Annotated in this window: 105 protein-coding genes and 4 pseudogenes (2 of these 109 only partly in view); 68 read left to right on the top strand and 41 right to left on the bottom strand. The window is 68.9% G+C overall.

The window, feature by feature from the left end; all coding sequences use genetic code 11:
- Positions 1–1,749: the 5' portion of an endonuclease/exonuclease/phosphatase family protein gene (locus ACFT7S_RS00830; RefSeq protein WP_382725146.1), read on the bottom strand. The gene continues 657 nt to the left of window position 1, outside the view; the window shows 1,749 of its 2,406 coding nt (coding positions 1–1,749); it begins with the start codon at positions 1,747–1,749; the stop codon falls past the left edge of the window.
- A gap of 169 nt (positions 1,750–1,918) precedes the next feature.
- Here ACFT7S_RS00830 and ACFT7S_RS00825 point away from each other — a divergent pair, with 169 nt between their 5' ends.
- From ACFT7S_RS00825 to ACFT7S_RS00815, 3 genes are all read left to right on the top strand, one after another.
- Positions 1,919–3,427: an MFS transporter gene (locus ACFT7S_RS00825; protein ID WP_382725144.1), complete on the top strand. Its 1,509-nt coding sequence runs from the start codon at positions 1,919–1,921 to the stop codon at positions 3,425–3,427.
- The gene (locus tag ACFT7S_RS00820) at positions 3,424–4,467 is read left to right on the top strand and encodes a glutathione S-transferase family protein (RefSeq protein WP_382725142.1); all 1,044 of its coding nucleotides are present in this window, start codon (positions 3,424–3,426) and stop codon (positions 4,465–4,467) included. Before ACFT7S_RS00825 ends, ACFT7S_RS00820 begins: the two co-directional genes overlap by 4 nt.
- Before the next feature lie 70 nt (positions 4,468–4,537).
- Complete coding sequence (locus ACFT7S_RS00815) at positions 4,538–5,659, top strand: winged helix DNA-binding domain-containing protein (protein WP_382725874.1); 1,122 nt, start codon at positions 4,538–4,540, stop codon at positions 5,657–5,659.
- A 178-nt stretch (positions 5,660–5,837) separates the two neighbouring features.
- On the opposite strand, the gene ACFT7S_RS00810 is transcribed toward ACFT7S_RS00815, so the two are convergent.
- Positions 5,838–6,680, bottom strand: coding sequence for a response regulator transcription factor (locus tag ACFT7S_RS00810; RefSeq protein WP_382725141.1), 843 nt, complete (start codon positions 6,678–6,680; stop codon positions 5,838–5,840).
- A gap of 111 nt (positions 6,681–6,791) precedes the next feature.
- Here ACFT7S_RS00810 and ACFT7S_RS00805 point away from each other — a divergent pair, with 111 nt between their 5' ends.
- Together ACFT7S_RS00805 and ACFT7S_RS00800 are read left to right on the top strand one after the other, a co-directional pair.
- Positions 6,792–8,468, top strand: a complete 1,677-nt coding sequence (locus ACFT7S_RS00805) for an AMP-binding protein (protein WP_382725139.1) — start codon at positions 6,792–6,794, stop codon at positions 8,466–8,468.
- Entirely contained in the window at positions 8,465–10,072 is a 1,608-nt protein-coding gene (locus tag ACFT7S_RS00800; RefSeq protein WP_382725137.1) for an AMP-binding protein, read from the top strand. Before ACFT7S_RS00805 ends, ACFT7S_RS00800 begins: the two co-directional genes overlap by 4 nt.
- Before the next feature lie 36 nt (positions 10,073–10,108).
- Here ACFT7S_RS00800 and ACFT7S_RS00795 read toward each other — a convergent pair whose 3' ends face one another.
- The 3 genes from ACFT7S_RS00795 to ACFT7S_RS00785 all read right to left on the bottom strand — a co-directional run bounded on the left by ACFT7S_RS00795 (position 10,109) and on the right by ACFT7S_RS00785 (position 11,758).
- On the bottom strand, positions 10,109–10,339 hold the full coding sequence (locus ACFT7S_RS00795; RefSeq protein ID WP_382725135.1) for a hypothetical protein: 231 nt from the start codon (positions 10,337–10,339) through the stop codon (positions 10,109–10,111).
- 98 nt (positions 10,340–10,437) lie between these two features.
- Positions 10,438–10,974 (bottom strand): GNAT family N-acetyltransferase, encoded by a 537-nt coding sequence (locus ACFT7S_RS00790; protein WP_382725133.1) that lies wholly within the window; start codon positions 10,972–10,974, stop codon positions 10,438–10,440.
- Positions 10,975–11,053: 79 nt separating this feature from the next.
- Positions 11,054–11,758, bottom strand: coding sequence for a hypothetical protein (locus ACFT7S_RS00785; RefSeq protein WP_382725131.1), 705 nt, complete (start codon positions 11,756–11,758; stop codon positions 11,054–11,056).
- A 221-nt stretch (positions 11,759–11,979) separates the two neighbouring features.
- On the opposite strand from ACFT7S_RS00785, the gene gcl reads away from it, so the two are divergent.
- The gene (gcl, locus tag ACFT7S_RS00780; RefSeq protein WP_382725129.1) at positions 11,980–13,764 is read left to right on the top strand and encodes a glyoxylate carboligase; all 1,785 of its coding nucleotides are present in this window, start codon (positions 11,980–11,982) and stop codon (positions 13,762–13,764) included.
- Positions 13,765–14,338: 574 nt separating this feature from the next.
- On the opposite strand, the gene ACFT7S_RS00775 is transcribed toward gcl, so the two are convergent.
- From ACFT7S_RS00775 to ACFT7S_RS00765, 3 genes are all read right to left on the bottom strand, one after another.
- The gene (locus ACFT7S_RS00775) at positions 14,339–15,796 is read right to left on the bottom strand and encodes a catalase (protein ID WP_382725127.1); all 1,458 of its coding nucleotides are present in this window, start codon (positions 15,794–15,796) and stop codon (positions 14,339–14,341) included.
- Between the two features lie 193 nt (positions 15,797–15,989).
- Positions 15,990–16,883: a 2-hydroxy-3-oxopropionate reductase gene (locus tag ACFT7S_RS00770; RefSeq protein ID WP_382725125.1), complete on the bottom strand. Its 894-nt coding sequence runs from the start codon at positions 16,881–16,883 to the stop codon at positions 15,990–15,992.
- 49 nt (positions 16,884–16,932) lie between these two features.
- A complete protein-coding gene (locus ACFT7S_RS00765; protein ID WP_382725123.1) occupies positions 16,933–17,772 on the bottom strand; it encodes a TIM barrel protein in 840 nt (279 codons plus the stop codon).
- A gap of 408 nt (positions 17,773–18,180) precedes the next feature.
- Between ACFT7S_RS00765 and ACFT7S_RS00760 the strand changes: the two genes are divergently transcribed.
- The 9 genes and pseudogenes from ACFT7S_RS00760 (at position 18,181) to ACFT7S_RS00720 (ending at position 26,577) form a co-directional block, all read left to right on the top strand.
- Positions 18,181–19,383 (top strand): lactonase family protein, encoded by a 1,203-nt coding sequence (locus tag ACFT7S_RS00760; protein ID WP_382725121.1) that lies wholly within the window; start codon positions 18,181–18,183, stop codon positions 19,381–19,383.
- A gap of 152 nt (positions 19,384–19,535) precedes the next feature.
- Positions 19,536–19,787 (top strand): hypothetical protein, encoded by a 252-nt coding sequence (locus ACFT7S_RS00755; RefSeq protein ID WP_382725119.1) that lies wholly within the window; start codon positions 19,536–19,538, stop codon positions 19,785–19,787.
- Positions 19,784–20,161: a helix-turn-helix domain-containing protein gene (locus tag ACFT7S_RS00750; protein ID WP_382725117.1), complete on the top strand. Its 378-nt coding sequence runs from the start codon at positions 19,784–19,786 to the stop codon at positions 20,159–20,161. Before ACFT7S_RS00755 ends, ACFT7S_RS00750 begins: the two co-directional genes overlap by 4 nt.
- Before the next feature lie 155 nt (positions 20,162–20,316).
- On the top strand, positions 20,317–20,829 hold the full coding sequence (gene uraD / locus ACFT7S_RS00745; RefSeq protein ID WP_382725115.1) for a 2-oxo-4-hydroxy-4-carboxy-5-ureidoimidazoline decarboxylase: 513 nt from the start codon (positions 20,317–20,319) through the stop codon (positions 20,827–20,829).
- Positions 20,829–21,236 carry a hydroxyisourate hydrolase gene (gene uraH / locus ACFT7S_RS00740; protein WP_382725113.1) on the top strand — a complete coding sequence of 136 codons (408 nt, stop codon included), beginning with the start codon at positions 20,829–20,831 and terminating at the stop codon, positions 21,234–21,236. The genes uraD and uraH overlap by 1 nt, the downstream gene beginning before the upstream one ends.
- Positions 21,237–21,243: 7 nt before the next feature.
- Complete coding sequence (pucL, locus tag ACFT7S_RS00735; RefSeq protein WP_382725111.1) at positions 21,244–22,167, top strand: factor-independent urate hydroxylase; 924 nt, start codon at positions 21,244–21,246, stop codon at positions 22,165–22,167.
- A 659-nt stretch (positions 22,168–22,826) separates the two neighbouring features.
- A pseudogene (locus tag ACFT7S_RS00730) lies at positions 22,827–23,404 on the top strand (solute carrier family 23 protein); the annotation flags it as partial.
- 45 nt (positions 23,405–23,449) lie between these two features.
- On the top strand, positions 23,450–24,838 hold the full coding sequence (locus tag ACFT7S_RS00725) for an 8-oxoguanine deaminase (RefSeq protein WP_382725109.1): 1,389 nt from the start codon (positions 23,450–23,452) through the stop codon (positions 24,836–24,838).
- Between the two features lie 311 nt (positions 24,839–25,149).
- Positions 25,150–26,577 carry a nucleobase:cation symporter-2 family protein gene (locus ACFT7S_RS00720; protein WP_382725107.1) on the top strand — a complete coding sequence of 476 codons (1,428 nt, stop codon included), beginning with the start codon at positions 25,150–25,152 and terminating at the stop codon, positions 26,575–26,577.
- An 82-nt stretch (positions 26,578–26,659) separates the two neighbouring features.
- Here ACFT7S_RS00720 and ACFT7S_RS00715 read toward each other — a convergent pair whose 3' ends face one another.
- Both ACFT7S_RS00715 and ACFT7S_RS00710 read right to left on the bottom strand, forming a co-directional pair.
- A complete protein-coding gene (locus ACFT7S_RS00715; protein WP_382725105.1) occupies positions 26,660–27,529 on the bottom strand; it encodes a chitosanase in 870 nt (289 codons plus the stop codon).
- Between the two features lie 31 nt (positions 27,530–27,560).
- The gene (locus ACFT7S_RS00710; protein WP_382725103.1) at positions 27,561–28,205 is read right to left on the bottom strand and encodes a chitosanase; all 645 of its coding nucleotides are present in this window, start codon (positions 28,203–28,205) and stop codon (positions 27,561–27,563) included.
- 206 nt (positions 28,206–28,411) lie between these two features.
- Here ACFT7S_RS00710 and ACFT7S_RS00705 point away from each other — a divergent pair, with 206 nt between their 5' ends.
- Entirely contained in the window at positions 28,412–29,095 is a 684-nt protein-coding gene (locus tag ACFT7S_RS00705; RefSeq protein ID WP_382725101.1) for an alpha/beta fold hydrolase, read from the top strand.
- 62 nt (positions 29,096–29,157) lie between these two features.
- Here the strand turns inward: ACFT7S_RS00705 and ACFT7S_RS00700 are convergent, their stop codons facing one another.
- Complete coding sequence (locus ACFT7S_RS00700) at positions 29,158–29,763, bottom strand: TIGR03086 family metal-binding protein (RefSeq protein ID WP_382725099.1); 606 nt, start codon at positions 29,761–29,763, stop codon at positions 29,158–29,160.
- Positions 29,764–29,922: 159 nt separating this feature from the next.
- Between ACFT7S_RS00700 and ACFT7S_RS00695 the strand changes: the two genes are divergently transcribed.
- Entirely contained in the window at positions 29,923–30,885 is a 963-nt protein-coding gene (locus ACFT7S_RS00695; RefSeq protein ID WP_382725097.1) for a fibronectin type III domain-containing protein, read from the top strand.
- Between the two features lie 16 nt (positions 30,886–30,901).
- On the opposite strand, the gene ACFT7S_RS00690 is transcribed toward ACFT7S_RS00695, so the two are convergent.
- Positions 30,902–31,027, bottom strand: a complete 126-nt coding sequence (locus ACFT7S_RS00690) for a hypothetical protein (protein ID WP_382725095.1) — start codon at positions 31,025–31,027, stop codon at positions 30,902–30,904.
- A gap of 214 nt (positions 31,028–31,241) precedes the next feature.
- Between ACFT7S_RS00690 and ACFT7S_RS00685 the strand changes: the two genes are divergently transcribed.
- The 9 genes from ACFT7S_RS00685 to ACFT7S_RS00645 all read left to right on the top strand — a co-directional run bounded on the left by ACFT7S_RS00685 (position 31,242) and on the right by ACFT7S_RS00645 (position 38,171).
- Complete coding sequence (locus ACFT7S_RS00685; RefSeq protein ID WP_382725093.1) at positions 31,242–31,364, top strand: hypothetical protein; 123 nt, start codon at positions 31,242–31,244, stop codon at positions 31,362–31,364.
- An 897-nt stretch (positions 31,365–32,261) separates the two neighbouring features.
- On the top strand, positions 32,262–32,894 hold the full coding sequence (locus tag ACFT7S_RS00680) for a hypothetical protein (protein WP_382725091.1): 633 nt from the start codon (positions 32,262–32,264) through the stop codon (positions 32,892–32,894).
- Positions 32,875–33,576, top strand: a complete 702-nt coding sequence (locus tag ACFT7S_RS00675; RefSeq protein ID WP_382725089.1) for a cupin domain-containing protein — start codon at positions 32,875–32,877, stop codon at positions 33,574–33,576. The genes ACFT7S_RS00680 and ACFT7S_RS00675 overlap by 20 nt, the downstream gene beginning before the upstream one ends.
- On the top strand, positions 33,573–34,340 hold the full coding sequence (locus ACFT7S_RS00670) for an SDR family oxidoreductase (RefSeq protein ID WP_382725087.1): 768 nt from the start codon (positions 33,573–33,575) through the stop codon (positions 34,338–34,340). Before ACFT7S_RS00675 ends, ACFT7S_RS00670 begins: the two co-directional genes overlap by 4 nt.
- Positions 34,341–34,354: 14 nt before the next feature.
- Positions 34,355–35,104 (top strand): SDR family NAD(P)-dependent oxidoreductase, encoded by a 750-nt coding sequence (locus tag ACFT7S_RS00665; RefSeq protein ID WP_382725085.1) that lies wholly within the window; start codon positions 34,355–34,357, stop codon positions 35,102–35,104.
- Positions 35,105–35,143: 39 nt separating this feature from the next.
- Entirely contained in the window at positions 35,144–36,445 is a 1,302-nt protein-coding gene (locus tag ACFT7S_RS00660; RefSeq protein WP_382725083.1) for an MFS transporter, read from the top strand.
- Complete coding sequence (locus tag ACFT7S_RS00655; protein WP_382725081.1) at positions 36,435–37,625, top strand: aminotransferase class I/II-fold pyridoxal phosphate-dependent enzyme; 1,191 nt, start codon at positions 36,435–36,437, stop codon at positions 37,623–37,625. The genes ACFT7S_RS00660 and ACFT7S_RS00655 overlap by 11 nt, the downstream gene beginning before the upstream one ends.
- The gene (locus ACFT7S_RS00650) at positions 37,618–37,881 is read left to right on the top strand and encodes a chorismate mutase (RefSeq protein WP_382725079.1); all 264 of its coding nucleotides are present in this window, start codon (positions 37,618–37,620) and stop codon (positions 37,879–37,881) included. Before ACFT7S_RS00655 ends, ACFT7S_RS00650 begins: the two co-directional genes overlap by 8 nt.
- Positions 37,878–38,171 (top strand): Dabb family protein, encoded by a 294-nt coding sequence (locus tag ACFT7S_RS00645; protein WP_382725077.1) that lies wholly within the window; start codon positions 37,878–37,880, stop codon positions 38,169–38,171. Before ACFT7S_RS00650 ends, ACFT7S_RS00645 begins: the two co-directional genes overlap by 4 nt.
- A gap of 67 nt (positions 38,172–38,238) precedes the next feature.
- On the opposite strand, the pseudogene ACFT7S_RS00640 reads toward ACFT7S_RS00645, so the two are convergent.
- The 6 genes and pseudogenes from ACFT7S_RS00640 to ACFT7S_RS00615 all read right to left on the bottom strand — a co-directional run.
- A pseudogene (locus ACFT7S_RS00640) lies at positions 38,239–38,406 on the bottom strand (malate synthase A); the annotation flags it as partial.
- Between the two features lie 154 nt (positions 38,407–38,560).
- A pseudogene (locus ACFT7S_RS00635) lies at positions 38,561–38,875 on the bottom strand (ISAzo13 family transposase); the annotation flags it as partial.
- Positions 38,876–39,075: 200 nt separating this feature from the next.
- Entirely contained in the window at positions 39,076–39,627 is a 552-nt protein-coding gene (locus ACFT7S_RS00630; RefSeq protein WP_382725075.1) for an SUKH-4 family immunity protein, read from the bottom strand.
- Between the two features lie 590 nt (positions 39,628–40,217).
- A complete protein-coding gene (locus ACFT7S_RS00625; protein ID WP_382725073.1) occupies positions 40,218–40,715 on the bottom strand; it encodes a GNAT family N-acetyltransferase in 498 nt (165 codons plus the stop codon).
- Positions 40,716–40,813: 98 nt separating this feature from the next.
- Positions 40,814–41,842, bottom strand: a complete 1,029-nt coding sequence (locus tag ACFT7S_RS00620) for an IS630 family transposase (protein WP_382725071.1) — start codon at positions 41,840–41,842, stop codon at positions 40,814–40,816.
- Between the two features lie 101 nt (positions 41,843–41,943).
- Positions 41,944–42,303 carry a hypothetical protein gene (locus ACFT7S_RS00615; RefSeq protein ID WP_382725069.1) on the bottom strand — a complete coding sequence of 120 codons (360 nt, stop codon included), beginning with the start codon at positions 42,301–42,303 and terminating at the stop codon, positions 41,944–41,946.
- 367 nt (positions 42,304–42,670) lie between these two features.
- On the opposite strand from ACFT7S_RS00615, the gene ACFT7S_RS00610 reads away from it, so the two are divergent.
- Positions 42,671–43,294 (top strand): hypothetical protein, encoded by a 624-nt coding sequence (locus tag ACFT7S_RS00610; protein ID WP_382725067.1) that lies wholly within the window; start codon positions 42,671–42,673, stop codon positions 43,292–43,294.
- A 130-nt stretch (positions 43,295–43,424) separates the two neighbouring features.
- Here ACFT7S_RS00610 and aceB read toward each other — a convergent pair whose 3' ends face one another.
- Positions 43,425–45,044 carry a malate synthase A gene (gene aceB / locus ACFT7S_RS00605; RefSeq protein ID WP_382725065.1) on the bottom strand — a complete coding sequence of 540 codons (1,620 nt, stop codon included), beginning with the start codon at positions 45,042–45,044 and terminating at the stop codon, positions 43,425–43,427.
- Between the two features lie 270 nt (positions 45,045–45,314).
- Entirely contained in the window at positions 45,315–45,920 is a 606-nt protein-coding gene (locus tag ACFT7S_RS00600) for an NTP transferase domain-containing protein (protein ID WP_382725063.1), read from the bottom strand.
- 203 nt (positions 45,921–46,123) lie between these two features.
- Between ACFT7S_RS00600 and ACFT7S_RS00595 the strand changes: the two genes are divergently transcribed.
- Entirely contained in the window at positions 46,124–46,429 is a 306-nt protein-coding gene (locus tag ACFT7S_RS00595) for a DUF5955 family protein (protein WP_382725061.1), read from the top strand.
- A 266-nt stretch (positions 46,430–46,695) separates the two neighbouring features.
- Here ACFT7S_RS00595 and ACFT7S_RS00590 read toward each other — a convergent pair whose 3' ends face one another.
- Positions 46,696–47,496 carry an IclR family transcriptional regulator gene (locus ACFT7S_RS00590; protein WP_382725059.1) on the bottom strand — a complete coding sequence of 267 codons (801 nt, stop codon included), beginning with the start codon at positions 47,494–47,496 and terminating at the stop codon, positions 46,696–46,698.
- Positions 47,497–47,822: 326 nt separating this feature from the next.
- Between ACFT7S_RS00590 and allB the strand changes: the two genes are divergently transcribed.
- From allB to ACFT7S_RS00575, 3 genes are all read left to right on the top strand, one after another.
- Positions 47,823–49,166, top strand: coding sequence for an allantoinase AllB (allB, locus tag ACFT7S_RS00585; protein ID WP_382725057.1), 1,344 nt, complete (start codon positions 47,823–47,825; stop codon positions 49,164–49,166).
- A gap of 2 nt (positions 49,167–49,168) precedes the next feature.
- Positions 49,169–50,284, top strand: coding sequence for an allantoicase (gene alc, locus ACFT7S_RS00580; protein WP_382725055.1), 1,116 nt, complete (start codon positions 49,169–49,171; stop codon positions 50,282–50,284).
- 101 nt (positions 50,285–50,385) lie between these two features.
- Positions 50,386–50,715, top strand: coding sequence for a putative quinol monooxygenase (locus tag ACFT7S_RS00575; RefSeq protein WP_382725053.1), 330 nt, complete (start codon positions 50,386–50,388; stop codon positions 50,713–50,715).
- A gap of 36 nt (positions 50,716–50,751) precedes the next feature.
- Here ACFT7S_RS00575 and ACFT7S_RS00570 read toward each other — a convergent pair whose 3' ends face one another.
- A complete protein-coding gene (locus ACFT7S_RS00570) occupies positions 50,752–51,489 on the bottom strand; it encodes an SDR family oxidoreductase (protein WP_382725051.1) in 738 nt (245 codons plus the stop codon).
- A 204-nt stretch (positions 51,490–51,693) separates the two neighbouring features.
- On the opposite strand from ACFT7S_RS00570, the gene ACFT7S_RS00565 reads away from it, so the two are divergent.
- A complete protein-coding gene (locus tag ACFT7S_RS00565) occupies positions 51,694–52,320 on the top strand; it encodes a dihydrofolate reductase family protein (protein WP_382725049.1) in 627 nt (208 codons plus the stop codon).
- 363 nt (positions 52,321–52,683) lie between these two features.
- Entirely contained in the window at positions 52,684–53,616 is a 933-nt protein-coding gene (locus tag ACFT7S_RS00560; protein ID WP_382725047.1) for a DMT family transporter, read from the top strand.
- On the opposite strand, the gene ACFT7S_RS00555 is transcribed toward ACFT7S_RS00560, so the two are convergent.
- Positions 53,606–53,809 carry a hypothetical protein gene (locus ACFT7S_RS00555; protein WP_382725045.1) on the bottom strand — a complete coding sequence of 68 codons (204 nt, stop codon included), beginning with the start codon at positions 53,807–53,809 and terminating at the stop codon, positions 53,606–53,608. The two genes, ACFT7S_RS00560 and ACFT7S_RS00555, sit on opposite strands and share 11 nt — an antisense overlap.
- Before the next feature lie 146 nt (positions 53,810–53,955).
- On the opposite strand from ACFT7S_RS00555, the gene ACFT7S_RS00550 reads away from it, so the two are divergent.
- Genes ACFT7S_RS00550 through ACFT7S_RS00530 form a run of 5 tightly spaced genes read left to right on the top strand, consistent with a single transcriptional unit; the run spans position 53,956 to position 58,740 of the window.
- Entirely contained in the window at positions 53,956–55,173 is a 1,218-nt protein-coding gene (locus ACFT7S_RS00550; protein ID WP_382725043.1) for a sensor histidine kinase, read from the top strand.
- On the top strand, positions 55,170–55,892 hold the full coding sequence (locus tag ACFT7S_RS00545; RefSeq protein WP_382725041.1) for a response regulator: 723 nt from the start codon (positions 55,170–55,172) through the stop codon (positions 55,890–55,892). The genes ACFT7S_RS00550 and ACFT7S_RS00545 overlap by 4 nt, the downstream gene beginning before the upstream one ends.
- 27 nt (positions 55,893–55,919) lie before the next feature.
- On the top strand, positions 55,920–57,092 hold the full coding sequence (locus ACFT7S_RS00540; RefSeq protein ID WP_382725039.1) for a cytochrome P450: 1,173 nt from the start codon (positions 55,920–55,922) through the stop codon (positions 57,090–57,092).
- 14 nt (positions 57,093–57,106) lie between these two features.
- Positions 57,107–57,526 carry a PaaI family thioesterase gene (locus ACFT7S_RS00535; protein ID WP_382725037.1) on the top strand — a complete coding sequence of 140 codons (420 nt, stop codon included), beginning with the start codon at positions 57,107–57,109 and terminating at the stop codon, positions 57,524–57,526.
- 11 nt (positions 57,527–57,537) lie between these two features.
- A complete protein-coding gene (locus ACFT7S_RS00530) occupies positions 57,538–58,740 on the top strand; it encodes a cytochrome P450 (protein WP_382725036.1) in 1,203 nt (400 codons plus the stop codon).
- Positions 58,741–58,773: 33 nt separating this feature from the next.
- Here the strand turns inward: ACFT7S_RS00530 and ACFT7S_RS00525 are convergent, their stop codons facing one another.
- Positions 58,774–59,781: a Gfo/Idh/MocA family oxidoreductase gene (locus ACFT7S_RS00525; RefSeq protein ID WP_382725034.1), complete on the bottom strand. Its 1,008-nt coding sequence runs from the start codon at positions 59,779–59,781 to the stop codon at positions 58,774–58,776.
- A 132-nt stretch (positions 59,782–59,913) separates the two neighbouring features.
- Between ACFT7S_RS00525 and ACFT7S_RS00520 the strand changes: the two genes are divergently transcribed.
- The 7 genes from ACFT7S_RS00520 (at position 59,914) to ACFT7S_RS00490 (ending at position 66,782) form a co-directional block, all read left to right on the top strand.
- On the top strand, positions 59,914–60,672 hold the full coding sequence (locus tag ACFT7S_RS00520; RefSeq protein ID WP_382725032.1) for a GntR family transcriptional regulator: 759 nt from the start codon (positions 59,914–59,916) through the stop codon (positions 60,670–60,672).
- 122 nt (positions 60,673–60,794) lie between these two features.
- Complete coding sequence (locus ACFT7S_RS00515) at positions 60,795–61,787, top strand: sugar ABC transporter substrate-binding protein (RefSeq protein WP_382725030.1); 993 nt, start codon at positions 60,795–60,797, stop codon at positions 61,785–61,787.
- 182 nt (positions 61,788–61,969) lie between these two features.
- Entirely contained in the window at positions 61,970–62,950 is a 981-nt protein-coding gene (locus tag ACFT7S_RS00510) for a sugar ABC transporter substrate-binding protein (RefSeq protein WP_382725028.1), read from the top strand.
- Positions 62,947–64,011 (top strand): ABC transporter permease, encoded by a 1,065-nt coding sequence (locus tag ACFT7S_RS00505; protein WP_382725026.1) that lies wholly within the window; start codon positions 62,947–62,949, stop codon positions 64,009–64,011. Before ACFT7S_RS00510 ends, ACFT7S_RS00505 begins: the two co-directional genes overlap by 4 nt.
- Positions 64,008–64,844 carry an ATP-binding cassette domain-containing protein gene (locus tag ACFT7S_RS00500; protein ID WP_382725024.1) on the top strand — a complete coding sequence of 279 codons (837 nt, stop codon included), beginning with the start codon at positions 64,008–64,010 and terminating at the stop codon, positions 64,842–64,844. The genes ACFT7S_RS00505 and ACFT7S_RS00500 overlap by 4 nt, the downstream gene beginning before the upstream one ends.
- Positions 64,845–64,955: 111 nt before the next feature.
- Positions 64,956–66,122 (top strand): ROK family glucokinase, encoded by a 1,167-nt coding sequence (locus tag ACFT7S_RS00495; RefSeq protein WP_382725022.1) that lies wholly within the window; start codon positions 64,956–64,958, stop codon positions 66,120–66,122.
- Between the two features lie 63 nt (positions 66,123–66,185).
- On the top strand, positions 66,186–66,782 hold the full coding sequence (locus tag ACFT7S_RS00490; RefSeq protein ID WP_382725020.1) for a hypothetical protein: 597 nt from the start codon (positions 66,186–66,188) through the stop codon (positions 66,780–66,782).
- A 114-nt stretch (positions 66,783–66,896) separates the two neighbouring features.
- Here ACFT7S_RS00490 and ACFT7S_RS00485 read toward each other — a convergent pair whose 3' ends face one another.
- The 6 genes from ACFT7S_RS00485 to ACFT7S_RS00460 form a co-directional block, all read right to left on the bottom strand.
- Positions 66,897–67,223 carry a hypothetical protein gene (locus ACFT7S_RS00485; RefSeq protein ID WP_382725018.1) on the bottom strand — a complete coding sequence of 109 codons (327 nt, stop codon included), beginning with the start codon at positions 67,221–67,223 and terminating at the stop codon, positions 66,897–66,899.
- A 111-nt stretch (positions 67,224–67,334) separates the two neighbouring features.
- Positions 67,335–68,798 carry a glycoside hydrolase family 32 protein gene (locus ACFT7S_RS00480; protein ID WP_382725016.1) on the bottom strand — a complete coding sequence of 488 codons (1,464 nt, stop codon included), beginning with the start codon at positions 68,796–68,798 and terminating at the stop codon, positions 67,335–67,337.
- Positions 68,799–68,882: 84 nt separating this feature from the next.
- Positions 68,883–69,755, bottom strand: coding sequence for a carbohydrate ABC transporter permease (locus ACFT7S_RS00475; RefSeq protein WP_382725014.1), 873 nt, complete (start codon positions 69,753–69,755; stop codon positions 68,883–68,885).
- Between the two features lies 1 nt (position 69,756).
- Positions 69,757–70,683 (bottom strand): carbohydrate ABC transporter permease, encoded by a 927-nt coding sequence (locus ACFT7S_RS00470; protein ID WP_382725871.1) that lies wholly within the window; start codon positions 70,681–70,683, stop codon positions 69,757–69,759.
- 73 nt (positions 70,684–70,756) lie between these two features.
- Positions 70,757–72,058, bottom strand: a complete 1,302-nt coding sequence (locus ACFT7S_RS00465) for a sugar ABC transporter substrate-binding protein (protein ID WP_382725012.1) — start codon at positions 72,056–72,058, stop codon at positions 70,757–70,759.
- A 145-nt stretch (positions 72,059–72,203) separates the two neighbouring features.
- Positions 72,204–73,238: a LacI family DNA-binding transcriptional regulator gene (locus ACFT7S_RS00460; RefSeq protein WP_382725010.1), complete on the bottom strand. Its 1,035-nt coding sequence runs from the start codon at positions 73,236–73,238 to the stop codon at positions 72,204–72,206.
- Positions 73,239–73,686: 448 nt separating this feature from the next.
- On the opposite strand from ACFT7S_RS00460, the gene ACFT7S_RS00455 reads away from it, so the two are divergent.
- Both ACFT7S_RS00455 and ACFT7S_RS00450 read left to right on the top strand, forming a co-directional pair.
- Positions 73,687–73,854 (top strand): hypothetical protein, encoded by a 168-nt coding sequence (locus tag ACFT7S_RS00455; RefSeq protein WP_382725008.1) that lies wholly within the window; start codon positions 73,687–73,689, stop codon positions 73,852–73,854.
- Between the two features lie 209 nt (positions 73,855–74,063).
- The gene (locus ACFT7S_RS00450; protein ID WP_382725006.1) at positions 74,064–76,853 is read left to right on the top strand and encodes a GH32 C-terminal domain-containing protein; all 2,790 of its coding nucleotides are present in this window, start codon (positions 74,064–74,066) and stop codon (positions 76,851–76,853) included.
- Positions 76,854–77,067: 214 nt separating this feature from the next.
- Here the strand turns inward: ACFT7S_RS00450 and ACFT7S_RS00445 are convergent, their stop codons facing one another.
- Together ACFT7S_RS00445 and ACFT7S_RS00440 are read right to left on the bottom strand one after the other, a co-directional pair.
- A complete protein-coding gene (locus ACFT7S_RS00445; protein WP_382725004.1) occupies positions 77,068–77,967 on the bottom strand; it encodes an NAD(P)H-binding protein in 900 nt (299 codons plus the stop codon).
- A gap of 183 nt (positions 77,968–78,150) precedes the next feature.
- Positions 78,151–78,966 (bottom strand): oxidoreductase, encoded by an 816-nt coding sequence (locus ACFT7S_RS00440; protein WP_382725002.1) that lies wholly within the window; start codon positions 78,964–78,966, stop codon positions 78,151–78,153.
- Between the two features lie 374 nt (positions 78,967–79,340).
- On the opposite strand from ACFT7S_RS00440, the pseudogene ACFT7S_RS00435 reads away from it, so the two are divergent.
- Positions 79,341–79,846, top strand: a pseudogene (locus tag ACFT7S_RS00435) (TetR/AcrR family transcriptional regulator).
- Positions 79,847–79,932: 86 nt separating this feature from the next.
- Here ACFT7S_RS00435 and ACFT7S_RS00430 read toward each other — a convergent pair.
- A complete protein-coding gene (locus tag ACFT7S_RS00430) occupies positions 79,933–80,502 on the bottom strand; it encodes a TetR/AcrR family transcriptional regulator (protein ID WP_382725000.1) in 570 nt (189 codons plus the stop codon).
- A gap of 251 nt (positions 80,503–80,753) precedes the next feature.
- Positions 80,754–82,046 carry an SNG1 family protein gene (locus ACFT7S_RS00425; protein ID WP_382724998.1) on the bottom strand — a complete coding sequence of 431 codons (1,293 nt, stop codon included), beginning with the start codon at positions 82,044–82,046 and terminating at the stop codon, positions 80,754–80,756.
- Between the two features lie 812 nt (positions 82,047–82,858).
- On the opposite strand from ACFT7S_RS00425, the gene ACFT7S_RS00420 reads away from it, so the two are divergent.
- From ACFT7S_RS00420 to ACFT7S_RS00380, 9 genes are all read left to right on the top strand, one after another.
- Complete coding sequence (locus ACFT7S_RS00420; RefSeq protein ID WP_382725870.1) at positions 82,859–83,314, top strand: MMPL family transporter; 456 nt, start codon at positions 82,859–82,861, stop codon at positions 83,312–83,314.
- A gap of 55 nt (positions 83,315–83,369) precedes the next feature.
- Positions 83,370–84,071, top strand: coding sequence for an SDR family oxidoreductase (locus ACFT7S_RS00415; RefSeq protein WP_382724996.1), 702 nt, complete (start codon positions 83,370–83,372; stop codon positions 84,069–84,071).
- Positions 84,072–84,181: 110 nt separating this feature from the next.
- The gene (locus ACFT7S_RS00410) at positions 84,182–85,060 is read left to right on the top strand and encodes an alpha/beta fold hydrolase (protein WP_382724994.1); all 879 of its coding nucleotides are present in this window, start codon (positions 84,182–84,184) and stop codon (positions 85,058–85,060) included.
- A 34-nt stretch (positions 85,061–85,094) separates the two neighbouring features.
- Complete coding sequence (locus ACFT7S_RS00405; protein WP_382724992.1) at positions 85,095–85,310, top strand: CocE/NonD family hydrolase; 216 nt, start codon at positions 85,095–85,097, stop codon at positions 85,308–85,310.
- Entirely contained in the window at positions 85,298–85,747 is a 450-nt protein-coding gene (locus ACFT7S_RS00400) for a hypothetical protein (protein ID WP_382725868.1), read from the top strand. Before ACFT7S_RS00405 ends, ACFT7S_RS00400 begins: the two co-directional genes overlap by 13 nt.
- Before the next feature lie 154 nt (positions 85,748–85,901).
- Entirely contained in the window at positions 85,902–86,237 is a 336-nt protein-coding gene (locus tag ACFT7S_RS00395) for a CU044_2847 family protein (protein WP_382724990.1), read from the top strand.
- Between the two features lie 92 nt (positions 86,238–86,329).
- On the top strand, positions 86,330–90,484 hold the full coding sequence (locus ACFT7S_RS00390) for a hypothetical protein (protein WP_382724988.1): 4,155 nt from the start codon (positions 86,330–86,332) through the stop codon (positions 90,482–90,484).
- Between the two features lie 438 nt (positions 90,485–90,922).
- The gene (locus tag ACFT7S_RS00385; RefSeq protein ID WP_382725866.1) at positions 90,923–91,504 is read left to right on the top strand and encodes an ISAs1 family transposase; all 582 of its coding nucleotides are present in this window, start codon (positions 90,923–90,925) and stop codon (positions 91,502–91,504) included.
- Between the two features lie 521 nt (positions 91,505–92,025).
- Positions 92,026–93,996, top strand: a complete 1,971-nt coding sequence (locus ACFT7S_RS00380) for a collagenase (protein ID WP_382724986.1) — start codon at positions 92,026–92,028, stop codon at positions 93,994–93,996.
- Between the two features lie 262 nt (positions 93,997–94,258).
- On the opposite strand, the gene ACFT7S_RS00375 is transcribed toward ACFT7S_RS00380, so the two are convergent.
- Complete coding sequence (locus ACFT7S_RS00375; RefSeq protein ID WP_382724984.1) at positions 94,259–95,281, bottom strand: LysR family transcriptional regulator; 1,023 nt, start codon at positions 95,279–95,281, stop codon at positions 94,259–94,261.
- 100 nt (positions 95,282–95,381) lie between these two features.
- Between ACFT7S_RS00375 and ACFT7S_RS00370 the strand changes: the two genes are divergently transcribed.
- Positions 95,382–96,572 (top strand): M6 family metalloprotease domain-containing protein, encoded by a 1,191-nt coding sequence (locus tag ACFT7S_RS00370; RefSeq protein WP_382724982.1) that lies wholly within the window; start codon positions 95,382–95,384, stop codon positions 96,570–96,572.
- Positions 96,573–96,631: 59 nt separating this feature from the next.
- On the opposite strand, the gene ACFT7S_RS00365 is transcribed toward ACFT7S_RS00370, so the two are convergent.
- From ACFT7S_RS00365 to ACFT7S_RS00345, 5 genes are read right to left on the bottom strand one after another with little or no spacing between them, the layout of a single operon-like run.
- Positions 96,632–97,648: an ABC transporter ATP-binding protein gene (locus ACFT7S_RS00365; protein WP_382724980.1), complete on the bottom strand. Its 1,017-nt coding sequence runs from the start codon at positions 97,646–97,648 to the stop codon at positions 96,632–96,634.
- Positions 97,645–98,664: an ABC transporter ATP-binding protein gene (locus ACFT7S_RS00360; RefSeq protein ID WP_382724978.1), complete on the bottom strand. Its 1,020-nt coding sequence runs from the start codon at positions 98,662–98,664 to the stop codon at positions 97,645–97,647. The genes ACFT7S_RS00365 and ACFT7S_RS00360 overlap by 4 nt, the downstream gene beginning before the upstream one ends.
- Entirely contained in the window at positions 98,664–99,650 is a 987-nt protein-coding gene (locus ACFT7S_RS00355) for an ABC transporter permease (RefSeq protein WP_382724976.1), read from the bottom strand. The genes ACFT7S_RS00360 and ACFT7S_RS00355 overlap by 1 nt, the downstream gene beginning before the upstream one ends.
- Positions 99,647–100,579: an ABC transporter permease gene (locus tag ACFT7S_RS00350; protein ID WP_382725863.1), complete on the bottom strand. Its 933-nt coding sequence runs from the start codon at positions 100,577–100,579 to the stop codon at positions 99,647–99,649. Before ACFT7S_RS00350 ends, ACFT7S_RS00355 begins: the two co-directional genes overlap by 4 nt.
- Before the next feature lie 14 nt (positions 100,580–100,593).
- Positions 100,594–102,345, bottom strand: a complete 1,752-nt coding sequence (locus ACFT7S_RS00345; protein WP_382724974.1) for an ABC transporter substrate-binding protein — start codon at positions 102,343–102,345, stop codon at positions 100,594–100,596.
- A 176-nt stretch (positions 102,346–102,521) separates the two neighbouring features.
- Between ACFT7S_RS00345 and ACFT7S_RS00340 the strand changes: the two genes are divergently transcribed.
- The 10 genes from ACFT7S_RS00340 (at position 102,522) to ACFT7S_RS00295 (ending at position 112,997) form a co-directional block, all read left to right on the top strand.
- A complete protein-coding gene (locus ACFT7S_RS00340) occupies positions 102,522–103,676 on the top strand; it encodes an NAD(P)/FAD-dependent oxidoreductase (protein ID WP_382724972.1) in 1,155 nt (384 codons plus the stop codon).
- Positions 103,677–103,763: 87 nt separating this feature from the next.
- Entirely contained in the window at positions 103,764–104,078 is a 315-nt protein-coding gene (locus tag ACFT7S_RS00335) for a (2Fe-2S)-binding protein (RefSeq protein WP_382724970.1), read from the top strand.
- Positions 104,059–105,513: an FAD-dependent oxidoreductase gene (locus tag ACFT7S_RS00330; RefSeq protein WP_382724969.1), complete on the top strand. Its 1,455-nt coding sequence runs from the start codon at positions 104,059–104,061 to the stop codon at positions 105,511–105,513. Before ACFT7S_RS00335 ends, ACFT7S_RS00330 begins: the two co-directional genes overlap by 20 nt.
- Positions 105,514–105,630: 117 nt before the next feature.
- Positions 105,631–106,539, top strand: coding sequence for a dihydrodipicolinate synthase family protein (locus tag ACFT7S_RS00325; protein ID WP_382724967.1), 909 nt, complete (start codon positions 105,631–105,633; stop codon positions 106,537–106,539).
- Positions 106,540–106,571: 32 nt separating this feature from the next.
- Positions 106,572–107,576 carry a proline racemase family protein gene (locus ACFT7S_RS00320; RefSeq protein WP_382724965.1) on the top strand — a complete coding sequence of 335 codons (1,005 nt, stop codon included), beginning with the start codon at positions 106,572–106,574 and terminating at the stop codon, positions 107,574–107,576.
- Complete coding sequence (locus tag ACFT7S_RS00315; protein WP_382724963.1) at positions 107,573–108,958, top strand: aldehyde dehydrogenase family protein; 1,386 nt, start codon at positions 107,573–107,575, stop codon at positions 108,956–108,958. Before ACFT7S_RS00320 ends, ACFT7S_RS00315 begins: the two co-directional genes overlap by 4 nt.
- A gap of 41 nt (positions 108,959–108,999) precedes the next feature.
- Positions 109,000–109,728, top strand: coding sequence for a GntR family transcriptional regulator (locus ACFT7S_RS00310; protein ID WP_382724961.1), 729 nt, complete (start codon positions 109,000–109,002; stop codon positions 109,726–109,728).
- 123 nt (positions 109,729–109,851) lie between these two features.
- Positions 109,852–111,117, top strand: coding sequence for an alpha/beta fold hydrolase (locus ACFT7S_RS00305; protein ID WP_382724959.1), 1,266 nt, complete (start codon positions 109,852–109,854; stop codon positions 111,115–111,117).
- A 36-nt stretch (positions 111,118–111,153) separates the two neighbouring features.
- Positions 111,154–112,341 carry a M6 family metalloprotease domain-containing protein gene (locus tag ACFT7S_RS00300; protein ID WP_382724958.1) on the top strand — a complete coding sequence of 396 codons (1,188 nt, stop codon included), beginning with the start codon at positions 111,154–111,156 and terminating at the stop codon, positions 112,339–112,341.
- A gap of 209 nt (positions 112,342–112,550) precedes the next feature.
- On the top strand, positions 112,551–112,997 hold the full coding sequence (locus ACFT7S_RS00295; RefSeq protein ID WP_382724956.1) for a hypothetical protein: 447 nt from the start codon (positions 112,551–112,553) through the stop codon (positions 112,995–112,997).
- Between the two features lie 462 nt (positions 112,998–113,459).
- Here the strand turns inward: ACFT7S_RS00295 and ACFT7S_RS00290 are convergent, their stop codons facing one another.
- Positions 113,460–113,581 carry the end of a PhoPQ-activated protein PqaA family protein gene (locus tag ACFT7S_RS00290; RefSeq protein ID WP_382724954.1) on the bottom strand. Its footprint extends 1,231 nt past the window's final position, so 122 of the gene's 1,353 nt are visible here — the last part of the coding sequence; its start codon lies beyond the right edge, outside the window; the stop codon is at positions 113,460–113,462.

The raw sequence follows: 113,581 nt of genomic DNA, 5'->3' as shown, positions 1-113,581 counted from the left end.
GCCGCCGTCCTGGCCGTCCTCGGGGGCGATGTAACGCCACGCGTACTGCGGGCCGCCCGCCGCGACGATCGCGTCGGTAAACCGCTTCAGCGTCGCGTCGGAGCCGACCGTGCCGTCCTTGACGGCACCGTTGTCGTCCTGGATCTCCTCCAGCGACACCACGTCGGGCGAGGAGAGGCTGACGGCGACACCCGCGGCGAGCGTGTCGAACTTCGCCTGGTCGTCGAGCGCGTCCAGGTTCTCCACGTTGTACGTGGCCACGGCCAGCTCGTTGCCGCGCTGCGGTCGGGTGACCTCGCGCCGCAGGTTGTTGTCGGTGAGCGTGCCGAGCTCGGTGGCCTGGAGGTTGTAGCCGCCGAAGGACGCGTAGTCCATGACACCGGTGGTGGCGCCGGACAGCACATCGCCCACGTCCGCGACCGGAATGGGCTGTGCGGCGTCGAGCGACAGCACCTTGATACGACCGGTGTTCTGGTCGGTGTACGAGGAGTAGAGCGTTCCGCCGCGCGCGGTCGGCTGCTCCTCGGGCTTGACCGTCACCCAGATCTCGTCGTACGAGGTGGTCGCCCCGGTGATACGGGTGTCGGCGATGCGGACCCGGGTGCCTTCGAGCGACTCGTACAGGTCGAGGGCGTACGTCGTCGGGTCGAGGGGCAGCGCTTCGATCGAGCCGCCGTTCGCCGTGGGCGCGTAGGCGCCCGGCACGGAGGCCGCGTCGAGGACGACCGGCGCGGGCAGCGCGTTGCCCGAGGACAGCACGGTGGTCTTCGGGGCGGTGAGCTGGGTGAGCGACTGGGTGGTGGCCGCCGGGTAGTACTCGGCCACCTTTCCGCTGACCAGCACGGAGTCGCCCACGGCGACAGTGGGTGCGGAGCCGCCGGTGTAGACGAACAGTCCTTCGCCGGTACGGGCGTCGGCGTCCGGAGCGGTGTCCTGAATCCAGAAGCCGCGCGAGCCGGAGGTCCGTACGGCGGTGACGACGCCGGGGACGCCGGTCACCGTCTGCCCGGCGAGCGGCGACAGCCGGGTCGCGCCCTGGATGTCGTGCACCCGTACGGTGCCGGGCTCGGTCGGGTTGCCGGGGTCGCCGGGGCCGGGGTCCGTTCCGCCGGACGTCTCGCCCGCCGCGTTGACCGGGGTGGGCGTGCCGGCCGCGAGGTCCGCGGCGTTGTCGTCGGTGTCGGCGAGGGCCGTGCCGCGCGCCACGGAGGCGGTGGCGGAGGCGCCGGTCACCGGGCTGCCCTCGCGTACGACGGCGGTGCCGTAGCCGACGAGGTCCACGATCCTGGTGTCGACGGCGCAGTCGGCAGCCGTCTTGCAGGTCAGGGGAGTGGTGCCGGAGACGAGCGCGACGGCGCCTCCGGAGGCGGACATCGCGACCGTGCCCGTGGCGTCCGCAGTCGGCAGCGCCACGGTGCCGCCGGTGCCGGCGGCCTGAGCGACGAGGTAGCGGCCGCCGGGCGCGATGGACCCGGTGAGCGGGGAGACCTGCCACAGCGAACCGGCGGACGGAGTGGCCGGAAGGTACTGGACGCTGAAGCCCGAAAGGCCGTACGGCGCGGACCCGGCGTTGGCCAGTTCGATGAAGTCGCGGGTGAGCGTCGCACCCGAGTTGCCCCCGCCGCCGTAGACCTCGGAGATCACGGCTGTCGGGGACGGGGCCGCGAAGGCGGCAGGCAGAGCGGTCACCGAGAGGGTGACGGCGACGGCGCCCGCGAGCAGAGCGGAACCGTGTCTGGATATGTGCACGTGTGGAGCCCCCAACTGTGTAGTGAGAGCAAAAGCTATGCGCGTAGAACGGGCGTGACAAGGCATCAGAGGTTAATTCCGCGCATCGTAGAAGTGTTCGACCCCCTGGGGTGCGGGATTCGGGTCGCACAAGCCGCCGGACAGCGGCGGGGGCTCTAGGGTGCGAGACATGGCAGAGAGCGCGGCGCACCGGGGAATGGGCTCCGGCCCCGGTGCCGATACGGCTGGTTCCGGCGTCCCCGACCCCCGCCGCTGGCAGGCGCTGGGCGTCTGTCTGGTGGCCGGTTTCATGACCCTGCTGGACGTGTCCATCGTCAATGTGGCGCTGCCGTCCATCAAGGAGGGCCTCGACACCCCCGAGTCCGATCTCCAGTGGGTGCTGTCCGGCTACGCGCTCGCGTTCGGCCTCTTTCTCATCCCCGCGGGACGCCTCGGCGACGCCCGGGGGCGGCGGGTGGTGTTCATGGCGGGGCTGGCCCTGTTCACGCTGGCGTCCGCCGCCTGCGGCGCGGCCCAGTCCAGCCTCTGGCTGGTGATCGCCCGACTGGTCCAGGGCGCCGCGGGCGGGCTGATCTCGCCGCAGATCTCCGCGCTGATCCAGCAGATGTTCTCCGGGCGCGAGCGGGGCCGGGCCTTCGGCATGTTCGGCACCGTGGTCGCCATCTCGACGGCCGTCGGCCCGCTCCTCGGCGGCCTGCTGATCGAGGTGGCAGGGGCGGCGGAGGGCTGGCGCTGGGTGTTCTACGTCAATCTGCCGCTCGGTATCGTCTGCCTCCTGCTGGCCCGGCGGCTGCTCCCGGACACCCCGACGGCGACCCGGGTCCGGCCGCGTGACCTCGATCCGGTCGGCGTACTGCTGCTCGGCGGGGGCGTACTGGCCCTGCTGCTGCCCTTCGTCCAGGCCCAGCAGTGGCCCGGCAACGGCAAATGGCTGCTCCTCGTCCTGGCCGCGGTGCTGCTCGCCGCGTTCGTCGGCTGGGAGTCCAGGTGCGGCGAGGGCTCCACACGACCGGTCCTGGATCTCTCGCTCTTCCAGCTGCGGTCCTACTGGCTGGGCTGTCTGCTGAGCCTGCTGTACTTCGCGGGATTCACCTCGATCTTCTTCATCACCACGCTCTACCTGCAGGTGGGCCAGCACTACACCGCCCTCCAGGCGGGGCTCGCCATCACCCCGTTCGCGCTGGGCTCGGGTGTCGCCGCGACCATCGGCGGCCGACTGGTAGGCCAGTACGGACGGCCCCTCGTCGTCGTCGGTCTCGCCACGGTGGCGGTGGGCCTCGCGGCCACCGCCCTCGCCGTGCACCTGGTGCCCGGGACGGCCGCGGGATGGGCGATGGCCGGACCGCTGCTGCTGGCCGGCCTCGGCAGCGGCCTGGTCATCTCACCCAATCAGACCCTCACCCTCTCCGAAGTGCCGGTGGCCACGGGGGGCAGCGCCGGGGGCACGCTCCAGACCGGCCAGCGCGTCGGGTCCGCGATCGGCATCGCCGCGGTGGGCTCGGTGTTCTTCGCCCAGGTGGGCCCCGACGGCTGGGCCACCGCGTACGACCACGGGCTCATCGTCTCGGTCGCCTTCGTCCTGGCGGGCCTGATCGTCGCCCTCGCCGATGTGGGGACCGCCCGGCGGGGCAGGAATCGTGCGCGGGAGTCCGTCGATGCAGGGAGAAGCGAGGCATGACCAACGAACCGAGCGAGTCCGCGGGCAGGGAACCCGACGGGAACGCCTCGTACGGCCGCAAGCCCTTCAAACGGTCCCGCAGCCACTTCGCGGACCGCATCACGGCCGACGGGAGGGACGGCTGGCCGGTGGAGGCGGGCCGCTACCGGCTGGTCGTCAGCCGCGCCTGCCCCTGGGCGAGCCGTGCCCTGGTGTCACGGCGCCTGCTGGGCCTGGAGAACGCCGTGTCGCTCGCCGTCGCCGACCCCGTCCAGGACGACCGCAGCTGGCGCTTCACCCTGGACGAGGACGGCAAGGACCCGGTCCTCGGCATCCGCTACCTGAGCGAGGCATACGACGCACGGGAGCGCGACTACCCCGGCGGGGTCAGCGTGCCCGCGATCGTGGACGTACCGAGTGGCCGGCTCGTCACCAACGACTACAAGCGGATCACGCTGGACTTCGCCACCGAGTGGTCCGCACTGCACAGGGAAGGCGCCCCCGACCTCTATCCCGAACCACTCCGCGAGGAGATCGACGCGGTCATGGAGGGCATCTACCGCGACGTCAACAACGGGGTCTACCGGGCCGGGTTCGCCAGCGGTCAGGACGAGTACGAGTCCGCGTACGCCGATGTGTTCCGCCGCCTCGACGTGGTGTCGGAGCGCCTCGCGGACCGGCGCTATCTGGTCGGTGACACGATCACGGAGGCGGACATCCGGCTGTTCACCACGCTGGTGCGCTTCGACGCCGTCTACCACGGCCACTTCAAGTGCAACCGCTCGAAGCTCTCCGAGGACCCCGTCCTGTGGGCCTACGCCCGCGACCTCTACCAGACACCCGGATTCGGCGACACGGTCGACTTCGACCACATCAAGCAGCACTACTACCGGGTGCACACCGGCATCAACCCCACGGGCATCGTGCCCCTCGGCCCCGATCCGTCCGGCTGGACGGCCCCGCACCACCGGGAGGAGCTGGGCGGCCGCCCGTTCGGCGGCGGCACCGCACCGGGGCCGGTCCCGCCGGGCGAGGAGGTTCCGGCACGGGGGCGTCCCTGATCCGGGAAGCCCTGTGACGTATGCGGGTTACGGACAGAAGGTGTCCGCAATGCCGCGTAGCGTGCCGTACATGGCCGCGAAGACGAACGCTCCCGTACTCTCCAGCCGCGCACTCAACCGCGCCACCCTGGAACGCCAGTTGCTCCTGCGCCGCAGCACCGTGCGGGCGAAGGAGGCGGTCGGGCATCTTCTCGGGCTCCAGGCGCAGAACACCAAGCCCCCGTACTACCAGCTCCACGCCCGCCTCGACGGCTTCCGTCCCGATCAGCTCTCCACGCTGATGGAGTCCCGGGAGGTGGTCCGGATCGTCACCCTCCGCTCCACCATCCACACCCACACCGCGGACGACGCACTCACCCTGCGCCCCCTCGTCCAGGCCTCGCGCGAGCGGGAACTGAAGCTGTTCCGGGCCGGGCTCGTCGGCGTGGACCTCGACCGGCTCGCGGAGATCAGCAAGGAGCTCGTCGAGGAGCGCCCGCGCACGATGAAGGAGCTGCGCGAGACCCTGCTCGGCCACTGGCCGGACGCCGATCCGCAGGCCCTGTCGGTCGCTGCCCGCTGCCGCCTGCCCCTCGTCCAGGTCACCCCGCGCGGGCTGTGGGGGCGGAGTGGGCAGGTCGCGCTGACGACCGCCGAGCACTGGCTCGGCCGCCCGTCCGAGCCGGTCCCCGCACCCGACGAGACCGTCCTGCGCTACCTGGCGGCCTTCGGCCCCGCCTCGGTGAAGGACATGCAGGTGTGGGCCGGACTGACCCGGCTGCGCGAGGCGTTCGAGCGGCTGCGGCCCCAGCTCCTCACCTTCCGTGACGAGAACGGCGTCGAGCTCTTCGACCTCCCCCACGCCCCGCGCCCGGACCCGGACACCCCGGCCCCGCCGCGCTTCCTGCCGGAGTTCGACAACGTGCTGCTCGGCCACGCCGACCGCTCCCGCGTCATCCCGCCCGCGTACAAGGGGCGCAACGGCAAGGGGAACCAGGCGTACGGGAGCCTCCTCGTCGACGGTTTCCTCGCCGCGATCTGGCGGCTGGACACGCTTGGGGACACCGCCACGGTCACGGTGCAGCCACTCGGCCGGCTCGGCGGCGCCGAGCGCGAGGAGATCACCGAGGAGGCCGTCGGGATGCTGGCGGTGATGACGGACGCGACCGCGTACGACGTCCGGTTCGCCTCGTTCGTCGACTTCGGTGACTAGGGCCTGTCCGGCGGATCATGGCCGGGGCCACGACGCCTGGCACTTCCCCGAGCTCTCAACTTCGTTCGAGCAGGGGAGACCCCACCTTAAGACGCTTCGGCGCCTTGCGATGCACCGCACCAGACACCGCGTCCTATCCGACCCTGATCCGCCGGACAGGCCCTAGGACTCGTCAGGTCTACGGCAGCAGACCCGCCCGGCGCGCCGCCACCACGGCCTCAAGGCGTGTGTGCGCGCCCAGTTTGCGCATCGCCGAGCGCAGATAGCCCTTCACCGTCTCGGGCCGCAGCCCGAGCCGTTCCGCCGCCACCGCGTTCGTCGCGCCGGTCGCCACACAGGTGATGACATCCACCTCACGGGGCGCCAGCTGCACACGGCGGGCCGAAGGTGTGCGCGCACCGGTCGCCGAGGCCAGCCGCCCGCAGACCGCGAGCAGTTCCTCGCGCAGCGCCGGGTCGAGGATCTTCGGCGCCAGCGCCCGCAGCTCCTGGTGCGCCTCGCGTACGTGTTCCCAGGAACCCGGAGGCGTGTCCGGATCGGTCACCTGTTCCCGGGTGGTCGCGAGGAGCTGCTGCACCTCGTCCCGTACGACCAGGGCCTGTTCCACATCGCGGGCCGCGGAAACCGCCGCAGCGAACGTACGGTCCCCGAGGGTGAGCGGCTCGCGCAGCGCCCCGTACAGCACACCGCGTACCTTCCGGCGTACGACGACGGGCACCGCGACGACCGAGCGCAGGCCCTCCGCCGCGACGGCCATGTCGTACTCGTGACTGATGTGACGCGACGAGGGGTAGTCGGTCACCGCGCAGGGCCGCGACAGCGCGATGGCCTTGCCGCCGAGCCCGCTGCCCGCCGAGATGACGAGACCGCGCAGCGCGGCCGTCCGCGCCCCGTTCAGCTCGGCGATCCTGGCGTGGCGCACGTCGTGGAGCAGACCGCCGAAGACGACGGGAAGCCCGCTGGTACGGCGCAGCCGCAGAAGCGCTGCCTGCATCTCGACCGCCTCGCCCGGTTCCGGCACGCCGAAGCCCTCCACCCCCGTCCGACTCCACCCCCGTTCGGGGGTGGTGAGATCTGGGTCACTGTTTACATGATGTTAAGTGACCGGTCCGGTCCGCAATGAGGAGGGCACATGTCGGCAACCAGCGCGACGGAGACGTTCCGGGCTGCCCGGGACTTTCTGCTTGAGCACCGTGAGGACTACGCGCGGGCGTACGAGGGCTTCAGCTGGCCCCGGTCCGAGCACTTCAACTGGGCGCTGGACTGGTTCGACGTCATCGCCGAGAACAACGACCGCACCGCCCTGCACATCGTGGAGGAGGACGGCCGCCGCACCGAGGTCTCCTTCGCGCAGATGTCCGCCCGGTCCAACCGGGCCGCGAACTGGCTGAAGGCCCAGGGGGTGCGCGAGGGCGACCGCATCCTCGTCATGCTCGGCAACCAGGCCGAGCTGTGGGAGACGGCCCTCGCCGCGATGAAGCTGCGTGCCGTCCTCATCCCCGCCACCCCGCTCCTGGGCCCCGCCGATCTGCGTGACCGCGTCGAGCGCGGCCGGGTCCGCCATGTCCTCGTCCGGGCCGCGGACGCACCGAAGTTCGACGAGGTGCCCGGCGACTACACCCGGATCGCGGTGGACGGCGAGGCCGACGGCTGGCTCTCCTACAGCGACGCGGACGAGTACCCCGCGAGCTTCGAGCCGGACCGCAGGACCGAAGCTGACGAACCGCTGATGCTCTACTTCACTTCGGGCACCACGGCCCGGCCCAAGCTCGTCGAGCACACCCATGTCTCGTACCCCGTGGGCCACTTGTCGACGATGTACTGGATCGGGCTCAAGCCCGGCGACGTCCACCTCAACATCTCCTCGCCCGGCTGGGCCAAGCACGCCTGGTCGAACCTGTTCGCGCCGTGGACGGCGGAGGCCACCGTCTTCATCTTCAACTACACCCGCTTCGACGCGGGCCGGCTGATGGCGGAGATGGACCGTTCGGGAGTGACCAGCTTCTGCGCTCCGCCCACCGTGTGGCGGATGCTCATCCAGGCCGACCTCTCGCAGCTCAAGACACCGCCGCGCGAGGTGGTCGCGGCCGGTGAACCGCTCAACCCGGAGGTCATCGAGACCGTCCGGCGGGAATGGGGCGTCACCATCCGCGACGGCTTCGGGCAGACGGAGACGGCGGTCCAGGTCGCCAACACCCCCGGCCAGCTGCTGAAGGCCGGCTCGATGGGCCGCCCCAGCCCCGGCTTCGAGGTCGTACTCCTCGACCCGGTCTCCGGCGAACCCGGTGCGGCCGAGGGCGAGATCTCCCTCGATCTGTCGGCCGCCCCGGTCGGCCTGATGACCGGCTACCACGGAGACCCGGAGCGCACGGCCGAGGCCATGGCGGGCGGTTACTACCGGACCGGCGACATCGGCGCCCGCGACGAGGACGGCTACATCACCTACGTCGGCCGCGCCGACGACGTCTTCAAGGCGTCCGACTACAAGATCTCCCCGTTCGAGCTGGAGAGCGCCCTGCTGGAGCACGAGGCGGTCGCCGAGGCCGCCGTCGTGCCCGCCCCCGACCCGGTCCGGCTCGCCGTGCCGAAGGCGTACATCGTTCTCGCGGAGGGCTGGGAACCCGGACCCGACACCGCGAAGGTGCTGTTCGCGCACTCCCGGGCGGTTCTCGCCCCGTACAAGCGCATCCGGCGACTGGAGTTCGCCGAGCTGCCGAAGACCGTCTCGGGCAAGATCCGTCGGATCGAGCTCCGTGAGCGCACCGCTCAGGGGACGGGCACCGAGTTCGACGAGGGGGACCTGCGGTGAACGAACTGTCGTACGCACATGGCACCGGAACCACGCCGCTCCTCGGCGACACCATCGGCGCCAGCCTCGACCGGGCGGTCGGTGCCTTCACGGAACGCGAGGCACTGGTCGATGTGGCCTCCGGCCGGCGCTGGACGTACGCGGCGTTCGGCGCCGACGTGGACGAGCTGGCCCGCGGACTGATGGCGGCGGGCGTGGCCAAGGGCGACCGGGTCGGCATCTGGGCCGTCAACTGCCCGGAGTGGGTGCTCGTCCAGTACGCCACGGCCCGCATCGGTGCGATCATGGTCAACATCAACCCGGCCTACCGGGCGCACGAGCTGGAGTACGTGATCAACCAGGCGGGGATCTCGCTCCTGGTCGCCTCGCTCTCCCACCGCACGAGCGACTACCGGGCCCTCGTCGGCCAGGTCCGCGCCGACTGCCCCTCGCTGCGCGCGGTCCACTACATCGGCGACCCGTCGTGGGGCGAGCTGACAGCCGGTGCGGGAGCCGTCACTTCCCAGCAACTGGAGGCCCGGGAAGTCGAGTTGTCCTGCGACGACCCGATCAACATCCAGTACACCTCGGGCACCACGGGCTTCCCGAAGGGTGCCACGCTCTCCCACCACAACATCCTCAACAACGGTTATTTCGTCGGCGAGTTGATTGCCTACACGGAAGAGGACCGGGTCTGTCTGCCCGTGCCGTTCTACCACTGCTTCGGCATGGTGATGGGGAACCTCGCGATCACCTCGCACGGGGCCTGCATCGTGATTCCCGCGCCCGCCTTCGAGCCCGCGGCGGTGCTCGCCGCTGTCCAGCAGGAGCGCTGCACCTCGCTGTACGGCGTGCCGACCATGTTCATCGCGGAGTTGAATCTCCCCGACTTCGCCTCGTACGACCTCTCCTCGCTGCGCACCGGCATCATGGCCGGATCTCCCTGCCCGGTGGAGGTGATGAAGCAGGTCGTCGCCGAGATGCACATGGAAGAGGTGTCCATCTGTTACGGGATGACGGAGACCTCGCCCGTCTCCACCCAGACCCGCCGCGACGACGATCTGGAACGCCGCACGGGCACGGTCGGCCGGGTGATGCCGCACATCGAGGTGAAGGTGATCGACCTGGTGACGGGTGTGACCCTGAAGCGCGGCGAGTCGGGCGAACTGTGCACCCGTGGCTACAGCGTGATGCTCGGCTACTGGGAGCAGACCGACCGGACGGCCGAGGTGATCGACGCCGGCCGCTGGATGCACACCGGTGACCTCGCCGCGATGAGGGAGGACGGCTACGTCCGGATCGTCGGCCGGATAAAGGACATGATCATCCGGGGTGGGGAGAACGTGTATCCGCGGGAGATCGAGGAGTTCCTCTACGGTCATCCGAAGATCGCCGACGTACAGGTGGTGGGCGTGCCGGACGCCACGTACGGCGAGGAGATCCTGGCCTGCGTCATCCCCCGGGACCCGGCCGATCCGCCGACCCTCGAGGACGTCAGCGCCTACTGCCGGGAGCGGCTCGCGCACTACAAGATCCCGCGGCGGCTGGAGATCCTGGACGCCTTCCCGATGACCGTCAGCGGGAAGGTCCGGAAGATCGAGCTGCGGGAGACCTACGGCGTGTAGGGCTTCACAGGGGCCGCCTTGTCCGCGCGGGCGGGATCAGGCGGCCTCGATGATGTCGGAGCCGAGGCCTCGTGTCGCCGCCGCCCACTCGATCAGCAGCACCTCGTACGCCGCGGACTCCACGGACGACCAGTTCTCTCCGGCCCGCGCGTCCACCAGCGCGCGTATCGCCTCGTTCGCCTCGGCGGCGGGCGAGGTCGTCGGCTGCGCGGCGGGCGTGGTGTGCGGGGGACTGAACGGGCGTGAGAGCCGAGGAGTTAAGGCCATGTACTCACTCTATGTCCCACCACTGACAACGCACCGAACATATGGGCCCGTTGTGACGGACGTGACTGTTTATCGTCCATGCCCCGCCCGGCGGCGGTTCAGAGCTCCCGCCGCATGCACACCCGAGGCCACCGGTCCAGTCCGTGTTCCGTTTCCAGGGACCGGATGGCGCGCAAACCGTCGGTGAGCTCGTTCTCCGTGAGCGTCCGGAAGCCGAGACGGCTGTAGTAGGGAGCGTTCCATGGGACCTCGGTGAACGTGGTCAGCGTGAGGGCCCGCAGGTCCTGGGCCTCCGCCCAGTGCGCGAGGTGGTCGATGAGGGCGCGGCCGATGCCGCGGCGCGCAGCCGTGGGCGCGACCGACACCTGCTCAATGTGTGCCGCGTCGTCGACCGGGTCGGCGATCAGATAGCCGAGCGGTTGCTCGGCGGCGGAGGTGGCGGAGGCGGCGGAGGTCAGGGATTCCGCGGCCACCCAGGAGCGGCCGGCCCGTCGGTAGCTCTCCAGCAGGCCGAGCGGGGGCGGATCGTCGTCCGCGACGGCCGACATGCCGAGGGCGCGGAAGGGTTCGCCTGCGGCGCGTTCGATGTCCTGGAGGAGGGGCAGTTCGGAGCGCCGGGCGGGGCGGATACGCATGGCCTCAGTATGGCGAGAGGTCCCGGTGACGGGGAACCGTTCGCCCGGGGAGCGGCCGGATTCGGCTGCCGGTCCGGATTCAGGCCCCGGTGCTGATCAGTTCGTCCGCCGGGCTGTTCACCGGCTGCGGCGCGCCGGTGAGGTCCATGACGAACAGGGGGAGCGCGAGGCCGTCCGCGCGCTGCCTCGCGTCCGGCGCGTATCCGGCGAGCGAGAAGAAGACTCCGGCGACCGAGGTGTTCAGCGCGTTCAGCCAGAGGCACTCGACGTCGCGCAGGACGGTCGGGGTGGTGATGGAGTCCACCTGCGCGATCAGCCCGGCGGCGCGTATGTCTATCCGGGACGAGGGGCGCTCCCGGGCCTGTACCACCTCGCGGTAGCCCAGCCAGGACAGATAGAGCGCGGCTGCGGCGACCGCGTCCCGGGCGGTGCGGATCGTCATCGGCCGGAACGCGGGGCGCGGGTGCGCGACCGTGCGCGGCAGCGGAATGTGCGACGGGCCGGTCGAGGGAGGGGTGCGTGCCGCCGGCGGACGGACCGGTATACGGAGCACGGTCCCGCACGGGCAGCACAGCTCCGGGTGCGGCCACTGGTCACGGCGCCCGCAGCCGGCACACCGCACGGTCACCCAGTCGTCGTTCCACGTGCGGTGGGTGATCGGCTCCGCCGCAGCGCCGCGCAGCAGTTGCGGGGCGGTCGGGGCGCCGCACGGGCACGGATAGACCGGCGTGATGTACGCGTGATCGCGACGGCAGACCGGGCAGCGCACCGGCACGGACTCCACGACGGTCTCCCCCTCCGGTCCCCCTGCTGCTCTCCGTACTCCCATGGTCCACCAAGAGCGAGGTTTCCGGGGGTGACTTCGCGCAGTTGCCTCCCTTGACTGCGGTCCGGGCACACTTTAGATTGATTCCGTATAGCAGAACTAAACTTCCGTAATACGGAATTGGTGCTCTCAGGTGGCGCGAAGAGCCCGACTCCACCAAATCCGAGCAGGAGCACTCAATGAGTCGTATGACCGCTGCCCGAGCGGCAGTTGAGATCCTCAAGCGCGAGGGCGTTACGAACGCGTTCGGCGTGCCGGGTGCGGCGATCAACCCGTTCTACGCCGCCCTCAAGGCGTCCGGCGGGGTGCACCACACCCTCGCCCGGCACGTCGAGGGCGCGTCCCACATGGCCGAGGGCTACACCCGCGCCGCCGCGGGGAACATCGGCGTCTGCATCGGTACGTCGGGGCCCGCGGGCACCGACATGATCACCGGTCTGTACTCCGCCATCGCCGACTCGATCCCGATCCTCTGCATCACCGGCCAGGCCCCGACCGCGGTGCTCCACAAGGAGGACTTCCAGGCCGTCGACATCGCGTCGATCGCCAAGCCGGTCACCAAGGCGGCGACGACCGTCCTGGAGGCCGCGCAGGTCCCCGGCGTCTTCCAGCAGGCGTTCCAGCTGATGCGCTCCGGCCGTCCGGGTCCCGTCCTCATCGACCTGCCGATCGATGTGCAGCTCACCGAGATCGAGTTCGACCCCGAGCTGTACGAGCCGCTGCCGGTCAACAAGCCCGCCGCCTCCCGCAAGCAGATCGAGCGCGCGATCGAGATGCTCAACGCGTCCGAGCGTCCGCTGCTCGTCGCCGGCGGCGGCATCATCAACGCCGACGCCTCCGAGCTCCTGGTGGAGTTCGCGGAGCTGACCGGCGTCCCGGTCGTCCCGACCCTGATGGGCTGGGGCATCATCGCCGACGACCACGAGCTCAACGCGGGCATGGTCGGCCTCCAGACCTCGCACCGCTACGGCAACGCGAACTTCCTGGAGTCCGACTTCGTCCTCGGCATCGGCAACCGCTGGGCCAACCGGCACACCGGCAAGCTGGACGTCTACACGAAGGGCCGTACGTTCGTCCACGTCGACATCGAGCCCACCCAGCTGGGCAAGATCTTCGCCCCGGACCTCGGTATCGCGTCCGACGCGAAGGCGGCGCTGGAACTCTTCGTCGAGGTGGCGCGCGAGCTGAAGGCGGCCGGCAGGCTGAAGGACCGCTCGGTCTGGGCCGCGTCCACGCAGGAGCGCAAGGCCACGCTTCAGCGCCGTACGCACTTCGACAACGTGCCGCTGAAGCCGCAGCGCGTGTACGAGGAGATGAACCGGGCGTTCGGGCCCGAGACCCGGTACGTCACGACCATCGGCCTCTCGCAGATCGCGGGCGCGCAGATGCTGCACGTGTTCAGGCCCCGCCACTGGATCAACTGCGGCCAGGCCGGCCCGCTCGGCTGGACGCTCCCGGCCGCGCTGGGTGTCGCCACCGCGGACCCGGAGGGCCAGGTCGTCGCGCTGTCGGGCGACTACGACTTCCAGTTCATGATGGAGGAGCTGGCGGTCGGCGCGCAGCACAACATCCCGTACGTCCATGTCCTGGTGAACAACTCCTACCTGGGGCTCATCCGGCAGGCGCAGCGCAACTTCGACATCGACTTCCAGGTCAACCTGGAGTTCGAGAACATCAACTCGCCGGAGCTGGGCGTCTACGGCGTGGACCACGTCAAGGTCGTCGAGGGCCTGGGCTGCAAGGCGATCCGGGTCACGGAGCCGGACCAGCTGCTGCCGGCGTTCGAAGAGGCGAAGAAGCTGGCCGCGGAGTTCCGGGTGCCGGTGGTGGTCGAGGCGATCCTGGAGCGGGTCACGAACATCGCGATGAGCGGTACGGATATCGCGTCGGTCAACGAGTTCGAGGACGTCGCGACGGAGCCGGGCCACGCGCCGACGGCGATCCGCGCGCTGACGGTGTCCTGACCGGTTGAACGTGAGCGGCCCCCTCCCGGGAATCCCTGGGAGGGGGCCGCTGCGTTGCCCTCAACGATGTCCTCAATCGCCGGACGGGCTTGATGGTGCTGGCCGCCCCCCAGCCCGTCCGGCGCTTGAGGACACAGAAAAGGGGCGCGGAGTACGGGACCGTATCCGTACTCCGCGCCCCGGCAACGGGCGAACAGGGGCCGCGGCGGCGGCGATCGGCCCGGCACACGACGCCCGCTTCAGGTCAGCGGACTCGCACCCGAACCTTTACCACCGCACTGGCATCGCGCAGCCGCCGCGGCCTCGTCCTGCCCTTGCCGCGTACAACCCCTCATCCGGGTACACGGGCACGGGCAGGGCTCATGGGGTGGAGGCACAGACCGACCGGTCATTGGGGGGCGGCGTCGCGGGGTCTGGCACGTGCATCTGCCGCGTTGTCGTCAATCATCAACTTCCCCAAGCTCTCGGCTTCGCTCGAGCAGGGGAGACCCCATCGCGTTGACTCGATCCTCCGCCTTGCAGCTGCACGCACCAGCCCCCGCTCCTTCTCCCACCCCCCAACGACCGGTCGGTCTCAGTCCTCGCGCAGGGCGCGGACGGCCTTCTCCACGCGCTTGCCGTACTCGGCGTCGGCGGCGTGGAAGTGGGCGAGGTTCTTCTCGATCACGTCGTCGCGCGTGACCTGGGACAGGCCTCCCGCGATATTGGCGATCAGACGGCCCTTCTCGTCCTCGGACATGAGCCGGTACAGCTCACCCGCCTGGAAGAAGTCGTCGTCCTTGGTGTGGGCGGGCGCCTCGTGCGTGCCGGTCCAGCCATGGATGGCGAGCGGGGCCGCGAGCGCCGCGTCGGTCTGCGCCGGACCCGCGTACGAGTTGGGCTCGTAGTTCTTGTCGTGGCGCGAGCCGTTACGGGTGGCCATCAGACCGTCCCGCCCGTAGTTGTCAGCGGGCGCCGCCTTGGGGGCGTTCACCGGCAGCTGGGTGTGGTTGACGCCCAGGCGGTACCGGTGCGCGTCCGCGTAGGCGAACAGCCGGCCCTGGAGCATCTTGTCCGGCGAAGGACCGATGCCGGGCACGAAGTTGTTCGGGGAGAACGCCGCCTGCTCGACCTCGGCGAACACGTTGTCCGGGTTGCGGTCCAGGACCAGCCGGCCCACCCGCTGGAGCGGATAGTCGCTGTGCGGCCACACCTTGGTGAGGTCGAACGGGTTGAAGCGGTAGTCCGCGGCCTCCGCGGCCGGCATGACCTGCACGTGCAGGGTCCAGGACGGGTTCACCCCGCGCTCGATGGCCTGGAGCAGGTCCGTCTGGTGCGAGTTGGCGTCCTTGCCCACGAGCTCCGCGGCCTGCTCGCCGGAGAGCGAACGGACGCCCTGGTTCGTCTTGAAGTGGTACTTGACGAAGAAGGCCTCGCCCTGCGCGTTCGTCCACTGGTACGTGTGCGAGCCGTAGCCGTTCATGTGGCGGTACGAGGCGGGGATGCCGCGGTCGCCCATCAGCCAGGTCACCTGGTGCGTCGCCTCGGGGGCGTGCGCCCAGAAGTCCCAGACGTTGTCCGGCTCCTGCTTGCCCGTGAACGGGTCGCGCTTCTGCGAGTGGATGAAGTCGGGGAACTTGATCGGGTCCTTGATGAAGAACACCGGGGTGTTGTTGCCGACCAGGTCGTAATTGCCCTCGTCCGTATAGAACTTGAGGGCGAAGCCGCGCGGGTCGCGTACGGCGTCGGCACCACCGAGTGAGTCGGCGACCGTCGAGAAACGAATGAACGTCTCGGTACGGCGACCCACTTCGGAGAGGAAGTCGGCGCTGGTGAAGCCGGTGACGTCGTCCGTCACCTCGAAGTAGCCGTAGGCACCGGAACCGCGGGCGTGGACCACGCGCTCCGGGATGCGCTCACGGTTGAAGCGGGCGAGCTTCTCCAGCAGGTGCTGGTCCTGAAGGAGGATCGGCCCACCGACGCCGGCGGTGGCGGAGTTCTGGTTGTCGGCGACCGGAGCGCCTGACTCGGTCGTAAGGACACGCTTAGCCATGTGGCGGGATGACCTTCCATGCTGGAGCTGCTGACGGCTTGAGGAGCGTAGATTCGCCAGGAACGGCGCGTCAACAGTTTGTTGAATTTGAAGTGTGTGGTTCCGGATCGCGGTGACGCCTGGGCGCGACAGGACAGGTGTCAGCGCCACCGCGACCCGGAGTTCAGGGGGCCCTGTTTCCAGGGCCGGGGTGTCAGACCTGGGAGCCGGAGAGGCGCTCGACGGCGCGCAGCAGGGCCGAGTGGTCCAGGCCGCCGTCGCCCTGCGCACGCAGGGACGCGACCAGCTGGGCCACGACGGCGCCGACGGGCAGCGCGGCACCGACATTGCGGGCGGCGTCCGTGACGATGCCCATGTCCTTGTGGTGCAGATCGATCCGGAAGCCCGGCGCGAAGTCCCGCTTGAGGAAGTTGTCCTTCTTGCGGGTCAGTACCGTGGAGCCGGCCAGTCCGCCGTTGAGGACGTCGAGCGCGGCGGCGAGGTCGACGCCGGACTTCTCCAGGAAGACCACGGCCTCGGCGCATGCCTGGATGTTGACGGCGACGATCAGCTGGTTGGCCGCCTTCACCGTCTGGCCCGAGCCGTGCGGCCCGCAGAGCACGATGGTCTTGCCCAGCGCCTGGAGGATCGGCTGCGCGGCGTCGAAGTCGGCCTGCTCGCCGCCGACCATGATCGACAGTACCGCCTCGATGGCACCGGCCTCGCCGCCGGACACCGGGGCGTCCAGGACGCGGATGCCCTTGTCCTTGGCGGTCTTCGCGAGGTCCACGGAGGTCTGCGGGGTGATCGAGGACATGTCGATCAGCAGGGCGCCGGCCCTGGCGTTCTCCAGGATGCCCTCGGGTCCGTAGGCGATGGCCTCGACGTGCGGGGACGCGGGCACCATCGTGATGACGACATCGGCGTCCTTGACCGCATCGGCGATCGAGGACGCACCCTTGCCGCCCGCCGCGACCAGCCGGTCGACCTTGTCCTGTTCCAGGGTGTAACCGGTGACGTCGTAACCGGCCTTCACCAGGTTCTCGGACATGGGGGAGCCCATGATGCCGAGCCCGATCCACGCGACCTTGGGGAGGTTGTTGCTCATGAGGGTGCCTTCCTGAAAAGCGGGTGTACGAGGGGGAGTCGGTCGCCCCTCAGCGGGCCGCCCGGGCCTCTGCCGGGAGCCATGCGAACGACTCGGCGCTCGGCCGGTCGCCCGGCTTGTACTCCAGGCCGACCCAGCCGTCGTAACCGGCCCCGGTCAGCTCGTCGAGGAGCTGCTCCAGAGGGAGCGAGCCGGTGCCGGGCGCGCCGCGCCCCGGGTTGTCGGCGATCTGGACGTGGCCGGTCTTCGTGGCGTACGTCTTGATCACCTGGCTGAGGTCCTCGCCGTTCATGGACAGGTGGTACAGGTCGAGGAGGAACTTGGCGTTCCCGAGACCCGTTGCCGCGTTGACCTTGTCGACGACCTCGATACCGGCCGGTGCGCTCACCAGCGGGTAGCGCGGCGACTCCGGCTTGTTCAGGGTCTCGATCAGGAGGACCGCCCCGATCCGGTCGGCCGCGCGGGCGGCCAGGACCAGGTTCTCCAGGGCGAGTTCGTCCTGTGCGGCCGGGTCCACGCCGTCGGCGCGGTTGCCGTACAGCGCGTTGAGCGCCTTGCAGCCGACCGCGGCGGCGAAGTCGGCCACCACCTCGATATTGGCGCGGAAGCGTTCCGACTCCGTACCGGGCACGGAAAGTGCGCCGCGGTCCGGGCCGGGCAGCTGCCCCGCGTAGAAGTTCAACCCCACCAACTGGGTGCCGGCCTCGTCGAGCGCCCTCTTCAGGGCGTCGAGCTCGGCCTGCTCGGGGGTGGGGGTTTCGATCCAGGGCCACCACAGCTCGACCGCCGTGAAGCCCGCCGCGGCAGCAGCCGCGGGACGCTCCAGGAGCGGGAGTTCCGTGAAGAGGATCGAAAGGTTCACATTGAAGCGCTGGTCCGGGTAGCCCATGATGGGTTCGGCGCTCCTTCCGTATTGCGGAAGTTAGTTTCTGCTTAACGGAAGATTGCACAACGGGTGGCGAGGCTGTCAAGGGGGTGCCCGAAATCCGGGCCGGTCCGGAGTGCCGTCATGGTCGAGTGACGTGGCAACCGGGGTCCTTGCCCGTGAGGGCCTGTCCGGCGGATCATGGCCGGGGTCACGGCGTCTGGCACTTCCCCGAGCTCTCGGCTTCTTCCCCGAGCTCTCAACTTCGTTCGAGCAGGGGAGACCCCACCTGAGGACGCTCCGGCGCCTTGCGATGCACCGCACCAGACGCCGCGCCCTATCCGACCCTGATCCGCCGGACAGGCCCTGGGCCCGCGGCGTGCGAGGGTGGCTGTCACCAGCCGACGCAGCCGACCCCACGAGGTGCCTCGTATGACCCACGCCGTCGGCCGCCGCGGCCTCATCGGGGCAGCGCTGGCGGGCGCCGCACTGTCCGCGGCCGCCACCCTGCCCGGCTGCTCCCGCACCCCCGACCGACAGGCCTCCGACCGACCGGTGCCCACCCGCACGGGCACCCGGCGCGCCGCGACCCGGCCGCTCCTGATCGGCACGTACACGTCGGGCGACGGGGAAGGCGAAGGCGGTGGCACCGGAATCGGCACCGGCACCTACGACCCCACGACCGGGCGGATCTCCCTCGCGGCCACGATCGGCGGCGTCGACAACCCCTCGTATCTGGCCCCGCACCCTTCCGGCTCCACGGTCTACGCCGTCGGCGAGCAGGAGAAGGGCGTCGTCACCGCCGTCGCCCTTGACCCGGACGGCGCCCACCGGGTGCTGGGAACCCGGTCGACCGGCGGCGCCGGCCCCACCCACCTGTCCGTGCACCCGAGCGGAAAGTGGCTGCTCAGCGCGAACTACACCTCCGGGAGCGTCGCCGTGCACCCCCTCGGGGACGACGGCTCACCGGGGAAGCGCTCGGACCTGGTCGCCCACCGTTCACCGCCGCCCGGCCCCGGCCAGGACGGGCCGCACGCCCACCAGATCATCACCGCCCCCGACGGCCGCCATGTGCTCGCCACCGACCTCGGCAACGACACCGTGTACACGTACCGCCTGGATACGGCCCACGGGACGCTGACCGAGGTCTCCCGCGCGACCGTGCGGCCCGGGGCGGGCCCGCGCCACCTGACCTTCCACCCCGGCGGCCGCTACGCGTACCTGGCGTGCGAGCTGGACAACACCACCGTCGTGTGCGGATACGACCCCGCCACGGGCGCCCTCTCGCCGGGTTCGGGGCAGTCCACCGGTACCGGCCCCGGCACCAGCTATCCGGCGCAGCTGCTGGTCACCGGCGACGGCGCCTTCGCCTATCTCGCCAACCGGGGCCACAACAGCCTCACCCGTTACGCGGTCGAGGAGAACGGGGCGGCCCTGCGGCTCCTCGGCACGGTCCCGGTGGGCGGTGACTTTCCCCGGCAGATCGCCATTTCGCCCGACGGCGCACTGCTCCTCGCCGCCAACCAGCGCTCCGGCACCGTCACGGTCTTCCACGTGGACCGGAGGGGCGGCGGCCTGCGCGGCGCGGGCCCGCCGGCCGCCGCACCTGGCGCGGCGTGCGTGTTGCCGCTCTAGTCGCACGGCCACCGCGCGCCGGCTACCGCTTCGTCCTCAATCTCCCCCATTGCCTAAAGTGCAGGGGGGACCCCCTCGACGGGCTTGAAATGGCTAAGGTCGTGGCCGAGCCGCGGAGCAGACCGCCGCGACGAGAACATGAGGGAGGCACAGTGCGCTTGAGGGTGGAATTCACCACCGAGCCCTTCGACCTGGACGAGGCGCCCGCCCACGCGGTGGTGGCCCGTGAGGTCATCCAGACGGCCGAGTTGGACGCCGTGGATGTCGGCCCCTTCGGCAACACCGCGGAAGGGGGAGCGGACCAGGTGCTCACCGCGGTGGACTTGTTGCTGCGCAAGGCCCTGGCATCCGGCGCCACCCGCGTGTCCCTCCAGGTCAATGTGATCGGGGAGGCCGCACAGTGACCGAACCGGCGGATCACCCCCTGGTCAGCGCCGTGAAGCCGCTCGTCGACGCGATGGGCGCGGAGCTACTGGCCCCCGAGCGGGCGGCGGACGACGATGTCGTGCTCGCCTGGGAGGGGGAGGACGTCATAGCCGTACGGCTTCCGCAGCTCTCCGACTCGCTCGATCACATCCTGGCCGCGATGGAGCGGCGGCACGGCATGCCGCTCTCCGACCTGGACCGCAAGACGAAACAGTCCGTCGTGCGGACTCTGGAGGCACGCGGTGCCTTCTCCGTGCGGCATGGTGTGGAGACGGTGGCGGGCGCTCTGGGAGTCAGCCGCTTCACCGTCTACAACTACCTGAACCGGGAAAATGGCGCCAAGGGTGAGTAGTTGAGCCAAGCGTGGGGAAAGCCGCCGTCCGGATGCTGGGACGGCGGCTTTCTCTGTTCGCGAGATTTCAACAAAGTGTTGACGTCCTGTTGTGGAGGGCGTTAGCTATCCGCAGCCCGAACAACGCACAGCGAAAAACAGCCACGGAGGCTCCCGTGACTTCGAGCTCGACACCGGGCCTCGCCCGGTTCAACACCCTGGCGGGCAGCGAGGCCACCGCCGCGCTGCACGAGGTGTGTGCCGGCGCGGCCTGGGGAAGCATCATTCTCTCCCGGCGCCCGTACACCACGGTGGAAGCCCTTCTCTCCGCGAGCGACGCCGCCATGGCCGAGCTCTCCGCGGAGGATCTGGCCGAAGCCATGGCCGGTCACCCACCGATCGGCCGCCCGAAGCCCGGGGATCCGACCTCCTCCCGCGAACAGCGGGGCATGGCCGGCGCCTCCGAGGAACTCAGGGCGGAGATGCTCGAACTGAACCTGGCCTACCAGGAGCGCTTCGGACATGTCTTCCTGATCTGCGCCACCGGCGCCACCGGTGAGCAGATGCGCGACGCGGTGAAGACCCGGATCGAGAACTCGCCCGAGCAGGAGCGCGAGATCGTGCGCACCGAACTGGGCAAGATCAACCGCATCCGGCTGACCCGTCTCGTGGAAGAGGACAAGGACTGATGAGCACCGCCACCACCGCTTCGGTGTCCACGCACATCCTGGACACCAGCATCGGACGGCCCGCCGAGGGCGTCGCCATCTCGCTCGAGGCCCGCAGCGGCCCCGACGCCGAGTGGACGGCGCTGGGCGGGTCCGCCACCGACGCGGACGGGCGCTGCAAGGACCTGCCGGCGCTGCCGGAGGGCACGACCCACGTACGGCTCGACTTCCAGGTCGAGGCGTACTTCGCCAAGCACGACAGTGCGAACAATCAGCAAGCCGAGGCGCAGCAGGACGCCCCCCGCGTAAGGGACAGCGGTGCGTTCTTCCCGGAAGTGGCGATCACCTTCGCCGTCCGCCCGGGCGAGCACTATCACGTACCGCTGCTGCTCAACCCGTTCGGCTACTCCGTTTACCGAGGGAGCTAGCAGACAAATGCCCACGATTCTCGGCCAGAACCAGTACGGCAAAGCAGAGAACCGCGTCGTCAAGATCACGCGGGACGGCGACACCCACCACATCAAGGACCTGAACGTCTCCGTCGCCCTCTCCGGCGACATGGACGACGTCCACTACTCCGGCTCCAACGCCAACGTCCTGCCGACGGACACCACCAAGAACACGGTGTACGCGTTCGCCAAGGAGTACGGCATCGAGTCCGCCGAGCAGTTCGGCATCCACCTCGCCCGGCACTTCGTGACCTCGCAGGAGCCGATCAAGGTCGCGCGCATCCGGATCGAGGAGTACGCCTGGGAGCGCATCGCGACCTCGGACGGCAACTCGAAGTTCATCGGCGCCGACGAGGTCAACCACTCCTTCGCCCGCAAGGGACAGGAGCTGCGCACCACGCAGATCACCTTCGACGGTGAGAACTGGGAGATCATCTCCGGTCTCAAGGACCTCACCGTCATGAACTCCACCAACTCGGAGTTCTGGGGCTACGTCAAGGACAAGTACACGACGCTGAAAGAGGCGTACGACCGCGTCCTGTGCACCGACGTGTCGGCCGCCTGGCGTTACAACTGGACCAGCGACGACGAGCGGATGCCCAACTGGGAGAAGTCGTACGAGCAGGCCAAGAAGCACATGCTGCAGGCCTTCGCCGAGACGTACTCCCTCTCGCTCCAGCAGACCCTGTACCAGATGGGTTCGCGCGTCATCAACAGCCGGAGCGAGATCGACGAGATCCGCTTCTCGCTGCCGAACAACCATCACTTCCTGGTGGATCTCGAGCCGTTCGGTCTCAAGAACGACAACGAGGTCTACTTCGCGGCCGACCGCCCGTACGGCCTCATCGAGGCGACCGTGCTCCGGGACGGCATCGAGCCGAAGATCCCGGTCGACATGACCAACCTCTGACGCGGCACTGAACCGGCCCCCGCCTGTCCACCGCGGGCGCGGGCCGGTCATCCCGGAGGGACCATCCCATGGCACAGCCCGCAAAGGGGCCGGCAGAAGGCCCGTGTTCCGCACCGCCGGAGAGCTCCGTGCATCCGGTCGACGAAAAGCCTCCCGTCCGCACGGCTCGTCCCCGCCGCGCTCCAGCCCATCGCCGCCGTGTGCGCGGGCGTCGTCACCGTTGCTTTGATCGTCAAGTGATCTCTGCCATGCCGGCGTTTCTGCCGGGATGGTCCGTAACGGTGTCACCGGAGTGGGGGTTGCCCTCTGGTGTCCTGCTGACGGTCTCCCGTTTCTTGCCCGGCCCGGGGGCCGGGGATTGCGCCACTCGCTCGCCCCGTCCCGGCCTTGCGGGGGCAGGTGGTGCGGGTCTTCCGGTCGGCTCCACGGGGCTTCGACTCCGCCTTGGCGGGGTCCAGGTCTCCGGCCACTCCGGTACCTGTGATGCGGGCCGCGAGAGCGACCAGGTTGTGTCCTGCGGTCGGGTCCAGGACGCAGTTGTTGCACTCCAAGAATTGGGAACGGTTGTTCACCATCCGCTGATCATCGGCCAGGCCGCCGGACTCGCCACCATCCTGCAGACCCTGGGCATCGGTGGCTTCGCCGGAAACCGGCTGCCGGTCCTGATGACGGAGTCCTCCGTCGGCATGCTGGCGCCCGGAGAGATCTGCGAGCGGCGCACCGACGGCCGCACCATCACCCGCGGTCTGCGCACGGACGGCATCGCCACCCTGCTCGGCCCGGTGTTCGGTGGCTTCCCGACGAGCGCGTTCGCCCAGAACGTGGGCGTCGTCTCGCTCACGAAGGTACGCAGCCGCTACGTCGTCGCGGCAGCGGGCGGCGCCCTGCTGATCCTCGGCGTGTTCCCGGTCCTCGGTGCTGTCGTCTCACTCGTCCCGATGCCCGTGCTCGGCGGCGCCGGCATCGTCCTGTTCGGCTCCATCGCGGTGAGCGGCATCCGTACGCTCTCCGAGGCCGGCCTCGACGACAGCTCCGGCATCATCCTCGTCGCGGTGGCGCTCGGTGCGGGCATCATCCCCTCGCCGCGCCCGCCTTCTACGCCGGATTTCTTTCCTGGGCACAGACGGTGCTCGGCTCCGGAATCAGTGCGGGAGCGCTTGTCGCGGTCCTGCTCAACCTGTTCTTCCACCATTTCGGCACCCACAGCCGCACCGCTGTGGCACTCAAATCCTCCTAGGGTCCTGCCGTGCCCACATCGCCGATGAGAGAAGAAGGAAGCACCATGGCAGCTTCGGCAGACCCTCAGCGCATCGTCATCGAGAACTGTTCGATCGCGACCGTCGACGCCCACGACACCGAGTACGCCTCGGGACACGTCGTGGTGGCGGGCAACCGCATCGAGTCCGTCGGCGCGGGCAAGGCACCGGAGGGCCTCGCCAACGTCGTACGCCGCATCGACGGCACCGGACATCTCGTCACCCCCGGCCTGATCAACACCCATCACCACTTCTACCAGTGGATCACCCGCGGGATCGCGACCGACCACAACCTCTTCGACTGGCTGGTCGCGCTCTACCCGACCTGGGCGCGCATCGACGAGCCGATGGTCCGCGCCGCGGCGCAGGGCTCGCTCGCCATGATGGCGCGAGGCGGCGTCACCACGGCGATGGACCACCACTACGTCTACCCGAAGGGCTCCGGCGACCTCTCCGGCGCCATCATCGGGGCGGCACGTGACATGGGCGTACGGTTCACCCTCGCCCGCGGGTCCATGGACTTCAGTGAGAAGGACGGCGGACTGCCGCCGGACTTCGCGGTGGAGACCCTCGAAGGCGCCCTCGCCGGCACCGAGGCGGCCATCGATGCGCACCACGACGCTTCCTTCGACTCGATGACCCAGGTCGCTGCCGCACCCTGCTCCCCGTTCTCCATCTCGACCGAACTGCTCAAGCAGGGGGCCGAGTTGGCGCGCCGCAAGGGCGTACGGCTGCACACCCACGGCTCGGAGACCGTCGAGGAGGAGCAGTTCTGCAAGGAGCGGTTCGGGATGGGCCCGACCGACTACTTCGAGTCGACCGGCTGGCTCGGCGACGACGTGTGGATGGCGCACTGCGTCCACATGAACGACTCCGACATCGCCGCCTTCGCCCGTACGGGAACGGGCGTCGCGCACTGCCCGTCCTCCAACGCCCGCCTGGCCGCGGGCATCGCCCGGGTACCCGACATGCTCGCCGCGGGCATCCCGGTCGGCCTCGGCGTCGACGGCACCGCCTCCAACGAGTCCGGTGAACTCCACACCGAACTGCGCAACGCCCTCCTCATCAACCGCCTCGGCGCCCACCGCGAGAAGGCCCTGAACGCCCGCCAGGCCCTGCGGCTCGGTACGTACGGCGGCGCCCAGGTCCTCGGCCGCGCCGCCCAGATCGGCTCCCTGGAGGCCGGCAAGCTCGCCGACCTCGTGCTGTGGAAGCTGGACACCCTCGCCCACTCCTCGATCGCCGACCCGGTGACCGCGCTCGTCTTCGGCGCCGCGGCCCCCGTGACCCTCTCCCTCGTCAACGGAAAGCCGGTCGTGGAGGGCAACCACCTGACCACGGTGGACGAGGACGCGATCGCACGTGACACCCGCGACGAGGCCCGCCGCCTCGCGCAGATCGCCGCCGGAGCCTGACTCCCGGCGACGACACCCCCATGAACCGGCCGGCCGAGGGGGACGGCCCTCGTCCGGCCGCCGTGGACCCGAGCGGGGTCCACGGCAGCCGGTCCGGAGGGCGCACACCACAGGTGCGCGCCCTCCGGACCGGTGATGAACGCTACCCCGGGCATCTCCACCTGCATCACGAAGCACGCGCAACGAAGCACGCGCAACGAAGCACGCGCAACGAAGCACGCGCGACGAAGCACCTGCACCAACGCTCCACTCCGCACCACCTCCCTGACACCCACGTCACCGACGATGTGTACCCGACCGGAGGAACCGCCGTGGCCGCTAAGCCCAGGTTTCGCAATGAAGCACATGACGCAGTCGCAGTCGCAGGAACCGACCGGAAACATCCGGTCGACGAAACCCTCCCGCCCCTGAAGATGTTCACCAGCGGTCTCCAGCACGTGGCCGCCATGTACGCCGGGGTGGTCGCCCCGCCCATGATCGTGGGGCCCGCCGTGGGCCTCACCGCCAAGGAGACCGCCTTCCTGATGGGGGCGAGCCTCTTCACCGCTGGCATAGCCACCCTGCTCCAGACGCTCGGCTTCTGGCGCATCGGCGCCCGGCTGCCGTTCGTCAACGGGGTGTCGTTCGCCGGTGTGACCCCGATGGTGGCGATCGGCAAGGACCGGGGCCACGAAGGGATCGCCGTCATCTTCGGCGCGATCATCGTCGCGAGCCTCCTCGGATTCGTACTCGCCCCGTACTTCTGCAAGTTGGTCCGCTTCTTCCCGCCCGTGGTCACCGGCACCGTGATCACCCTGATCGGTGTCTCACTGCTGCCGGTCGCCTTCAACTGGTCCCAGGGCGGCAACTCCACGGCGGACGACTACGGTTCGATGACCAACATCACCATGGCCGCCGTCACCCTCGCGATCGTGCTGGCCCTGCGCAAACTGCTGCGCGGTTTCCTCCAGCAGATCGCGATCCTGCTCGGTCTGGTCATCGGCACCGTGATCGCCATCCCGGTCGGTATCACCGACTTCAGCCCCATCAAGGACGCCGACGTGGTCGGCTTCCCCACCCCGTTCCACTTCGGTGCCCCGCAGTTCGAGATCGCCGCGATCATCTCGATGTGCATCGTGATGCTGGTCTGTATGACCGAGTCCACCGCGGACATGCTCGCCCTCGGCCGGATCGTCGACCGTCCGGCGGACGAGCGGACCATCGAGGGCGGCCTGCGTGCCGACACCCTCGGAAGCGCCGTCAGCCCGCTGTTCAACGGCTTCATGTGCAGCGCCTTCGCACAGAACATCGGTCTCGTCGCGATGACCAAGGTCCGCAGCCGCTTCGTCGTCGCCGCGGGCGGCGGCATCCTGATCGTGCTCGGGCTCGTCCCGGTCGCGGCTTCCGTCATCGCGATCGTGCCGCTGCCGGTACTCGGCGGCGCCGGCATCGTGCTGTTCGGCTCGGTCGCCGCGAGCGGTATCCAGACCCTGGCCACCGCCGCTCTGGAGAAGGGCGAGAACGCTCTGATCGTCGCGGCGGCCGTCGGTATCGGCCTGATCCCGATCGCCGCGCCGGAGTTCTACCACGCATTCCCGGAGGGCCTGCTCGTCGTCCTCGACTCGGGTATCTCCACGGGCTGTGTGGTGGCGATCGTTCTGAACCTGGCCTTCAACCACCTGGGCCGAAAGCCGGATTCGGACCAGGATCCGGCCCCGGAGCAGGTGTCCGAGAGCGCGGCCCCGGTGGCCGTGCACTGATCACCAGTCGCTGATCACCGGTCACCGCGCTGTGGCGCGTACAGCAACTGCCGTACGCGCCACAGGTGTTACAGGGCCGACATCAGCCGATGTGGAAGCTGTCGCCGTACACCTTCCAGTCGAGCGGCGGGTCCAGGTTCAGATTGCCCTTTTTCAGGAAGACCCGCTGGGCGGTGTCCACCCGGCTGGTGTCCGAGTGGGCCTCCTCCTGTTGCATCGCCCAGACGCGGGCGTCGAGGAACGCGTTGAGGTACGTGACCTCGTTACCGCCCTGCGACGGCGGCTTCGCCTTCGAGAGGGCCTTCTTGCGGATGGAGCCGAAGCTCGTGCTGTCGCCGCCGTTGCCGTGCATGACGAGAGCGTCGTAGTAGGCGAACTGCCCGAGGGTGCCGATCCCGTCGGCCTTGCCCGCCTTGACGGCCGGGTTGAAGTAGACCCGGTCGCGCTCGTCGTTCTGCGCCTGCTTGAAGGCGGAGTCGGACGCTGCTTTCGCCCAGTCCTTCGTGAAGCCCGGGTCGAGCCCCTCGTGGGAGTCGGTGCCGTCCACCTCGCGCAGGGCGGGCAGATATTTCGCGAGTATGTTGCCGGGCTTGCGCTGCGTGTACAGCTCGACCAGGTCGAGCATGTCGCCGGTGCCGGAGCAGAAGCCGATGATGCCCGCGGTGTAGCCGCGGCCGTCGTCGATGTCCTCGATGTACTTGTACTGCGCCTTCCAGTCCAGCGAGGAGTTCTCCGCGCTGGACACCAGCTGCATCGCGATGTCCTTCTTCGCGGGATCGTCGAGCCCGGTCGCGGCGGCCTCCTGGTATGTGGCCGACGTGGTGGGGACGTTGTCGGCGTAGGCGGTCATGGGAGTCGCCGTGAGTGTAAGTCCGACTGCCAGGACGGCGAAGCCGACGGGGCGGGTGAGTCGGGTGGTGCGACGTGCGGTGCCGTTGTGGGGGTTGTGCACCTTGTCCTCCAGGGGGAGTTCGTCGTGCCCTTCATCTGTTAGGAAGCTTTACTATCAGAGTTGGAAGCATGCGGTACACCCCCGCGCCGAAGATGAACAGATAATCCGTCCGGCTGTGCGAAGGCCCCGCACCACTCCGGAGGCGCGGTGCGGGGCCGGAGCCGGCTACTGCCGGGGGTTGCTCCCCGTGAAGTGGATCAGCATCGAGATGGGCGACGTGAATCCAGACGCCCGTACGGCCGCCCCACAGGTCGCCCATCACCCAGTTGCCCTGCTGTCCGCGATAGTTGAGATTCTGGCCCCGGTCCACCTGCCCGAGTAGCGGGTTCAGCGGCCGTCGACGCGGTAGCTCTCGCCGTACACCCGCCAGCGCAGCTGAGTCCGTGTCGCCGTGACCGTGCATCACATAGGCGTCGTAGTAGATGAACTGGCCCAGGGCGCTGAGCCCGTCGCTCTTGGCCCGCTCGACCGCCGGGTCGAAGTAGGAGTGGTCACGCTCCGCGTCCTGCGCCGACCGGAAGGCCGGGTCCGAGGCGGCCTTCGCCCATGCCTCGGTGAACGGGCGGCCGAGCCCCGTGTGCGCGTCGCTGCCCTTCACTGCACGCAGCGCGGGCAGATACGGCGCCAGCGGATTGCCGGGCCGGGCCGCCGCGTACCGCTCGACCACGGCGAGCATGTCGCCGGTGCCGGAGCAGAAGCCGATGATGCCCGCGGTGTAACGCGGAACCGCCGGGTCCGGAGCGGCCGGTCAGGGCGGCGACTGCCACGACGGCGGTGACGACGGCGGATGCGGCCAGGGAGCGAACGGTGTGCTTCACGCGTCAAGACTGCCAGGCCAGGGGCGGCAGCCCCGAGGCGTCCCGGCGCGGTAGCGTCAAGGGCATGGAAGATCAGTCTGTTGTGGATGTCGGCGATGTGCGGTTGGCGTACCGGACCTGGGGTGACCCGTTCGGCTCGCCGGTCGTCCTGCTGCACGGGCTCGGCGGCTCCGCCGCGAACTGGGAGGCGCTCGGCGGCCTGCTCGGCGCCGAGTGGCGCGTGTACGCCCTGGACCTGCGGGGACACGGGGAGAGCGACTGGCCGGACGAGTACGCGTTCGAGCAGATGTGTGAGGACGTCGTCGGTTTCCTCGACGAGTGCGAGCTCAACCGGGTCGGTCTGGTCGGCCACTCGATGGGCGGTGTCGTGGCCCAGCTCCTGGCCCACGAGCACTCGGACCGGGTGGAGCGGCTGGTGCTGATCGAGACCCCGCCGCCGTTCCCCGGCGAGGAGAGCCCGCTGCCGCTTCCCGAGGGGCCGGTCGACTACGACGAGCACGTGGTGCCCGCGGTGCTGGCCCAGCTCAAGGACCCCGACCCGGAGTGGGCGGAGGGACTCGGTGAGATCGTGGCCCAGACCATGATCATCTCGGGCGGTCCGGCGAGCACGATGCCGCAGGAGCGGTTGTCCGAGATGGCGTCCCTGATCCCGGACTGCCGACTGATCACGATCGCGGGCGGCCACCGGGTGCACGAGACGCGTGCGGACCAGGTGGCCCACGAGATCACCGAGTTTTTCACGAGCTGAGCTTCACGAGCCGAGTACGCTGCCGGGCTTCACGAGCCGAGTACGCTGCCGGGCTTCCGGTGTCAGTCGCCCGGGTGCCAGTCGGGCCTGCGGCCGCTCAGGGCTATCACCCGGTCGAGAAGCGGGGCGTCGTCCGGTACGGGGACCGGCGGCCCGAAGATGTCCGCATTCTCCGGACCGCCCTCCGCGGGGCTCAGCATGGCCTCCGAGGAGCGCAGATCCGCCTCGTCGGCCCGGAATTCCTGCCCGGTCGACCGGGCCAGGTCCCAGCCGTGGATGACCAGCTCGTTGAGCACGACCAGGCCGGCCACCTCGCCCGGCAGATCCACCCCGCCCGCCCGGGTCATGCCTTCGCGGGCGGCGGGCGAGCGCCACGCCGCCACCAGCTCGTCGAGCAGGCGCGGCAACGCCTCGCGCCAGTCCTCGCCGAGCACCGGGAGCGCCGCGTCCGGCGCGGTGTCGGTCGTCGGCCCGAGATCCTTCCGGGCCGCGCCACGGAAGGCCGTGGTCAGTCCGACGAGATGGGCGAGCAGCTCTCGTACCGCGTAGTCCGGGCAGGGTGTCCGGCCGCTGAGCTGCCGGTCCTTGATGGGGCCGAGCAGTGCGCGGATCTGTCCCGCGGCCGACTCCAGATCGAGGCCAGGTTGGGTCGTGCTGTGCGTATCCATACCCTTCAGACCCTCGCGGCGCCCGAAACTCATCGGGCCGCACACCGGCACATTGCGGAACGTTCCGTTCGGCCCCCTTGTCGGCGACCCCCGCACCATGGCATACAGGTCTGGACCATTGCCCTCGAAGGGGAAGGCAGGACCGTGCAACGCCCCCACATGCACGCCGTGTTGACCTGTTCCACCGCCCTGCTCCTTGCCGCGGTCACCGCCTGCGGCGGTACCGCGAGCGCCGATACGCAGAAACCGACGACTCCCCGCGGGGTGACGGCGCAAGCCGGCAGCGCCACCTCGGTGCACGTCATGTGGGAGCGCGCCTCCGACAACAAGGCGATCACCGGGTACGAGATCTACCGCGAGGGCGAGAAGGCCGTCTCCGTACCGGCGGGGAAACGGATGACCGACATCGACGGCCTGACCGCCGCGACGGCGTACACCTTCACCGTCCGAGCCCGCGACAGCGCCGGAAACCTCTCCCGGCCGAGCGCCGCCGCGCGGGTCACCACCCCAGCTCCCGCCCCCTCCGACGTCAAGGCGCCCACCGCCCCGGTGAAGCTGCGCGTCGCCGCCGACGGCAGCCGGACCGTGACCCTGTCCTGGGGCGGCTCCACGGATGACGTGGCCGTCACCTCGTACGACATCTACCAGGAGGACGCCCGTATCCACAGCGTCCCCGGCACGGAGACCACGGCCCGGCTGAGCGGGCTGCGCCCCGGCACCGTCTATACATTCACCGTCCGGGCCCGTGACGCCTCGGAGAAGTCCTCGCCGGACAGCAACGCCGTCGACCTCACCACCGCCTCCGCCCCGGACGCGCCCGCGAGCACCGCCCCCACCGGTCTGCGGACGGCTCTGACCGCCGAGGGCGAGGAGTCCGTCGTCGGCCTGTCCTGGGACCAGCCCGACACCGGCGGTGAGATCCCCGCGTACGAACTCTTCCTCAACGGGAAGATGACCACGACGATCGTCTGGGGCGGCACACCGCCGAAGGGCCGCGCGACCTACCGTCTGACGCTCAGCGATCCGCCCGGCACCCGCTACTCGCTGAAGATCCGCGCCAAACTGCCCGACGGCACGTGGGGCGACTTCTCCGCCCAGCGCACGGTCGTACTGCCCGGCTGACCGGCGCCCCGGGTGCTCAGACGCCGTTCAGCGCACTCTCGGCCGACGTCAGGCAGCGCTCCGCCAGCGCGGCGGGCCCCAGCGGTCCCGCCGCGGGGGCGTCGCTCACGGCCCAGGGCAGGCCGAGACCCCTTACGCACACGCCGCGTTCCCGGCCAGGGACGGCGGGACCCCCGCGCCGCCCGGACTGGGCGACTGGCTACGAGCGCAGCCCTGAGCGCCACCGGATCCGGCTGAAGTCCGGCCTCCAGGGCCCACGTTGCGGCCAGCTCGCCTACTTCGCTCGGACCGCCGATCCACTCTTCGGGGAAGTCGTAATCCCGTGCCATCTCCGGCGACAAGGCACATTCTCTCGGATGATCGAAGAGTCCGGATCCCCGGTGGGGGACACCTCCAGGATCTGCCACTCTCCGTCACGCGCCCACCAGGACGGCGTGCAGTCCCAGGACCGCATCGCCGTCAACTCCGTCAACGGCTGACCGGCCTGCGCTATCACGAAGGACCCAGAAAGCCCCATGGCCGGGAACCATATGCGATCACGAGATCACAGCCGTCAGGCTGCGCCTACTGAGGCTGAACTCGCGGTGTCGTATGGGCTGCTCGACGACGGCGCCCGCCGCCACTCTCCACCGCTCTGTCACGGCGCCTCCCCGGTGCTGCTCGGTGACGAGCCGTGATCGTAGCGGGCGAGCCATCCTCAGCCTGAGATACGAGCTGAGGCAGCCGGACTGGTCCGACGCGTTCCACGCACGCGGGCGCGGCCGGCCCCCTGGCAAGCTCCCGCTCCGGCTGCGCGAACTGCTCCTCGCTCAGTCGCGGCAGCGACGCGGGGCCACTCGACCGCAGAGCCCGCGGACCGCCCTCGGCCCACGTCCGACGCCATCGCTGCACCGAGCGGACACCGAGCGGACACTCACCCGTATGTCCTTGGCGATCACCGAGTTCGTCTCACCCCGGCCGAACCGCTCGGCCGCCTCCAGGCGTAACCGCTCCCGAAACTCCTGACGTTCGGCGGTCAGCCCGCCGCCTTGCGGATATCGCATGCCCCGGTGACCCCGCACGGATCAAGGACCGTCAGCCCATACGACACCACGAGTTCAACCCCAGTAACAGGCTGCCCACGTAGGGGAGTTCGCGGTCACTCCCGGGGCCGTGCCCGGGCCCCAACTCGCCCGACGGTTCCGGGCGGAAGGGTGAGGGAAAAACGGAGCAAATCAGCTGAGCGAAGTTAAGTTCAAGTTGCCGGTTTTCTCAAACTGGGCAAAATGCGATGTCCTGGCGTCTCGCCCCCTTGACTGCCTGGATGTAAAGACGGCTATGGTGACGTGCGATTTAGAGGAAAGATTCTGCGAAAGAACATCTGAGAAGGGCAGGGCGTGGAGACACTCCAGATCTCCGACATCGAATGGCGAGCGCTCAACGCGCTCATCCCTGCTGATTCCGCACGCCCCGCAAGGCTCGGAACGCTAGGCCCGGAAGGGACCAGCAGTGAGTACATTGCCCAATTGATGTCGGATTCCCTCGGTGGCCGCGGGGGCTTTCGGATCGTATTGGAGAACACGTACGAACAGTGCATGGAATCTCTCACGGGAGAACGTGTCGACCTCGTGCTGGTGGCCCATGCCTACGCCAAGATCAACGTCTTCTACATGAACCCGTCACTGGAGCCCGCGATCATCTTTCGGGGGAGCACTCCGGAGTACGGCCTGGCGACACGGTCCGACTTCACCTTCCACGAAGAACTGCTCTCCAGTGACACCGTCATATCGCACCCGGCGCCTGTTCCGCTGCTGCAACACCATTTCGACAGGCCCGTGATGCTGGCCACCGCGGACTCCACAAGTCAAGCTGCTGGGTACGTCGCCAACGGGCGGTACAACATCGCCATTACGAACGAGCAGGCCGTCAAGCAGCACAATCTGAAATTCGTCTACAAATTCTCGCGGATTCCCATGACATGGACCGTTTTCTCCCGGAGGAAGGAACGCAATGACCATGCAGACGGATGAACGACTCTACTTCCCGGCCCCCGACGTCGTGCTGAACGACGAAGGGGTTCGCCACGAGTCCTATCGCCGCGAAGGCACGGAAGTGCGGGTCTCCTACATCCCGCCCCATGCCGTCCTGTCGAGCCACTCTCGTAAGGAGGCTCAGGTCGGGATGGTCGTTCGTGGCGAGCTCTCCGTCACGGTCGGGGGCTTGACGAAGCTCTTGAAGCCCGAGCGGGACGTCTACGTCGCCCCTCCCGGCGTCGACCTCTCGGTCGTGAACCCGTCCTCGGAAGAAACTGTCGTACTCGAGATCAAGCGCGACAAGAAAGGGGAGACCTACCCCGCTCCGAGTGGATACTTCCTTGAGCCATTCGAGTCGCGCAAGTTCGTCGGGATGGATGTCACCTTCTTTCTGGCCAACTGGATCGAGCTCATGCTCGCCGACATCCCCAGTGGCGGCAAGATGCCGTACCACCAGCACTCCCACGAGCAGATCGGGATATGCCTGGAGGGGCGCTACGACATGACGGTCGAAGAGACGAGTCACGAGCTGCAGTTCGGCGGCACCTACTTCTGCGCGAGTCAGGAGGGTCACGGTGCCGCAAACCCCAACGCGGGCGTGGCGCGCTCCCTCAACATCTTCATTCCGCCCCGGTATCACCGCGTCTCCCAGCAGGAAAACAACCAGGAATCCCAGTGACACGGGTAGCGATAGTCCTGGGTGCCAGTCGCGGAATCGGGCGCGCAACAGCATTGCATCTCAGCTCAAAAGGGTACGTGACAGTCCTGTGCGCCCGTAGTGCAGAAGCGTTGAAGGAGATCGCGGGAGGATCTGCCGACGGACAGCCCGTCCACATTCTTCCGGGCGATATTACGTCGCGATCCTTTCGCGACGAACTGACCAACGATGTCGAACGCCGATTCGGCAGGATCGACGTGCTGATCAATAATGCACCCGGCCCGGCACCCGGCTCCTTCGACAGCGTAGGAATCGACGACGTGAGCTCCGCGATGGATCAGAAACTCGTGCCGTACCTGGATCTGATCAAGTCCGTTGCGCCGGTGATGATCCGAAATCAATTCGGCCGGATCGTCAACATTGTCGGCAACGTCGGAAAGGAGCCCGCCCCCGGCATGTTCCTGTCCGGTCTGGTCAACGCGGCCGTCTCGAATGCCAGCAAATATCTGGCGAGCCAGTACGCCAAGCACAACGTGACAGTGAACTGTGTGCACCCCGGGACCATCCGGACCCAACGCTATGACCGGGCCGTGGACCACATGAGCCTGGCCGGCGGGATGTCACGGAAAGAGGCGGAGGACTGCTTGAGAGGGGCGATCCCCATGGGCCGACCGGGGGACGCCGACGAGGTCGCGGCCCTCGTCGGATTTCTGGCCTCCGACGCATCGTCCTACCTCACCGGGCAGCAGATCTCGGTCGACGGTGGCCAACTGACCTGTATGTAGAAGGAGATGAGTTCATGTTCAAGGACAGGGTGGCCATCGTCACCGGTGCCGCGTCCGGGATCGGGAAGCAGACCGCGATCGAGTTCGCCCGGCAGGCCGCGCAGGTCGTCGTCGCGGACATCGACGAGAAAAGCGGTACGGGCGTCGTGGACGAGCTGAAGACCGGCGGACACGACGCGATCTTCGTCAAGACCGACCTCACGAGCGAGGCGGACTGCGAGAACCTCATAGCTACCGCCGGTGACACCTTCGGCCGGGTCGACATCCTGGTCAACAATGCCGGCATCGAGATCTCCACACCCCTTCACGAGATGTCTGTGCACGAGTGGGACAGGCTGCTCGACACCAATCTGAAGAGCATGTTCCTGTGCTCGAAGCACGCCTTGCGCACGATGATCGAGGCGACGAGTGGGGTGATCGTGAACGTCTGCTCGGTGAGCGGGCTGGTGGCATGGCCCGGCATCGCCGCCTACAACGCCACGAAGGGCGGGGTCATGATGCTGACGAAATCGCTCGCCGTCGACTACGCGAAGTACAACATCAGGGCCAACTGCGTCTGCCCCAGCATCATCGACACTCCCATGACGGACACGTCCATCGGCCACGACGCGGCCGTAAAGGAACAGAAGGCACAGCTGAATCCGATCGGCCGACTGGGGACGCCCGAAGACGTTGCGAACGCGATCTTGTTCCTCGCGTCGGACAAGTCGTCGTTCGTCACGGGTGCCGCGCTGACTGTCGATGGCGGATACACGGCCATCTGACGTGTCCAACACACGCAGCAAGAGGAAAGGTTGACCAGAGTGTCGGACAGATTGAGCGGCGAGGAGCGCGCGGCCCGGTTCCCTGTGCTGACCGTCCTTGCACTGATGGTAGGGATCTTTGCGGTCGGCTCGGAGGAGCTGGTGGTCTCACCGCTACTCGTGGACTTGGCGGAGTCGTTCGACACATCGGTGGCCGTGACGGCGCTTTCGGTCAGCATCTACGGCATTGCCACGGTGATTGGTGCTCTGCTCTTCGCCCCGCTCGGGGACAGGGTGTCGCGGCGCCTCTGCCTGACGGTCGGGATGACGGTATTCGTCCTGGGAACCCTCCTGTGTGCGTACGCCGCCGGGTTGGGTGTGTTCTTCACGGGAAGGGCGTTGGCCGGCCTGGCAACCGGTGCCTTTGTACCGACCGCCTATGCCTTCGTCGGTGATCAGATTCCGTACAGACACCGCGGCAAGGCCATGGGCATCGTCGTATCGAGCTGGTCGCTCTCCCTCGTGCTGGGCGTGCCGTTCGGATCCTTCATCGGGCAGTGGGCGAACTGGCGGTGGACCTTCGGGCTGCTCTCGATCCTGGGTGTTCTGGTCATCTGCGTACTGCTTCGGGCCGGGAGCGAGAGGCGTTCCACCCCCGACGCCCCTTCGTCCACGTCCGAGGAGAAAGCGGTGGACGGGGAAGCGTCGGTGAAGGCGTGGATACGATCGGCAGCCCGGGCCTTCCTGGCACCAAAGGTTCCCGTGTACGTCCTGGCGACCTTCCTGAACATGTTCGGCTTCTACGGCATGTACACCTACCTCGGCAGCGCGCTGCAGTACCGGTTCGGATCCGAGAGTGCCCTGACCGGCATCTTGATCCTCATTTACGGGCTGGGGTTCGCGACGAGTTTCGTCACCGGACGGTGGGCCGACGAACTGGGCAAGGACAGAGTGCTCGTCGGCCTGCTCGCAGGGCTGGTTCCGGCACTGGTGGTCATCCCACTGGTTGCCGACCGGACGCCGCTGCTGGTGGTCTGCCTCTTCCTGTGGGGCGCCATGCAGAGTCTCACCGTCACCCTGCTCGGCACCCTGCTCAGCGAATGCTCACAGCACTATCGCGGGACGATCCTTGCCTTCTACAGCGTCGCCACCAACCTCGCCGTGGCCTTGGGAGCCGCCCTTCTCGGCCCCTTGTTCACCGCATACGGATATTCCGCCGTGGGCTGGGTCTGCGCCGGCATCACGCTTGTCGCGTTCGGCCTGAGTGGATGGGCATACAGGCGAGGCAATGGCCAGGACCTGGCCGGCAACAGCGTGACGGCCGCGGATCACGAAGCGAAGGCTGTGGCGAGTGAAGGCTGAGTTTGCGCGTCGGCTTCTCGACCTGCCCAGGAGTTCGTTCGCGACGACCACGGGCAAGATAGACCAACTCGTCAAGGCAGGCCAGGACGTCGTCAACCTGTGTCAGGGAAATCCCGACCTTCCGACACCGCCGCACATCGTCGAGGCGCTGCGCAGGGAGGTGCTCGATCCCGCCACTCACCGATACCCGGCCTTCTCAGGACTGCTCGAACTCAAGGCCGCCATCGCCGATTGGTACGCGACGAACCACCAGGTGGACCTGGACCCCGAGACCGAGGTCGCGATTCTGTTCGGCGCGAAAGCCGGTCTGGTGGAGATCAGCCAGTGTTTTCTGAATCCGGGTGACGTGTGCCTGATGCCGGACCCGGCTTTCCCGGACTACTGGGCAGGTGTGGTCCTCGCCAGGGCCCGCATGTGTTCCCTCCCGCTTTTGAGGGAGAACAATTTCCTGCCCGACTACGCTGCCCTCGAACCGTCCACATGCGCCCGGGCCAAGCTGATGTTCTTGAACTACCCCAACAACCCCACCTCGGTGACGGCACCACTGGAGTTCTACGAGGACACGGTCCGGTTCGCGATGCAACACGATGTGATCGTGGCGTCCGACTTCGCCTACGGAGCACTTGGCTTCGACGGACAGGTCCCCATCTCATTCCTTCAGGCGGACGGGGCCAAGGAAGTGGGTGTCGAATTCATCTCTCTGTCGAAGATGTTCAACATGGCAGGTTGGCGGGTCGGTGCCGTTGTCGGTAATCGTGACGCCGTCGCTGCGATCAATCTCATCCAGGAGCATTACTACGTCTCGCTCCCACTTTTCATCCAGCGGGCAGCGGTTGCTGCCTTGACCGGCCCTCAGGACTGCGTTCAGGAGCTCTCGAGGACCTATGAACGCCGACGGGACGTCTTCGTGGCGGGCATGCGGGACGCCGGGTGGGACGTCGATGCGCCCCGGTCGATCTTCGCCTGGTTGCCGATACCTGGCGACGGGGGTTCCGTCGCATTCGCCGATGACTTGCTGACCCGAGCCAAGGTGGCAGTGGCACCCGGCCGTTGGTTCGGAGCGCACGGCGAAGGGTACGTGCGGGTGAGCTTGCTGGCGCCGGAGGACCGTCTCAAGGAGGCTGTTGTCAGGCTGGCCGATTTCCGAAAAGAAACCACGGGAGTGCGCGACCATGGCTGATGCAATCGACGTCACATCCCGCATCGAAGAAGATCGTGAAAAGATTGACGGTCTCGATGTGCGCATCATCGAGCTGCTGGTTCAACGGGCTCGGATATCCGCCCGCATCCAACAGAGCCGCATCAACTCCGGCGGCCCGCGCATGGTGTTCTCCCGGGAGATAGACATTCTGGCCCGCTACCGGGACGGGCTCGGCGCGGACGGCACGAAGATGGCGATGAACGTTCTCAAGCTGTGCCGGGGAGAAGCTCTGTGATACGCCACGTCGTACTCTTCAAGTTCAAGTCGGGAATCGACTGGAACGATCCGCGCGCCGTGGCGGCGGAGCGCACCGCGGCCAAGGTGGGAAGCGAAGTCCCCGAAGTCAGCGAATGGCGATACGGGCGCAATGTGTCTGCCCGGGACATCGCCTACGACTTTCTCGTCGAGGGACTCCTGGACGACATGGAGAAGGTGGACAGTTATCTCGTCCACCCGTTCCACCAGGAAGCTATTCGCCAATGGCGAGAGATCAGTGAGTGGGTCATGGTTGACGTCGAGGTGTGACCGGTGGTGCACAGAGCTCCGCCCCGGTGCAGTCGCGCACCAGGGCGGAGTGTGACGTACCCGAGAGTCAGCGCAGCTGCTCGTACGCCGGGAGGGTCAGGAAGTCCGTGTAGTTCTGGTCCAGGGAGACCTGGAGCAGGAGGTCGTGGGCCTGCTGCCACTTGCCTGCTGCGAACGCCTCGTCGCCGATCTCGGCGCGGATGGCGGTCAGTTCCTCGGCCGCGACCCTGCGGGCCCCTCCGGTCGCAGGGCGGAGCGCCGCCGGCACCGCCCTGGCATGACGGCGGTGATCTTCACGTTCGGAGCGGCACAGCGCGACTGGCAGGCAGGACCAGCGGATGGCCGCAGCGGACCACCTGCCGCTCACCGGGTCGGTCGTGCGGGAGGGCGCCCTGCGGGGAGAACCCCTCGGCCTTCAGCAGCGCGGCTACCGTGTCGTGGCCGACCCGGTGCCCCTGGCGGGACAGCTCTGCGGCCAGGGGCACGGGTGGACTTCACCGTCCACCGCAGCGCAGACTCTGGGTCTCCCGCCGGTCGGGTTCGATCAACGCCAGCAAGGCCGGAACCAGATCCGCATAAAGGTCCTGCAGCCGCCTACGGCCCGCCCCGGCCGCCCGGACCCGGCCATCAGGCTCCAGCAGCCCACGCGAAACGGTGGACTCCGCCGCACCGGCCACCAGGCGAATCCCGCCATGTCCTCGCACACGGGCCGCGGCCCCGACTCAATCCCCTCCGACACACCCGCATACTACGGGTCAACAGACTCCGGAAACCGAGGAGTTATTAATCGACAGTCCCCTGGGGCGCCGCCGGCCGCCGCAACCGCCAACTGGCAGCCGATGCCCACTGAATGGCGCCGGCAGCACCCGGCACAGCCCCACAGGCCAGCGCGGGCAGGTCCCCATCACCATGTTCCTTCGAGGATCTCCTCGTAAATAATGTTCCACTCGGAGAGAGGGTCCGTAAAAGGCAGTTCGTCGACATCCTCGATTTTCGACCGCATGTCCTCGGCGAGGGCCTGCATACACTCTGCCGATTTCCTCGCCAGGTGGAACTCCTGCAATGCGCAGAGAGCGTAAACCAGAGATTCCACGTCGCGGTGCACTGGGAAGTATCTATCCGTCCCTTCTGGGAACGCATAGACCTGCTCGCTGACCGGATCAAGGACCAGGAATGAGTCCAGAAAATAGCCAAGGATCAGCCATTTCTCGACCTCGGGTGGGGACGGGCGGTCCTGTTGGGCGAGAGCCTCTCCGAGGAGTGCCGAGTCTTGGCTCGGGTCAGTCGTGTCGATCCGTGAGAGAAAGACGTCATCGTGGGGGAGGCCCACCTCATGCAGGAACCGCATGGAGGACGATTCGCCAGAGGTCGCGGCTTGCTCATCTCGTGGGGAAAAGACGATGCCCTGCACGCCGAACAAGTGAATGATTTCATCTGTGCTGATGCTGTGCTCCACCCAAGACTCCCTGATCTTCCTCAGTCTAACGGCCGTGCGACTTCTTCAATTTCTGTATGCACTCAGCCTGCTGGGCGTTCCCCTCATCCTTCTTTCCGCCCAGCTGATCGTTGTCGACTACGTTTCGTACCTTGAGGACAGGGTTTTCCGAAGCGAAGTATTCGGCGAGCCAGGCGTCACACCTGCTGTTCCGTAGCTGGCAGGGTGCCCATTCGGTGAAAACCTCATCAAGTCCAGCGGCCTTGCCTTTATGCAGCAACGGGTACCCGATCACGCGCTCCGAGTGCATTCCCCGGTCGCTGGCACCTATTGAGGCGAAACTGATTGGTTGCCTAAGGCTGTCCCGTAAACGATCTCCGCCTCAGGCTCGGCGGGGTAGTCAGGATGTTCGGCGTAGGGTGAGGCGAGGTCGAGCAGGTCGTCGCGTAGCCAGGTCTCGCCGTCGAACTGGCAGTCATCTCGGTTGTCCCACGGTAGTTCCGGGCCGAAATGTGCAAGCACAGCGACGCGCCGCGCGGTCGTTGAACCATGCGGCGCGCAGATGTCGTTGTCCCGGCCCGGTCTGCGCGGATGCGCGCCGGGCCTGGTTGTCAGTCGGCCAGCTTGAAGATCAGCTCGGTGACGGTGGCCTGGCGGCCGGGAGCGAACGAGTCCTCGCTGCCGACGCGCACGAACCCGGTGCGTTCCAGCACCCGGACGGAGCCGGGGTTGTCCTCCACGACCCGGGCGTGGATCGGCCGCTCCGTCACCTCGTCGAGCAGCGCCGCGACGGCCGCGGTGGCCACACCCCGGCCCCACCAGTCCTTGCGGATCCAGTAGGTGAGCTCCGTGTCGCCCTCGATCGGAAAAGTGGCCGCGCTGCCGACGACCTCACCGTGGATCTCGATGACCCGGTTGACAATCGCGTCGTCGGCCAGGATCTTCCGATATTTCTGCCGGAAGGCGTCGGCGTCGCGGGCGGTCTTGGCATCGGTGAAGGCCGCAAGATGCTGGGCGGCCTCGTCGAGCTGGATCTCGAAGAGCGCCGGGATGTCGTCCTCGGTCAGGGGTCGCAGCGAGATGTCCCTGGCCACGTTGTCAGCCATCATGCCTCCACGTCGGACGGAACGACGGGTCGTTCCACATCAGAATCGAGCCGACGTTAGCAAGCCGGCCGGCGGCCCACAGCCCTTTTGCGGGACAGTCCTTACTGGAGCGTGTAGCGCACGTGTCTGGCGTGGAAGTAGCCGGTCACGAGGCGGGGTTGGCGTTGTCCGCAGTGCAGGAAGCGGCGTGTTTCGCGGGCGAGGTCGTCAGTCGAGGTGGCGCGGGCAGCGTGGACGTGGTGTTTGAGGTCGGCGTTCAGTAGCTCGTCGGGGTTGAGTTCGGGGCTGTAGCCGGGCATCAGGTGCAGTTCGATCCGCTCGACGTTCTCCTCCAGCCAGGTCCGGACAGCTTTGCTGCGGTGGACGGGGTGCCGGTCGACGATGACGTGGACCTTGCGCCGGGCCTGTATGGCGAGGCGTTCCAGGAAGGCGCAGAAGACCTTCGCGGTGAACTTTCCCGGGAAGACGGTGAACCACAGGGCGCCCCGGGAGGCGACCGCCGACATGACGTTGACCCTGAAGCGGCGGCCGTTGACCTGCACGAGCGGGGTGTGCCCGGCCGGGGCCCAGGAACGTCCGGGCGTGGCGGTGTCCGAGCGCAGCCCGCACTGATCGGCCCAGACCAGCTCGGCCTTCTCCTTCCGGGCCCGCGCGGAGATCGCCGGGTACTCCTCCTCCAACCAGGCCCGCACCTGCTCGTCCTGCTGCCGGTAGGAACGGCGGGCCGGACGCTGCGGCGTGAAACCGTGCCGGCGCAGCCACTTGCCCACGCCCTGTTCCGTCATCGACACCCCGCACACCAGACGGATCAGGATCCTCACCGAGGCGCGGGTCCACATCACCCCGCTCTGCCCCAGGTCGGCCGGGGTGTAGTCACGCATCGTCTGCAACACCGCACCCCTGGCCGAGTCGTCGATCAACTCGCCCTTGCCCGCCCGGGATTCACGCTCACCGGCCAGCAAGGCCTGCCTGCCACCGGACTTGAAGGCCCGCCACCAGGTACCCAACGACCGCTCCGCGACCCCGAACACCTCCGCGGCCTGGCCGTACGACCTCACTCGCCCGGACTCCAGCGCCGCAACCACCCGCAGACGAAGATCCTCCTGCGCCGCCGGTGACAACCGGCGCATGTCCCCACTCCCGATCACACCCGCTCAACGACCAGGCAACCCCAGAGTTTCGCCTAAATGTGAGTGTTATTTCCCTTTTTTGTTTCCGGGTCGATGTATTTTCATACGGCCACCGGGTCGGCCAGGTCCAGCCGCCCCGTCTTCTCCGACGGGGCCGGACGTACATCGCCGGCCGCGTGGCGTGCGGTTCGCCATTCCTCATAGCGTTGTTGGTCCCGCCACTGCTCCAGGTCCAAGTCCAGCTCCGCGCACCCCTCGCCAACAAGGGCGTCGTGGGCGGCACTTCCTGTACGCGACTCGACGATCAGCCGGAGATGGGGCAGGCGGGCCAGCAACCGTACGAATTGAGCAGGCGGCCCGGGGTCGAGATCCGGTACGACGATCACCGTGCGGCGTGCGTCGCGCGCCAGTATCTCGAGCAGCTCACCCGGCGCGCGCCACCACATCGAGCTGGCCGGCAATGGCTCAGACCAGGCCCCGCACGCTGCTCCCGGCGTTCGGCACAACGGCATGCACGGCGCGCGGTAGTCCCCAGGCGCGAACCGGCGCATGCCGTCGCGGCCGAAATGCTGAACCAGCTGGCTGGGGAGATCCGGTACGGGGGACGACATGGTTACCTCACGGACAGGCGTGGTTGGCCGACGACCTGACCCCAACCGCCGAGCCCCAGCCGGACGCACGCCAGGCCATCGCGCCCTACGGCCCTCTCCTCTCGGGAACCGCCGGGGAGAGCCCTTCGCGGTCGCATGTCCGGATCGCTCCCTTGTGGCCGGTCGCCGGGCCTGTCACACATGGAGCTCGTGGCGGGTGGGACGCGGGGGAGGCAGCGTGTACGGGACACATGACCAGAGCGATGCAGCAAGGCCGTCGGCATGGGCGCGTGAGCGGTTCGGCAGCAGGGCCGGGGCCTTGGCGGCCGCAGTACCGGCGAGGCTGGACAAGGCGCATCGACGTGCGCAGGCCGCGCACCTCGCGGTCGGGCTCAAGAAGGCCGGTCCGTACGGGGACAGTCTGCTGAAGGCGGCCCGTGAAGAACTGGCCGAGGAGGCGCTGCAGCTCGGGGGCGACGCGCGAGACCTTCTCGGCCGCCCGTATCCGATCCTCAACGATCACGCGCTTTTCCCTTTCCGCTACGCGGACCATCCGATGCCGCTCGAACGGGCCCGGCTCAAGCAGGCACCGACACCGCACCGGCGGCGGTTGTTCACGGCGCACGGTCCCGCAGAGCAGGAGGCACTGTTTCCGATGGACGACAGTCTCAGCACGGAGGCGTACGACCAGCTTCACGCCGCCTTCGAGCAGCTCGGGGAGGTCACGAAGTTGGTGTCGGTCTTCTTCACCTCCGACGTGGAGAACGGGATCCACACCATTCACTGGGGTGACGCAAGGCTGGAACCGGACCGTACCTTCAGCTGGGCCTACCGGGAGACGTTGCTGCCATTCATGGGGTGAGACCCGGTGCGACCTGCGCCGATGTTCGAATCCCGTGGTCGTAACCGTCCGTGAACCGGCAGGATTGGGGGCACATGCGCCGCCCCCGGCGCCACATGGCACCGGGGGCGGTCAGTCGTGGACCCGAGGGTCAGCGCAGCTGCTCGTACGCCGGGAGGGTCAGGAAGTCCGTGTAGTTCTGGTCCAGGGAGACCTGGAGCAGGAGGTCGTGGGCCTGCTGCCACTTGCCTGCTGCGAACGCCTCGTCGCCGATCTCGGCGCGGATGGCGGTCAGTTCCTCGGCCGCGACCTTGCGGGCCAGGTCCGCCGTGGCGTGTTCGCCGTTCTCGAAGACCACGTCCGCGTTGATCCACTGCCAGATCTGCGAGCGCGAGATCTCGGCGGTGGCGGCGTCCTCCATCAGGTTGAAGATGGCGACCGCGCCCATGCCGCGCAGCCACGCCTCGATGTAGCGGATGCCGACCGCGACGGCGTTCTGGAGGCCCTCGTACGTGGGCTTGGCATCCAGGGTGTCGATGGCGATCAGGTCGCCGGCCGCCACGGAGACGTCCTCGCGCAGGCGGTCCTTCTGGTTCGGCTTGGAGCCCAGGACGGCGTCGAAGGAGGCCATGGCGATCGGGACGAGGTCGGGGTGGGCGACCCAGGAGCCGTCGAAGCCGTCGTGGGCCTCGCGGTCCTTGTCCGCCTTGACCTTCTCGAAGGCGACCTTGTTGACCTCCGCGTCGCGCCGCGACGGGATGAAGGCCGCCATGCCGCCGATCGCGTGGGCGCCGCGCTTGTGGCAGGTGCGGACCAGGAGTTCGGTGTAGGCACGCATGAACGGGGCCGTCATGGTGACGAGGTTGCGGTCGGGGAGCACGAACTTCGAGCCGCCGTCACGGAAGTTCTTGACGATGGAGAAGAGGTAGTCCCAGCGGCCCGCGTTCAGCCCGGAGGCGTGGTCGCGGAGCTCGTAGAGGATCTCCTCCATCTCGTAAGCCGCTGTGATCGTCTCGATGAGGACGGTCGCGCGGACCGTGCCCTGCGGGATGCCGACGTAGTCCTGGGCGAAGACGAAGATGTCGTTCCAGAGGCGGGCCTCCAGGTACGACTCCGTCTTCGGGAGGTAGAAGTACGGGCCCTTGCCGAGGTCGATCAGGCGCTGGGCGTTGTGGAAGAAGTAGAGGCCGAAGTCGACCAGCGCACCGGGCACCGGAGTGCCGTCGAACTGGAGGTGGCGCTCGTTGAGGTGCCAGCCGCGGGGACGCATGACGACCGTCGCGAGGTCGGCGGCGGGCTTCAGGGCGTACGACTTGCCCGACTTGGGGTCGGTGAAGTCGATCGCACGGCTGTAGGCGTCGGTCAGATTGAGCTGGCCGAGGATCACGTTCTCCCACGTGGGGGCGGACGCGTCCTCGAAGTCGGCGAGCCAGACCCTGGCGCCCGAGTTCAGGGCGTTGATGGTCATCTTGCGGTCGGTCGGACCGGTGATCTCCACCCGGCGGTCGTTGAGCGCGGCCGGGGCCGGTGCGACCTTCCAGGAGTCGTCCTCGCGGAGCTGTGCGGTCTCCGGGAGGAAGTCGAGGGTGGAGGTACGCGCGATCTCGGCGCGGCGCTCGCCCCGGCGGGCGAGCAGCTCGTCACGGCGGGGCGTGAACTGCTGGTGCAGCTCGGCCACGAACGCGAGGGCCGCGGGGGTCAGGACCTCATCCTGCCGGGGCAGGGGCTCGGCATCGACGATGGCCAGCGTGGACGGCGCTGGTGCGGACATGAGCGGTCACTCCTTCAGCGGGCGGTGCGAGCGGCCTCTCACGGCCGCCGGGACGCCTGAACGGCACGGCGTGCCAGGGCTCCGAGATACGGCCATGGGCGCCGTCTGGGGTTCAGAGCGCTTCTGACCAGTGGATAGTAGTTTCCTCATGGTGGAAGTTCAATGGTTTGTTGATGTCGAGATTCTCCGGGTCGACAGAAGTGCGGCGTGGTTGGCGCAGCGTGCCAGGGTGGACACGGTCCGTACGTTCCGGTCATTGCGGGGTCCTGGTCATTCCAAGTGCGTCAGGTCCTCCGCCCTGTCGATGTCGTACGCCTGAGCCACATCGGAACACTCGACGAGCGTGATCGCATCGCGGTGGGCCCCCAGATACGCCCGCGCCCCCTGGTCCCCGACGGCCGTTCCCGCGATATCCGCCCAGAGGTCGGCGCCGAACAGCACCGGATGGCCGCGTTCCCCGTCGTACGAGGCGGCGGCGAGACTCGACCGCGAGCGGTACGCCGATCGCACCCGGGCCACCGCCTGGGCCCCGATGCCCGGCTGATCGACCAGGAGCACCAGCGCCGCGTCCGCTCCGGTCCCGGCGAGCGAACCGAGTCCTGACCTGAGCGAGGAGCCCATGCCCTCCTCCCACTCCGGGTTGTCCGTCACCGCGCAACCGGACAGATCGGCCCGCGCCCGCACCTCTTCGGCCGCCGCGCCCAGCACCACATGAAGCGGACCGCAGCCCCCGTCGCGCAGCGTGCGGACGGCGTGCTCGACCAGGGGACGGCCGCGGTGTCGCAGGAGCGCCTTCGGCCGGCCGCCGAGCCGGCGGCCGCCACCTGCGGCAAGCAGGACACCGGCGATCACCGGGTTCTCTGATGTAGGAGACATGGCCCCTGAATACCACTGCGCCGTTCGCACAGGCGAAACACACGTCACCCGCAGGGGGGGACCCCGAATTCTGTCCATGGAGTGGCGCACGCCACCTTTCATGGCGTTAACTTGCCCACAAACCCAGGCACTTGACCACCGTCCGGGGCCTGGGCAATACACCGGCACAAAGGCGTGCGAGGGGGAGTGCTTTGTTGCGAAGTGTGGGGCAGAAGCGGGTGACCGGAAGCGGTGCGGACGACCCGAGAGTGACGGAGCTGCGTACGGCCGTCTCCCGGCTCCGCCGTGAACTGGCCGGACATCCCGTGGACTTCCCGGACCGCGGGATCGCCGAGGACGAGCTCGCGGCGCTGGACGCCATGGCGATCAGCGGCGCCCCGGAGATTCCCCGGCTGCGCCGCTCACTGCTGCTGATCGCGGGGGCGATCGGCTCGGTCAGCGCACTGGCTCCCGGGCTCCGGGCGGTACGGATCGCGGTGGATCTGTTCGGGGAGCCGCTACACCGCTGATGGCCGTGGTGGCGGGGCCGGCGGCGGATCAGGCGGCGTGGCGGTCAGCGGCGGATCAGGCGGCGTGGCGGTCAGCGGCGGATCAGGCGGCGTGCCGTCGCCGCCGCGACCGCCGCGGATGGACCGGGTGGTGGCGATGCGGGACGGGCTGTCTGTCCTGAAACGCCGGGCGGGCTTGAAAGATCAAGCCCGCCGAGGGGGCCCCATGCCCTTAAGGCTATGGGGGAATCGAGGATCAAGCCCGTCCCGCGGCCCGGGACAGCGGCTCAGCTCGTGGCGCCGCTGCTCGCCAGCGCCTCGGAGAGTTCCTTCGCGACCTGCTGGAGAATCGGCACGATCCGCTCCGTCGCCGTCTCCGTCACCCGCCCCGCGGGGCCCGAGATCGAAATTGCCGCCGACGTTGGGGAGTTGGGCACGGAGACCGCCAGACAGCGGACCCCGATCTCCTGCTCGTTGTCGTCGACCGCGTAACCCGTCCTGCGCACCAGTTCGAGCGCGTCGAGGAAACCGTCCGGGGTGGTGATGGTCTTCTCGGTCGCGGCCGGCATGCCCGTACGGGCGAGCAGGGCCCGCACCTCGTCGGCCGGAGTGTTCGCCAGGAGGGCCTTGCCCACGCCCGTGGAGTGAGGGAGGACCCGGCGGCCCACCTCGGTGAACATGCGCATGGAGTGCTTCGACGGCACCTGGGCGACGTACACGATCTCGTCGCCGTCCAGCAGGGCCATGTTCGCCGTCTCGCCGGTCTCCTCGACCAGGCGCTGGAGATACGGGCGGGCCCAGGTGCCGAGCAGCCGGGACGCGGACTCGCCGAGCCGGATCAGCCGCGGGCCGAGCGCGTAGCGGCGGTTGGGCTGCTGGCGGACGTAGCCGCACACGACCAGGGTGCGCATCAGCCGGTGAATGGTGGGCAGGGGCAGTCCGCTGCTCGCGGAGAGCTCACTCAGCCCGACCTCGCCCCCGGCGTCCGCCATCCGTTCCAGCAGATCGAAGGCGCGTTCAAGGGACTGCACACCGCCGCTGGGGCCGGCGGGCTTGGAGTCGGATGTGCTGGCGTGGGACGGCGGCACGTCAACGGTCCTTTCGATGCGGAACAGCAAGGCGCCAGCCTACCGGGCGGTTCCCGATCGGCCCACTGCTCCGATGGCGGCGTCTTTGCCGGTCAGGGCCTGTTCTGTCCAGTGCCGCAGGTCGGCGGGGTGGTCGCCCGAGGCTTCTTCTGGTTCATGTTACATTCCGCGCTACGGAATCAGTCTTTTACTTCGTGGAAACCTCCAGTCGCCCTCACGGGTGGTCGGCTTGCTGTCCGGAGAGGACAGTGGAGGTCTTGACGAGGAAGAATCCCCGATGAAGACTCCTTCAACAGTTCGTTGAAACCATGAAGTGAGGAGCACGGGTGTCCGGTGCGGACGTGAACCTGGTACTGCGCTCGACGCGCGTCGTCACCCCCGAAGGGACGCGCCCCGCGATGGTTGCCGTCGCCGACGGGACGATCGACGCCGTCCTTCCGTACGACGCCGAGGCGCCCGGGGGAGCCCGCCTGGAGGACTTCGGCGACGACGTCCTGCTCCCCGGCCTCGTCGACACCCACGTGCATGTGAACGACCCGGGCCGCACCGAGTGGGAAGGCTTCTACACCGCCACCCGCGCCGCCGCGGCGGGTGGCATCACCACCCTCCTCGACATGCCGCTCAACTCCCTCCCGCCGACCACGACCGTCGACCACCTGCGCACCAAGCAGCAGGTGGCCGCCTCCAAGGTGCATGTCGACACGGGCTTCTGGGGCGGCGCGATCCCGTCCAACACCAAGGATCTGCGCCCGCTGTACGAGGCCGGGGTCTTCGGCTTCAAGTGCTTCCTGTCCCCCTCGGGCGTCGAGGAGTTCCCCGAGCTGGACCAGGAACAGCTGGCCCGCTCCATGGCCGAGATCTCGGACCTCGGCGGCCTCCTGATCGTGCACGCCGAGGACCCGCACCACCTGGAGTCCGCCCCGCAGCGCAGCGGGCCCGCGTACGCCGACTTCCTCGCCTCCCGCCCGCGCGACGCGGAGAACACCGCGATCATCGGTCTCATCGCCCACGCCAAGCGGCTGAACGCCCGAGTCCATGTGCTCCACCTGTCGTCCAGCGACGCGCTGGAGCCGATCGCCGCCGCCAAGCGCGAGGGTGTCCGCGTCTCCGTCGAGTCGTGCCCGCACTTCCTCACTCTCACAGCCGAGGAAGTCCCGGACGGCGCAACGGAGTTCAAGTGCTGCCCGCCCATCCGCGAGGCCGCCAACCAGGACGCGCTGTGGCAGGGGCTCGCCGACGGCACGATCGACTGCATCGTCTCCGACCACTCGCCCTGCACCACCGACCTCAAGACGCCGGACTTCGCCTCCGCGTGGGGCGGCATCTCCTCCCTCCAGCTCGGCCTCCCCGCCATCTGGACCGAGGCCCGCAGGCGCGGCCACGCCCTCGACGACGTGGTGCGCTGGATGTCCGCCGCCCCCGCCGAACTGGCCGGACTGACCCGCAAGGGCGCCATCGAGGCCGGCCGCGACGCCGACTTCGCCGTCCTCGCCCCCGACGAGACCTTCACCGTCGACCCGGCCGAGCTCTTCCACCGCAACCAGGTCACCGCCTACGCGGGCAAGACCCTGCACGGCGTCGTGAAGTCCACCTGGCTGCGCGGCGTACGGATCGCGGACGAGGGCGTCCTCGCCGAACCCACCGGCCGGCTGCTCGAAAGGAACTCCTGACCATGACGGCGATCCCGCACTTCACCGGTGACGCGAGCCCGTACGGGGGCGGCGACCCGTACGCCGACTACCGCACCGCGGACTTCCCCTTCACCCAGCTCGTCGACCTCGCCGACCGCCGTCTGGGCGCCGGAGTGATCGCCGCCAACGACGAGTTCTTCGCCGAGCGCGAGAATCTGCTGAAGCCCGAGCCCGCCGCCTTCGACCCCGAGCGCTTCGGGCACAAGGGCAAGATCATGGACGGCTGGGAGACCCGGCGCCGCCGCGGCGCGAGCGCCGCGCAGCCCCACCCCACCGACGAGGACCACGACTGGGCGCTCGTCCGGCTCGGGGCACCCGGAGTCGTACGCGGACTGGTCGTCGACACCGCGCACTTCCGGGGGAACTACCCGCAGGCGGTCTCCGTCCAGGCGGTGTCCCTGCCCGGCTGCCCGTCACCCGAGGAACTGCTCGCGCCCGACGTGAAGTGGACAACCCTCGTCCCCCGTACGGCTGTTGGCGGCCACGCGGCCAATGGCTTCGTCGTCGACGCCGAGCAGCGCTTCACCCACCTGCGGGTCAACCAGCACCCGGACGGCGGGATCGCCCGCCTGCGGGTGTACGGGGAAGTGGCCCCCGATCCCGCCTGGCTGGCCGCGCTCGGCACCTTCGACCTCGCGGCCCTGGAGAACGGCACACAGGTCGAGGACGCCTCAGACCGCTTCTACTCCCCGGCCACGAACACGATCCAGCCCGGCCGCTCCCACAAGATGGACGACGGCTGGGAGACCCGGCGCCGCCGGGACAAGGGCAACGACTGGATTCGGTACCGGCTGGCCGCACAGTCGCGGATCGGCGCCGTCGAGATCGACACCGCCTACCTCAAGGGCAACTCGGCGGGCTGGGCGACGCTCTCGGTACGGGATGAGGACACCGGCCACTGGGTCGAAGTCCTGCCCCGCACCCGGCTCCAGCCCGACACCAACCACCGCTTCGTCCTGCCGGAGGCCGTCGTCGGAACCCACGTGCGGATCGACATCTTCCCGGACGGCGGGATCTCACGGCTGCGGCTCTTCGGTTCGCTGACCGAGGAAGGGGCGGCGGCGCTCGCCGCGCGCCACCGCGAACTGGGAGGCTGAGAAGCTCCGGCACGTCCGGCGAGTCCTTCGGGCGCCGTTTTGTCCTCCATGGCCGAACGGGCTTGAATGGGGACCCGCCGGACGTACCACCAGGAGCTTCCATGATCTTCATCGCCGTCAAATTCACCGTGCGCAGCGCCGAGCGGGACAACTGGCTCCCGGCGGTCGACGACTTCACCCTGGCCACCCGCGAGGAGCCGGGCAACGTCTTCTTCGAGTGGTCGTACAGCGTCGAGAACCCGGACCAGTTCGTCCTGCTCGAAGCGTTCGCCTCGCCGGAGGCGGGCGAGGCGCATGTGAAGTCCGCGCACTTCGCGGCGGCGATGGAGACGATGTCCGAGCTGGTGTCCGAGGTGCCGGAGATCATCAACGTCGAGGTGCCGGGCGAGGACTGGGGCCGCATGGCCGAGGTCACGCCCCGCAACCGCTGACGCACCGGTTCGCGCCCGGCCGCGCTGCGGCATGCGTTACGCGGCGTGGCCGCCGTCCACCACCACCTCCGTACCGGTGATGTACGCCGCGTCGCCGCTCGCCAGATACGCGACGAGGGAAGCCACCTCGTCCGTCGTGCCGAACCGGTCCAGCGCGGTGGCCGCGCGCTGACCTTGGGCGAACGGACCGTCGGCCGGGTTGAGGTCGGTGTCCACCGGGCCGGGCTGGATCAGGTTCACCGTGATGCCGCGCGGGCCGAGCTCGCGGGCGAGCGGCTTGGTGAGACCCGCGAGCGCGGACTTGCTCATCGCGTAGAGCGTGCCGCCGGGGCCGCCCGCGTACCTGCTCAGGGCCGTACCGACGGAGATGATGCGCCCTCCGTCGCTCATCCGGTCGGCCGCCGCACGGCAGGCCAGGAACACGGCCCGTACGTTCACGGCCAGGACCCGGTCGACATCGGCGTCGGTGAGCGAGGAGATGGGACCCAGGACGCCGATTCCGGCGTTGTTGACGAGGATGTCGAGGCGGCCCAGGGCGTCGGCTGCGTCATTCACGGCAGCCGCGGGCGATGCGGTGTCGGCTGCGTCCGCACGCAGGGCGACGGCCCGGCAGCCGTACCCCTCGATCTTGCGGACGACGGCCTGGGCACCCGCCTTGTCCTGTACGTAGGTCAGGGCCACGTCCACACCGTCCTGCGCCAGCCGGATGGCGGTGGCCGCGCCGATGCCCCGGCTGCCGCCGGTGACGAGTGCGGTCCTGTTGCTGCTGGTCATATCGGGATTCCTTGCCGCTCGGTAGGTGCCGTCGTACTGACGACAAGGTCAAGGAAAGTCGTTCGGAGCCCAGGACACCGGCGGGAAACGGACGCCCACCACGCACACCGGGTGGACCGATGAGTTACGGGTGACAGTGGGGTCAGAAGTAGTGCGAGCGCGGGCCGGCCGACGGCCCGGCAGGATTCCCGAAGGAGCGGAACCATGGCGAAACTGACCCTGACCACCTTCCTGTCGCTGGACGGCGTCATGCAGGCCCCGGGCGGGCCGGACGAGGACCGCAGCGGCGGTTTCGAGTACGGCGGCTGGGTCGTGCCCTTCGCGGACGAGGGCATGATGCAGTTCATGAACGAGGTGTTCGAGCGTTCGGCCGCCTTCCTGCTGGGGCGGCGCACCTACGACATCTTCGCGAGCTACTGGCCCAAGGTGACCGACCCCGAGAACCTGATCGCGAGCCGCCTCAACGCCTGTCCGAAGTACGTCGTGTCCACGACCCTGGGGCAGGAGCCGGTGTGGGAGAACACGACCGTCGTCTCCACCGATGTGACAGCCGAGGTGGCCCGCCTGAAGGAGCGGACGCAGGGAGGCGAACTGCAGATCCACGGCAGTGGCACGCTGGCCAGGTCCCTGATGGAGAACGACCTGATCGACGAGTACAACCTGCTGGTCCACCCGGTCTTCCTGGGCCACGGCCTACGGCTCTTCCCGGACGGCGGCCTGCCCACCGCCTTCGAACTCACGAGCTCAAGGACCACACCCAACGGCATCGCGATCCACACCTACCGGCCCGCCGGACGGCCCCGGTTCGGAACGTTCGCCCTCGATGAGTGAGCCCGGACAACGGATGGATGGCGGCGGCGTGTCACTGAACTGGCCGCATGCGATGTGGCACCGCTTGTCACGGCGAATGGCCGGGCTCACTGATCCCGGAGGCCCCGTCACCGCCGCGACCCCGGGCGTACCGCTCGGCCAGTGCGCGCACGGTCGAGGCGATCCGGGACCTCAGCTCCGGCGGCTCCAGCACCTCGACGCCCTCACCGGCTGACCAACTGGATCATGGAGCTGGCACGCAGGGGCCCGCGGGCCCCTGAGACGGGTGTTCCCGTAGGCGCACCCGCCCGGTACGGTGATCGTTCCGCGTGCGAGCCAGCGAGGTCTCCACATCATCCCGTTGTGGAGAACCAGGAGATTCAGGTGTCCTCGATTGCTGCCGTGCCCGCCCTCGCGCCCCCGCGCCGTGCGTGGCTCACCGATCTGCCCGTGCTGGTCGTCGCCGCCGTCTGGGGTTCGAGTTATCTCGCGGCCAAGGGCATCACCACGACCCACACCGTCATCGCCGTCCTCGTCCTGCGGTTCGCGATCGTGCTGCCCGTCCTGGCGGCCGCCGGATGGCGCAGGCTCCGCGCGCTGAGCGCGGCGCAGTGGCGCGGCGCCGGTCTGCTCGGGCTCGTGCTCAGCGGGATCTTCCTGCTGGAGACGTACGGCGTCGTCCACACCTCCGCGACCAACGCCGGGCTCATCATCAGCCTCACGATGATCTTCACCCCGCTCGCCGAGGCCGCCGTGACGAGGATCAGGCCGCCCGGGGCCTTCCTCGCCGCGGCCGGGCTCTCGGTCGCCGGCGTGCTCCTCCTCACCCAGGGCGGGGGCTTCACCAGCCCCTCGGCGGGCGATGTCCTGATGCTGCTTGCCGCCCTCGCCCGTACCGTCCACGTCCTGCTGATGGCCCGGATCAAGTCGGTCCAGGAGGCCGACTCGCTGTCGCTGACCACGGTCCAGCTCGGCAGCGCCGTCGCCGTCTTCGCCGTCCTCGCGGCCGTCCCCGGCACCGGCGCGACGCCCTGGGCCGTCGCAGCGGACTTCGGGGTCCGGGAGTGGGCCGGGCTGGTGTTCCTCTCCGTCTTCTGCACGCTCTTCGCGTTCTTCGTACAGATGTGGTCCGTACGCCGCACCTCGCCGTCCCGGGTCAGCCTGTTGCTCGGTACGGAACCTCTGTGGGCCGCCGCCGTGGGCATTTCCATCGGCGGCGAGCGGCTGGGTGTCCTCGGAGTGCTGGGCGCCGGGCTCGTGCTGGCGGGCACCGCGTGGGGGCGTCGCAGCGCGGACAGGGCCGCCGTCACTCCTTGATCGCGTCGGCCGCGATCATCACCGCGACGCCCGTCACCACCAGCACGATATTGGCGAACATCCCGTACCCGTCCAGGAAGTCGAACCGCCGCACCACCGCCCACAGCCGGAACCAGCCCGTCCACTCGTGCAGCAGCCCGGCGGCGCCCTGGACGAAGACGATGAACCCGATCGACTCGACGATTTTCTTCATGCGCCGAGCCTGTCGCGTACGGTCGCGCGTCTGCGTCGGCCACCGGTCTGCGCCGCCGCGCCGAAAGTCTTCGGGCCGTACGACTTTGGTCGCTTCCTGACGCCGGAAGCCGGTTCGGAGCCTCCCACCTGCGTAGCTTTATCGACATGACGCGTACGGAGTACCGCTGGCTGCAGCCCTCGGCGACGGCAGACCCCGAGCTGCCCGGCGACCGGGGCCGGTCGCGCCGCACCGCGCGGGACTGGGCCGTCGACATCACGGCCTTCCTCTGCGCCGCGGCCGTCGGCATGCTCGCCGCCGACGCGATTGACGCCGACCAGAGCACACCGGACGGGGTCGTCTTCGTCGACTCGCTGATCGGCGCCGCGGCCTGCTGCGCGCTCTGGGTCCGCAGACGATGGCCCGTCGGGCTCGCCGTGGCGCTCACTCTCGTGGGCATCGTCGAACCGGTGGCGGCCGGCGCCCTGCTGGTCGCGCTCTTCAGCCTGGCCGTGCACCGGCCGCTCAAACCGGTCGCGATCGTCGGCGCCGGTGCCCTGGCCGTCGCGCCGCTGCAACCGTGGCTGCGCCCCGACCCGGGCACCTCCTTCATCGCCTCCACCGTCATCGGCGTCCTGCTCGTCCTGCTGGTCCTCAGCTGGGGCATGGTCGTACGGTCCGGACGCCAGCTCGTCCTCACCCTCCGCGAACGGGCCCGCCGCGCCGAGGCCGAGGCCGAGCTCCGCGCGGAACAGGCCCAGCGGCTGGCCCGCGAGGCCATCGCCCGCGAGATGCACGACGTCCTCGCCCACCGGCTGACGCTGCTCAGCGTCCACGCGGGCGCCCTGGAATTCCGGCCGGACGCACCCCCGGCCGAGGTCGCCCGGGCCGCCGGAGTCATCCGGGACAGTGCCCACGAGGCACTCCAGGACCTCCGCGAGATCATCGGCGTCCTGCGCGCCCCCGGCGAAGGCGAGGAGAGCGACCGGCCGCAGCCCACCCTCCTCAGCCTGGACGCCCTGATCGCCGAGTCCTGCCTCGCCGGTATGAAGGTCACCCTCGACAACCGCGTCGCCGAACCGGCCGCCGCCCCCGCCGCCCTCGGCCGCACCGTCTACCGCATCGCCCAGGAGTGCCTCACCAACGCCCGTAAACACGCACCGGGCACCGAGATCACCCTCACCCTGACCGGCGGGCCCGGCGACGGGCTCACGATCGAGGCCCACAACCCGGCCCCCGTCGAACCCTTCGAGCGGGTCCCCGGCTCGGGTCAGGGCCTCATCGGCCTCACCGAACGCGCCACCCTTGCGGGCGGCCACCTCGGCCACGGCCCGCAACCCGATGGGGGCTTCGGCGTCCGGGCCTGGCTACCGTGGGCGGCATGACTACCCCGACGCCCCCGGTGGCCCAACCGGTCCGGCTGCTCATCGTCGACGACGACCCGCTCGTACGGGCCGGGCTCACCCTGATGCTCGGCGGGGCCGATTCCATCGACATCGTGGGGGAGGGCGCCGACGGCACCGAGGTCGAAGACCTCGTCGACCGGCTGCGCCCGGACGTCGTGCTGATGGACATCCGGATGCCCGTCATGGACGGGCTCACCGCGACCGAGGCCGTACGGCGTCGCCCCGATGCCCCCGAAGTCGTCGTCCTCACCACCTTCCACGCGGATGAGCAGGTGCTGCGTGCCGTCCGCGCCGGGGCCGCGGGCTTTGTCCTGAAAGACACGCCGCCCGCCCAGATCGTCGAATCCGTGCGACGCGTCGCCGCCGGTGACCCCGTCCTCTCACCGGCGGTCACCCGGCAGCTCATGGCCCGCGCGGCCGGCGGCGCACCGGACGACCGGACGGGCCGCAGGGACCGGGCGCGGCAACGGTTCGCCGAGCTGGCCGAGCGCGAACAGGCCGTGGCACTCGCGGTCGGACGGGGTGCTTCCAACGCGGAGATCGCCGCCGAGCTCTACCTCAGCGTGGCGACCGTGAAGACGCATGTCTCCCGCATCCTCGCAAAGCTCCAGCTCAACAACCGTGTCCAGATCGCGCTGTTGGTCCACGATGCGGGGCTGCTCGACGAGGACGCCGGCGGGGGCGGCGGCATACGCTGAACCGATCAGACCGGAAGGGGGCCGGCCATGACCATGGTCGATCTGAGCGAAGCGCACGACTTCAGGGCGAATCCGTATCCCCACTACGCGAAGCTGCGCGCCGAGGGACCCGTGCACACCATTCGTGCCGAGGGCTTCGAGCGGATCTGGCTGATCGTCGGATACGAGGAATCGCGGGCGGCCCTCGCGGATGAGCGCTTCAGCAAGGACTGGCGAACGGCGGACAACTCGTCGGCCGCTGCCAGCCCCATATACGCCAACATGCTGGAGATGGACGCGCCGCACCACACCCGGCTGCGCAAGCTCGTCGCCCGCGAGTTCACCGCCCGCCGGATCGACGCGTTGCGGCCGCGGGTCCAGCAGGTTACCGACCAGCTGCTCGACGCGATGGTGCCCGCCGGGAGCGCCGATCTCGTGGACGCGCTCGCCTTTCCGCTGCCGATGACCGTGATATGTGAACTCATCGGGGTCCCGGACCTGGACCGGGACGCCTTCCGCCGGATGACCGGCAGCCTCGTCGCGCCGACCACGCCCGAGGAGGAGGCCGAAGCGGCCCGTGCCATGGGCGCCTACCTCGTCGAGCTGATCGAGGACAAGCGCTGCGCACCCGGCCAGGACCTGATGAGTGCCCTGATCGAGGCTCGCGACGAGGGCGGCGACCGGCTGTCGTCCGATGAACTCGTGGGTATGGCCTTCCTGTTGCTGGTGGCGGGTCACGAGACGACCGTCAACCTGATCTCCAACGGGGTACGGGCGCTGCTGGACCACCCGGAACAACTGGCCCTGCTCCGGGCCGATCCCGGTCTCATCGACGGTGCGGTCGAGGAGATGCTCCGTTACGACGGACCGGTGGAGACCGCGACCTTCCGCTTCACCCGGGAGCCGGTGAAGGTCGGCTCCACCGTCATTCCGGCGGGCGAGCCGGTGCTGGTCGCACTTGCCTCCGCCGACCGCGACCCGGGCCGCTACCCGGAGCCGGACACCTTCGACATCCGCCGCGAGGCCAAGGGACACCTGGCCTTCGGCCACGGCATGCACTTCTGCCTTGGCGCGCCGCTCGCCCGGATGGAGGGCCGGATCGCCATCCGTACGCTGCTGGAGCGGTGCCCGGAGCTCGCGCGCGACCCGCAGGGCGGCGAGCCCGACTGGTTGCCCGGCCTGCTGATGCGGGGGGTCCGGCGGTTGCCGGTGCGCTGGTGAGGTAGGACCCTGTCATGAGCGCACTCGATCTCCAGACGGCACAGAAGGTCCTCGACAGCCAGCCGTTCAGCGTCCTCGTGGGGGCACGCATCACGGCCTTCGGGGACGGCGGCGCGACCCTCGACGTCGATGTCCGGCCCGAACTCCAACAGCAGAACGGCTTTCTGCACGGCGGCGTGCTGGCCTACGCCGCCGACAACGCGATCACCTTCGCCGCAGGCACCACACTCGGACCCGCCGTACTGACCGGCGGGTTCTCCATCCAGTACGTCCGTCCGGCCACCGGCCACACCCTGTCCGCCCGTGCCACGGTCGTGCACTCCGGCCGCCGTCAGGCCGTGGTCCGCTGCGACCTGTTCACCGTCGGGGACGACGGCGAACCGACCCTGTGCGCCGTCGCGCAGGGGACCGTACTGTCCGCCAAGCAGTCCTGAAGGGAACCGCGTTGACCACCGAATCGCTCGTCGACCTCGCCGCGCTCGGCGAGGACTTCACCCGCGACCCCTATCCCGTCTACGCGGAACTGCGCGCGATCGGCCCCGTCCACCGGGTCCTGATCCCGGAGGGCACACCCGCCTGGCTCGTCGTCGGATACGAGGCGGGCCGTGAACTGCTCGCCGACCAGCGGCTGTCCAAGGAATGGCGCCGGGCCTCACCCGCGCTGGGCGTCAGCAAGGTGTCGTCCGGAACGTCGATGCTCAGCTCGGACGCTCCGGTGCACACCCGGTTGCGCAAGCTGGTGACCCGGGAGTTCACCCCGCGCCGGATGGAGCAACTCGCGCCGCGCATCCAGGCGTTGACCGACGAACTGCTCGACACCATGCTCGCGGGACCCGGCCGGGGCACCGACCTGGTGGAGGCGCTGTCGTTCCCGCTGCCGATGTCCGTCATCTGCGAACTCCTCGGGGTGCCGTTCCTGGACCGGCAGGCGTTCCGCCAGTGGTCCAACATCGCGGTCTCGTCGCTCGACGCGGAGGAACGCGTCTCGGCGACCACGTCGATGACCGCCTATCTGGCCGGGCTCATCGAACAGAAGCGCTCCGAGCCCGGCGACGACCTGATGAGTGCGCTGATCCACACGGCGGACGATGGCGGCGACGGCGACCGGCTCTCCGGTGACGAGCTGATGGGCATGGCCTGGGTGCTGCTGGTCGCGGGCCACGAGACCACGGTCAACCTGATCTCCAACGGTGTTCTCGCGCTGCTCACGCATCCGGAGCAACTGGCCGCACTGCGCGCCGACTTCGGTCTGATCGACAATGCGGTGGAGGAGACCCTTCGCTACCAGGGTCCGGTCGAGACCCCCACGTACCGCTTCACCACCGAACCCCTCGATGTGGGCGGCACGGTGATTCCGGGCGGGGGCGAGCTGGTCCTCGTCGCGATGGCGGACGCCAACCGCGACCCCGCCCGCTACGCGGACCCGAACCGCTTCGACATCACGCGGGACGCGCGGGGGCATGTCGCCTTCGGGCATGGCATCCACTACTGCCTGGGCGCACCACTGGCCCGGATCGAGGCGCGGATCGCGATCAGGTCACTGCTGGAACGCTGCCCGGAGCTGGGTCTCGACGCCGACCCGTCGAAGCTGCGGTGGCGTACGGGGATGCTGATCCGGGGGCCGCTGAGCTTGCCTGTGTGGTGGTGACCGAAGACTGTCCCGGGTCCGTCCGGTGGCCGTTCAGCCGCCCGGGACCTCGCTCAGGTCCACCGGCCGGCGCTCGCGCCGCGACCACTCGCACGCCTCCGCGATCCGCAACGCGTGCAACGCCTCCCGCCCGTCGCACGGATTCGCCAGCTCACCCCGGACCACCCGGAGGAACGCGTCCAGCTCCGCCTCGTACGCCGGGGCGAACCGCTCAAGGAAACCGGGCCACGGCTTCGGCGGCGCCGCGGGACCCTTCGGTTCCGTCGACGTGAGGGGCGTACGGTCGTCCAGCCCGACCGCGATCTGGTCCAGATCGCCCGCCAGCTCCATGCGTACGTCGTACCCGGCGCCGTTGCACCGGGTCGCCGTCGCCGTCACGAGCGTCCCGTCGTCCAGGGTCAGCAGCGCCGCCGCCGCGTCGACGTCCCCCGCCTCGCGGAACATCGCGGGCCCGGCGTCCGACCCCGTCGCGTACACCTGCGCCACCTCGTGGCCCGTCACCCACCGCACCATGTCGAAGTCGTGGACGAGGCAGTCGCGGTACAGGCCCCCGGAGAGCGGGAGGTAGGCGGCGGGCGGCGGTGCGGGGTCCGAGGTGATCGCGCGCACCGTGTGCAGCCGGCCGAGCCGCCCGTCCCGTACGGCGGCGCGGGCCGCACCGTATCCGGCGTCGAAGCGCCGCATGAAGCCCAGTTGCAGGACCGTACCCGCTGATTCGACCTCGGCCAGGGCGCCCAGTGTGCCGGGCAGATCGATGGCGATCGGCTTCTCGCAGAAGGCCGGGAGGCCGGACCTGGCGGCGCGGGCGATGAGTTCGGCGTGGGCGGCGGTCGCCGATGTGATCACCAGGGCATCAATGGCGATGCCGCGGGCGAAGAGTTCGTCCACCGAAGTGGCGGTCGCACCCGTACGGGCGGCGGTCAGGGCCGCGCGTTCCGGGTCGGCGTCGGCCACCACCAGTGAATCCACGGCGGGGTGGCGGCTGAGCGCCTCCGCGTGGAAGGTGCCGATACGTCCCGTTCCGATGAGTCCGATGCGCATGGCCCCAAGGTGGCGTTCGCCCTGTCGTCATGTCAAGCGTTTGTCCTGACAAATGAACAGGACACCTGGTCGGGTTGTGCGTCCGTTCGAGACGGCATGGCTTTGTCAGGACAATCGAACTAAGCTCGTTCCGTGCCCACACAAGGAACCGACCAGCCGCTCCCGCTGAGCGTGGACCGCACCAGCCCGGTGCCGCTCTACTTCCAGCTGTCGCAGCAGCTGGAGGCGGCCGTCGAGCAGGGCCGGCTGGCCCCCGGCAGCCTCCTCGGCAACGAGATCGAGCTCGCGTCCCGGCTCGGTCTGTCCCGCCCCACGGTCCGCCAGGCGATCCAGTCGCTCGTGGACAAGGGGCTGATGGTCCGCCGCCGGGGCGTGGGTACGCAGGTCGTGCACAGCCAGGTCCGGCGCCCGCTCGAACTCAGTTCGCTCTACGACGACCTGGAGAAGGCCGGCCAGCGCCCCGCCACCCGCGTCCTGCGCAACGCCGTCGAAGCCGCCACCGCCGAGGTCGCCGCCGCGCTCGGCGTCGCCGAGGGCAGCGAGGTCCACCTCGTCGAACGCCTGCGGTCCGCACACGACGAACCCATGGCCCTGCTCCGTAACCATCTGCCCCCGGGGCTGCTCGGCCTCTCCACCGAGGAACTGGAATCCACCGGGCTCTACCGGATGATGCGCGCCTCCGGAATCACCCTGCACAGCGCACGGCAGTCCGTGGGGGCGCGGGCCGCCACCGCGGGGGAGGCGGCGCGGCTTGCCGAGTCCGAAGGGGCGCCGCTCCTGACCATGCAGCGCACCACGTTCGACGACACCGGGCGGGCGGTCGAATTCGGCTCGCACGTCTACCGGGCCTCGCGCTACTCGTTCGAGTTCCAGCTGCTCGTACGCCCTTGAGGTACCGCTCCAGGGGCCCGTGTGCGTAAGAATGTTCGGACAAACTCTTGACGGTGGTCCTACAACGCCGCTAGAACTCCCCCAGCCGCACTCGGGCGGCCGGGAGAGAAGGCGGGCCCACCATGCGCACGACTCGCACGGCAACAGTCCTGATCGCCATATGCACCCTCGCCCTCGCCGGATGCAGTGGGTCCGGCGGCAAGGACTCCGAGGACCCCGGCAGCGGCGGGGGAGGGGGCAACGCCGTCTCCACCCCCCGTATGAAGATCGCCATGGTCACGCACTCCGGGCAGGGCGACACCTTCTGGGACATCGTGCAGAGCGGCGCCGAACAGGCCGCGGCCAAGGACAACGTCGAGTTCCTGTACTCCGCCGACAAGGAGGGCAAGGAACAGGCCCAGCTCGTCCAGGCCGCCATCGACCAGAAGGTCGACGGCATCATCGTCACCCTCGCCAAACCGGAAGCCGTCAAGGCCGTCGTCGCCAAGGCCGTCTCGGCGGGCATCCCCGTCGTCACCATCAACTCGGGCGCGCAGTTCTCCGCGGAGGTGGGCGCGCTCAGCCACATCGGCCAGGACGAATCGGTCGCGGGCGAGGCCGTCGGCGATGAGCTCGACAACCGGGGCAGGAAGAAGGCGCTCTGTGTGATCCACGAACAGGGCAACGTGTCACTCGAAGAGCGCTGCGCCGGGGTGAAGAAGACCTTCGGCGGCCAGGTCGAGAATCTCAACGTCGAGGGCACCAACATGCCGGCCTCCACCTCGTCCATCGAGGCGAAGCTCCAGGCGGACAAGGACATCGACGCGATCGTCACCCTCGGCGCCCCGTTCGCCGCCGCCTCCGTCAAGGCCAAGGAGGGCTCCGGCTCCACCGCCGAGGTCGACACCTTCGACCTCAACGCCGAAGTGGTCAAGCGGCTCAAGGCCGAGGAGGTCGGCTTCGCCGTCGACCAGCAGCCCTACCTCCAGGGCTATCTCGCCGTCGACGAGATCTGGCTCAACCGGACCAACGGCAACGTCATCGGCGGCGGAAAGCCGGTCCTCACCGGACCCGCGATCGTCACTGCGAAGGACGTACCGCAGCTGGAGAAATACACCGCGCGCGGCACCCGGTGACCGCCCGGTGCAGCACCGTGCCGCCGCACCGCCGCGCCCCTGCCGCCCGAGGCGGACACCCCCTCGGGGATACTTGGGCAGCCGGGCCGGGAGTGCACTCTCCCCGGCTCCACCAAGCAGCACAGCGAGCAGCACTAGAAGGGCACGGCGTCGTGGCAAGGGTTCGGACAGGGGTACGTGCGATGGGTGCCGTGCTGGCAGCGGTGCTCGGGGCTTCCCTCATGGGATGCAGCAGCACCGGCGGCAAGCGGGCGGAAGAGCGCGCGGCACAGGCCGCCGAGGGCCGGTCCGCGGTGAACACACCGCGCTGGACCTTCGCCATGGTCACCCACTCGGGCGACGGCGACACCTTCTGGGACATCGTCCAGAGCGGTGCCGAGCAGGCGGCGGTGAAGGACAACATCAACTTCCTCTACTCGCACCACGACGAGGCGCAGCAACAGGCCCAGCTCGTCCAGGCGGCCATCGACAAGAAGGTCGACGGGCTGATCGTCACGCTCGCCAAGCCGGACGCCATGAAGGCCGTCGTCGCCAAGGCCACCAAGGCAGGCATCCCGGTGATCACCGTCAACTCCGGGTCCGCGGAGTCCAAGGAGTTCGGCGCCCTCACCCACATCGGGCAGGACGAGTCCATCGCCGGTGAGGCCGTCGGCGACGAGCTCGACGGGCGGGACCGCAAGAAGGCCTTGTGCGTCCTGCACGAACAGGGCAACGTCGGCCACGAGCAGCGCTGCGCGGGGGCCAAGAAGTCCTTCGACGGCACGATGCAGAACCTCTACGTCGACGGCACCAACATGCCCGACGTCCAGGCGTCCATCGAGGCCAAGCTCCAGGCGGACAAGAGCATCGACGCGGTCGTCACCCTCGGCGCGCCGTTCGCCGACGCCGCCGTGAAGGCGAAGGAGACCGCGGGCAGCAAGGCCGAGGTCGACACCTTCGACCTCAACGCCAAGGTCGCCAGCGCACTGAAGGACGGCACGCTCGGCTTCGCCGTCGACCAGCAGCCCTACCTCCAGGGGTACGAGGCCGTCGACCTGCTCTGGCTCTACCGCTACAACCGCAACGTGCTCGGCGGCGGCCTGCCCGTCCTGACGGGCCCGCAGATCATCACCGCCGACGACGCGCCCGAGCTCGCCGAGTACACGAAGCGAGGGACCCGATGACAGCGACCGGGCAACCAGCGGCTCCGGCCCCCGCTCCCGGCACGACCGACGAGCGGCTGCTGCGCACCTCGCCGCTGCGCAGACTCCTCGGCCGCCCGGAACTCGGCTCGGTCGTCGGCGCGGCTGCCGTCTTCCTCTTTTTCACGCTCGTCGCAGGCAGCTTCCTCCAGGCCTCCAGCTTCGGCACGGTGCTGTATGCGGCCTCCACCATCGGGATCATGGCCGCGCCGGTGGCGCTCCTGATGATCGGCGGCGAGTTCGACCTCTCCGCCGGTGTGCTGGTGACCAGCTCGGCGCTGGTCTCCTCGATGTTCAGCTACCAGATGACGGCCAACGTCTGGGTCGGCGTCTTCGTCTCCCTGCTGGTCACCCTGGCCTTCGGCGCGTTCAACGGCTTCATGCTGACCCGCACCAAACTGCCGAGCTTCATCATCACGCTCGGTACGTTCCTGATGCTCACCGGCCTCAACCTCGGCTTCACCAAGTTGATCAGCGGCACCGTGTCGACGAAGTCCATCGGCGACATGGAGGGCTTCGAGTCGGCCCGCAAGGTCTTCGCCTCCCAGCTGTCCATCGGCGGCATGGAGCTGAAGGTCACCATCCTGTGGTGGTTCGTGCTCGTCGCGATCGCCACCTGGATTCTGCTCCGCACCCGCTTCGGCAACTGGATCTTCGCGGTCGGCGGCGAGGCCGACGCCGCGCGGGCTGTCGGTGTACCGGTGATCCGTACAAAGATCGGGCTGTACCTCGGGGTGGCCTTCGCCGCCTGGGTCTCCGGACAGCACCTGCTCTTCAGCTACGACGTGGTGCAGTCCGGCGAAGGCGTCGGCAACGAACTGACGTACATCATCGCGGCAGTCATCGGCGGGTGCCTGATCACCGGCGGCTACGGCTCCGCGATCGGCTCGGCGGTCGGTGCGTTCATCTTCGGTATGACCAGCAAGGGCATCGTGTACGCGGAGTGGAACCCGGACTGGTTCAAGTTCTTCCTCGGAGCGATGCTGCTCCTGGCCACCCTGCTCAACGCATGGGTGCGCAAGCGCGCGGAGGCGACGAAATGACCTCGACCCAGGACTCCACCCAGGACTCCACCCAGGCACTCGTCGAACTGGACGACGTCAGCAAGTTCTACGGCAGCATCAAGGCGCTCGAACACGTCTCGCTGGAGGTCCACGCGGGGGAGATCACCTGCGTGCTCGGCGACAATGGCGCCGGCAAGTCCACCCTCATCAAGATCATCGCGGGGCTGCACCGGCACGACGGCGGCACCTTCCTGATCGACGGCGAGGAGACCACGCTCGCCAACCCGCGCGACGCCCTGGACCGGGGCATCGCCACCGTCTACCAGGACCTCGCGGTCGTACCGCTCATGCCGGTCTGGCGGAACTTCTTCCTCGGCTCGGAGCCGACGAAGGGCGCAGGACCGTTCAAGCGCCTCGACGTACAGCTGATGCGCGAGACGACCCGCGCGGCACTGCTGCGCATGGGAATCGACCTGCGCGACGTCGACCAGCCGATCGGCACCCTGTCCGGCGGTGAGCGCCAGTGCGTGGCGATCGCCCGCGCCGTCCACTTCGGCGCCAAGGTCCTCGTCCTCGACGAACCCACGGCGGCGCTCGGCGTCAAGCAGTCCGGCGTCGTGCTGAAGTACGTCGCGGCTGCCCGGGACGCCGGTCTCGGCGTGGTCCTGATCACGCACAACCCGCACCACGCCTACCTCGTGGGCGACCGGTTCGTCCTGCTCAAGCGCGGCGTCATGTCCGGCAGCCACACCCGGGACAGCATTACCCTGGACGAGCTGACCAGACAGATGGCGGGCGGCAGCGAACTCGAGGAGCTCAGCCACGAACTGGAACGCGCCACCGGTCCGGAATCAAGCCCGTCCGGGGACTGAGGACGAAACGGTGCCGTACGGACCCGGGCAGGCAATGGCAGAATCGAGCACGGCGAACACCGTCCGCCGCCGGCGGCACCACGCACCGGCCCCCCGACCGACGCAGGGACGATGAGCACGTACCGCGACTTCGCACACCGCGGCTCCGCCCGCGCCACCGTCCTGAAGACCGTCGGCACCCGGGAGCGGCGCTCGCACCTGACAGCGCCCCGGGTCCCGACCGTCGGCATCGACATCGGCGGTACGAAGGTGATGGCCGGCGTCGTCGACGCCGACGGCAACATCCTGGAACAGCTGCGCACCGAGACGCCCGACAAGTCCAAGAGCCCCAAGGTCGTCGAGGACACCATCGTCGAGCTGGTTCTCGACCTCTCCGACCGGCACGACGTGCACGCCGTCGGGATCGGCGCGGCGGGCTGGGTCGACGCCGACCGCTCCAAGGTCCTCTTCGCCCCGCACCTCGCCTGGCGCGACGAGCCCCTGCGCGATGCCATCGCGTCCCGCCTCGTCGTCCCCGTCATGGTCGACAACGACGCCAACACGGCGGCCTGGGCGGAATGGCGCTTCGGCGCGGGCCGGGGCGAGGACCACTTGGTCATGATCACGCTGGGCACCGGTATCGGCGGCGCGATCCTGGAGGACGGGCACGTCAAGCGCGGCAAGTACGGTGTCGCGGGTGAGTTCGGCCACATGCAGGTGGTGCCGGGCGGGCACCGCTGCCCGTGCGGAAACCGCGGCTGCTGGGAGCAGTACAGCTCCGGCAACGCCCTCGTGCGCGAGGCCAGGGAACTGGCCGCAGCGGACTCCCCGGTGGCCCACGGCATCATCGAGCGGGTCAAGGGCAACATCCCCGACATCACCGGACCGCTCATCACCGAACTGGCCCGCGAGGGCGATGCGATGTGCATCGAACTCCTCCAGGACATCGGTCAGTGGCTCGGTGTCGGCATCGCCAATCTCGCCGCCGCACTCGACCCGTCCTGCTTCGTCATCGGAGGCGGCGTCAGCGCCGCGGACGACCTGCTGATCGGCCCCGCCAGGGACGCCTTCAAGCGGCACCTCACCGGCCGCGGCTACCGCCCCGAGGCGCGCATCGCGAAAGCGCAGCTCGGCCCCGAGGCGGGTATGGTCGGCGCCGCCGACCTGGCCCGGCTGGTCGCCCGCAGATTCCGCCGCGCCAACCGCCGCCGGGTCGAACGGTACGAGCGGTACGCACAGATCTACGACCAGGCGGCGAACACCATCCGCAGCACGCGGAGCACCCGCACCGTCGACTGATCCGCGCCGCTCCGCCTCCGGCCTTCCGTACTCCGTATCCGCAGCACCTGGGGACCTCCAACCATGACCGCAGCCGAGCACACCGCCGCGCCGCGCCAGACCTCGCCGTCCGGCGACGGCGACGGCCCGCCCCCGCAGGACCGGCGCCGGATGATCCGCCGCCGGCTGATCACGGCGATCACGATTGTGCTGCTCATCGGCATCCCGGCGGGCTATCTGGTGATCTCCGCCGGGCAGAGCCGCCGCTCGGGCAAGGACAAGGAGGCCGAGGCGGCCGCGCAGGGCCTGCGCGAGGACTGGCCGTCCGGCATGCAGCGGCGGATCTTCGAGATCCCGATCCCCGGCAATGCGACGGGGGTCCAGTACTACGAGACCAACAACTGGAAAGCCAGCCGGATGTACGTGAAGTTCCGTACGACGTCCGCCGGTCTCGACCGCTTCCTGAGCGGCATCGGTACGGGGCGGGCCGCCCTGAAGCCCGGTGCCGTCACCATCAGCCCGCGGGACATAAAGATCACCGGCTGGTACTTCGGTCCTGGCGTGTACTGGGGCGGTGTGACCCACACCAGCAAGGACCCGCGCCCCACGCAGAACGTCACCGTCAATATGACCGATCCCGCCAGCCCCGTCGTCTATGTCGTATCCGCGGCGACCCCCTGAGTGGTGACCCCCTGAGCGGGGACCGGCGGGCAGCTCGCTAACTGGAGCGAGTGAGCGAAGCGACTGAGACGACCCCGGCAGCAAAAGGGCAATCCGCCCACGTCAAGCGCCCTCTCAGAAGGTGCGTTCGGCCACCTTCACGCGTTGGGCTGTCTCCAGCGCGGCGTGCAGCTTGTCGGCCGGGAGCGGCGCGGCGGGGGACTGGAGCATGTGCTCGGCCGGCACGTCGGGGGCGGCGAGGTAGACGCGGGTGTAGGCGCCGGACTCCGGTTCGAAGCGCCAGCTGTCGTCCAGTGTTCCGGCGTCGACGGTGTCGAAGCCGAGCCGGTCAATCAGCTCCGCTGCCTGAGCTTTCGCGTCGGGGTCGTTGCCGGCGATGGGCAGCGCGCTGCGGTCCGAGGCCCCGGCGGGCCGAGCGAGTTGCGGGATGTGGTGGGCCAACGTTGCAGACTGTGTCGCCTGAACGCGCGCAGGAGGAACCGGTCTTTCAGGTGGACGTGCTCTGGAGGAAGGCGTACCAGTCCGGTCGTCAGGATTCGTGTGACAGAGGAGTTAGGCGTCCTGTCCCCGACCCACCAGAAGGGTTTCCTGACGGACACCAAACGGGGCCAAGTTCCATGCCTCGACGGCGAATTCACTGCGCCCGATGCCTGTCGTGCGTGCCTGCAGCAGCCACGGCCCGTCGGCGACCGGATAGAACCTCAGGGTGAGGACCTGCTCGTCGGCCAGATAGACCTCGGCTATCGAGCGGTCCACGATCACGCGCAGTTCGACGGGGGTGCCGGGGCGCGTCGCGGTCGGACACGGGACGGTGTACGAGCCTCCCCGCGCTCGCGCGTCCAGTGACGCGTGGCCGCGGTCGACGATGAGATGCCCTGCCGCGGGGTCGAGGTTGATGTCGAGGTACTCGGAGCCGTCAGCCGAGGTGACCAGGCGCAGGCCGCTCGTACCCGAGGTGTCGGGGATCAGGGCGGCGGTGAGGTCGAAGGTGCGGCTGACCTGACCGAGTTCGGCCGGCGCGGGCCGCGTGACGTGCCCGGTGCGGTGGAGTACACGCGCGCCGCGCAGGGCCAGCAGTTCGCGGGCAGGGCGTTGGACGACCGTGCCGTCGGCGGTGAGGCTCACCTCGCGGGGAAGCGTGAGGACGCCTGCCCAGCCCGTTTCGTGCGCCCAGCCGCTGTCGCGGGCCTCCCAGGCCCAGCCCCACAACAGCCATCGGTCTTCCCCGGGAGCCTTCAGCAGGGCAGGGGCGTAGATGTCGGGGCCGTGGTCCAGCGGTACGGGCGAGGCGGCTGCCGTGAAGCGGCCGTTCTTTTCAAGGCCGGTGTGGACGGTTGTGTGACTGGGGCCGTCCTGCGGGGTCCAGTCGCTGACGATCAGGAGGCTCCGGTCGCCGAAGGTCGCGTACTGGGGGCACTCCCAGCCGATCGGGCCCGTGCCGGCCGCGGCGTCGCTGGTGTGGAAGGGGCCGCGGTACGCCCAGTGTTCCAGATCGTCGGACTCGTACAGCAGCGCCGCGGCGCGGCCGTCGTCGAGGGCCGAGCCGACCAGCATCCGCCAGCGCTCGTCCTGCCGCCAGACGTAGGGGTCCCGGTACATGGTGGTGTTGACAGGCGGCTCAGCGATGAGCAGTTCCGGACGTTTGGCCCATGTGTGGCCGTTGTCGTACGACTCGGCGGTCGTGATGGGCTGCCACCAGCGGTCGTTGCGGTGGGCGGAGTAGAAGGCCACCATGCGGTCGTCGACGGAGACGGCGTTGCCCGAGTAGCAGCCGTCGGCGTCGTCGCCGCCGGGCGTCGGGGTGAGGGCGACGGGGAGGGGCTCCCAGTTGATCAGGTCGGGGCTGCGGAAGTGGCCCCAGTGCATGTTCGAGTGCTGCGGGCCGTGCGGGTTGTACTGGAAGAACACGTGGTAGTGGCCGTCGTGGAAGACCAGCCCATTGGGGTCGTTGATCCAGTTGCGGGGCGGTCGCAGATGTACGGCCGGGAGGTGGGGGTCGGCAGGCGACGTGGACACACGGGGCCTTTCTCAAGTTGCGCGCGGCACACGGGAGTCATGAGCACGAGGAGGGACGAACGGCGCGGTGCCGTTGTGGGGGGGTCAGCCCTTGACGCCGGTGGAGGCGATGCTGTTGACGAAGGACCGCTGGAACGCCACGAAGAGAGCCAGGATCGGCACGGTGATCATGGAGGAGTACGCCATGATCTGGCCCCAGCCCACGTTCAGCTGGAAGAAGTAGGAGATACCCACCATCACCGGCCGCAGTTCCTCGCTCTGCACGACCATGAGCGGCCACAGGTAGGAGTTCCAGGCCGGCAGGAAGGTGAGGATGGCCACGGTGGCGATGGCCGGTCCGGACAGTGGCATGACGATGCGGCGGTAGATGGTGAACCAGCCGGCGCCGTCCATGATTGCTGCCTCGTCCAGCTCCTTGGGGATGCTCTGGAAGTACTGGTGGAAGAAGAAGACCGAGAAGGCGTTGGCGACGAACGGCAGCACCTGCACCTGGTACGTGTCCATCCAGCCGGTAGTCCACTCCACGTGGAAGCCGTTGACGCGGAGCAGCGGCAGTTGGTTGACCCACCACACCAGCGGCAGTGCGAACGTCTCGAACGGCACGATGAGGGTGGCGATGACCGCGGTCAGGACGAGCTTTCGGCCGGGCCACTGCATCCGTGACAGGGCGAAGGCGGCCATGCTGTTGACGACGATGCCGAGCACCACGGTGATCGAGGAGATCAGCACGGAGTTCAGCAGGAACCGTGCCGCCGGGACACGCTCGAACACACTCGTGTAGTTGTCCAGTGACAGGGCGCCGACCGGCAGGAAGGCACGCAGGGAGTCAAGGTCACCGAAGATCTGGTCGTCCGGCTTGAACGACGAGACGAGCATGAAGACGAGCGGGAGCGCGAAGACCAGGGCCAGAACGACTCGGCCGGCGTGACCGCCGAGGTGCTTGAGGAAGGAAGTCATGTCAGTCCTTCTCCCGGGTCAGGAAGCGCTGGACGAGGGACACGGTCAGTACGAGCACGAAGAAGATCAGCGAGATGGCCGCCGCGTAGGCGGTCTGCTGCTGGTCGTAGCCGGTGTGCACCGCCTGGTAGACGACGGTGGTGGTGGAGTCGAGAGGTCCGCCTTGCGTCATCACCCTGATCTGGGTGAAGAGGCTGAGCGCCGCGATGGTGATGGTGACGAGCACGAACGTGCGGGTGGCGCGCAGTCCCGGCCAGGTGACGTGGCGGAAGCGGTGCCAGCGGGTGGCTCCGTCGAGATCGGCGGCCTCGTACAGTTCGGCGGGGATCGTCTGCAGGCCGGCCAGCCAGATGATCATGTGGAAGCCGACGCCCTGCCACACCGACATCAGGATGATGGCGGGCATCGCGGTGGCCGGGTCGCCCAGCCAGTCCGGGCCCTCGAAATGGCCGAGGGTGAGCGTGGAGATGACGTGGTTGACCAGACCGTCCTTCCGGTAGAGGAAGGTCCACAGGAGGGACACCACGACCATCGAGGTGACGACCGGCAGGAAGTACACGGTACGGAAGAAGTTGACGCCGCGTACCTTGGCGTTGACCAGCAGTGCCAGCACCAAGGCGAGTCCGGCCTGGAGCGGGACGACGACGGCAGCGAAGTAGGCCGTGTTGCGCAGGGACTTGTAGAAGACCGGGTCCTGGAAGAGCAGGGTGAAGTTCCTCAGGCCCACGAAGCGGGCTGGGGTGGGCGAGACGAGCCTCGCGTCGGTGAACGCCAGGGCGAAGGCGAGAGCGACCGGTACGACGAGAAAGACGATCAGTAGCACGACGGCCGGGGTGGCCATGCCGAGGGCGGTGAGGCTCTCCCGGCGACGGGCGTTGGTCGTTCGGGTTCGCCGGACCGGACGCAGCCGCTCCAGGGCTGCGATCATGGTGGTCACGGTATCTCCAGAGGGTCGGCCGGTTTGGGGCGGGGTGGTCGCGCCCGAACCGGACCGGGGCGGGTCAGTCCGAGTAGTAGTTGTTCGTCTTCAGGTTGTTGTCGATGTCCTTCGTGGCCTGACCGAGAGCGTTCTCGGGGTCGGCGCCGGCCAGGATGTCCTTGGCCGCCTTCTCGAACTCGGTGGAGATGTAGGGGTAGGCCGGGGTGGCCGGGCGCACCATCGCGTACTTGTGCGCGAACTGGACGAGCACGTCGAACTTGCCGCCCGGCTGATAGTCCGCGATCTGCCGCGCGGCGGCGTCGGTGGCCGGGATGGTGCTAGTCGCCTTGGCGTAGTCGGTGAAGTACTTGGTCTGGCGGGAGAACTTCAGCCACTCGTGCGCACCGGCCTTGTTGGAGCACGTGGAACTCATCGCCCACTGCCAGGAGGAGCCGCCGATCTTGGGCCCGTTGCCGAAGTCCACCGGTGGGATGATCGCCAGGTCGTCGCCGAGCTTCTCGGCGTTCTTGGCCGCGTTCCAGCTGCCGTCCCACTGGATGGCGCTCTTGCCGGCCAGGAAGTCCTTGTTGGGGTCGGCTCCGGACTTCTTCGCCATGTAGTCCTTGGCCACCAGCGAGTGGAACCAGGTGCCCCACTCCACGGAGTTCTTGCCGTCGAGGGTGCCCGAGGCGGTCTTGTAGTCGTCACGGTCGATCAGGTCCCCGCCGAAGCTCTGCAGCTGCGGGGAGTAGGCGTACGACCACCACTCGCCTGTGCCGCCGGTGCCCATCTCAAGCGGGTATTCGAACTTGCCGCTCTTCTTCAGCTTGGCGAGCGCCGCGTCGAACTCGTCCTTCGTCCAGGGCTTGTCCATGGTGGGGATACGGATGTCGTGCCCGTTCAGTACGGACTTGCGGGCGAAGAAGGCCAGGGAGACGTCGTAGAAGCCGAACGCGTAGAGCTTGTCCTTGTACCGTCCGACGGTGCTGGCCAGCTGGTCGGACAAGGGCACGTCACTGCCGGAGACGTCGATCGGGGACAGATAGCCGCCCCATGCCCAGTTCGCCACGTTGGGGCCGTCCACGTCGAGCAGGCAGGGCAGCTTGCGGGCCGAGGCGGCGGCCACGACCGAGTTGTTGTAGTCGCTCTGCGGGAACGCCTGAAGCTTGACCTTGTACTTGTCCTGGGAGCCGTTGAAGTCCTTGATGATCTTCTTGACGACATCGAGTTCCACCGAGTTGCCGGCGTTGTGCGTCCACAGCGTCAGTGTGTCGCCGCTGGCACCGGACGTGCTCCCGCTCCCGGACGTGCATCCGGCGACCAGCGCGGTCGCCGCGGTGACGGCTACACTCGCAGCAGCGAGGCGCCTTGTTCTGAACATCATGAGGTTCCTCCATCTCACTGAGACGGGTCTTGCAGGACCCGCCCTCGGCGACCGGTTGCGACGGTCGCTGTTCTTGGTGGCCGTCCCGTCGCCCGCCCCGGAATCATCGGTGGGGCGACGGGACGACTGTCTTCGGGTGCCGGTGTCAGCCTCTGGTGGGAGTGCCGATGGAGGCACGGTTCTGCAGCGGCATGGGCACTCGGTGTACGACTGCTTCGAGCGGACCCGCGCGGAGAATCAACTCCATCGCGAAGCGTCCGAGTTGGTAGTGCGGCAGCCTTAGCGTGGTGAGCGCCGGACGCAGCACGGACGCGATGTCCTGGTCGTCGAACGAGATGACCGACACATCGCCGGGCACCGACAGACCCGCCTCACCGAGCGCCTGGTAGGCGCCGAAGGACACCCGATCGGCCAGACACACCAGCGCCCGGGGCCTATGACCCGCCGCCAGCAGGGCGGAAACCTCCCGGTAGCCGTCAAGCGTGTCCCAGTCGCACTCGATGACGCCTTCCAGGCGTGCACCGCCCTCCCGAAGGACCTCCTCCAGGCCGCGCATGCGCTCGTTGCCGGCGATGATTCCCTCGGGTGTGGCCGGAACGGCCTGATGGCCGCCGATCGCCCAGATGCCCTCCGTGTGACCGGCCGCGAGCAGAGCACGGGCCGCGTCCCGCCCGGCCTCGAACTCGTCCGGGACGACGGAGGGCGCGTCGAAGCCGGGGGCCAGGCAGTTCAGCAGAACCACCCGGCGCCCGAACAGCTCCTTGGGCGGGGTCACATACCGGGTGAACATGGACGCGTAGATCACCGCGTCGACCTGGCGGTCCAGCAGTGCGTGGACCAGCGACGACTCGGCGGCGCGGTCGCCGCCCGCCTCTGTGATGAACAGCAGGTGGTCCCGTTCCCGGGCGGCCTCCATGGCGCCGCGGATCACATCGCCCGCGAACGGTGTCGTGGTGATCCGGTCCGAAACGAACCCGATCGTCTGGGTGGACTTCGTCCGCAGGCTGCGCGCGGTGACGTTCGGACGGTAGTCCAGCTCCCGGGCGGCCTCCAGTACGCGTTCCCGTGAGGCGTCGGAGATGCGCATGTCGGTGCGGCCGGACAGAGCGAACGACGCGGTCGTCGGCGAGACGCCCGCCTTGCGGGCAACGTCGGCCATGGTCACGCGGCGTTCGGGCATCAGCGGATCAGCTCCGTTTGGCTAAATCGGATTAGCAAGGTGTGACGAGAGTGCTTCACCCGTCATGTGCTGTCAACACCCCGGACATCTCGCCTGCGTAACGGTGACTTTATAGGGCGATTTGAGGACCTCTAGGGGATGCGAAGTCGAAATCCGTATGCGTTAGCTCTTGCTTTAGCGGCGGCGGCGCGCGAACCATGCCGACCCATCACCTAAAACGATTTGGCAGGGTGTCGGACTGCCGCGCACTCCAGGAGCTTGCATGAGGAGAAGAACAGCCCTCAGGGTCGTGTCCGCCGCTGTCGGCGGCGCCGTCGTACCGCTCTCGTTCGAATGCCACCGGCGTGCTGCGCTCCGCCACCGTGGTCCTCGGCGGAGACGGCGTGATCGACCTGCTCGTGTCCGGCGGCAACGACCTTGACCGGCTCTACGCGGTGGTCGCGGCAAGGTGCTGGCCAAGGCCACCGGCCGCGGCGCCGAGCAGTACCGCCGTGTCGTCTTCGACCTGTCCGCCCACATCGGTGACCGGATCTACGTCGAGATCGTGGACCGCGCCACCGGCGGCTGGGGCCACATCAGCGTCGACGACGTCAACGTTCCCGTCCGGCGCCCCTGAGCACCCGCCCCACCTCGCCTCCCCGCACTCGATGTCCTGCACCCGCCGGCGTCCAGGACAACGCCCTGCCCGGCCCACACACCTCAACCCCGTCACCGGAGGTTCGGATGCGAACGCGATCACCAGCCAGACCAACGACAGGAACCAGGCGTGGCGTTGTGCGCCTGCTGCTCGCGCTCACGGTATGTCTCGGGCTGACATCGTCCCTGATGTCGGAGCCCGCCATCGCAAGCGAGACCACCCTGTCCAACCCCCGCTTCGAAACCGGCGATCTCAGCGGTTGGACCACCACCGGAACAGCCTTCAACGGATCGGTCACCGACGAGCCGGGCTGGGGGTGGGGCTGCTGCTTCAACCAGGAGGGCACCCACCACCTGTGGGGATTCGCCGGCGGCAGCGACGCCCCCACCGGAAGCGTCACATCCGAACCGTTCACACTGACCGGTACGGGAATGGTCAGCGCCCTGGTGTCCGGCGGCCGTAACGAAGCCCAGCTGTACGTCGCACTGACGGCACTGGACGGAACCATCCTGCACAAGGCCACCGGAACCGACGACGAGGCGTACCGCCGCGTCACCTGGGACGCCCGCGACCACCTCGGCGAACAACTGCGCATCACCGCGGTCGACCAGGCCACCGGAGGCTGGGGCCACATCAACCTCGACGACATCCGAGTCGGAATCGACAAGGCGCCCGACCCGGCCCAGGAAGGGCTGGCCGCCTACTGGGACTTCGCCGAAGGCCAGGGCACCGCGACCACGGAGCGGATCAGCCAGGCCGCGGACCCCATCAGCTACGTCTTCAACGACGCGGTGTACAAGCCGGACAGCGACCCTCTGTGGCGCACTGAGTCCGAAGAGGAAGGCGACCTCTCCGGCGCCCTCCTGTTCGACGGCTACTCCACCTGGGTCACACGCGCCGCGTCACAGACACAGCTCCCCACGGACGGCATGACCGTCGAAGGGTGGGTCGCGCCACGCGCCTTCGAATGGGGCGACGAGGGCAAGCCCTCCGCCATCGTCAACCAGCAGGACAAGGGCGCACGCCGCGGCTTCTCCCTCGGCGTCGGCCGGCACGGGATGTGGGAGTTCGGTGTCGGCACCGGTGACGCCTGGTACGAGACGGCAGTCCCCAAGACAGCGGCCCTCGCCGCAGGTAAATGGGCCCATCTCGCCGCGGTCTTCGCGCCGAGCCAAAGCGCCATCAGGCTGTACCTGAACGGCGAGCAGGTCGCCCAGACCACCATCCCCGCAACCGCCCGTCTGGCCAAGGCCGACGTCCCCCTGATCATCGGGCGTCACAATCAGCCCACCGTCATCAACGGCACCTTCGCCGCGAACATGTTCAACGGCCTCATCGACGAGGTGAAGGTCCACACCAACCCGCTCACCTCCGCCTCCGTCGCGGCGAGCCATGACCAGGACATGCGGACGTTCGGCGGAGGCAGCATCCCCGAAGCCCGCATGGACATGGACCGCTCACGCTACGACGGTGACCGCTACCGTCCGGGCTACCACTTCACCGCCCCCAACCACTGGATGAACGAACCCCACGCCCCCATCCAGGTCAACGGCAAGTACCACCTCTTCTACCAGCACAACTCCCACGGCCCCTACTGGCACAACATCAGCTGGGGGCACGCGGTCAGCGAGGACCTGGTGCACTGGCGTGACCTGCCCGCCGCCCTCGCCCCCACCGCCGACAGTGTGGCACCCGACGGCGTCTGGTCCGGCGACTCGACGCTCGACGAGAACGGCGTCCCCGTCCTGCTGTTCACGGCCGGCAACGACTCCCAACGCCCCAACCAGGCGACCGGCCTCGCACGCCCCGTCGACCCCAGCGACCCCGACCTGGTCGAGTGGAAGATGCACCCCACCCTGGTCACCAGCCAGACCGCCGATCTGAACGTCGGTGACGGACGGAAGGTCCGCTACGGCGACTTCCGCGACCCCTACGTCTGGAAGGAGGGGGACACCTGGTTCCAGCTGATGGGCTCAGGCGTCCAGACCACCTCGGGCACCGACGTCGGTGGCACCGCCCTCCTCTACACCTCCAAGAACCTCACCGACTGGACCTACTCGGGACCCCTGATGGTCGGTGACGTGGCGGCCCACCCCAAGACCGGCCAGGTCTGGGAGCTTCCCACCTTCCTGCCCATCGGAAAGGACGCCGAAGGCCGCCAGCGCCGGGCGCTGCTCGTCAACCCGGCCTTCCCCGCCGGCCCCGGCGAGTACAGCAGCAAGTACGTCTACTACTGGGTCGGCACCTGGGACGCCCAAACCCGCCGCTGGATACCCGACACCACCACGCCCAGGCTGCTGGACTACGGCGACCACTTCACCGGCCCCAGCGGAACGGTGGACGACAAGGGACGCTCGCTCGTCTTCAGCATCGCCCAGGACCGGCGCACGGAACGCGCCCACTACGACGCCGGCTGGGCCCACAACGCCGGCCTCCCCGTCGAACTGTCCATGCTGCCCGACGGAGACCTGGGCCTCAGCCCCGTGGAGGAGGTCTCCCGCCTCCACACCGGCGAACCGCTCCTGGACATCAGCGGACCGACCTCCGTCACCGACGCCAACACGCGCCTGGCCGACATCAAGGGAGACATGCTCCACATCAAGCTGACCATGGAGCGAGGCAGCGCCGGCACCTTCGGACTCGACGTGCTCCGCAGCCCCGGAGACGAGGAACGCACCCGGCTCTTCTACGACGCCGCCGCAGGACAACTGGGCGTCGACCGAACACGATCCGGGAACAACTCCAGCGCCGAGCCCGACCTCGGCATCCAGAAGGGCCCGCTGACGCTCTCCGACGGCAACCTGACACTCGACGTGTTCCTCGATCGCTCGATGATCGAGGCGTACGCGAACTCACACAAGTCCATCACCACCCGCGCCTACCCCTTCCGGCAGGACTCCCTGGGCCTGCGACTGTTCGGGGACGGCAGCGTCGTCAAATCCATGACTGTCTGGAAGATGGGCAACATGGCCGACTGACCCAGGCGCCCACCCGCACGTTACTGACGGCTCAGCGGCACTGGGCTCCCGTGCTCACAGTCCGCTCGGCCCGCGGCCTCGTCGCTGCGGGCCGAGCATGCATTCGCAGAGGCATCGCTCTCCGGCGTGCACGGCTCCGTTCCCGGGAGGGCACGGACTCTTGTCGTTACAGCCCACGGGCGTCGATTGACGGCGTTCGGGATCGCTCAGCGGCTCAGGCAGACGCCGGCTTCCGGATGCGCGGATGGTTCTCCAGCGCCCAACGCACGGTCTTCGGCGGGCGCCCGAGCAGGGTTTCCAGCTGGTCGGTGACGCCGCGGTACCCCCCGCCGCCCATCAGCCGGGTCAGGGCCTTCAGGTGCTCCGCAGTGTGCGGAAACTCGGCCAGGGCACTGTCCACGTAGGTCTCGTTCCAGGTTTCGACGTCTTCGGGAACGTAGACGACCTGGCGTCCCAGCGCGGCCCCGTAGTCCTGTGCGAACCCGTGCATGTCCTTCAGTTCCGGACCATTGAGCTCGTAGGACTTCGAGATGTGTGGCGCCGGGTCGACCAGGATCTTCACGCACAGCTCCGCCACGTCGTAACCGACGATGGGCGCGAGCCGGTGGTGGCCGAAGGGCAGGCGCAGTTCACCGTTGCTCAGCGGGGCCAGCGCAAGCCAGGTCAAGATGGGGTTCTCGACGAACATGGCCGCCCGCACGTTGACGGTCGGGAGGCCGGACCAGTCCAGCACCTGCTCGGCGACCCAGTGAGCCCGCTGCTGCGGTGACCAGTCCGCGATGAGTCCGCCGAGCCACGCACGCCGTTCTTCCTCCGGCGCGGTCATCTTCTCGAACGTCATGAACGACTGCTCGTACTCGGAGATGTTGACGAAGACCTCGATGTCGCCCTGGGCCCGTGCCGCCGCCGCCATCAAGCTGACGGCGTCGGTGTAGTACGGCGACAGGCTCATGCTGAAGTAGATGCGGCGGACGCCCTTCAGCGCGGCGCTCACATCGGCGATGGTGAGCAGGTCACCGACGAAGACCTCGGCCCCTGCCTGGCGGAGCGAGTGGGCGCGTTCGTCGTCCTGGCGCACGAACGCGCGCACCGGGTGCCCTTGTTCAAGCAGCATGTCGACCATCGTTCGGCTCACGCCACCGATTTCGCCGGCGGCACCGGTGATCAGGATGGGAGTGCGCTCTGGCATCAATGTGTCCTCTGTCTGGTTGGGTGAGTCAGCTGTTCAGAAAGCCCGGATGTGGTCGGCGACCGCCTTGGGCTGCTTGGAGTGAACGCGGTATTGGGTCTCTTTGCGTCAGCCGGCCAGTCGGTTGTACTTGCGGATCTGGGTGTAGAAGATCCGGGAGGGAACGATGCGGCGCAGCGTGCTGATGCGCCCTGCCAGCGGGCCGGTGGTGTACCGCAGCTTCGGATTCCGGTCCGTCGCTGCCGCCACGATCGCCTTGGCGACGGTGGCGGGGGCGTCGCCGTCCCTGACCGACGTCGCGATCACCTGGTCGGCGATGCGGCGCTGCTTCTCGTAGACCTGCAGGGGCGTGTCGGGCTGCGTGCTGTTCGCCTCGAACCCGGTGTTGGTCCCGCCGGGTTCGACGAGGAGGACCCGCACGCCGTGTTCCCGGACCTCGTGGTCCAAGGACTCGGAGTACCCCTCGACCGCATGCTTGGACGCGGCATAGGCAGCCAGGTATGGCGCCGGGATGAGACCGAAGATCGACGAGAGGTTGATGATGCGTCCGCCTCCCCGGGCTCGCATGTGCGGCAGGACCTCCTTCACCGTGCGCATGACGCCGAAGACGTTGATGTCGAAGACGCCCTGGGCCTGCGCGACAGAGTTTTCCTCCGCCGCCCCCGTCAAGCCGATACCGGCGTTGTTGACCAGGACGTCAATCCGCCCGAACCGGTCGACCACCTGCTGGACCGCGGCGGTGACCGATTCGTCGCTGGCTACGTCGAGGTCAAGGAACGTCACACCGTCGAGCGGCGTGACGCGCGAGGTGTCGCGGCTTGTGCCGACCACGTCGAAACCCGCTTCGACCAGTGCGAACGCGCTTGCCCTTCCGATGCCGGATGACGCACCCGTCACGAGTGCCACCGGCCGAGTTTTCGTCATCACAGGCTCCCTGAGTCATTCGAAACCGATCGGTTTCCCTCCACCGTAAACCGATCGGTTTACGTGCGCAAGCTCGGGCAGGGAACCGATCCGGGCCACGTCACCGGCTGCCTTCCGGGCGATCCGTCACCGGAAGGTCGGTGCGTTCGACGGCGCGTCCGCGCGAGGCGTTGCGCCGTACGGTGCGGGAGCTTCGCGGCGCCTGCGGGATCTCGGGGGCGGCCGGGCGGAGCGCTGACATGAGGCGCAGCAGCCCGGCTCCGTGTCATGGCTGCCGGCATCCCGTGGTGTAGGGGCAATGAGCCTGTAGGTCCGCGCCTTTAGGCGGCTTGCTGCCTGAAAGGAACCTGGCCGGCGTCAGTCAGAATGACGGCATGGGCAGGATCAGTGCGCAGGAGAGACGCGAGGGCGTCATCCGCGCAGTGATCGCCGAGTTCGCGCTCATGGGCTACTGCGGCACTTCTGTCGAGGTCATTGCCAAGCGCGTCGGTGTCACATTGCCGTACCGCTTCCGGCTCTTCCCGGGCAAGAAGACGATCTTCGTCGCCGCCTTGATGCGGAGCATGGAAGACGCCGCATGGCTTTCGAACGGGCGGCCAACGGCGTGGAGGGCGGAGAGCAGGCCCTCCACGCAATGACGAACGCTTACACGGGACTGATCTCGACGCACCCTGAAACGCTCCTGTTGCAGATGCAGGGATACGCCATCGTGGCCGCCGCCGAGGCTCAGGGCGATGACCGGATCAGCGAACTGCAAACCGTGCACCTGCCGCTGGGGTGCGATGTCAACGAGACGGCGACCTTCCTCGCGCACGGCATGCTCGTCAACACCCTTACGGCCATTGGGCTCGCCTCTGATTGCCGGGAAGCAAGGGCGTGAAGCCATGGGAGCTGCGCCGGCTGCCGGAGACGAGCATCAACCCGAAGAGCGCATCGGTCACCCGAGCCTGCTCGAAATGGGATGCGTCAGCGCACGCCTGCTGCGTCGAGCAGGGTGCCCACCGTGGGCGCGATGAGCCCTGTCAGCCTGTCGGCTCCGATCCCTGCGCGGGCGCTGGCGCCGTCGAAGACCAGGCTGAGCTGCCGGGCCAGCAGGTCGGGATTGCTTGCGCCACCCTGTTCGGCCCCGGCGCGGAAGAAGGCTGTCAGGTTCTCCTTGATCCGGTGGGCCACCCGGCTTGCGGGGTGGCTCTGATCCTTGAGCTCGATCTGAACAGCCAGGTACGGACAGCCTCGGAACTCGGGCGCACCCGCCTGCAACTCCACCTGCTCGAAGACGTGCAGGATCTGCTCGCGAGGTGAACGGTCATCGTCAGCTGCAGGCAGGAGTGTCGCCACGAAGGCAGATGCGCGTTGCTCCAGGCTTGCCGCCAGCAGTTCGTCCTTGCTCTCGAACAGCTGGTACATGGAGCGCTTCGACACCCCCGCCGCCTTGCACAGTGCCTCGACGCCGATGCCGACACCATCTCGGTAGGTGAGCGTGGCCGCCGCCTCCAGCAGCCGCTCTCGGGGACTTGGCTTCGCCTCGGTGGTCATACCGCGAGATTAACTCGATTCCGACGAAATGAAAACCGATCGGTTTTTGGGGTCCATAGGGGGCGGTACCCGGCGCCGCGCACAGCTGAGCGCACACCTGAGGTCCGCAAAGAGTCGCGGCGACGGCCCCGGGGGAGAGACCGTCGCCGCGCCTTGCTGGTGTGGCGCGCCTGCTGTCCCCGCAGGGCGACACACATGGGGGTCACTCCGCACTATGACCCCGTCCTGGGTGGACGCGTGCGTACGTTCCGCTACGCCGGGAGGGCGGCTTTCTCAGCCTTCGTCTCGAGCGGGATGCGGTGCAGCCCCTTGCGGTCGTACCACCCCGTCACGCCGAAGCCGAACAGCGCGGCCACCATGAGGCCGGCGGCCATCATCACCCAGCCCCGGGTCAGACCCGCGTCGCCCTGGGCGTCGTAGTAGAGGATCGAGCGGATGCCATCGGTGATCTGCCGCAGCGGCTCGAACTCCGCGAGGAAGCGGTAGAAGGCGGGCAGCGCCTCGATGGGGGTGGTGGCCCCGGCCGTCGGCACCGCCATCCCGATGAAGATCAACGTGACCACCAGCATGCCGGGCGTGCCGAAGACGGCAAGGAGTGTGAGAGCACCGATCCCGGAGACCGCGATGGCGCACACCGAGTACAGCCACAGCAGCGACAGGTGGTCGGCGTCCATGCCCATGACGCCGACCGCGCCCACCATGACCAGGCTCCCCATCAGCAGGGACAGTCCGGCCATGAGGGTGCTGCTGATGGCGAGGGTCTGCACGCGGGTCGCCCGGATCAGCGGGCGGTGCAGGCGCCGCGGGCCCATGTCGTTGTGGGTGTAGCCGAGGGCGTGGTCCACCTGACCGCTGATGACGTTGGCGGAGAGCATGCCGCAGACCACGAGGACCAGCGCGTAGTAGAACGCCGTCAGGCCCAGACCGCTGTGTGAGTCGAGCGGGTGCCCGTCCTTCACTGTGACGGCGGCGGGGTCGGCGAGCAGGATGCGCGTGGCTGCGGGCAGCTTGGTCTGCCCGGCCCGTGCGGTCAGTTCCCTGCCCACCTGGAGTGAGGCGCTCTCGGCCGCCTGAGTCGTCGCCGTCCGAGCCAGGCCGGAGCCCAGGCTGCCGGCGGACTGGTTGGTCAGCACCGTCAGTGTTGGGCGAACGGGGCTCTTGGCGCCTGCGGCGGCGGTCAGTGTGGTGATGGAGGCGGTGAAGCTGTCGGGCACGACGAGCGCGCCGTACAGCTTGCCCTTGCCGAGTTCCTCCCTCGCCTCCTTCTCGTCCATCACCTTCCAGTCGATCTTGTCCCCGCTCGCAGTGGACTTCTTGACCGACTCGGTGATCTGCGCTCCCAGGTTGATCTGCTTGCCCCCGGCGGCGGTCCCCTTGTCGGCGTTGACGAGACCGACGGGCAGCTTCTTCATGTGATCGACCGGATCGATGTTGGCACCGACGTAGAACACGGTGAACAGCAGCGCGAGAACGCCTGTGATGACGCCGTTGGCGATCCACAGGGGTTTGGCGCGCAGGACGCGGAAGGGGTGAATCCCACTCATGACTTACTCCGGTCTCGACAACACAGCCGCATCGGGAGGAGACCGGACGGCGTCGTTGCGGGCCGGCGACCCTCAGAACGTTCAACCCTCGGCGCCCACGGCCGCCGAAGAGCGGTGGCCCTGACTGCCGTCGGTGACGGCGCCCAGATCGCGCTCAGACCGTTCCCTCATATGAAACCGGTCGGTTTCGGCTCATCGTAAACCGATCGGTTTTCAAATTCCAAGTCGAGGTCTTGATCTCTGTCCCAGCAGTGCCGGGAGGCTGCCTGCCGGCGACAGGGCCGGCCGCGCGGTCGGCATGTCCCGGCTGATATCCGTGTTCGCCGCTATCCGGTCGAAGCGTCGTACACGGAAGAACGCCTCCTGCACCAGGAGCAGGCTCCCGTGTTCGCCGATGGCAGCGAGGGCGTTCGCGACCGAGTACGGGTGGGGTCGGTCGGAAGCAGGGATGGCGACAACCTCTGCGTGGAGCGAGTGGGCGGAGGGCGCTGGGTCAGGAGGCTGCGGGGCGTTGCGTCGGGGGGTGCCAGCCGCCGGTGACTTCCTTGACGGGTTTGTGGGGGGAAGCGGCGCTGGGCGTATTCCTGGGCGTGTGAGCCCGGTAGGACGTAGAGGGTTTCCTTCTTGTCCTGGAGTGGTCGCAGGACCGCATGCTGGGCTCCCTGCGGACGATCTCGACGGCGACGCTGAGATGGGCGCCATGTTCTGCTCGGCTTCGATCCGACGGGCAACATCGAGCCCAATGTGCCGATCATGCTGTTCGCGCTGATCTTCGGACTCTCCATGGACTACGAGGTGTTCCTGTGTCCCGGATGCGGGGGCAGTACGACCAACTGGACGACAGCACGGCCGCCGTGGCGACGGGGCTGCAGTCCATCGGCCGCCTGGTCGTGAGCGCCGCGCTGCTGATGTGCGTGCCGCTCGCGGCGATCGGGATGAGCGGCGGGCTGACCATGAAGCTCTTCGGCGTCGGCACGGTGTTCGCGGCCCTGGTGGACGTGCTGGTTGTGCGCATCCTGCTGGGGTCGGCCGTCATGAAGCTGATGGGCAGGGCGGCTTGGTGGGCTCCGGGCCCGCTGGCCCGCTTCTGCGCCCGGTACGGCATCAAGGAGACCCGATGTGCCGACCGACACCGACAAGCCGGTTCCCGTAGCGGGCTGAACCCGGCGAGGAGGGGCCGAAGCGCCTTCCCCCGAGGCGCTTCGGCCCCCGTTTCCGCCTTCGGTGACGCGGCCCGGACCGTTTCACTGTCTGAGCTTGCACATTGAAACCGATCGGTTTACGGTAATGGAAACCGATCGGTTTCTCATTGTGGAGGTAGTCATGACCGCACTGAAGGGCGCAAACGTCTTCGTCACCGGCGGCAGCCGCGGGATAGGCAAGGCCCTGGTGGAGGAGCTCTATGTGCGCGGCGCCGGCAAGGTGTACGCCACGGCCCGCGACCCGCGCAGCGTGACGCATCCCGACGCCGTCCCGGTGCCACTGGAGGTCACCGACCCGGCTTCCGTGGCGGCGGCCGCCGCGCAGGCGGAAGATGTCACCGTACTGATCAACAACGCCGGTGCGGCCGTCGGCGCGTCCTTCCTCGAGTCGCCGGTCGACGACGTGCGCCGGGAGTTCGAGACCAACTTCTACGGCCCGCTGCTGGTCGCCCGGGCCTTCGTGCCGGTCATCGAGCGCAACGGTGGCGGCCACATCCTCAATGTGCACTCCGTGCTGTCCTGGCTGGCCCTCGGCGGCTCCTACAGTGCCTCCAAGGCCGCTCTGTGGTCGCAGACGAACTCCCTGCGCCTGGAGCTGCAGCCGCGCGGTATCGCTGTCACCGGACTGCACGTGGGATACGTGGACACGGAGCTGGCGGTTGGCGTCGACGCACCCAAGTCCGACCCTCGTGACGTCGCAGTACTCGCCCTCGACGGCGTCGAGGCGGGAGCGTACGAGGTTCTCGCCGACGACATCTCACGGCAGGTCAAGGCGGGCCTTGCCGGGGACCTGGCAGAACTGTATGCGCAGCTGGCGAGGTAGGGCGCGGACCGCAGCGAGGGCCGTGGTCGCGCGCCATCGGCGTCACCGCCCTCCCTGCCGGACCGTACCCAGGTCACCCATCCGCAGTTCACACACAGGGAGTCGGCGAGATGGTCAACCAGGAGTCACGTCCCACGATTCACATCCCGGGGACCACCAGCCACACCATCGCTCCGCGCAGGGGATGCCACCTCCGTGAGGGAACGCTGCGCTACCTCAAAGCGGGCACTGGTGCTCCCGTGGTCCTGCTGCACACCGTGCGCACGCAAGCCGAGCATTTCCGCTCCCTCATTCCGTTGATCTCGGATCACTACACCGTGTACGCCCTCGATCTCCCGGGGATGGGCTACTCCGAGATCGTGCCTGGTGCGTCCTACCAGGAACCGGAGATGCGCGCGGGCGTCGAGCGGCTCCTCACCGAACTCGACCTCTATGACGTGACGTTGGTCGGGGAGTCCCTGGGGGCGGTGCTCGCCCTGACCGCCGCGGCCGATCTGCCGGAGCGGGTACGGCGCGTCGTCGCGGTGAACACGTATGACTTCCGCGACGGAATCGCCCGGTCCAGCCCACTCGCCCGCATGGTGATCGGCGGTGTTCTCACTCCGGGAGTGGGCCCCGTGGTCGCCCGGCTGGAGAACAAGACCGTACTTCGCGGGATCCTGCAGGGCGGGCTGGGTGACAAGACCGCTTTGCGGGCGGACTACGTGGACGAGCTCCTCCAGGTGGGCAGCCGCCCCGGCTACCCGACCGTCGCCCGGGCCGTCTACCAGAACCTGCCCAGCCTCATCGCGGCCCGCTCGCGCTACACCGAAGTCAAGGCCCCCATCCACCTCGTCTACGGAGAGAAGGACTGGTCCCGGCGGTCGGACCGGGAAGCCGACAAGGAGCTGCTGCCTGCCGCCGATTTCATGCAGGTGCCGGGAGCAGGCCACTTCATCGCTCTGGAACGGCCCGACGTGCTGGGCGACCTGTTGAACACGGTGGCGTGACCGCCCGGCGTCTTGGCGCACAAAGGAGCAGCACATGACGGAGATCCAGACCGAGTTCGATGTTCCGGCGGAGATGCGTGACGGCACGGTGCTGCGCGCGGGTGTCTACCGGCCTGGCGGTACGGGACCGTGGCCGGTACTGCTGAGTCGGCCGCCGTACGGCAAGAACACGCCCGTGGCGGCCATCGGGCTCGATCCCTTGGCGGCGGTCAGGCGCGGCTTGATGGTCTCAAGGCGATCGCGCCGCTGATCACGCGGTCCGATCCGGACGACGGCCTGTGGACGCGGGGCGGCGCCATCGAGCTCGGCATCACCGTGCCCTGGTCCCTCATGCAGGGCGCCGACACCCTGATGCGCCGGCACCGCACCGACCTCGACGGGCTCGTGAGCAGCGTCACCGGGCTCGTGCAGGATCTCGACGGCCTGGCGAGCGGCGGTATCGGGGAGCTGCCCGCAGGGCGGCTTCCCGCGTTCGCCCGGCACGGCCTGCCCGAGCTGGGCTATGAGCCTTCCCGGCGGGAGCCCGACTGGGCGCGGTCCTGTCGCGTCGCGGGCCGGCACGACGAGGTCGACCTGCCGACGTTCCAGCTCGGCGGCTGGTACGACATCTGTCGTGATGGGCCTGTACGCCGAGTTTCAGCCGGCCGACCGCATCTCCGCACAGCCTTCCGGCCTTGGTCAACCTGACGCAGAATCCACCGAGCTCAGGCCAGGCGCTGCCGCCTGTCGGCGACACCGCACCTGCGGCGCCGGCATCTGGATCACGAAGTCATTGGAGTACTAGGCGAATTGACGCTCAGTAAGTAGGTTGGCTGTCTCGGTGACCGAAGGGGCGGACGGCATGACACGGATCGGGGAGATGCGGCTCAGTGATGGGACCGCGTTGCGAGTCGAGGTCGACGGCCTGCAGGACAGCGGAATTGATCGGGTGGGCCGGGGGTCGCCTTCCGATGTGGTCCGCGGCTCCGCCGAGACCCTTCAGGATGCGCTGGCGCACATCAGGCCGGCGGTCGAGGCGGTCGCTGACTGCGTCAGGGGTCTGACGAGCGCGCCTGACACGGTGAGCGTCGAGTTCGGGATCAAGCTATCTGCGGAAGCAGGAGTCGTGGTGGCGAAGGCGGCGAGCGAAGCCAACTTCGCTGTGCGTCTGGAGTGGAACACGAGCGAGCCGCAATGACGAGCCCGGCGGCTTTACGTGGGGGGAGGCCGCTGGAGTCATCGCTCGTCCGGATCCACGGCGTCAGTGATGTCGCGGGAGCGGGCTTTCTCGTGGCGCCCGACGTCATATGCACCTGCGCACATGTGGTCGCGGATGCGCTGGGCCTCTCGCGGGATCTCGAGACCGCGCCCGCCGAGGCCATACGAGTCGACTTTCCGCTGCTCCGTGACGCGGACGGGGCCGTCCCTGCAGCGCTGGCCGGCGTTGTCTCCTGGAAGCCTGTCATGGAGGACGACAGCGGAGACGTGGCACTGCTGCGCTTGGATCAGCTCGTACCCAACGCGCACCCGGTGGCCCTGGTGGACGGCACGTCCGTGTGGGGGCACGCTTTCCGGGCGTATGGATTCCCGGGCGGTGGTAACCACGGAATGTGGGCGACCGGCAAGCTTCGGAGCGTACAGGGAGCGGGTTGGGTCCAGATGGACACCGACGCCGACAGCAGGCCGATCACCAAGGGCTACAGCGGCGCAGCAGTGTGGGACGAGGTACAGCGCGGAGTCGTAGGACTGGCCGTCGCTGCCGGTCGGGGCGAGTTGGCGGGGACCTCGTTCCTCATACCGTCCGAGTCGCTGGTGGACGAGGAGGTCCTGCGACCGACCTGCCCGTTCCGCGGCCTTGAGGCGTTCGACGAGGGGGACGCCCAGTTCTTTCATGGCCGCGAGGACGAGACCGGGCGGCTGGCTGAGTCGATCGCCCAGCGGCCCTTCACGGTGGTGGTCGGACCTTCCGGATGCGGCAAGTCTTCCCTGATCCGCGCCGGTCTCCTGCCGCGGCTTCGGGCAGACGGCATGGACATTTCCATCCTGCGCCCGGTGCCGGGGGACGAGCCGGAGGCAGTGCTGGCGCATGCGCTCGTGGCTGTTCTGGAGCCGGGGACAGGGGAGATCAATCGGCTCAGCAAGGCTGATGGGCTGGCGCGGCTGCTCCGGGACGGATCGGTGGACGAGACGAGCCGCAACGGCATCGGTGGGACGGGGCCCGGCGAGGTTCCGCCGGGACCCACTGACCGCCTGCCTGCGGCTGTGGCCGGCCTGCGGGACGCACTTGAGAAGCGGGCCGGTAATAGCGGCCACCTGATCTTCGTCGACCAGCTGGAGGAGTACGCCGCTGCCGAGCCGGCCGCCGCTCGCACCCTGCTCAGCCTGCTCGTCGCGCTGACAGGACCACCGCGGCCGACAACCGGGTACGGACTGCGGGTCGTGGCCACCGCACGCCAGGAGTCCATGGACATCCTGGTTACGTCCCGGACGTCCGGAGCGCTGAGCGACGCCGTTCTCTTCCTTGCCGCGCTCGACGCCGATGACTTGTACCGAGCCATCACGGCCCCTGTCGCTGCGGTGCCGGGGCTGTGGCTGGAGCCGGGGCTTGCCAATCGCATCATCGAAGACGCGGTGGATCAGCCCGGGCGGATGCCGCTGGTGGAGTTCACTCTCACCCGGCTCTGGGAGGGGCGCGAAGGCTCCCTGCTCAGCCATGCTGTGTACGAGGAACTCGGCGGTGTGGCCGGAGCCCTGGTGGGCTATGCGGACGAGACCTACCACGCGCACGTTCCCGCATCCGAAGAGCCTGTCGCGCGCCGGCTGTTCGTGCAACTGGCCCGCCCCGACGACCGCGGTGGCTATGTTCGCCGCACCACGCCGGTCACCCAGCTCGACCCCGCAGCGGTGGCTCTGGCCCGCCGCCTGGCCCGGGGCAAGCTTGTCGTCATCGGCCGCACCGCGTCCGGCACGGAGATTGTCGACCTCACGCACGAGGCTCTGACCCGGCTTTGGCCCACCCTGCGCGACTGGTTGGACGACAGCAGGCATTTCCGGCTATGGCAGGAGCAGCTGCGCACGGAAATGGGGCGCTGGCATGAGAAGGGCCGAGAGACGAAGGCCCTGCAGCGGGGAAGGACCCTCGCCGAGAGCAGGGAATGGTCGAGGCAGCGGCCTGAGGATGTGGCCGACGACGAACGCTCCTACATCGACGCCGGCAGACGGTACGAGGAGCGGACAGTCCGTCGGCTGCTGGCGGCCGGGGCAGTACTCATTGCGCTGCTCCTCGTAGTGGGGACGCTGGGCAAGATCGCTTTCGATACCAGTCAGGAACTCAGGATTCAGCTGCGCACCCTCGCGTCGCGCGCCCTGGCTGAGGAGTCCGGTAGGCGGCAGGCCGAGGCTCCGGGGACGGCTGTGCAGTTCGCGCTAGCTGCCTGGCACGCGGGACAGACGTTGCAGGCCCAGGAAGCATTGCTCAATCAGTACGTGCGGGCTCAGTCTGTGCGTAATGCCCACACGGGCTTATGGCGCGGTCGCGTACGAGACCTGGACTCGACTCCGGACGGGCGCACCGTAGTAGTGCGGTCCAAGCCGGGGGGAAGCGACCCGTATCAGGTGTCTGTCGTGACCGGCGCGATGGAGGACAAGCCGCGCCACTACACGCTTCCCGATGTGCCCGACACAGATCAGCGCGGCCAGGTGAGCCCGGACGGGCGGCATTACGCGGTGGCCATGCCGGGCGGCACAGTGTGGCTCTGGCGACTGGATGGGAAAAGCAGTGCCCCGACCCGGCTGGGACGCAGCCTCACGGGCGAGCTTGATGGGGTCAGCGCGGGGCTGGACTTCAGCGCGGACGGAAGCCGTCTCCTGAGGATGCTGGACATCCATACTCCAGGCGCCGAGGGGGCCGAACCGCAAGCCTTCCTCGACGTATGGGATCTGACGACTCTCAAAGAACTGCCGGTGTCGGACGCGGTGGTGTCCACAGCCGGATACCAGAGCGTGGGCTTCGGAAAGACCCCCGACACCGTGGTCGTCACCACCAAGGGTTCCACAGATGCCAGAACTCCCGACGGGGGAGTGCTGCGGGACCTGCGCACCGGCGACATCCTGCACAAGATCGTGGCCGACGAGAATGACTGGGTGTCATCCGATGTCACGGGTGCGTACGGTTTTGACACCGACGAACACGATGGCTACGCCGACATCACACTCGGCAGGAAGGGCACGGACGACACCTATGTGACACGGCTGCCCATGGATGACGAACCGGGCTACGAGGACCCGGTGATCGCAATGGCAGACCACAAGGACGACGGGCTGATAGTACTGTCCCCAGTCGGAGACACACTGGTGGCAGCCTATGTGCGGCCCGTTGGCCGACCCGATGACACAGCCGAGACCATACGGTCTGTTATGTCGCCGGACGGACGGCGAGTCGCGGGACTGACTGATCATCAGGTTCGGGTGGTCGACCTCGCACGCGGCAGCAGGACAGACATCAAGCTGCCAGACTCGGACGGCCGCGCCGAGAAAGGGAAATGGGACGTCGCCTGGACGGCGGATTCGAAGCGTCTGGTGCTCTGGGAGAAGCGTCCTCGTCTGTTCGTCTACCAGGGCGACGCCTTGTCCCACCGCAGGGACATACCGCTGGACACTGGTGCTGAGAGCGGCGAGTTGGAGAGCACGATCGACGCGGTTGAGCCCCTGCCCAGCGGCGACGTCGCCGTTCTGACAGCAGGCGGAGCCCTGCTCCGGGTGGACCCGGAGCTCGCTGTGCAAACGGGGAAGCCCCTGTACGTCGATCGCTCCCCGGTCATCCAGACCTTCCCCGGATCCCTGGGCCAGCTCCGCGGCCGCCCGGACAACCCGCACCAGGTCGCCGTGGTAACACGCAATGACACGAAGCTGGGCAGGATTCAGATCTGGGACATCCTGGCTCGCAAGCAGGCGAAGGTGTTGCAAGGAGATGAGATCAGTACCCGTTTCGACGAGAGCGACCCCAGCCAGCTGGCATTCTCCCCGGATGGCCGGTACCTCCTGGTGGAGAACAATGACGCCAGGCTGCACCGCTGGGACATCGGCAAGCAGTTGGTGGTCGGCAAGCCCATGTCCATGGCGACCGGTGACAGCGTCAAAGGAGTCACGAGCAGCGGACTAGTAGTCACGCAGGAGATAGGCGGCATCGGCTACAAACTGTGGAGAGGCAACGGTGATCGCATCGGCACCATCCCGAGCCGTGAGTCCACGGCTGTCCTGCGAGGTTCCGAACTCATGGTGGAAAGCGAAGGCAGGCGCAACACCTTCGACCTCCGGGCCGATGCCTGGTTCACCCATCTGTGCACGAGTGTGGAACGCCCCTTCACTGCAACCGAGCGCAAGATTCTTCCCTCTGGTACCCCGCCTGAGGCTCCCTGCGGCCCTGGCGCTGCCACGAACCGATAGGGCCCGCTGACCAGGGCTTCGGCGTAGTCGTCCAAGGCCGGTTCGTGATGATCCGTCAAGGCGGTGTGGGCGCCGGGAACATGACAGGCGCGGACTTCCAAGATCATGGAGTTCTCCACGCCCCGTGACCTCGATGGAAGACCCTGCCTGCCGACGCATCATCGCCGATCCCGCCCGCGCTTGACCAGCTGCGCGAGCATCCCCAGGCCGCCCCCGGCGAGGTCCCCGGCCTCTTGGAACGGTTGGCCGAGGTACCCCGCGTGATCCGCGCGGGGTGCGGCACGCACTGGTCGTCGTGCTCGCGTTGACCGCGTGTGCGGAGCTGGCCGGGCGACCTACCTGCTCGCGGTCGGGGAGTGGATCGCCGACGCCCCGCGGCCCGTCCTCGATCGCCTCGGTGTACGGATCGATCCGCGGTTCCCGAAACGGTGCCCGCCGGTGGAGGCGACGGTGCGATTGCTGTTGGCCCGCCTGGACGGTGACGCGCTGGACCGGGCGGTCGGCGGCTGGCTCGCCGACCGGCGTCGCGCGCCTCAGAGGCAGCCTCGCGCGCCTCAGAGGCAGCCTCGCGCGCTGGCCGTCGACAGCAAGAGCCTGCGGGGTGCGGCCCGCGCACACGGCCGCAAGATCCACCTGCTCGCCGCGTGCGAGCACACCACCGGCCTGGTCCTCGCCCAGCTCGATGTGGGCGAGAAGACCAACGAAATCACCTGTTTCCACCAGCTGTTGGAAACGGTGGCCGATCTGGCGGACACCGCCATGACCAGCGGCGCGATGCACACCCAGCGCGAGCACGCCTACTACCTCCGGGGCCGGGACGCGCACTGCATCGTGATCGTGAAGGGGAACCAGAAAAAGCTCCGCAAGCAGCGTGTCGGGGCAGGATCGACGCGATGGTCTGACGGGTGGGGCGGACCTGCCGCTGGCGCTCTGGCTGAGGCCTGGCCTGATTGTCGGAGGAGAGTCGCGGCTCCTATTGGTCGAAGCTCAGCCACACGAATAGGAGCCCCAGCAGTGTGAAGCACCCGGTGATGAGGATGCCTTGGGCCGGCAGCAGGGCGTCTTCCTCGAACTCGATGTAGTGCCCGTCGAGGGTGGTGAAGCCGTGGACGTGGTGCCAGGATCCCCAGTCCCACCCAACACATTGTCATCTCCGCAGGGTTGTAGTGATGCGGCCACAGGAAATGGTCGAGCTGGGCCTCGCGCTCGTCGCCCCAGGCCCGGCAGCTCTTGAGGGTCTCCCTCTTGCAGGTCGCGTTCCAGCTCTCCGCGAGCGCGTTGTCCGCCGAGCTGCCGATGGCGCTCATGTAGTTCCGTCCGGGAATCTCAAGATCCCCGACAGGATCCTTCTCTGATGTCTCATCAGTTTTCTTCTGTTGCTTGCAGCCCTCTTTCACTGACATGTGAACTGTGAAATTGTACGGTCACACTTTTGGTGGCATGACAGCTCCGGGAGTGCTCAACTCCCGTTGCCATCACGGTCCGCACCCCCCACCGCCGTGCCCCATGCACGGCTGCCGACTGGCCTGGAGGCCATCGCTATGCGCACACCCCCCACCCTCAGGAAACTCGCCCGACTGCTGATACCTACCTTGGCCGCTGGCCTGGGGCTCACCATGCTCGCCCCCAATGGCGGGGCGGCTCCGGTCGGCGCCGGGGCACCCAAGCCCGCACCGAGGTCGGCCCCCGCCCCACAGCCCGCCTCCGCCACCGTGCTTGCCGCCGACCTCGCACCCGGGCACGCAGCCGACCCCGCGCGGTCGGCCACGAAGGCCTCGAATTCCGCGCAACGCCCTCCGCTCCCCGCGGCCCAGAACGCCGCAGAGCGCAAGCAGGTCCGCTCTGCGGCGAAGGCCGCGGCGGACTGCAACGTCAGCGACTTCACCTCGAAGACCGGCGCTGCCCTGGTCGAGCAGATCAAGCAGTCGGAAACCACCTGTATCAACACGCTGTTCGGCGTGGCAGGTGAGGACTCCAAAGCCCTCTTCCGTGAGGAACAGATGGTCACGGTGGCGAACGCACTCAAGGATGTCGCGACCAACTACCCGGGGGACAACAGCACTTTCGCAGCCCAGGTGGTGCTGTACCTGCGCGCCGGCTACTACATCCAGTACAACCAGCCGGAGAACGTCGGCGAATACGGCCCGACGCTGAAGAGCGCCATTCAGGGCGCCCTGGATGCCTTCTTCGGCTCGTCCCACGCCTTCGACGTCACCGAGGCCAACGGAGAGACCCTGGCCGAGACGGTCACGCTGATCGACAGCTCCGGAGAGAACGCCCGCTACCTCGACGTGATCAAGCGCTTGCAGAAGGACTACAACTCGTCGTACGACCAGTTCTACTGGATGCTCACGGCGGTCAACAACACCTACACCGTGCTCTTCCGCGGCCACCAGCTGCCGGAGTTCGTGGAAGCCGTGAAGGCGGACCCGAGCGTCCTCACCGGACTGCGTGACTTCGTCGTCGCCCACGACGATCTGCTCGGCACCGACAAGTCCTACCTGGCCAGCAACGCCGGACGCGAACTCGGCCGCTTCCTGCGGCACGCCGACCTCAAGGGCGCCGTCAAACCGTTGGCCAAGGAGCTGCTCGGCCGCAGCGAGATCACTGGACGCACCGCCGCGCTCTGGGTCGGCCTTGCCGAGATGACGGACGAGTACGACAAGGAGAACTGCGCCGAGTACGACACCTGTGAACTGCAGAACCGCGTGCGTGATGCCGTGCTGACGGTCAAGCACGCATGCGGTCCGAGCGCGAAGATCCTCGCACAGGAGCTCACCGCGTCCGAATTGTCGGCCACGTGCGACAGCGTCCTCAAGCAGGACCCGGTCTTCCACGACATCGTCAAGGACAACGGTCCGGTCAAGGACGACAACAACACCAGCATCGAGATCGTCGCCTTCAACTCCAGTACCGACTACAAGACCTACGCCGGTGTCGTCTTCGGTATCGACACCAACAACGGCGGCATGTACCTGGAGGGCGACCCGGCCGCTGAGGGCAACCAGCCGCGCTTCATCGCCTACGAGCAGCCGACCCAGGACGGCGCCTTCCAGATCTGGAACCTCAACCACGAGTACACCCACAACCTCGACGGCCGCTACGACATGTACGGCGACTTCGCAGCCGGGCAGACCACCCCGACCGTGATGTGGATCGAGGGCCTCGCCGAGTACGTCTCCTACTCGTACCGCGGCATCACCTACGACAGGGCGATCGAGGAGGCGGGCAAGAACACCTACAAGCTCAGCCAGCTCTTCGGGACCACCTACGACAACGCCGACACCACCCGTATCTACCAGTGGGGCTATCTGGGCGTCCGTTACATGCTCCAGTCGCACCCCGAGGACGTGGCCACCCTGCTCGGCCACTACCGCGCAGGCGAGTACGACGCGGCCTACACCCTGCTCCGCGACACCATCGGCACCAAGTACGACGCCGACTTCGCCGACTGGCTGAGCAAGTGCGCCGGCGGCGACTGCGGCCAACTGCCGACCCGGAGCGGACGGTGACCGAGACCCCGGTCACCGGCAAGAACTGAGCCAGGAGAGCCTGGTGTCCCGCGCACCGTTCGTGCGCGGGACACCAGGCTTCTCAACTGCCCCGGTTAATCTGTCAATCCTCTGAAAACGTGGAGGCTCCTCCGGGACCTGGGCCAGGTGTGGGAACCGCTTCCGCCGGCGAGCGTACGCGGGACTTCCGGCGCAGGCGCCCGGACAGCCGTCGCGGACTCTGCGCAGGATCACCGGGGACCTCGATGAAGGTGGCGTGGCCTCACCGGCATGCTGAGGGAGTCCCGTCGCCCTCCTCGCCGCAGGGCACCGCCGCAGCGCAGTCCGGTAGCCGCGCCGCATGCGGATGCCGCCGACGCCAGCGTGCGTACACCGGGGCGGCGGAGCAGGACGTGAGGTAGCCCGCCGAGACCGTGCGCAGCAGTGCTTCGCCATGTGCGGCGAGGGGGCCGTCCCGGTGCCAGGCCAGAACATGGCGGTACCAGAGGGGATTTCCGGCCAAGGGGCGGACGGTGACGCCCGGGGACTCCAAGAAGGTGGCCTGGCAGAGGCTGACGGCCAGACCGACGCGGACCAGCTCGGTCAACTGGCGGCCTTCGGCCTCGTACGGAGTGGCGGGCCTGTGGCCGGTCAGCGCACACACGGAGTCCCAGTACTCGCGGGTGCGGTCGCCGTCGGGCCGGGGCACCGCCCAGTCGTGGTCGGCGAGTTGGGCCAGGGACACGGACTCCTCGGCGGCCAGCGGGTGGGCCGAGGGCAGCAGGGCGAAGACCGGCTCGGTGACCAGTGGGGCGAGGACGATCCCGTCGTGCGGGGGCAGCTCCTGGTCGGGGTGGTCGCCGAGGGCTGCCGCTTCCAGCCGACCGGCGGCGAGGTCGCCGAGCAGTACACCCGGCGAGTACTGGCACCGGGCCGTCACCTCCGCTCCGGGCAGTGACTCCCGTACGGCCATGACGAGATGGCCGAGCAGGGGTGCCCCGACCGAACCGATTCGGACCCGGTGCGGGGACGCCAACCGGCGAGCGGCGCGGGCGGTGTCGGAGAGCAGCGCGTCGATGCCCGGCAGGATGGCGTGGGCCCGGGCCAGCACCAGCTCGCCGAAGGGCGTGGGCCGGGCGCCGTCCTGCCGCCGGTCGAAGAGCGCTCCGCCCAGCATGGACTCGATGCGGCGCAACTGGGCGCTGAGCCCGGGCTGTGTCATCGACAGCGAGGCGGCGGCCCGGGTGAGGCTGCCGGCCTCGGCGATCGCGCGCAGCACGCGCAGATGCCGTACCTCCAGATCCATGGCGCGGATGTTATGGACCGGCGACAGCTTTCGGACAGAGGATTGGCGCCCTCAGTCTTATGTGAAATGTCACACGTCATTCATGGAAAGGCCGTGAACCATGAGACAGTCCCCCGGCGAGTCCACGAGAAGCCTGCTGGCCGCCCTCGTCGCCGCCCTGCTGCTCCTGCTCGCCCTCCTCACCGCCCCGTCCGCCCACGCGGCGGACACGCCTTCGGCCTGCGCTCTGCGCGGCACCACCGGCTGGACGGACGAGGGGCACGACACGGACTACTCCGTGTTCCAGCGCCCCGCGGGCACCCTCCAAGTCGCCATGGTCTTCGTGGACTTCCCCGACGCACCCGCCACCGAGACCCCGGCCGATGACGCGGCGCAGATCACCCCCGGCGCCGACTGGCTGTGGAACGCCTCGTACGGCAGGACCTGGCTGGCGATCGAGCAGCACCAGCGGTGGGTTCGCATGCCGCACCCCTCCACGGACTACGGCTTTGAGCGCGGCCTGACCCACGAGACGCACGAGGCGTACCTCAGGGACGCGGTCACCGCGGCCGATCCCTTCGTGGACTTCTCGCGTTACTCGACGGTGTACGTCGTGCCGACGCGCAACGCGAAGGCGATCTCCTTCACCCCCACCTATGTGTACGAGCCGGACACGGCCGGAGTCGTCGCCGACGGCACCACCGTGAAGTGGGCGGTCACCTTCGGCCAGGACATGTGGCACTGGGGCGCCAAACTGGTCGGCCACGAGACCGCCCACACCTTCGGGCTGCCCGACCTGTACGCCTTCGACGCGGCGAGCGACGCCCACCGCTTCGTCGGCGGCTGGGACGTGATGGGCCTGATCGGCGGCCCGGGGTCGCAGTTCTTCGCCTGGCACTCCTGGAAGCTCGGCTGGACCGACGACGGCCAGGTCGTGTGCCGGGCATCGGTGGGCAGCGACACCGTGTACCTCACCGCCGTGGAGTACGGCGGCGGGACCAAGATGGCGGTGATCCGCACCAGTGCCACGACCGCGTACGTCGTCGAGTCGCGGCGCGCCGTCCACGCCGACACAGGCGTCTGCTCTACCGGCGCGCTGGTCTACCGGGTCGACACCGCCGCGGAGACGGGCCACGGCCCGGTCCGGGTCATGGACGCCAAGCCGGCCACCACCCCGGCGAGCGGCTGCCGCCCGTTGGACGACGCCCCCTACTGGAGCGGCGAGTCGTTCACCGACGCGGCGGCCGGTGTCCGCATCGAGGTGCTCGGCGCGGACGGCTACGGAGAGACGGTACGCATCTCCAAGTCATAAGCCGCACACAACAGTTGCGCCCCCGGCTCGCTCGCGGAGCCGGGGGCGCAACCATGGGGTCAGGCCCCCTCGGGGAAGTGGCAGGCGACCTGTCTGGCCTCGCCCGGGGAGGCGATCCGCAGCAGCGGCGCCTCGGTCCGGCAGATCTCCTGCGCCTTGGGGCAGCGCGGGTGGAAGGTGCAGCCGGGCGGTGGAGCGGCGGGGCTCGGCGGGTCGCCGAGCAGGGTGATCCGCTCGCGGGACCGCTCGGCCGCCGGATCGGGCAGCGGCACGGCGGACAGCAGCGCCCGGGTGTACGGGTGGGCGGGGGCCGCGTATACCCGTTCCTTGGTGCCGATCTCGACGATCCGGCCCAGGTACATCACCGCGACCCGGTCGCAGACCCGCTTGACGACCGACAGGTCGTGGGCGATGAACAGGTAGGCGAGGCCGAGTTCGCCCTGGAGCCGCTCCATCAGGTTGACGATCTGGGCCTGTACGGAGACGTCGAGCGCGGAGACCGGCTCGTCGGCGACCAAGAGGCGGGGGCCGGTGGCCAGCGAGCGGGCGATGCCGATGCGCTGGGCCTGGCCGCCGGAGAACTCGTGCGGATAGCGGTCGATGTGCTCGGGGATCAGGCCGACCAGCTCCATCAGCTCGACAGCCCGCCTGCGGGCGTCGGCCGCCGAACTTCCTTGCACCAGCAACGGATCGGAGATGATCCGGGCCACGGTCTGGCGCGGGTTGAGCGAGGAGTGCGGGTCCTGGAACACCATCTGCACGTCCTTGCGGAGCGGCTTCAGCTCGCGCTGGGACAGATGGCTGATGTCGCGGCCGTCGTAGGAGACGGAGCCCGAGGTGGGCTCAAGCAGACGGACGATCATGCGGCCGGTGGTCGACTTGCCGCAGCCGGACTCGCCGACCAGGCCGAGCGTCTCGCCCGCCGCTACGTCGAAGCCGACGCCGTCGACCGCCCGGACCGGCGGCGACGAGCGGCGCCTGCCGGGGAAGTGCATCGTCAGGTCGCGTACGGAGAGCAGGGGTTCGGGCCGCGTCCGGTGGCCTGCGGCGAGCTTGGGTTGGGAGCGTGTGGTCATGGGGCGACGCCTTCTGGGGCGGAGGGTGCGTACGCGGGGAAGTGGCAGGCCACCGGGTGCCCGGTCGGACCGCCGAGCGCCGGCAGTTCGGTCTCGCAGCGAGACCGATCGGCGGCCGGGGCCCGGTCCGCCCGGGGGCAGCGAGGGGCGAAGGCGCAGCCGGGGGCGGGGGTGAGCAGGGACGGAGGGCTGCCGGGGATCGCCCGCAGCGGTTCCTCGTCGCTGTCGTCGAGCCGGGGGAGCGAGTCGAGCAGGCCCTGGGTGTAGGGATGGGCCGGGGTCGCGAACAGCTCGTTCACGCCTGCCTGTTCGGCGGCCCGGCCGCCGTACATCACCAGGACGTCGTGCGCGACCCGGGCCACCACACCCAGATCGTGGGTAATCAATACGACGGCGAGGCCCCGCTCCTCCTGGAGCCGGGCGATCAGCTCCAGGATCTGGGCCTGGACCGTGACGTCGAGAGCGGTGGTCGGCTCGTCCGCGATGAGCAGCTCGGGCTCGCAGGCCAGCGCCATCGCGATCATCACGCGCTGGCGCATGCCACCGGAGAACTGGTGCGGGTACTCACCGGTCCGGCGCCTGGGATCTGGGATGCCGACCTCGGCGAGCGCCTCGATGGCCCGCTCCCTGGCGGCCCTGCGGCCGCTGCCGAAGTGCACCCGGTGGTGCTCGGCGATCTGCTCGCCGACGGTGTAGTAGGGGTGGAGGCTGGAGAGCGGGTCCTGGAAGATCATCGCCACCTTCCGGCCGCGCAGCCGGTTCAGTTCCCGCTCGGCGAGCCCCACCAGCTCCTGCCCGTCGAGGCGGATGGAGCCGGTGACCTCGGCACCGGTGTGCAGTCCGAGCACGGCCATGGAGGTGACGGACTTGCCGGAGCCGGACTCGCCGACGATGCCCAGCGTCCGGCCCCGCTCCACATCGAAGGCGAGCGAATCCACGGCCCGTACCGGACCGTGCTTGGTGGTGAACGTGACCGTCAAGTCACGTACCGACAGCAGGGGTTGGATGTCGCCCATCAGTACCTCACTCGTGGGTCGACGACCGCGTACAGCAGGTCGACGACCAGGTTGGCGACGACGATGAAGGTGGCGGCGAGCAGGGTGACGCCGAGAATCACCGGCTGGTCCCCCGTGGACAGGGCGCCGTAGAAGAGCCGTCCGATGCCCGGCAGTCCGAAGATCGACTCTGTGATTACGGCGCCTGCGAGGAGCCCGCCCAGGTCCATGCCGAAGATGGTCAGGATGGGGGTCATGCCTGCCCGCAGCCCGTGCTTGACGACGACCGTGCGGCGCGGCAAACCCTTGGCACGGGCCGTGCGGATGTACGGCTCCGCCATCGTCTCGATCATCGAACTGCGGCTCTGGCGGGCGTACATGGCCGCGTACAGGACTGCCAGGGCCAGCCACGGCAGCAGCAGGTTGGACGCCCACTCCAGCGGGCTGGAGGTGAGGGAGACGTAACTCGGATAGGGGAGCAGCCCGGCCAATCGGATCAGCCCGTAGATCAGCATCATCGAGGTGAAGTAGACGGGCAGCGAGGCGGCGGCGACCGCGCCGACCATCAGGGCGCGGTCGGTGAGGCTGTCCTTGTGCAGGGCGGCGACGACACCCGCCGTCAGTCCGAGCAGCAGCCAGATCACCGCGGCGCCGAACGCGAGCGATGCGGAGACCGGCAGCCGGTCGAGGAGCAGGTCCCACACCTCCTGGCTGTTCTCGTACGAGTAGCCCAGGCACGGGAAGCCGCAGTGCAGGGCGTACTGGCCGCTGCCCATGGTGCGGCCGGTGAAGATTCCGGTGGCGAAGTCCACGAACTGCTGCCAGATCGGCTGGTCGAGGCCCATGTTCGCGCGGATCGCCTCCAGTCGTTCGGCGCTGCACGACTTCCCGCAGGCAGCGGCTGCGGGGTCGGACGGCAGGACGTAGAAGATGGTGAAGGTGACGGCGGCGATAGCGATGAGTACGCCGAGTACGCCGAGCAGCCGCCGGCCGAGGTAGAGGATCATGAGCGGCTGCCCCTGGGGTCGAGGACGTCCCGCAGCGCGTCGCCGAGCAGAGTGAAGGCGAGCACGGTGAGGAAGAGGCAGATGCTCGGGAGGACGAAGTACATGGGGTCCGTGTCGTAGAAGTTGACGCTCTCGGCGATCATCTGGCCCCAGGAAGGGGTGGGCGGGCGGACGCCGACCCCGAGGTAGCTGAGGGCCGCCTCGGTGGCGATCATGCCGGGGATGATCAGGGTGGTGTACGCGACGACGGGCCCCGCGACCCCGGGCAGCACCTCGCGGGTGAGGATTCGCCAGGGTCCCGAACCGCCCACCCGCGCGGCGTCGACGTATTCCCGGTGCTTGAGGGAGAGGGTCTGGCCGCGCACGACCCGGGCGATGCCGGGCCAGCCGAAGAGACCGATGACGGCGGTCATCAGCACGACCCGGTTGACGTCCCTGGCCACCGACATCATCGCGATCATGAAGATGAGGGAGGGGAATGACATGGTGAGGTCCATCAGCCGGGAGAGCGCAGCGTCGGTGCGGCCGCCGAAGTAGCCGGCCGTGATCCCGGCCGCCGTCCCTGCGACCACGACGATCGCGGTCGCGGAGAAGGCGATGAGCAGGGAGACCTGGGCGCCGTGCACCACGCGGGCGAAAAGGTCGCGGCCGGTGACGGGTTCGACGCCGAGCCAGTGATCGGCCGATATGCCGCCGAGCGGGCCGATCGGCTGGCCGCCCAGATAGGGGTCGATGGCGGTCTTGTCGAACTCATCGGGCGACCAGCCGCCCAGCGAGCTGATCAGCGGGGCGGCGATCGCCATGACCGCGAACAGCGCGACCACGATGAGGGAGATCTTCACGGAGGTGCGGCGGCGGAGCTCCGCGAGGGCGAGCTGCCAGGGGCCGCTGCCCGCGGCTTCGGATGCCGCTGGGGAGGTGGTGGCCATGATCTGACGTGCCATCAGTTCTTGCTCTTTGCGGGTTCCTTGAGGCCGACCGTGGCGTAGTCGACCTGCCCGCCGAAGGAGGTGTGCCCGAAGGCGCCGGCGACGTTGGTGCCGAGCAGCAGCGGATACCGCTCGATGACGGCGGGCATCGTCGGGGCCTTGGCGAGGATCTGTCCGTCGAGTTCCTGCCATGCCTTGTTGGCCTGTGCGGTATCCGTCATGGCGGCGATCTCGTCCATCCGCTGCATGGTCGGCTTGTCGCGGAAGAGCGAGTGGTTGCCGGAGTTCCCCTTCTCCTTGATGTAGCGGCCGTCGAAGACGAACGGAAGGAAGGTGGAGCCCGAGGGGTAGTCGGGGCACCAGCCGGTGTAGATCAGGTCGGTGCGGCTCTTGGTGTCGCCGATGGAGTCGTAGAAGGCGGACGGGTCGACGGTCTCGACGGTGACCTTGATCCCGGCCCGGCCGAGGGACTGCTGCACCGCCTCGCCGATCCCCTTGTCGCCGTTGGAAACGGTGATGCTGGTGCTGAACCCGTCCGGCTTGCCCGCCTCCTTCAGCAGCTGCTTGGCCTTCTCCACATCGCCGGTGACGGGGATGGACAGGGTGTCGGGCTGCTTGCCGCCGAAGAGCGAGCCGGGCATCAGGGCCGTCGCGGTGTCGTTGAGCGCGGGCCCGCCGGTCGCCGTCATCACGGCCTCACGGTCCAGGGCGTACTGCACGGCCTGGCGGACCTTGACGTTGTCGAACGGTGCGCGCCCCGTGTGCATCTGCACCATCTCGGTGCAGTTGGTGGACTCGGCGAGCAGCCGCGCCTTGACGTCGGTCTTGGTGAGCACCTTGGGGGCGCTCGCGGGGCGCATCTGGCCCCAGGAGACGGCGGAGGCGTCCGGGCCCTGGGAGGCGATGAGCCGGTCGTCGATCTGGTTGGCCTTGAGCCCCATCACCACGACCATCCTGTCCGGGTACGCCTTGCGCACCGTGTCGCTCGCCGGGTCCCAGTGAGGGTTGCGGACCAGGACCATCTGCTTGTCCCGGTCGTACCTCTCGATCTTGTACGGCCCCGAGGAAAACGGGCGGTTGTCGTACCGGGGGCCCTTGTCCTGGTCCTTGGGAACCGGGGAGAAGGTGGGGAGCACCGTGGCGTAGGGGAACTCGGCGAAGGGCTTGCGGAGTTCGAAGACGATCGTGTGGTCGTCGGGGGTCTTGATCGAGGCGAGGTGCTTGCCCTTGGCCGGGCCCTGGTAGCCGTCGGCGCCGACGAGGTAGCGGGCCGCGTAGTCGGGGCCGCCGGGCAGGTCGGGGGAGAAGGACCGCTCCACGTTGTACTTGACGTCCGCGGCGGTGATCGGCGTCCCGTCCTCGTACTTGAGGCCCTTCTTGAGTTTGAAGGTCCAGGTCTTGGCCCTGTTGGAGGAGACACCGAGGTCTTCGGCGAGGTCGGGGGTCAGCTCCCCGCCCTTGGCGCCCGGTTCGGCCTTGTACGTCACCAGGGTGCGGTAGAGCAGTCGGGTGCCGAAGTCCATGTCGCGCACCACCCAGTTGCGGGCCGGATCGAGGTGCGTGAAGTCCTGGTCGGACAGCACGGTCAGCGTGCCGCCTTTCTGCGGGGTGCCGCCAACTACCTTGCCCTCGTTGGAAGTTGCCGGGTTCTTCCCGGCGTTCTTGCCCTGGCCGCCGCCGCTCTTGCCGTCGGTACAGCCGACGGCGGTGAGGGCGACGGTCGCCGCCAGGGCGGTGGCGACGGCGTGCAGGGTGCGCTTGTTCATCAGTGGTCACTCCGTGAACAGTCGGAAGCCTGAGGCGGCTGGAATGTGACCTGTAACATAGTAATGTGAAATGGTACTGGCAAGATGCCCGCGACTCCGTTACGTACCCGTGTCCAACCCGACGGCTTTCCGGCGGGGACCTTGGCAGCGGGAGTGCAATGTGAAATATTACTGAGGTGCTCACGAGAAACTCCTCGGACGTCATCGTTGTTGGGGCGGGCGTGGTCGGCGCGGCCTGCGCCTACTACGCCGCCCGGACCGGCCTCACTGTCACCGTCATCGACCGCGGCCCCGTTGCGGGCGGCACGACCGGCGCAGGAGAAGGAAACCTCCTGCTCTCCGACAAGGAACCAGGACCCGAACTCGAACTCGCCCTGCTCTCCGCCGAACTCTGGCGGGAGCTGGCCGTCTCGCTCCCGCCCGCCATCGAGTACGAGGCGAAAGGGGGCCTGGTCGTCGCCTCGGGCGACGCGGGGCTGCGCGCCCTGCGCGACTTCGCGGCCAAACAGCGGAAGGCGGGGGTCGAGGCGCAGGAGATCCCGGCCGACCGGCTCCACGACCTGGAACCGCATCTGGCCCCGGACCTCGCGGGTGGCTACCACTACCCGCAGGACGCCCAGGTGCAGCCCGCCCTCGCCGCCGCCCACCTGCTGAAGGCGGCGGGGGAGCGGGTGCGGGTGCGGCTCGGCGAGGAAGTCACCGGCCTCCTCACTGGAGAGGGCGGGAAGGTCCGCGGGGTGCGGACCGCGGGCGGCGAACACCACGCCGCCCATGTGGTCAACGCCGCCGGCACCTGGGGCGGCGAACTCGCCCGGCTCGCCGGCGTGGAACTGCCCGTGCTGCCCCGCAGGGGATTCGTCCTGGTAACCGAGCCGCTGCCGCGCGTGGTGCGGCACAAGGTGTACGCGGCCGACTACGTTGCCGACGTGGCCAGCGGATCCGCCGCCCTCCAGACCTCAGCCGTGGTCGAGGGCACCCCTGCGGGGCCGGTCCTGATCGGAGCGAGTCGCGAACGGGTGGGCTTCGACCGTTCCCTGTCCACCGAGGTGCTGCGACGCCTCGCGACGGGGGCCTCAGCCCTCTTCCCGGTCCTCGCCGGGGTGCGGGTGATGCGGACGTACGCGGGCTTCCGCCCGTACCTGCCGGACCACCTGCCCGCGATCGGCCCCGACCCGCGCGCCTCGGGACTGCTGCACGCCTGCGGCCACGAAGGTGCAGGGATCGGCCTCGCCCCGGCCACCGGACTCGCCATCGCGGCCTGCCTGACCGGTGGCGAACAGCCCCTGGACATGGCGCCGTTCAGGCCGGACCGCTTCGGGGCAGCGATCTGAGCCGGCGAGCTCCGGGACCGCTGCCCGTCCCGCCCCACCCCCTGCGCGGAGCCATGTGCTCTGCCCGCACACGAGAGGAGGCCCCCAGTGGCCCGTACCCCCGCAGGACTGGTCGGGGCGCAGCCCGAGTCACAGTTCGAGATCACTCTGGACGGGCGCCCCGTGCCCGCGCTCTCCGGTCAGTCAGTCGCCGCCGCGCTCTGGTCGGCGGGCATCCTCGCCTGGCGGACCACCCGCGTCGGCGGCCGGCCGCGCGGCGCCTTCTGCGGCATCGGGCAGTGCTACGACTGCCTCGCCACCATCAACGCGGAGCCCAACCGCCGGGCCTGTCTGGTCCCGGCCCGCCCCGGCGACACGATCACCACCCAGGAGGGAGACGGCCGTGCCGAGCTCAGCGTCTGAACCGTACGACCTCGCGGTCATCGGTGCCGGGCCCGCAGGGCTCTCCGGCGCCGCCACCGCATCGGAACTCGGCCTTTCCGTCGCCCTGTTGGACGCATCCGGCCAGGTCGGCGGCCAGTTCTACCGGCATCCGGACCCGGCAGCCGGGGTCGCGCGCCCCGAGGCCCTGCACCACGGCTGGTCCGCTTTCGTCGAACTGCGCAGAAGACAGGAGGCGAGCGGCGTCGCCCACCTCGCGGGTCACCACGTCTGGACGGTGACCGGGCAGGACGGCGACTGGGCGGTGCACGCCGTGACCGGGGCCGACGGCGAGGGGGAGCGGCCCGTGCGTGTACGGGCCCGCGCCCTGCTCCTTGCGACCGGTTCATACGAGCGCCAACTACCTTTCCCTGGCTGGACGTTGCCCGGGGTCGTAGGGGCGGGAGGCGCGCAGGCGATGCTCAAGTCGGGGCTCGTCCTGCCGGGCAGCCGGATCGTCGTGGCGGGCAGCGGCCCCCTGTTGCTCGCGGTCGCCTCCTCGCTCGCCGCGGCCGGGGCGCGGGTTCCCGCAGTGGTGGAGGCGTCCGGCTACCTCCGGTACGCCCGCCGCCCGCTGGCGCTCGCCGCGAACCCGCAGAAGATGACGGAGGCGGTGGTGCACGGGTCCGCGCTGCTGCGCCACCGCGTACGGCCGCTGCTGCACAGCGCGGTCACCGAAGTGCACGGGGCCCAGCGGGTGGAGGCCGTCACCGTCTCCCGGCTCGACCGGGACTGGCGGCCCTTGCCGGGGACGGGGCGCCGCATCGAGTGCGACGCACTCGCCGTGGGCCATGGCCTCGCACCCCAGATCGAACTCGCCACGGGGCTGGGCTGCGCCACCCGCCGTACCGCCGACGCGACGACCGCCCTCGTCCTGGACGACCTCCAGGAGACCTCGGTGGCCGGTGTGTGGTCGGCGGGCGAGACCGGTGGCGTGGGAGGCGCACAGCTGGCCATCGCCGAGGGTGAGTTGGCGGCACTTGCCGTCGCTGCGCGGCTGCGCAGGCAGAGCGCCCAAGGTGGGCAGAGCGCTCCCGGCCAGCTGCGCCGCGCCCGGCGACTGCGCCGCCGTCGTGCCCGGATGCGTGTCTTCGCCGACGTCATGGCCGCGTCCCACGCCCCGGGAACGGGCTGGCCGTCCTGGCTTTCCGACGACACCGACGTGTGCCGCTGCGAGGAGGTGACCGCCGGGCGGATCCGCGAGGCGGTCGACGAGCTCGGCGCCCACGACGCGCGGACCGCCAAGCTCCTCACCCGCGCGGGCATGGGGTGGTGCCAGGGCCGGATGTGCGGTGCGGCCGTGGCCTGCCTCGCGGCGGGCGGCGGCGTTCCTCCGTCGGACGAGCGCCGCCTCCTGGCCGTCCCCGTGCCGCTTGCGGTGCTCGGCTCGCTCGACGAGCCGACCGAAGACCACTGAGAATCGAATGCCGCCGAGAACCGCATGCCGCCGAGAACCGAAGACCACCGAGAGACGCGCCCCTCGCGGGGCGCCGTACCACAATAAAATGTCACACACTACAGAAGGCTGACAGCTATGACCGCCAACTCCTGGAACACCTCCCGTCCGTGGCGCGGCATCATGGTCGCCACCACGCTTCCCCTGCGCGACGACCTCTCCGTCGACTACGACGCCTACGCCGAGCACGTCCGCCGGCTCATCGACAACGGCTGCGACGGCGTCGTCCCCAACGGCTCGCTCGGCGAGTACCAGACCCTCACCGACGAAGAGCGGGCCCGCGTCGTCGAGGTCGCCGTCGAGGCCGCGGGTGACGGGGCAAGGGTGATGCCCGGCGTCGCCGCCTACGGCAGCGCCGAGTCCCGTCGCTGGGCGGACCAGGCCGCCGAGGCGGGCGCGGGCTCCGTGCTCCTCCTGCCGCCCAACGCCTACCGCGCCGACGAGGAGGCCGTCCGTGCGCACTACGCCGAAGTCACCAAGGCGGGGCTGCCGGTCGTGGCGTACAACAACCCCATCGACACCAAGGTCGACCTCACCCCCGCACTGCTCGCCCGGCTGCACCAGGACGGTCACATCGTCGCTGTCAAGGAATTCACCGGCGACGTCCGCAGGGCGTACGAGATCGCCGAACTCGCCCCGGAGCTCGACCTGTTGATCGGTGCGGACGACGTCCTGCTCGAACTCGCCGTGGCCGGTGCGGTCGGCTGGGTCGCGGGCTACCCCAACGCCTTCCCTGCCACCTGCGCGGCGCTGTACCACGCAGCCGTCTCCGGTGACCTGCGCGCGGCGACGCCCCTCTACAAGTCGCTGCACTCGCTGCTTCGCTGGGACTCCAAGACCGAGTTCGTCCAGTCCATCAAGCTGTCCATGGACATCGCGGGACACCACGGAGGACCGGTCCGCCCGCCGCGCACCCAGCTCACCGGAGCCATCGAGGCCGGTGTACGGGAAGCGACGGAGAAGGCCATCGCCGAGGGCCACCACTGATCGCCAACACAGTCGTCAGACAAGGAGAGTTCGTGCGTACACGTCATGTCTTCCACGCCGTCGACTCGCACACCGAGGGCATGCCCACCCGAGTGATCACCGGTGGCGTCGGGGTGATCCCGGGCGCCACCATGGCCGAGCGGCGGCTACACTTCATCGAGCACCTTGACCATCTCCGTACGCTCCTGATGTACGAGCCGCGCGGCCACGCCGCCATGAGCGGAGCGATCCTCCAGCCGCCCACCCGGCCCGACGCCGACTACGGCGTCCTGTACATCGAGGTGTCCGGGTTGCTGCCCATGTGCGGCCACGGCACCATCGGAGTCGCCACGGTCCTCGTCGAGACCGGGATGGTGCCTGTGACCGAACCGGTCACGACGGTGCGGCTCGACACCCCCGCAGGCCTCGTCTCCGTCGACGTACGGGTCGAGGACGGCGCAGCGAAGTCGGTCACCTTCACCAACGTGCCCGCCTTCAGTGTCGGCCTGGACCTCAAGGCGGACGTCCCCGGATTCGGGACGGTGACCTACGACCTCGCGTTCGGCGGCAACTTCTACGCCTTCGTCCACCTGGACGACCTGGGGCTGCCCTTCGACCTCGCCCGCAAGGACGACCTGCGCACGGCGGGCCTCGCCATCATGGACGCGATCAACGCATCGCCCGACCGGCCCGTCCATCCGGAGAAGCCGGAGATCGCCGGGGTCAAGCACGTCTACCTCGCAGCCCCCGGCTCCGACGCCCACCATTCGCGGCACGCGATGGCGATCCACCCCGGCTGGTTCGACCGCTCACCGTGCGGTACGGGCACCTCGGCCCGGATGGCCCAGCTGCACGCGCGCGGCGCACTGCCGCTCGGCCGCGAATTCGTCAACGAGTCCTTCATCGGCACGCGCTTCACCGGCCGCCTCCTGGCCGAGACAGAGGTCGGCGGGCGCCCCGCCGTCGTGCCCGCCATCACCGGACGCGCCTGGATCACCGGCACCGCCCAGTACTTCCTCGACCCGGACGACCCCTTCCCCGGAGGTTTCCTCCTGTGACCGCCCTCGCAAGCCTCTCGCTCATCTCCCGCAACCCAGCCGACCCCGACGACGTCCTCGTACAGATCGCCTCCCCCGGGGCGTTCGCCACGGCCGATGCCGTCGAGCGGGCGCGCGCCGCTCAGCCGGGCTGGCTGGCAGGCGGCGCGGCCGCCCGGTCGACGGCGCTCGGCGCGGTCGCCGCCGCCATCGACGTAGCAGCGGACGAGCTGGCCGCACTCGCCGTGCGCGAGGTCGGCAAGCCGCTCGCCGAGGCCCGGGCCGAAGTCGCGCGGACCGCCGCGATCTGGCGGTACTACGCCCAGGCTCCGTACGAGCCCGTCGGCGCCGTCCACGAACCCGCCGCAGGGGCGGGTCTGCTGCTCAGCCGCCGCCGCCCGCACGGCGTAGCGGGCCTCATCACGCCGTGGAACTTCCCCTACGCGATCCCCAGCTGGAAGGCGGCGCCCGCCCTCGCGGCCGGCAACGCGGTGGTGCTCAAGCCCGCCCCCGACGCGACGGCCTGCGCCCAGCGGCTCGACGAGATCATCCAACGGGCGCTGCCCACGGGGGTGTTCACGGTCGTCCCCGGAGGCGCCACCGAAGGAAACGCTCTGGTCCACGCGGCGGACGTCGTCTCCTTCACCGGCTCGACCGCAGTCGGTCAGGCGGTGGCGCGCTCGGCCACCGCGCGGGGCATTCCCGTCCAGGCAGAGATGGGCGGCCTCAACGCCGCGATCGTCCTGCCGGACGCGGACATCGAGCAGGCGGCCGCTCACATCGCCGCCTCGATCGCCGGGTACGCGGGACAGAAGTGCACCGCCACCAGCCGAGTGATCGCCGTCGGAGCGGCCCTCGACCCCTTGCGCGATGCGCTCTCCGAGGCGCTGAAGTCCCTTGTGGTGGGCGACCCGGCTGACCCCGCGACCGTATGCGGGCCCCTCATCAGCGCATACGCCCGCGACCAGGTCGCCGAGGCCTGGCACGGCCTGGCCGCGCTCGTCGGCGGCACGGTGCCCGACGGGCCAGGCTGGTACGCCGCCCCAACCCTCGTGGAGAAGGTGCCCCCCGGGCACCGGCTGCTGCGCGAAGAGGTCTTCGGCCCCGTGGCGGCCCTGCTGTCCGCCGACGACCTCGCCCACGCGGTGCGGACCACCAACTCCGTTCCGTACGGCTTGGTCACCTCGGTCCACACCACCGACTGGGACGCGGCCATCGGCGGCCTGGACCGGATCGACACCGGGATGATCCGGATCAACGCACCGTCCACAGGTGTCGACTTCCACCTCCCGTTCGGTGGCGCCAAGGCATCCAGCCACGGCCCGCGCGAACAGGGCCGCGCGGCCCTGGAGTTCTACTCCTCCAGCCGCACGTACACCCTGTCACCTGCGAAAGCAACGTGACATTGTACTCTGGTGATCTCGGTCGGCACGAAGGGAACACCATGGGGCACCTGAAGCAGCGCAACCTCGGCGCCACCCGTGAACGGCTGCGCGACCAGGTCGCCCATGCCCTGCGGGCCGCCCTGATCTCGGGGGAGCTGCACCCGGGCCAGGTGTACTCAGCACCTGCACTCGCCGAGGACTTCGGGATCTCGGCCACGCCCGTCCGCGAGGCGATGCTCGACCTGGCCCGTGAAGGCCTGGTCGAGCCCGTCCGCAACAAGGGGTTCCGCGTCACCGAGGTGGACGAGCGGGACCTCGACCAGTACACGGAGATCCGGGCGCTCATCGAGGTCCCCACGGTCGGCCGGGTTACCTGCAGCGCCTCCCGCGAAGAGCTCCAGGCGCTGCGCCCGGTGGCGGACGAGATCGTGCGCGCCGCCCGGGATCACGATCTCATCGGCTATCTGGAAGCCGACCGCTGCTTTCACCTCTCCCTGCTCGCGCTCTCAGGCAACGACCGGCTCGTCGAGACGGTCGGCGACCTCCGCAAGCGCTCCCGCCTCTACGGCCTGACCGCGCTGGACGAGCGCGGCGAGCTCATCCCGTCCGCCGAGGAGCACATCGAACTGCTGGACCTGATGCTGGCGGGCGACGCGAAGGCGGCAGAGAAGTGCATGGCCCGGCACCTGGGGCACGTCCGTTCTCTCTGGGCCAGGGGCGAAGGCGCCGAAGGATCCGGCGGGCGGCATTCTGGGCAGGGCAAGGCGAGGCGCGCCCTCAAGGACTGACCCGGTGGGCCCATAACGCGGAGTTATGCGCCCCCGGGGGCTTTCCTGCCACGAGAGGCCGCACCACACTCGCTTATGCAATGTCACACACCACCATGTGCCATGCGGCCCGGAAAGAGACCCATGCACCCCGCGTACGCGACCGTCGATCACACCTTCACCGTCCCCCTGGACCACGCGGCCCCCGGCGGCCCGACGGTCCAGGTCTTCGCCCGCGAGGTCGCCGATCCCGGGCGGGCGCATGACCAACTGCCCTGGCTGCTCTATCTGCAGGGCGGGCCAGGCGGCAAGTCACCTCGCCCGACGGCCGGTTCGCCCGGCTGGCTGCCCCAGGCGCTCAAGACCCACCGGGTTCTCCTCCTCGACCAGCGCGGCACCGGCCGCTCCACCCCCGTCACCGCCCGCTCGGCCTCCCGCTTCGCCGACCCCGCCCGGCTCGCCGCGTACCTCGGCCACTTCCGCGCGGACGCGATCGTCGCCGACGCCGAGCTGATACGCCGTCAACTGTGCGGCGACAAACCCTGGGAGACCCTCGGACAGAGCTACGGCGGCTTCATCACCCTCACCTATCTCTCGCAGGCCCCCGAGGGGCTGCGGTCGTGCTACGTCACCGGCGGGCTGCCCGGCCTCGCCGCGACCGCCGACGACGTCTACGCCCGAACCTACCCCCGGGTCCGCGACCGCGTCCGCGACTTCTACGCCCACTACCCGCACGACGCCGGCCGGCTGCGCACCCTGGCGGACCGGCTCGCCAAGGACGAGGTACTGCTGCCCGACGGCGACCGCCTCACCCCCCGCCGCCTGCGCACCCTCGGCCTCGCACTCGGCATGGGCGACGGCTTCGAGCGGATCCACTGGCTGCTCGACGAAGCCCTGGACGTGGAAGGAGAGCCGACCGACACCTTCCTCCACCAGGTGGCGGTCCTGACCGGCTTCACCGACAACCCGCTCTTCGCCGTCCTGCAGGAGTCGCTGTTCGGACAGGGGGCGGGACCCACCGGCTGGGCGGCGTCCCGGGCCATGGCCGGCTTCCCCGAGTTCGCCGAGGACGCGGACCCCCTCCTTCTCACCGGCGAAATGATCTACCCCTGGATGTTCCGCGAGATCGAGGGCCTGCGCCCGTTCGCCGACGCCGCCGACCTGCTCGCCCGGCGCACGGACTGGCCCCCGCTGTACGACCTTCGCCGCCTGGCCGCCAACCAAGTCCCGCTCGCCGCGGTCGTCTACCACGACGACATGTACGTCGACGCCGGGCTCTCCCTGAGTACCGCGCGCGCAGTCGGTACGGCCCGGGTGTGGGTCACCAACGAATGGGAGCACGACGGCGTCACCGCTTCCGGCGGCCGCGTGCTGTCGCGCCTGATGGACCTGGCCGCAGGCCGCGCGTAACCAAATCCCCTCGCCCAGAATCCTGTTGGGAGTTCCATGTGTATTGCATCGACCTGTCTGGGGCCGCTCGCCGCCGCGATCACCCTCGCCTCGGGCCTCACCACACCCCCCACGGCGACAGGGAGTGCCCCGGCCGGCAGCACCGCTCCGGCCGCCGGGTGCGCCCTCCCCGGCAGGACGGGTTGGACCGACGAGGGCCATGACACCGACCGGGTTCAGTTCCAGCGGGCCACCGGGGTACGCCGGGTCCTGACCCTGTTCGTGGACTTCCCCGACGCCCGGGCCACCGAATCCACCCGTCCCTACGCCGCCCAACTCGCCCCCGCCGCAGACTGGATGAGCCGGGCCAGCTACGGACGGTCCCGCCTCGCCGTCACCCCGCTGCACCGCTGGATCCGGATGCCCGCCGACTCCACCTCGTACGGTTTCCAGCGCGGCCTCACCTTCGAGACCCACGAGGAGTACGTGCGCGACGCGATCACGGCCGCCGACCCGTACGCGGACCTCTCCCGCTATGACATGGTCCACGTCGTCCCCACCAAGGCGGCAAGGGCCGTCTCCTTCTCCCCGACCTACCTCCACGACCCGGCGACTCCCGGCATCACCGCAGACGGCACCCGCCTGAAATGGGCGGTCACCTTCGGCCAGGACATATGGCGCTGGGGTCCCAAGGTCGTCGCCCACGAGACCGCCCACACCTTCGGACTGCCCGACCTGTACTCCTTCGCCGGGGACACCCACCAGCACGCGGGCGGCTGGGACGTCATGGGCGACATCGCAGGACACGCCCCGCAGTACCTCGGCTGGCACTCCTGGAAGCTCGGCTGGACCCACGACGCGCAGGTCGCCTGTCTGCCCGTACGGGGCCAACGCACGGTCCGGCTGACTCCGGTGGAACGACCGGGCGGCACCAAGATCGCCGTACTGCGCACCGGTGAGACGACCGCGTACGTCGCCGAGTCACGCCGAGCCGAGGGCAACGACGAGGCCGCCTGTTCCACGGGCGTCCTGATCTACAAAGTCGACTCGGCGGCCCAGACCGGCGAGGGGCCGGTGAGGATCATGAACCCAGACCCGGCCGCCGTCCCGCCGACAGGCTGCACCCAACTGGACATGGCCGCGTACAAGCCGGGCCAGACCTTCACCGACCCCGGCACAGGTACCCGCATCGATGTCCTCGCGGAGGACAGAGCGGGGAGCACGGTGCGGATCAGCAAGGGGTGAGTCGCACGGGGTGGCGGCCGCCCGTTTCTCGGCAGGCGCGGCGTCCTCACTTCGCGTACAGCCGCGTACCTACCTGAGTTGATCGAGCGTCGTTCGAACTCGACCGGGCTGATGTGACCGAGTGCGGAATGGCGGCGCCGGTCATTGCACCAGGCCAGCCGGGAGAACACCGTCATACGCGCCTCGGAATTCGCCAACCACCTTTCCCCGTGCAGGAGACGGGCACCCGCATCGAGGTCCTCGCGGGCGGCGGGGACGGGGACACGGTGCGGATCAGCAAGGGGGACCGCGAACCGGTTCGCCGGGTCGGTGCCGCCCGTTTCCGGCTCTGCGGGCTGGGTCGGGATCGCGGGGACATGCTCGTGGACGAACTTGGGAGGGCACTCAACGGGCGTCATCTGCGCGTGTGGGCGTACAAGGTCATGGCCGAGAACGCGCTGCGGCGGGTCCGCTTGTACGATGCCCGCGCGAGTTGCTTCACGCACCTCGCGAACGGTGCGGTGCCAGACCACCTCCTTGCCCGGTGGGCCAGGCGCACCAACGTCACGACCACGAAGCGCTGGTATGTGAAGCCAGGTGTGGAGATCTCCGTCCGGCGGCGAATACGTGGGGAGGTCTGGCGAGTGGCCCCACCCCCCGCCCCTGAAGAGATGTGAGATGTGGGGACGTGAGCGGGTGAGTGAGACGAACGCCGAAACCCTGCAATATGTCACGGGGAGGTACATGGGAGATCACCGAGGCCGACAGTCCGAACCCCTGTCCTCGAATTTGACGGGTTTCCGACGTCAGGCTGGGTGCGCGGGTACAGATGATCGGGCTTCGTGGCCATGAGGCGCGACCTCCGCGGCGACCGACTGCTCACCGTCTTGTGAGCACTGCCGCGGAGCGACGGTGCTCGGCAACGGGGGCCTGGATCAACTCGGGGCCGGTGATGTCGCATCGCAGAGCCCTGGACGCCTTTTGCTCAAGGAGGAGGAGGCAGGCAACCCGGGCCACCACCCGGGGGGCGGGGCCGTCTCAGGATGCACGACGTCACCCTCACCCCCGCAGCCTAAGGGCACATCGCAACCTCAGCTCAACGAAAGCGCCGGCACGCTCTGTGCCTGGGAGTTTCCAGTTCAGACCCCAGGCCCTTCGACCTTGACCGCTGAGGTGACGAACCCGGGGCCCGACGGGGTTCCGTGCCGCAGCTCCACGTACCAGGCCATGCTCGTGTCCGCAGGGAAGGGGACGCTGACGC

Origin of the sequence: Streptomyces sp. NPDC057136, from assembly GCF_042670885.1 — a bacterium.
Lineage (GTDB): Bacteria > Actinomycetota > Actinomycetes > Streptomycetales > Streptomycetaceae > Streptomyces.
The sequence above is the reverse complement of the archived record's forward strand: the minus strand, read 5'-3'. Positions and strand labels throughout refer to the sequence as shown.

Excerpts from the sequence above, each read along its gene's own strand:
- ACFT7S_RS00505 (WP_382725026.1), top strand. The coding sequence starts at position 62,947 with ATGACAGCGACCGGGCAACCAGCGGCTCCGGCCCCCGCTCCCGGCACG.
- ACFT7S_RS00790 (WP_382725133.1), bottom strand. The coding sequence starts at position 10,974 with ATGCGTATCCGCCCCGCCCGGCGCTCCGAACTGCCCCTCCTCCAGGAC.
- ACFT7S_RS00475 (WP_382725014.1), bottom strand. The coding sequence starts at position 69,755 with ATGACTTCCTTCCTCAAGCACCTCGGCGGTCACGCCGGCCGAGTCGTT.
- ACFT7S_RS00410 (WP_382724994.1), top strand. The coding sequence starts at position 84,182 with ATGGTCAACCAGGAGTCACGTCCCACGATTCACATCCCGGGGACCACC.
- ACFT7S_RS00665 (WP_382725085.1), top strand. The coding sequence starts at position 34,355 with ATGTTCAAGGACAGGGTGGCCATCGTCACCGGTGCCGCGTCCGGGATC.
- ACFT7S_RS00760 (WP_382725121.1), top strand. The coding sequence starts at position 18,181 with ATGACCCACGCCGTCGGCCGCCGCGGCCTCATCGGGGCAGCGCTGGCG.
- ACFT7S_RS00495 (WP_382725022.1), top strand. The coding sequence starts at position 64,956 with ATGAGCACGTACCGCGACTTCGCACACCGCGGCTCCGCCCGCGCCACC.
- ACFT7S_RS00500 (WP_382725024.1), top strand. The coding sequence starts at position 64,008 with ATGACCTCGACCCAGGACTCCACCCAGGACTCCACCCAGGCACTCGTC.
- ACFT7S_RS00490 (WP_382725020.1), top strand. The coding sequence starts at position 66,186 with ATGACCGCAGCCGAGCACACCGCCGCGCCGCGCCAGACCTCGCCGTCC.
- ACFT7S_RS00440 (WP_382725002.1), bottom strand. The coding sequence starts at position 78,966 with ATGACGAAAACTCGGCCGGTGGCACTCGTGACGGGTGCGTCATCCGGC.
- ACFT7S_RS00395 (WP_382724990.1), top strand. The coding sequence starts at position 85,902 with ATGACACGGATCGGGGAGATGCGGCTCAGTGATGGGACCGCGTTGCGA.
- ACFT7S_RS00555 (WP_382725045.1), bottom strand. The coding sequence starts at position 53,809 with ATGAAGAAAATCGTCGAGTCGATCGGGTTCATCGTCTTCGTCCAGGGC.
- ACFT7S_RS00725 (WP_382725109.1), top strand. The coding sequence starts at position 23,450 with ATGGCAGCTTCGGCAGACCCTCAGCGCATCGTCATCGAGAACTGTTCG.
- ACFT7S_RS00375 (WP_382724984.1), bottom strand. The coding sequence starts at position 95,281 with ATGGATCTGGAGGTACGGCATCTGCGCGTGCTGCGCGCGATCGCCGAG.
- gcl (WP_382725129.1), top strand. The coding sequence starts at position 11,980 with ATGAGTCGTATGACCGCTGCCCGAGCGGCAGTTGAGATCCTCAAGCGC.
- ACFT7S_RS00795 (WP_382725135.1), bottom strand. The coding sequence starts at position 10,339 with ATGGCCTTAACTCCTCGGCTCTCACGCCCGTTCAGTCCCCCGCACACC.
- ACFT7S_RS00425 (WP_382724998.1), bottom strand. The coding sequence starts at position 82,046 with ATGAGTGGGATTCACCCCTTCCGCGTCCTGCGCGCCAAACCCCTGTGG.
- ACFT7S_RS00525 (WP_382725034.1), bottom strand. The coding sequence starts at position 59,781 with ATGCGCATCGGACTCATCGGAACGGGACGTATCGGCACCTTCCACGCG.
- ACFT7S_RS00445 (WP_382725004.1), bottom strand. The coding sequence starts at position 77,967 with ATGCTGCTTGAACAAGGGCACCCGGTGCGCGCGTTCGTGCGCCAGGAC.
- ACFT7S_RS00540 (WP_382725039.1), top strand. The coding sequence starts at position 55,920 with ATGACCATGGTCGATCTGAGCGAAGCGCACGACTTCAGGGCGAATCCG.
- ACFT7S_RS00350 (WP_382725863.1), bottom strand. The coding sequence starts at position 100,579 with ATGGCCACCACCTCCCCAGCGGCATCCGAAGCCGCGGGCAGCGGCCCC.
- ACFT7S_RS00815 (WP_382725874.1), top strand. The coding sequence starts at position 4,538 with ATGGCCGCGAAGACGAACGCTCCCGTACTCTCCAGCCGCGCACTCAAC.
- ACFT7S_RS00345 (WP_382724974.1), bottom strand. The coding sequence starts at position 102,345 with ATGAACAAGCGCACCCTGCACGCCGTCGCCACCGCCCTGGCGGCGACC.
- ACFT7S_RS00805 (WP_382725139.1), top strand. The coding sequence starts at position 6,792 with ATGTCGGCAACCAGCGCGACGGAGACGTTCCGGGCTGCCCGGGACTTT.
- ACFT7S_RS00535 (WP_382725037.1), top strand. The coding sequence starts at position 57,107 with ATGAGCGCACTCGATCTCCAGACGGCACAGAAGGTCCTCGACAGCCAG.
- ACFT7S_RS00570 (WP_382725051.1), bottom strand. The coding sequence starts at position 51,489 with ATGACCAGCAGCAACAGGACCGCACTCGTCACCGGCGGCAGCCGGGGC.
- ACFT7S_RS00510 (WP_382725028.1), top strand. The coding sequence starts at position 61,970 with ATGGGTGCCGTGCTGGCAGCGGTGCTCGGGGCTTCCCTCATGGGATGC.
- ACFT7S_RS00770 (WP_382725125.1), bottom strand. The coding sequence starts at position 16,883 with ATGAGCAACAACCTCCCCAAGGTCGCGTGGATCGGGCTCGGCATCATG.
- ACFT7S_RS00370 (WP_382724982.1), top strand. The coding sequence starts at position 95,382 with ATGAGACAGTCCCCCGGCGAGTCCACGAGAAGCCTGCTGGCCGCCCTC.
- ACFT7S_RS00625 (WP_382725073.1), bottom strand. The coding sequence starts at position 40,715 with ATGATGGCTGACAACGTGGCCAGGGACATCTCGCTGCGACCCCTGACC.
- ACFT7S_RS00820 (WP_382725142.1), top strand. The coding sequence starts at position 3,424 with ATGACCAACGAACCGAGCGAGTCCGCGGGCAGGGAACCCGACGGGAAC.
- ACFT7S_RS00550 (WP_382725043.1), top strand. The coding sequence starts at position 53,956 with ATGACGCGTACGGAGTACCGCTGGCTGCAGCCCTCGGCGACGGCAGAC.
- ACFT7S_RS00415 (WP_382724996.1), top strand. The coding sequence starts at position 83,370 with ATGACCGCACTGAAGGGCGCAAACGTCTTCGTCACCGGCGGCAGCCGC.
- ACFT7S_RS00775 (WP_382725127.1), bottom strand. The coding sequence starts at position 15,796 with ATGGCTAAGCGTGTCCTTACGACCGAGTCAGGCGCTCCGGTCGCCGAC.
- ACFT7S_RS00305 (WP_382724959.1), top strand. The coding sequence starts at position 109,852 with ATGCACCCCGCGTACGCGACCGTCGATCACACCTTCACCGTCCCCCTG.
- ACFT7S_RS00700 (WP_382725099.1), bottom strand. The coding sequence starts at position 29,763 with ATGGATACGCACAGCACGACCCAACCTGGCCTCGATCTGGAGTCGGCC.
- ACFT7S_RS00675 (WP_382725089.1), top strand. The coding sequence starts at position 32,875 with ATGACCATGCAGACGGATGAACGACTCTACTTCCCGGCCCCCGACGTC.
- ACFT7S_RS00695 (WP_382725097.1), top strand. The coding sequence starts at position 29,923 with ATGCACGCCGTGTTGACCTGTTCCACCGCCCTGCTCCTTGCCGCGGTC.
- ACFT7S_RS00565 (WP_382725049.1), top strand. The coding sequence starts at position 51,694 with ATGGCGAAACTGACCCTGACCACCTTCCTGTCGCTGGACGGCGTCATG.
- ACFT7S_RS00685 (WP_382725093.1), top strand. The coding sequence starts at position 31,242 with ATGATCGAAGAGTCCGGATCCCCGGTGGGGGACACCTCCAGGATCTGC.
- ACFT7S_RS00450 (WP_382725006.1), top strand. The coding sequence starts at position 74,064 with ATGTCGGAGCCCGCCATCGCAAGCGAGACCACCCTGTCCAACCCCCGC.
- ACFT7S_RS00465 (WP_382725012.1), bottom strand. The coding sequence starts at position 72,058 with ATGATGTTCAGAACAAGGCGCCTCGCTGCTGCGAGTGTAGCCGTCACC.
- ACFT7S_RS00515 (WP_382725030.1), top strand. The coding sequence starts at position 60,795 with ATGCGCACGACTCGCACGGCAACAGTCCTGATCGCCATATGCACCCTC.
- ACFT7S_RS00355 (WP_382724976.1), bottom strand. The coding sequence starts at position 99,650 with ATGATCCTCTACCTCGGCCGGCGGCTGCTCGGCGTACTCGGCGTACTC.
- alc (WP_382725055.1), top strand. The coding sequence starts at position 49,169 with ATGACGGCGATCCCGCACTTCACCGGTGACGCGAGCCCGTACGGGGGC.
- ACFT7S_RS00380 (WP_382724986.1), top strand. The coding sequence starts at position 92,026 with ATGCGCACACCCCCCACCCTCAGGAAACTCGCCCGACTGCTGATACCT.
- ACFT7S_RS00650 (WP_382725079.1), top strand. The coding sequence starts at position 37,618 with ATGGCTGATGCAATCGACGTCACATCCCGCATCGAAGAAGATCGTGAA.
- ACFT7S_RS00420 (WP_382725870.1), top strand. The coding sequence starts at position 82,859 with ATGCGGGGGCAGTACGACCAACTGGACGACAGCACGGCCGCCGTGGCG.
- ACFT7S_RS00575 (WP_382725053.1), top strand. The coding sequence starts at position 50,386 with ATGATCTTCATCGCCGTCAAATTCACCGTGCGCAGCGCCGAGCGGGAC.
- ACFT7S_RS00405 (WP_382724992.1), top strand. The coding sequence starts at position 85,095 with ATGACGGAGATCCAGACCGAGTTCGATGTTCCGGCGGAGATGCGTGAC.
- ACFT7S_RS00545 (WP_382725041.1), top strand. The coding sequence starts at position 55,170 with ATGACTACCCCGACGCCCCCGGTGGCCCAACCGGTCCGGCTGCTCATC.
- ACFT7S_RS00360 (WP_382724978.1), bottom strand. The coding sequence starts at position 98,664 with ATGGGCGACATCCAACCCCTGCTGTCGGTACGTGACTTGACGGTCACG.
- ACFT7S_RS00705 (WP_382725101.1), top strand. The coding sequence starts at position 28,412 with ATGGAAGATCAGTCTGTTGTGGATGTCGGCGATGTGCGGTTGGCGTAC.
- uraH (WP_382725113.1), top strand. The coding sequence starts at position 20,829 with ATGAGCACCGCCACCACCGCTTCGGTGTCCACGCACATCCTGGACACC.
- ACFT7S_RS00325 (WP_382724967.1), top strand. The coding sequence starts at position 105,631 with ATGACCGCCAACTCCTGGAACACCTCCCGTCCGTGGCGCGGCATCATG.
- aceB (WP_382725065.1), bottom strand. The coding sequence starts at position 45,044 with ATGTCCGCACCAGCGCCGTCCACGCTGGCCATCGTCGATGCCGAGCCC.
- ACFT7S_RS00470 (WP_382725871.1), bottom strand. The coding sequence starts at position 70,683 with ATGATCGCAGCCCTGGAGCGGCTGCGTCCGGTCCGGCGAACCCGAACG.
- ACFT7S_RS00825 (WP_382725144.1), top strand. The coding sequence starts at position 1,919 with ATGGCAGAGAGCGCGGCGCACCGGGGAATGGGCTCCGGCCCCGGTGCC.
- ACFT7S_RS00460 (WP_382725010.1), bottom strand. The coding sequence starts at position 73,238 with ATGCCCGAACGCCGCGTGACCATGGCCGACGTTGCCCGCAAGGCGGGC.
- ACFT7S_RS00310 (WP_382724961.1), top strand. The coding sequence starts at position 109,000 with ATGGGGCACCTGAAGCAGCGCAACCTCGGCGCCACCCGTGAACGGCTG.
- pucL (WP_382725111.1), top strand. The coding sequence starts at position 21,244 with ATGCCCACGATTCTCGGCCAGAACCAGTACGGCAAAGCAGAGAACCGC.
- ACFT7S_RS00430 (WP_382725000.1), bottom strand. The coding sequence starts at position 80,502 with ATGACCACCGAGGCGAAGCCAAGTCCCCGAGAGCGGCTGCTGGAGGCG.
- ACFT7S_RS00620 (WP_382725071.1), bottom strand. The coding sequence starts at position 41,842 with ATGCGCCGGTTGTCACCGGCGGCGCAGGAGGATCTTCGTCTGCGGGTG.
- ACFT7S_RS00365 (WP_382724980.1), bottom strand. The coding sequence starts at position 97,648 with ATGACCACACGCTCCCAACCCAAGCTCGCCGCAGGCCACCGGACGCGG.
- ACFT7S_RS00765 (WP_382725123.1), bottom strand. The coding sequence starts at position 17,772 with ATGGGCTACCCGGACCAGCGCTTCAATGTGAACCTTTCGATCCTCTTC.
- ACFT7S_RS00710 (WP_382725103.1), bottom strand. The coding sequence starts at position 28,205 with ATGCTCGCCGTGGTCGAGCGGTACGCGGCGGCCCGGCCCGGCAATCCG.
- ACFT7S_RS00300 (WP_382724958.1), top strand. The coding sequence starts at position 111,154 with ATGTGTATTGCATCGACCTGTCTGGGGCCGCTCGCCGCCGCGATCACC.
- ACFT7S_RS00600 (WP_382725063.1), bottom strand. The coding sequence starts at position 45,920 with ATGTCTCCTACATCAGAGAACCCGGTGATCGCCGGTGTCCTGCTTGCC.